113 protein-coding genes and 3 tRNA genes (2 of these 116 running past the window's edge) are annotated in these 115343 nt (G+C 53.2%); 81 read left to right on the forward strand and 35 right to left on the reverse strand.

All coding sequences use genetic code 11. From position 1 onward, the window contains the following. Both fliG and fliF read right to left on the reverse strand, forming a co-directional pair. Positions 1–375, reverse strand: the beginning of a protein-coding gene (fliG, locus tag O3S68_RS02950; protein WP_020454194.1) for a flagellar motor switch protein FliG. The gene continues 624 nt to the left of window position 1, outside the view; 375 of the gene's 999 nt are visible here — the first part of the coding sequence; the start codon lies at positions 373–375; its stop codon lies beyond the left edge, outside the window. Next, on the reverse strand, positions 365–2065 hold the full coding sequence (gene fliF / locus O3S68_RS02955; RefSeq protein WP_269230764.1) for a flagellar basal-body MS-ring/collar protein FliF: 1701 nt from the start codon (positions 2063–2065) through the stop codon (positions 365–367). The genes fliG and fliF overlap by 11 nt, the downstream gene beginning before the upstream one ends. 225 nt (positions 2066–2290) lie before the next feature. Between fliF and fliE the strand changes: the two genes are divergently transcribed. From fliE to O3S68_RS02970, 3 genes are all read left to right on the forward strand, one after another. Continuing rightward, the gene (gene fliE, locus O3S68_RS02960; protein ID WP_017458367.1) at positions 2291–2602 is read left to right on the forward strand and encodes a flagellar hook-basal body complex protein FliE; all 312 of its coding nucleotides are present in this window, start codon (positions 2291–2293) and stop codon (positions 2600–2602) included. 218 nt (positions 2603–2820) lie between these two features. Continuing rightward, entirely contained in the window at positions 2821–3213 is a 393-nt protein-coding gene (locus tag O3S68_RS02965; RefSeq protein WP_269230765.1) for a VOC family protein, read from the forward strand. Between the two features lie 182 nt (positions 3214–3395). Beyond that, a complete protein-coding gene (locus O3S68_RS02970; RefSeq protein ID WP_044489681.1) occupies positions 3396–4292 on the forward strand; it encodes a diguanylate cyclase in 897 nt (298 codons plus the stop codon). A 149-nt stretch (positions 4293–4441) separates the two neighbouring features. Here O3S68_RS02970 and O3S68_RS02975 read toward each other — a convergent pair whose 3' ends face one another. From O3S68_RS02975 to yedE, 3 genes are all read right to left on the reverse strand, one after another. Then, positions 4442–5284 carry a WcbI family polysaccharide biosynthesis putative acetyltransferase gene (locus O3S68_RS02975; protein WP_158539528.1) on the reverse strand — a complete coding sequence of 281 codons (843 nt, stop codon included), beginning with the start codon at positions 5282–5284 and terminating at the stop codon, positions 4442–4444. Between the two features lie 88 nt (positions 5285–5372). Further along, on the reverse strand, positions 5373–5603 hold the full coding sequence (gene yedF / locus O3S68_RS02980; protein ID WP_020454189.1) for a sulfurtransferase-like selenium metabolism protein YedF: 231 nt from the start codon (positions 5601–5603) through the stop codon (positions 5373–5375). Next, positions 5600–6808, reverse strand: coding sequence for a selenium metabolism membrane protein YedE/FdhT (gene yedE, locus O3S68_RS02985; protein WP_269230766.1), 1209 nt, complete (start codon positions 6806–6808; stop codon positions 5600–5602). Before yedE ends, yedF begins: the two co-directional genes overlap by 4 nt. A gap of 193 nt (positions 6809–7001) precedes the next feature. Between yedE and yedD the strand changes: the two genes are divergently transcribed. Further along, the gene (gene yedD, locus O3S68_RS02990; protein WP_269230767.1) at positions 7002–7412 is read left to right on the forward strand and encodes a lipoprotein YedD; all 411 of its coding nucleotides are present in this window, start codon (positions 7002–7004) and stop codon (positions 7410–7412) included. A 41-nt stretch (positions 7413–7453) separates the two neighbouring features. Here the strand turns inward: yedD and amyA are convergent, their stop codons facing one another. The 4 genes from amyA to fliD form a co-directional block, all read right to left on the reverse strand. After that, a complete protein-coding gene (gene amyA, locus O3S68_RS02995; RefSeq protein WP_269230768.1) occupies positions 7454–8941 on the reverse strand; it encodes an alpha-amylase in 1488 nt (495 codons plus the stop codon). Positions 8942–9115: 174 nt separating this feature from the next. Then, positions 9116–9475, reverse strand: coding sequence for a flagella biosynthesis regulatory protein FliT (gene fliT, locus O3S68_RS03000; RefSeq protein WP_020454185.1), 360 nt, complete (start codon positions 9473–9475; stop codon positions 9116–9118). After that, positions 9475–9885, reverse strand: coding sequence for a flagellar export chaperone FliS (gene fliS, locus O3S68_RS03005; RefSeq protein WP_017458358.1), 411 nt, complete (start codon positions 9883–9885; stop codon positions 9475–9477). Before fliS ends, fliT begins: the two co-directional genes overlap by 1 nt. A gap of 23 nt (positions 9886–9908) precedes the next feature. After that, complete coding sequence (gene fliD / locus O3S68_RS03010; protein ID WP_020454184.1) at positions 9909–11327, reverse strand: flagellar filament capping protein FliD; 1419 nt, start codon at positions 11325–11327, stop codon at positions 9909–9911. Positions 11328–11568: 241 nt separating this feature from the next. On the opposite strand from fliD, the gene O3S68_RS03015 reads away from it, so the two are divergent. The 16 genes from O3S68_RS03015 to sdiA all read left to right on the forward strand — a co-directional run bounded on the left by O3S68_RS03015 (position 11569) and on the right by sdiA (position 32680). Continuing rightward, positions 11569–12474, forward strand: coding sequence for a flagellin N-terminal helical domain-containing protein (locus tag O3S68_RS03015; protein ID WP_097405736.1), 906 nt, complete (start codon positions 11569–11571; stop codon positions 12472–12474). Between the two features lie 183 nt (positions 12475–12657). Then, a complete protein-coding gene (locus O3S68_RS03020; RefSeq protein WP_097405737.1) occupies positions 12658–13563 on the forward strand; it encodes a flagellin N-terminal helical domain-containing protein in 906 nt (301 codons plus the stop codon). 198 nt (positions 13564–13761) lie between these two features. After that, positions 13762–14667, forward strand: a complete 906-nt coding sequence (locus O3S68_RS03025; protein ID WP_045511229.1) for a flagellin N-terminal helical domain-containing protein — start codon at positions 13762–13764, stop codon at positions 14665–14667. 184 nt (positions 14668–14851) lie between these two features. Continuing rightward, positions 14852–18499 (forward strand): glycosyltransferase, encoded by a 3648-nt coding sequence (locus O3S68_RS03030; RefSeq protein WP_269230769.1) that lies wholly within the window; start codon positions 14852–14854, stop codon positions 18497–18499. Between the two features lie 47 nt (positions 18500–18546). After that, entirely contained in the window at positions 18547–21990 is a 3444-nt protein-coding gene (locus tag O3S68_RS03035; RefSeq protein ID WP_269230770.1) for a glycosyltransferase family 2 protein, read from the forward strand. Positions 21991–22211: 221 nt separating this feature from the next. Next, positions 22212–23366: a DegT/DnrJ/EryC1/StrS family aminotransferase gene (locus O3S68_RS03040; RefSeq protein WP_097405741.1), complete on the forward strand. Its 1155-nt coding sequence runs from the start codon at positions 22212–22214 to the stop codon at positions 23364–23366. Then, entirely contained in the window at positions 23363–24535 is a 1173-nt protein-coding gene (locus O3S68_RS03045; protein ID WP_269230771.1) for an ATP-grasp domain-containing protein, read from the forward strand. The genes O3S68_RS03040 and O3S68_RS03045 overlap by 4 nt, the downstream gene beginning before the upstream one ends. 10 nt (positions 24536–24545) lie before the next feature. After that, positions 24546–25655, forward strand: a complete 1110-nt coding sequence (locus tag O3S68_RS03050; RefSeq protein ID WP_020454177.1) for a Gfo/Idh/MocA family protein — start codon at positions 24546–24548, stop codon at positions 25653–25655. A 40-nt stretch (positions 25656–25695) separates the two neighbouring features. Beyond that, complete coding sequence (locus O3S68_RS03055) at positions 25696–26820, forward strand: FkbM family methyltransferase (RefSeq protein WP_045511247.1); 1125 nt, start codon at positions 25696–25698, stop codon at positions 26818–26820. Between the two features lie 99 nt (positions 26821–26919). Further along, positions 26920–27639, forward strand: coding sequence for an RNA polymerase sigma factor FliA (locus O3S68_RS03060; RefSeq protein ID WP_007371523.1), 720 nt, complete (start codon positions 26920–26922; stop codon positions 27637–27639). 62 nt (positions 27640–27701) lie between these two features. Then, entirely contained in the window at positions 27702–28253 is a 552-nt protein-coding gene (fliZ, locus tag O3S68_RS03065; RefSeq protein ID WP_017458347.1) for a flagella biosynthesis regulatory protein FliZ, read from the forward strand. An 83-nt stretch (positions 28254–28336) separates the two neighbouring features. After that, positions 28337–29137 (forward strand): cystine ABC transporter substrate-binding protein, encoded by an 801-nt coding sequence (gene tcyJ, locus O3S68_RS03070; RefSeq protein ID WP_017458346.1) that lies wholly within the window; start codon positions 28337–28339, stop codon positions 29135–29137. Positions 29138–29246: 109 nt separating this feature from the next. Beyond that, on the forward strand, positions 29247–30233 hold the full coding sequence (gene dcyD / locus O3S68_RS03075) for a D-cysteine desulfhydrase (RefSeq protein ID WP_269230772.1): 987 nt from the start codon (positions 29247–29249) through the stop codon (positions 30231–30233). Between the two features lie 21 nt (positions 30234–30254). Then, positions 30255–30923, forward strand: coding sequence for a cystine ABC transporter permease (tcyL, locus tag O3S68_RS03080; protein ID WP_020454172.1), 669 nt, complete (start codon positions 30255–30257; stop codon positions 30921–30923). Next, the gene (gene tcyN / locus O3S68_RS03085) at positions 30920–31672 is read left to right on the forward strand and encodes an L-cystine ABC transporter ATP-binding protein TcyN (RefSeq protein WP_160269644.1); all 753 of its coding nucleotides are present in this window, start codon (positions 30920–30922) and stop codon (positions 31670–31672) included. Before tcyL ends, tcyN begins: the two co-directional genes overlap by 4 nt. 285 nt (positions 31673–31957) lie before the next feature. Continuing rightward, on the forward strand, positions 31958–32680 hold the full coding sequence (sdiA, locus tag O3S68_RS03090; RefSeq protein ID WP_020454170.1) for a transcriptional regulator SdiA: 723 nt from the start codon (positions 31958–31960) through the stop codon (positions 32678–32680). A 67-nt stretch (positions 32681–32747) separates the two neighbouring features. Here the strand turns inward: sdiA and O3S68_RS03095 are convergent, their stop codons facing one another. Both O3S68_RS03095 and O3S68_RS24245 read right to left on the reverse strand, forming a co-directional pair. Continuing rightward, positions 32748–32972, reverse strand: coding sequence for a DUF2594 family protein (locus O3S68_RS03095; RefSeq protein WP_020454169.1), 225 nt, complete (start codon positions 32970–32972; stop codon positions 32748–32750). Continuing rightward, a complete protein-coding gene (locus tag O3S68_RS24245) occupies positions 32969–33079 on the reverse strand; it encodes a hypothetical protein (RefSeq protein WP_419177755.1) in 111 nt (36 codons plus the stop codon). The genes O3S68_RS03095 and O3S68_RS24245 overlap by 4 nt, the downstream gene beginning before the upstream one ends. A 359-nt stretch (positions 33080–33438) precedes the next feature. Here O3S68_RS24245 and uvrY point away from each other — a divergent pair, with 359 nt between their 5' ends. The 6 genes from uvrY (at position 33439) to O3S68_RS03125 (ending at position 36982) form a co-directional block, all read left to right on the forward strand. Beyond that, positions 33439–34095, forward strand: coding sequence for a UvrY/SirA/GacA family response regulator transcription factor (uvrY, locus tag O3S68_RS03100; protein WP_020454168.1), 657 nt, complete (start codon positions 33439–33441; stop codon positions 34093–34095). Continuing rightward, positions 34092–35924 (forward strand): excinuclease ABC subunit UvrC, encoded by a 1833-nt coding sequence (gene uvrC, locus O3S68_RS03105; protein ID WP_020454167.1) that lies wholly within the window; start codon positions 34092–34094, stop codon positions 35922–35924. Before uvrY ends, uvrC begins: the two co-directional genes overlap by 4 nt. A gap of 56 nt (positions 35925–35980) precedes the next feature. Beyond that, entirely contained in the window at positions 35981–36529 is a 549-nt protein-coding gene (pgsA, locus tag O3S68_RS03110; protein ID WP_017458337.1) for a CDP-diacylglycerol--glycerol-3-phosphate 3-phosphatidyltransferase, read from the forward strand. A 149-nt stretch (positions 36530–36678) separates the two neighbouring features. After that, positions 36679–36754: transfer RNA gene (locus O3S68_RS03115), tRNA-Gly, on the forward strand. 54 nt (positions 36755–36808) lie between these two features. Continuing rightward, a tRNA-Cys gene (locus O3S68_RS03120) sits at positions 36809–36882 on the forward strand. 13 nt (positions 36883–36895) lie between these two features. After that, positions 36896–36982: transfer RNA gene (locus O3S68_RS03125), tRNA-Leu, on the forward strand. 393 nt (positions 36983–37375) lie between these two features. Here O3S68_RS03125 and tyrP read toward each other — a convergent pair. Next, positions 37376–38587, reverse strand: coding sequence for a tyrosine transporter TyrP (tyrP, locus tag O3S68_RS03130; RefSeq protein ID WP_045511397.1), 1212 nt, complete (start codon positions 38585–38587; stop codon positions 37376–37378). A gap of 639 nt (positions 38588–39226) precedes the next feature. Between tyrP and O3S68_RS03140 the strand changes: the two genes are divergently transcribed. Further along, positions 39227–39466, forward strand: coding sequence for a YecH family metal-binding protein (locus tag O3S68_RS03140; RefSeq protein WP_097405746.1), 240 nt, complete (start codon positions 39227–39229; stop codon positions 39464–39466). A gap of 40 nt (positions 39467–39506) precedes the next feature. Here O3S68_RS03140 and ftnA read toward each other — a convergent pair whose 3' ends face one another. Further along, on the reverse strand, positions 39507–40004 hold the full coding sequence (ftnA, locus tag O3S68_RS03145) for a non-heme ferritin (RefSeq protein ID WP_020454164.1): 498 nt from the start codon (positions 40002–40004) through the stop codon (positions 39507–39509). A 207-nt stretch (positions 40005–40211) separates the two neighbouring features. After that, positions 40212–40544, reverse strand: coding sequence for a YecR family lipoprotein (yecR, locus tag O3S68_RS03150; protein ID WP_044489679.1), 333 nt, complete (start codon positions 40542–40544; stop codon positions 40212–40214). Positions 40545–40781: 237 nt separating this feature from the next. Between yecR and O3S68_RS03155 the strand changes: the two genes are divergently transcribed. Continuing rightward, on the forward strand, positions 40782–41420 hold the full coding sequence (locus O3S68_RS03155; protein WP_017458331.1) for an RpiB/LacA/LacB family sugar-phosphate isomerase: 639 nt from the start codon (positions 40782–40784) through the stop codon (positions 41418–41420). Between the two features lie 52 nt (positions 41421–41472). On the opposite strand, the gene O3S68_RS03160 is transcribed toward O3S68_RS03155, so the two are convergent. After that, entirely contained in the window at positions 41473–42897 is a 1425-nt protein-coding gene (locus tag O3S68_RS03160; protein ID WP_269230773.1) for an MFS transporter, read from the reverse strand. Positions 42898–43110: 213 nt separating this feature from the next. Between O3S68_RS03160 and azuC the strand changes: the two genes are divergently transcribed. From azuC to otsA, 8 genes are all read left to right on the forward strand, one after another. Continuing rightward, the gene (gene azuC, locus O3S68_RS03165) at positions 43111–43194 is read left to right on the forward strand and encodes a stress response protein AzuC (RefSeq protein ID WP_017458329.1); all 84 of its coding nucleotides are present in this window, start codon (positions 43111–43113) and stop codon (positions 43192–43194) included. 122 nt (positions 43195–43316) lie between these two features. Beyond that, entirely contained in the window at positions 43317–43568 is a 252-nt protein-coding gene (locus tag O3S68_RS03170; protein WP_020454160.1) for a DUF2766 family protein, read from the forward strand. 117 nt (positions 43569–43685) lie between these two features. After that, entirely contained in the window at positions 43686–44243 is a 558-nt protein-coding gene (locus tag O3S68_RS03175; RefSeq protein ID WP_269230774.1) for a DJ-1 family glyoxalase III, read from the forward strand. A 317-nt stretch (positions 44244–44560) separates the two neighbouring features. Beyond that, a complete protein-coding gene (locus O3S68_RS03180) occupies positions 44561–45541 on the forward strand; it encodes an arabinose ABC transporter substrate-binding protein (protein ID WP_020454158.1) in 981 nt (326 codons plus the stop codon). 70 nt (positions 45542–45611) lie between these two features. After that, complete coding sequence (gene araG, locus O3S68_RS03185; protein WP_097405749.1) at positions 45612–47126, forward strand: L-arabinose ABC transporter ATP-binding protein AraG; 1515 nt, start codon at positions 45612–45614, stop codon at positions 47124–47126. A 14-nt stretch (positions 47127–47140) separates the two neighbouring features. Continuing rightward, positions 47141–48121 (forward strand): L-arabinose ABC transporter permease AraH, encoded by a 981-nt coding sequence (gene araH, locus O3S68_RS03190; protein WP_017458324.1) that lies wholly within the window; start codon positions 47141–47143, stop codon positions 48119–48121. A gap of 186 nt (positions 48122–48307) precedes the next feature. Continuing rightward, positions 48308–49114, forward strand: a complete 807-nt coding sequence (gene otsB, locus O3S68_RS03195) for a trehalose-phosphatase (protein WP_269230775.1) — start codon at positions 48308–48310, stop codon at positions 49112–49114. Then, on the forward strand, positions 49089–50513 hold the full coding sequence (gene otsA / locus O3S68_RS03200; protein ID WP_020454154.1) for an alpha,alpha-trehalose-phosphate synthase: 1425 nt from the start codon (positions 49089–49091) through the stop codon (positions 50511–50513). Before otsB ends, otsA begins: the two co-directional genes overlap by 26 nt. A 32-nt stretch (positions 50514–50545) precedes the next feature. Here otsA and uspC read toward each other — a convergent pair whose 3' ends face one another. Continuing rightward, the gene (gene uspC / locus O3S68_RS03205; protein WP_160269654.1) at positions 50546–50971 is read right to left on the reverse strand and encodes a universal stress protein UspC; all 426 of its coding nucleotides are present in this window, start codon (positions 50969–50971) and stop codon (positions 50546–50548) included. A gap of 777 nt (positions 50972–51748) precedes the next feature. Between uspC and flhD the strand changes: the two genes are divergently transcribed. The 17 genes from flhD to cheZ all read left to right on the forward strand — a co-directional run bounded on the left by flhD (position 51749) and on the right by cheZ (position 69291). After that, positions 51749–52099 carry a flagellar transcriptional regulator FlhD gene (flhD, locus tag O3S68_RS03210; RefSeq protein WP_017458320.1) on the forward strand — a complete coding sequence of 117 codons (351 nt, stop codon included), beginning with the start codon at positions 51749–51751 and terminating at the stop codon, positions 52097–52099. 2 nt (positions 52100–52101) lie between these two features. Continuing rightward, the gene (flhC, locus tag O3S68_RS03215; protein WP_017458319.1) at positions 52102–52680 is read left to right on the forward strand and encodes a flagellar transcriptional regulator FlhC; all 579 of its coding nucleotides are present in this window, start codon (positions 52102–52104) and stop codon (positions 52678–52680) included. 126 nt (positions 52681–52806) lie between these two features. After that, on the forward strand, positions 52807–53694 hold the full coding sequence (motA, locus tag O3S68_RS03220; protein ID WP_017458318.1) for a flagellar motor stator protein MotA: 888 nt from the start codon (positions 52807–52809) through the stop codon (positions 53692–53694). Then, positions 53691–54650 carry a flagellar motor protein MotB gene (motB, locus tag O3S68_RS03225; protein WP_017458317.1) on the forward strand — a complete coding sequence of 320 codons (960 nt, stop codon included), beginning with the start codon at positions 53691–53693 and terminating at the stop codon, positions 54648–54650. The genes motA and motB overlap by 4 nt, the downstream gene beginning before the upstream one ends. A gap of 10 nt (positions 54651–54660) precedes the next feature. Beyond that, positions 54661–56712: a chemotaxis protein CheA gene (gene cheA / locus O3S68_RS03230; RefSeq protein WP_269231649.1), complete on the forward strand. Its 2052-nt coding sequence runs from the start codon at positions 54661–54663 to the stop codon at positions 56710–56712. Between the two features lie 22 nt (positions 56713–56734). Beyond that, a complete protein-coding gene (cheW, locus tag O3S68_RS03235; protein WP_007371553.1) occupies positions 56735–57238 on the forward strand; it encodes a chemotaxis protein CheW in 504 nt (167 codons plus the stop codon). Positions 57239–57658: 420 nt separating this feature from the next. Then, complete coding sequence (locus O3S68_RS03240; RefSeq protein WP_269230776.1) at positions 57659–58228, forward strand: Csu type fimbrial protein; 570 nt, start codon at positions 57659–57661, stop codon at positions 58226–58228. A 91-nt stretch (positions 58229–58319) separates the two neighbouring features. Further along, on the forward strand, positions 58320–58793 hold the full coding sequence (locus O3S68_RS03245) for a Csu type fimbrial protein (RefSeq protein ID WP_044489678.1): 474 nt from the start codon (positions 58320–58322) through the stop codon (positions 58791–58793). Positions 58794–58807: 14 nt separating this feature from the next. Further along, positions 58808–59572 carry a fimbrial biogenesis chaperone gene (locus O3S68_RS03250; RefSeq protein WP_269230777.1) on the forward strand — a complete coding sequence of 255 codons (765 nt, stop codon included), beginning with the start codon at positions 58808–58810 and terminating at the stop codon, positions 59570–59572. Further along, positions 59548–61941, forward strand: coding sequence for a fimbria/pilus outer membrane usher protein (locus O3S68_RS03255; RefSeq protein ID WP_269230778.1), 2394 nt, complete (start codon positions 59548–59550; stop codon positions 61939–61941). The genes O3S68_RS03250 and O3S68_RS03255 overlap by 25 nt, the downstream gene beginning before the upstream one ends. Continuing rightward, the gene (locus O3S68_RS03260) at positions 61941–62903 is read left to right on the forward strand and encodes a Csu type fimbrial protein (RefSeq protein WP_269230779.1); all 963 of its coding nucleotides are present in this window, start codon (positions 61941–61943) and stop codon (positions 62901–62903) included. Before O3S68_RS03255 ends, O3S68_RS03260 begins: the two co-directional genes overlap by 1 nt. 86 nt (positions 62904–62989) lie before the next feature. Further along, positions 62990–64654 carry a methyl-accepting chemotaxis protein II gene (gene tar, locus O3S68_RS03265; RefSeq protein WP_269230780.1) on the forward strand — a complete coding sequence of 555 codons (1665 nt, stop codon included), beginning with the start codon at positions 62990–62992 and terminating at the stop codon, positions 64652–64654. Positions 64655–64695: 41 nt separating this feature from the next. Further along, the gene (tap, locus tag O3S68_RS03270; protein WP_269230781.1) at positions 64696–66294 is read left to right on the forward strand and encodes a methyl-accepting chemotaxis protein IV; all 1599 of its coding nucleotides are present in this window, start codon (positions 64696–64698) and stop codon (positions 66292–66294) included. Positions 66295–66313: 19 nt separating this feature from the next. Next, positions 66314–67183, forward strand: coding sequence for a protein-glutamate O-methyltransferase CheR (cheR, locus tag O3S68_RS03275; RefSeq protein WP_017458307.1), 870 nt, complete (start codon positions 66314–66316; stop codon positions 67181–67183). Continuing rightward, entirely contained in the window at positions 67180–68229 is a 1050-nt protein-coding gene (locus O3S68_RS03280) for a protein-glutamate methylesterase/protein-glutamine glutaminase (protein WP_020454143.1), read from the forward strand. Before cheR ends, O3S68_RS03280 begins: the two co-directional genes overlap by 4 nt. Positions 68230–68246: 17 nt before the next feature. Beyond that, positions 68247–68636 carry a chemotaxis response regulator CheY gene (gene cheY / locus O3S68_RS03285; protein WP_007371559.1) on the forward strand — a complete coding sequence of 130 codons (390 nt, stop codon included), beginning with the start codon at positions 68247–68249 and terminating at the stop codon, positions 68634–68636. A gap of 10 nt (positions 68637–68646) precedes the next feature. Then, a complete protein-coding gene (cheZ, locus tag O3S68_RS03290) occupies positions 68647–69291 on the forward strand; it encodes a protein phosphatase CheZ (protein ID WP_020454142.1) in 645 nt (214 codons plus the stop codon). Positions 69292–69370: 79 nt separating this feature from the next. Here the strand turns inward: cheZ and O3S68_RS03295 are convergent, their stop codons facing one another. Beyond that, positions 69371–70021, reverse strand: a complete 651-nt coding sequence (locus O3S68_RS03295; RefSeq protein WP_269230782.1) for a CPBP family intramembrane glutamic endopeptidase — start codon at positions 70019–70021, stop codon at positions 69371–69373. 285 nt (positions 70022–70306) lie between these two features. Here O3S68_RS03295 and flhB point away from each other — a divergent pair, with 285 nt between their 5' ends. From flhB to bglB, 5 genes are all read left to right on the forward strand, one after another. Further along, positions 70307–71458, forward strand: coding sequence for a flagellar biosynthesis protein FlhB (flhB, locus tag O3S68_RS03300; protein ID WP_044489677.1), 1152 nt, complete (start codon positions 70307–70309; stop codon positions 71456–71458). Then, positions 71451–73529 carry a flagellar biosynthesis protein FlhA gene (flhA, locus tag O3S68_RS03305; protein WP_045511290.1) on the forward strand — a complete coding sequence of 693 codons (2079 nt, stop codon included), beginning with the start codon at positions 71451–71453 and terminating at the stop codon, positions 73527–73529. The genes flhB and flhA overlap by 8 nt, the downstream gene beginning before the upstream one ends. Then, entirely contained in the window at positions 73529–73951 is a 423-nt protein-coding gene (gene flhE, locus O3S68_RS03310) for a flagellar protein FlhE (protein ID WP_160269671.1), read from the forward strand. Before flhA ends, flhE begins: the two co-directional genes overlap by 1 nt. 292 nt (positions 73952–74243) lie before the next feature. After that, positions 74244–75818, forward strand: a complete 1575-nt coding sequence (locus tag O3S68_RS03315) for an MFS transporter (RefSeq protein ID WP_269230783.1) — start codon at positions 74244–74246, stop codon at positions 75816–75818. Positions 75819–75828: 10 nt separating this feature from the next. Further along, the gene (gene bglB / locus O3S68_RS03320; RefSeq protein WP_269230784.1) at positions 75829–76968 is read left to right on the forward strand and encodes a beta-galactosidase BglB; all 1140 of its coding nucleotides are present in this window, start codon (positions 75829–75831) and stop codon (positions 76966–76968) included. Positions 76969–77029: 61 nt separating this feature from the next. Here the strand turns inward: bglB and argS are convergent, their stop codons facing one another. Beyond that, on the reverse strand, positions 77030–78763 hold the full coding sequence (argS, locus tag O3S68_RS03325) for an arginine--tRNA ligase (RefSeq protein ID WP_020454135.1): 1734 nt from the start codon (positions 78761–78763) through the stop codon (positions 77030–77032). A gap of 146 nt (positions 78764–78909) precedes the next feature. Between argS and O3S68_RS03330 the strand changes: the two genes are divergently transcribed. Next, positions 78910–79473 (forward strand): VOC family protein, encoded by a 564-nt coding sequence (locus tag O3S68_RS03330; RefSeq protein WP_269230785.1) that lies wholly within the window; start codon positions 78910–78912, stop codon positions 79471–79473. 43 nt (positions 79474–79516) lie between these two features. Continuing rightward, a complete protein-coding gene (gene cutC, locus O3S68_RS03335) occupies positions 79517–80260 on the forward strand; it encodes a copper homeostasis protein CutC (protein ID WP_160269681.1) in 744 nt (247 codons plus the stop codon). Between the two features lie 82 nt (positions 80261–80342). Here the strand turns inward: cutC and cmoB are convergent, their stop codons facing one another. The 5 genes from cmoB to O3S68_RS03360 are packed head-to-tail and all read right to left on the reverse strand — an operon-like array spanning position 80343 to position 83920. Further along, positions 80343–81314, reverse strand: coding sequence for a tRNA 5-methoxyuridine(34)/uridine 5-oxyacetic acid(34) synthase CmoB (cmoB, locus tag O3S68_RS03340; protein ID WP_020454132.1), 972 nt, complete (start codon positions 81312–81314; stop codon positions 80343–80345). Further along, positions 81311–82051: a carboxy-S-adenosyl-L-methionine synthase CmoA gene (gene cmoA / locus O3S68_RS03345; RefSeq protein WP_045511305.1), complete on the reverse strand. Its 741-nt coding sequence runs from the start codon at positions 82049–82051 to the stop codon at positions 81311–81313. Before cmoA ends, cmoB begins: the two co-directional genes overlap by 4 nt. Before the next feature lie 39 nt (positions 82052–82090). After that, positions 82091–82486, reverse strand: coding sequence for an MAPEG family protein (locus O3S68_RS03350; RefSeq protein ID WP_017456923.1), 396 nt, complete (start codon positions 82484–82486; stop codon positions 82091–82093). 52 nt (positions 82487–82538) lie between these two features. Then, positions 82539–83357, reverse strand: a complete 819-nt coding sequence (locus O3S68_RS03355; protein ID WP_269230786.1) for a DUF72 domain-containing protein — start codon at positions 83355–83357, stop codon at positions 82539–82541. Continuing rightward, positions 83354–83920: a hydrolase gene (locus O3S68_RS03360; RefSeq protein ID WP_020454129.1), complete on the reverse strand. Its 567-nt coding sequence runs from the start codon at positions 83918–83920 to the stop codon at positions 83354–83356. The genes O3S68_RS03355 and O3S68_RS03360 overlap by 4 nt, the downstream gene beginning before the upstream one ends. 266 nt (positions 83921–84186) lie before the next feature. Here O3S68_RS03360 and aspS point away from each other — a divergent pair, with 266 nt between their 5' ends. The 4 genes from aspS to ruvC all read left to right on the forward strand — a co-directional run bounded on the left by aspS (position 84187) and on the right by ruvC (position 87857). Next, positions 84187–85965, forward strand: coding sequence for an aspartate--tRNA ligase (aspS, locus tag O3S68_RS03365; RefSeq protein WP_269230787.1), 1779 nt, complete (start codon positions 84187–84189; stop codon positions 85963–85965). A 1-nt stretch (position 85966) separates the two neighbouring features. Continuing rightward, a complete protein-coding gene (gene nudB / locus O3S68_RS03370; RefSeq protein WP_020454127.1) occupies positions 85967–86410 on the forward strand; it encodes a dihydroneopterin triphosphate diphosphatase in 444 nt (147 codons plus the stop codon). Between the two features lie 147 nt (positions 86411–86557). After that, positions 86558–87298, forward strand: coding sequence for a YebC/PmpR family DNA-binding transcriptional regulator (locus O3S68_RS03375; RefSeq protein WP_045511314.1), 741 nt, complete (start codon positions 86558–86560; stop codon positions 87296–87298). A gap of 37 nt (positions 87299–87335) precedes the next feature. Then, the gene (gene ruvC, locus O3S68_RS03380) at positions 87336–87857 is read left to right on the forward strand and encodes a crossover junction endodeoxyribonuclease RuvC (RefSeq protein WP_020454125.1); all 522 of its coding nucleotides are present in this window, start codon (positions 87336–87338) and stop codon (positions 87855–87857) included. A gap of 26 nt (positions 87858–87883) precedes the next feature. On the opposite strand, the gene O3S68_RS03385 is transcribed toward ruvC, so the two are convergent. Further along, the gene (locus O3S68_RS03385) at positions 87884–88702 is read right to left on the reverse strand and encodes a helix-turn-helix transcriptional regulator (protein ID WP_045511317.1); all 819 of its coding nucleotides are present in this window, start codon (positions 88700–88702) and stop codon (positions 87884–87886) included. 95 nt (positions 88703–88797) lie between these two features. Here O3S68_RS03385 and O3S68_RS03390 point away from each other — a divergent pair, with 95 nt between their 5' ends. The 3 genes from O3S68_RS03390 to ruvB all read left to right on the forward strand — a co-directional run bounded on the left by O3S68_RS03390 (position 88798) and on the right by ruvB (position 91408). After that, positions 88798–89679 carry an SDR family oxidoreductase gene (locus O3S68_RS03390; protein ID WP_269230788.1) on the forward strand — a complete coding sequence of 294 codons (882 nt, stop codon included), beginning with the start codon at positions 88798–88800 and terminating at the stop codon, positions 89677–89679. A 98-nt stretch (positions 89680–89777) separates the two neighbouring features. After that, positions 89778–90389, forward strand: a complete 612-nt coding sequence (ruvA, locus tag O3S68_RS03395; protein ID WP_269230789.1) for a Holliday junction branch migration protein RuvA — start codon at positions 89778–89780, stop codon at positions 90387–90389. Positions 90390–90397: 8 nt separating this feature from the next. Then, positions 90398–91408 (forward strand): Holliday junction branch migration DNA helicase RuvB, encoded by a 1011-nt coding sequence (gene ruvB, locus O3S68_RS03400; protein WP_269230790.1) that lies wholly within the window; start codon positions 90398–90400, stop codon positions 91406–91408. A 39-nt stretch (positions 91409–91447) separates the two neighbouring features. On the opposite strand, the gene znuB is transcribed toward ruvB, so the two are convergent. Beyond that, positions 91448–92233, reverse strand: a complete 786-nt coding sequence (znuB, locus tag O3S68_RS03405) for a zinc ABC transporter permease subunit ZnuB (RefSeq protein WP_045511326.1) — start codon at positions 92231–92233, stop codon at positions 91448–91450. After that, entirely contained in the window at positions 92230–92985 is a 756-nt protein-coding gene (znuC, locus tag O3S68_RS03410; RefSeq protein ID WP_269230791.1) for a zinc ABC transporter ATP-binding protein ZnuC, read from the reverse strand. The genes znuB and znuC overlap by 4 nt, the downstream gene beginning before the upstream one ends. Before the next feature lie 78 nt (positions 92986–93063). On the opposite strand from znuC, the gene znuA reads away from it, so the two are divergent. The 3 genes from znuA (at position 93064) to lpxM (ending at position 96454) form a co-directional block, all read left to right on the forward strand. Next, positions 93064–94008 carry a zinc ABC transporter substrate-binding protein ZnuA gene (gene znuA / locus O3S68_RS03415; protein WP_269231651.1) on the forward strand — a complete coding sequence of 315 codons (945 nt, stop codon included), beginning with the start codon at positions 93064–93066 and terminating at the stop codon, positions 94006–94008. A 15-nt stretch (positions 94009–94023) separates the two neighbouring features. Continuing rightward, on the forward strand, positions 94024–95352 hold the full coding sequence (gene mepM / locus O3S68_RS03420; RefSeq protein WP_044489393.1) for a murein DD-endopeptidase MepM: 1329 nt from the start codon (positions 94024–94026) through the stop codon (positions 95350–95352). Between the two features lie 130 nt (positions 95353–95482). Further along, on the forward strand, positions 95483–96454 hold the full coding sequence (gene lpxM, locus O3S68_RS03425) for a lauroyl-Kdo(2)-lipid IV(A) myristoyltransferase (RefSeq protein ID WP_269230792.1): 972 nt from the start codon (positions 95483–95485) through the stop codon (positions 96452–96454). A 50-nt stretch (positions 96455–96504) separates the two neighbouring features. On the opposite strand, the gene pyk is transcribed toward lpxM, so the two are convergent. Both pyk and O3S68_RS03435 read right to left on the reverse strand, forming a co-directional pair. Next, entirely contained in the window at positions 96505–97947 is a 1443-nt protein-coding gene (gene pyk, locus O3S68_RS03430) for a pyruvate kinase (RefSeq protein WP_017456939.1), read from the reverse strand. Between the two features lie 126 nt (positions 97948–98073). After that, positions 98074–98943, reverse strand: coding sequence for a MurR/RpiR family transcriptional regulator (locus tag O3S68_RS03435; RefSeq protein WP_017456940.1), 870 nt, complete (start codon positions 98941–98943; stop codon positions 98074–98076). Between the two features lie 342 nt (positions 98944–99285). Between O3S68_RS03435 and zwf the strand changes: the two genes are divergently transcribed. The 3 genes from zwf to kdgA all read left to right on the forward strand — a co-directional run bounded on the left by zwf (position 99286) and on the right by kdgA (position 103487). Further along, positions 99286–100761, forward strand: a complete 1476-nt coding sequence (zwf, locus tag O3S68_RS03440) for a glucose-6-phosphate dehydrogenase (protein ID WP_020454115.1) — start codon at positions 99286–99288, stop codon at positions 100759–100761. A gap of 234 nt (positions 100762–100995) precedes the next feature. Continuing rightward, positions 100996–102807 carry a phosphogluconate dehydratase gene (edd, locus tag O3S68_RS03445; protein ID WP_269230793.1) on the forward strand — a complete coding sequence of 604 codons (1812 nt, stop codon included), beginning with the start codon at positions 100996–100998 and terminating at the stop codon, positions 102805–102807. Between the two features lie 38 nt (positions 102808–102845). Continuing rightward, on the forward strand, positions 102846–103487 hold the full coding sequence (gene kdgA, locus O3S68_RS03450) for a bifunctional 4-hydroxy-2-oxoglutarate aldolase/2-dehydro-3-deoxy-phosphogluconate aldolase (protein WP_020454113.1): 642 nt from the start codon (positions 102846–102848) through the stop codon (positions 103485–103487). Between the two features lie 219 nt (positions 103488–103706). On the opposite strand, the gene purT is transcribed toward kdgA, so the two are convergent. Next, on the reverse strand, positions 103707–104885 hold the full coding sequence (purT, locus tag O3S68_RS03455; protein ID WP_269230794.1) for a formate-dependent phosphoribosylglycinamide formyltransferase: 1179 nt from the start codon (positions 104883–104885) through the stop codon (positions 103707–103709). Between the two features lie 131 nt (positions 104886–105016). On the opposite strand from purT, the gene O3S68_RS03460 reads away from it, so the two are divergent. From O3S68_RS03460 to ptrB, 4 genes are all read left to right on the forward strand, one after another. Beyond that, positions 105017–105355, forward strand: coding sequence for a YebG family protein (locus O3S68_RS03460; RefSeq protein WP_020454111.1), 339 nt, complete (start codon positions 105017–105019; stop codon positions 105353–105355). 58 nt (positions 105356–105413) lie between these two features. Next, positions 105414–105764, forward strand: a complete 351-nt coding sequence (gene yebF, locus O3S68_RS03465) for a protein YebF (RefSeq protein ID WP_097405767.1) — start codon at positions 105414–105416, stop codon at positions 105762–105764. 94 nt (positions 105765–105858) lie between these two features. Beyond that, a complete protein-coding gene (locus O3S68_RS03470) occupies positions 105859–106518 on the forward strand; it encodes a tellurite resistance TerB family protein (RefSeq protein WP_269230795.1) in 660 nt (219 codons plus the stop codon). Positions 106519–106596: 78 nt separating this feature from the next. Then, positions 106597–108672, forward strand: coding sequence for an oligopeptidase B (gene ptrB / locus O3S68_RS03475; RefSeq protein WP_045511344.1), 2076 nt, complete (start codon positions 106597–106599; stop codon positions 108670–108672). On the opposite strand, the gene exoX is transcribed toward ptrB, so the two are convergent. Then, a complete protein-coding gene (gene exoX / locus O3S68_RS03480) occupies positions 108654–109316 on the reverse strand; it encodes an exodeoxyribonuclease X (RefSeq protein WP_020454107.1) in 663 nt (220 codons plus the stop codon). The two genes, ptrB and exoX, sit on opposite strands and share 19 nt — an antisense overlap. Positions 109317–109327: 11 nt before the next feature. Then, entirely contained in the window at positions 109328–109558 is a 231-nt protein-coding gene (locus O3S68_RS03485) for a DNA polymerase III subunit theta (protein WP_020454106.1), read from the reverse strand. A 137-nt stretch (positions 109559–109695) separates the two neighbouring features. Here O3S68_RS03485 and yobA point away from each other — a divergent pair, with 137 nt between their 5' ends. From yobA to O3S68_RS03500, 3 genes are read left to right on the forward strand one after another with little or no spacing between them, the layout of a single operon-like run. Then, a complete protein-coding gene (gene yobA / locus O3S68_RS03490; protein WP_045511347.1) occupies positions 109696–110070 on the forward strand; it encodes a CopC domain-containing protein YobA in 375 nt (124 codons plus the stop codon). Beyond that, entirely contained in the window at positions 110071–110943 is an 873-nt protein-coding gene (copD, locus tag O3S68_RS03495; protein WP_269230796.1) for a copper homeostasis membrane protein CopD, read from the forward strand. It abuts the gene before it with no gap. Positions 110944–110961: 18 nt separating this feature from the next. Beyond that, a complete protein-coding gene (locus O3S68_RS03500) occupies positions 110962–111300 on the forward strand; it encodes a YebY family protein (RefSeq protein WP_044489676.1) in 339 nt (112 codons plus the stop codon). 1555 nt (positions 111301–112855) lie between these two features. Here the strand turns inward: O3S68_RS03500 and O3S68_RS03505 are convergent. After that, entirely contained in the window at positions 112856–113803 is a 948-nt protein-coding gene (locus O3S68_RS03505; RefSeq protein ID WP_269230797.1) for a VirK/YbjX family protein, read from the reverse strand. Between the two features lie 173 nt (positions 113804–113976). On the opposite strand from O3S68_RS03505, the gene pphA reads away from it, so the two are divergent. Continuing rightward, positions 113977–114621: a protein-serine/threonine phosphatase gene (gene pphA / locus O3S68_RS03510; RefSeq protein ID WP_045511355.1), complete on the forward strand. Its 645-nt coding sequence runs from the start codon at positions 113977–113979 to the stop codon at positions 114619–114621. On the opposite strand, the gene O3S68_RS03515 is transcribed toward pphA, so the two are convergent. The 3 genes from O3S68_RS03515 to rsmF all read right to left on the reverse strand — a co-directional run. Next, complete coding sequence (locus O3S68_RS03515; protein ID WP_017456957.1) at positions 114622–114813, reverse strand: YebW family protein; 192 nt, start codon at positions 114811–114813, stop codon at positions 114622–114624. It abuts the gene before it with no gap. Between the two features lie 105 nt (positions 114814–114918). Continuing rightward, positions 114919–115158: a YebV family protein gene (locus O3S68_RS03520; RefSeq protein ID WP_017456958.1), complete on the reverse strand. Its 240-nt coding sequence runs from the start codon at positions 115156–115158 to the stop codon at positions 114919–114921. A 116-nt stretch (positions 115159–115274) separates the two neighbouring features. Next, a protein-coding gene (gene rsmF, locus O3S68_RS03525) for a 16S rRNA (cytosine(1407)-C(5))-methyltransferase RsmF (protein WP_269230798.1) crosses the window boundary here: on the reverse strand, positions 115275–115343 show its end. Its footprint extends 1371 nt past the window's final position; 69 of the gene's 1440 nt are visible here — the last part of the coding sequence; the start codon falls outside the window, past its right edge — the gene reads right to left on this strand; the stop codon is at positions 115275–115277.

Here is a 115343-nt window from a genome sequence, read left to right on the forward strand (position 1 = left end):
GTCGCGGATAAGGTCGGCGGCGCTCTGCGGCTCCATAAAGTTGAGCGTTTCGATGCCGCTGGTGGTATCGCGCGTTTCGAGGATATCTTCCAGCAGGCTGGAGGCACGCTCTTCGCCGAGGGCTTTGACCAGCACCGAACGCAGGTAATCGTTGGCGTTGATGTTCAGCGCCGCGAATTGTTCCGCTTCGTTCTCGAACTCCTGCAATACGTCCATCAGCTGTTTGTTGGAGATCTGACGTACGCTGGCCATCGCGGTACTCAAGTGCTGGACTTCGCGGGCGGAGAGGTGTTTGAACACCTCAGCCGCGCGATCTTCGCCAATGGTCATCAGCAGGATGACGCTTTTGTCCGTTCCGGAAAGATTATTGCTCATGTTCGTTACTCATCCACTGGCGAATGACCAGCGCCACGACGCGCGGATCGTTATCTGACATTTCGCGAATACGCTGGCTCATCACCTCGGCGCTCAGGCGCTGGTTAGAGCGACGCTGCTGGTTCTGTTCGTCTTTGCTGAGGCGAACTTCCACCGATTCTTCGATTTCCGCTTTGGCTTGTTGCGCTTCCTGCAAGGCTTTCGCCTCTTCCTGGCGGCGTACCAGCTGCGGACGTACGGCTTTACGCCACAGCAGCCACGCCACGATGAGCACCAGCAACCAGCGACCTGCGGACATCAGCTGATCGATAAACGACTGCTGTTGCCAGAACGGGAGCTGACCACCAACATCATCCGTTGCGTTGAACGGCGAGTTGACGACGTTCAGGGTGTCACCGCGTTTCTCGGTGTAACCCATCGCTTCGCGAGTCAAATCTTCAATCTGTTTAATCTGGTCGGCTGTCAGCGCGGCGGTTTTGCCACCCGGCAGCGAACGATAGTTGACCACCACCGCAACAGAGAGGCGCTCGATATCGCCGACATTCATTTTGGTGTGGCGGATCGTACGGTCGACTTCGTAGTTATTGGTTTCGTTATGCGTGGTGTTACGCGGCCCGGTGGTGGTGGTGTTAGCCGTGCTCGTGCCTTGCTGGCCCTGCGCATTTTGATTCTGCTGAGCGTTCTGCTGGTTAGCCGGTGTGGTAATCGGCGCGGTATTCGCCGGAGCAGGCTGGTTCGACAGCGCACCCGGAACGCCGCCAGGATACTGGCCGCCAATCTGCTCGCTGCTATTTACCTGACGTGAACGCAGCACAGCCTGTGACGGATCGCCGCCGTTTGGCGTGTATTGCTCTTCTGTCTGCTCTTTATTCGCAAAATCGAGTTTCGCCGTTACCTGCGCGTGAACGTTGCCGTTACCCACGATAGGGCCAAGGATCGCTTCGATACGGCGCTGGATACGGCCTTCAACGTCGGCGGTGTATTTCAGTTGTGCATCATTCAGGTCACGACCGGCAACGCCGGATTGGGTCAGCAGACGACCGCCCTGATCGACAACGGTCACGTTGCCCGGCGGTAAACCTGCCACCGCGCTGGAAACGAGGTGTACGACGGCGCTGATCTGGCCATCATCCAGCGCGCGTCCCGGTTGCAAATTCACCGTCACGGATGCGGAAGGGGCTTTCTGCTCGCGCACGAACAGCGACGGTTTTGGCATCGCGAGATGAACGCGGGCGCCTTTTACCGGACCGAGTGCTTCGATGGTGCGTGCCAGTTCGCCTTCCAGCGCACGCTGGTAGTTCACTTGTTCGCTGAACTGGCTGATACCAAATTTTTCCTGATCCAGCAGTTCAAAACCGACAGCGCCGCCTTTCGGCAGACCCTGTTGAGCCAGTTTCAGGCGCAGCTCCTGGACTTTATCGGCGGGAACTTCAATAGCACCGCTACCGTCAGCAAAGCGGTAGGGGACGTTCATCTGCGTCAATTGGGTGACGATAGCGCCGCCGTCCTGATCGGACAGGTTGCTATAAAGCGTGCGGTAGTCCGGGCTTTTCGCCCACAGTACCATAGCAACAACAATGGCAACCGCTGCTGCAGCGGCCACCATAAGAGGAATTTTGGGGTTCGCGCGTAAGCGGTTAAGCCACTCAAGAGATTTATTCTGCGGTGCAGTTGTTGCAGTCGCACTCATTGCGCACCTCGTAACTCTGGGTGGATGTTGTTATTTGAGTTGAGAAACAAAACAGACTCCCGGGTCGGCAAACTCGACAAATGTCCATTAACTGGCAGTGTCATTATTTGATGAATCCGAATTTTCTATGCCTCAAATAACCTGGTTTTTTATCGCTATTTACCGCCATTATCCCATTGACAAGCTGTTAACCTTGTCAGGTATCAAACCATCCGGGGATTTACCATGGCTATACAGGGCATTGAAAGCGTCGTCAGTCAGCTACAGGCAACTGCCGGGATTGCGCGTAATCAGAGCGTGGAAAGTGAACCGTCTATCAGCTTCGCCGGGCAACTGCATGCTGCGCTGGATCGCATTAGCGACACGCAAAACGCAGCGCGTACCCAGGCGGAAAAATTTACACTCGGTGAGCCGGGCGTAGCGCTGAACGACGTGATGACCGATTTGCAGAAATCATCGATTTCGTTGCAGATGGGCATTCAGGTACGTAACAAACTGGTTTCTGCATACCAGGACATTATGAACATGCAGGTGTAGTGAGTCTGACTCACGCATAACCACGAATAATGGGAAGATAACCACCTCGCTGGCGGTTATCTTCCCTTGTTTTTTGTTTCGCGCGCTTTCCCTCCTAATCCTTTTTGCACCCTCCCTGCCACTTTACGTGGGCACAGACGATCACATCGACCATAGCCGTTGCGGGTACAGTCATGCTTACCGTTTTCCACTGACGATGCCCGAAGGAGAGATGACGAATGTTTGCCCATATGAGAATCGCCCGGCCCGTAACCGACCTTGAACTAAGCTGCCGCATGTATTGCGAGGCGCTGGAACTGCGCAAAATTGCGGATTTCACCGATCATGAGGGCTTCAGTGGCGTGATGGCAGGGCACCGCTCTGCGCCCTGGCACATCGAATTCACACGTTGTCATCACCATCCGGTTAAACCTGCTGCGACGGCAGAGGATTTACTGGTGCTTTATTACCCGGACGCTGATGAATGGGTTGCGCGCTGTGAAGCCATGCGCAAAGCAGGGTTTACAGAGATCGTTTCGTTTAACCCTTACTGGGATATTTCAGGCAAGAGCTGGCAGGACCATGACGGCTACCGCGTGGTGTTGCAAAACAGGGCGTGGGTATCTGTCTGAGTTACGCGTGGTTCCACGCAGGTGCTTTGCCATTACCATGAATTAATGGGTTTTATTTCCTTTTTTGCAAATATTTCTTGCGCTGAAATATCTGATTCTTTAGCTGATTTTATTATATTTACATAAAAATACCTTTTGTTTTTTTACACTGTAGTGCTTATTACACTGCGGTGAGGGATATGATGTACAGGAATACGCAACAGATTGATAATATCCTTATTGATCTTAATAAAGCAGTTGATGCGCATTATGATTGGTTAATCAATATGTTCGCCTGCGTGGTCAATAATAATATTGATCAGTCGGAAAGCATTAACGCACACTCGCACCACCTGTGCCATTTCGGTCGCTGGCTGGATGGACACCAACCCACGAATCAGGAGGAATCCAGCTGCCTGCAGGCAATTGATGCGACACACACTAAAATGCATAACTGCGGCCGTGAATTGATGTGTGTGATTAGGGATAAAAAAACAAATACTGATAAATTTTCAGAGTTTAAGCATCGTCTTGCGTTATTTTCCGCAGCGGTGACCGCCTATAAAACGTATTTATTAAAGCTGCGCGGTGGCGTTGATATATTAACCGGGCTGCCAGGTCGCAGGATGCTGGACGAAAGGTTTGAACAGCAACTAAAAGAAGTATCAGACCGGAAGATGTATATGTTGCTGCTTGATATCGATCGTTTTAAAGATGTGAATGACACCTACGGGCATCTGGTCGGTGATGGCGTTTTACGCGAGCTGGCGCAGCAACTGCGCGATCGGATCCGTGGGGGCGACACTGCCTACCGCTACGGCGGTGAGGAGTTCATTATTATTCTGTATGCGCCTTCGGACAGAGAGGCGTGCATGGCCGCGATGCGCCTGCGTGAGTCGGTTGCAGCGTCAGCCATTCATTACGACGATAAAGCGCTTAACATTACGGTGACCATCGGTGTGACTCAGGCATGGGATGGCGAGTCTATTGGCATCGTCGTGAAAAGAGCCGATGCGGCGATGTATCGGGGAAAACAGACCGGGCGCAACCGCTGTATGTTTATGGATGAAGGCGGTGAGATTCACCTTATTACCCATTAATATTCCATTATCCCTGGTGCGATTTGTTTTATATCGCGTTCAATACTATCAGCAAGGGTTCTGTTATTAACGGCGGTTGACTCTATTTTCAACCATACTAAAAAAGCCCTGCAAAGGGCTTTTTTAGGAGCAGGAAAACACCCGGCGAATTACAGGTTCTGGTAGCAGTCTTCCAGACCGGTATAGTAAGAGGAGTTAACCAGCGCTTGTTTAAGCGCACGCCGATTCTGGCTGTCAAAAAAGGCATAATTAATTTTACCTGCCAGCGCCAGACCCGTCGGGCGCATCATATGATACGTGTTATCACCTGAGCCAATTTTCGGCGCAACATAATTTTTAAGCAGATCATTGCCCTGCAGATCGAAACTCTCGTTAATGCCAAGTGATTTATGATAAATCACTTGTAATAACAAACTCAGATTATAGTTATCCGGGTGGCTTACCGTTGAGTAACAATCTGGGTTAGCGGAAAGCGTGCGGAAATACTCTTCTGAATAATCGAAATAAAGCTTGCCTCGTTGAAATAATGTGCGGTATTTCAACGCATCTTCTTTAAGCATATTGGTTTGTTTTTCACTGGAAAAACTCACGGAATGGTACGCTTCCACCACGTTTTGAATACTCACATTGGTGAGATAAAGATGCAGCATGCGGTAATCGACGTAGACCATAAAATCAGGGATTTTATCTGTATAGTACCCGAGTTGCGGCGTTGAAACGCGGGATTCCATGGTCGGTAGCATGGTGATATCGAAGAATTGGCTTAAGGCTGCTGTTGAAAACGGTCCCCATTTTTCTGCATGATGCTGCATAAAAATGAAATCACACTGTTCTAATTCGTGATAGAAGTTAATGAAGTCATTATTTTCGTTAAGTTTATAAATAGGCATATTGAAAATGCCGTCGAACTTCCCTTCATGCAGCCCGCTGACGTTCATTATCAAATTTCCCAGAACTTCAAGTTGGCAATTACCAATTAATGCTAATTTCATTTTATAAACGCCCCCAGGCTAGTGCATTCCGTTGTAATTACAGCGGCTAATTTTATCGTTAGCCTGGGGGCGGAGTACAGGTAAAACCTTATTTTTGTATCAAATACCGGATCGTCGGCCCATCTTGCTGAATATCCAGCACTGTATAGCCGTGATTACGCGCATCAAGCGGAATATTATTAATGGATTGCGGGCAGTCGCTTATCACTTCCAGGATCTCGCCTTTTTTTAACTGCGGCATCGCTTCAAGCGTCGCAACAGCCGGGTAAGGGCAGGGCTCGCCGCTCATATCAAGACGGTAATCGGGCACGATGTTCATGCAGCCTCCTTAACGGTAGTCGCGGTGTTAGCGCGGCGGAAGAAGCGTTTTTCCCAGCCGACGACAAACAAGAAGGCGGCGAGCAACAAAAGATAAGTGACCAGCAGGCCACCCAGCGGACCGAAGGTTTTCAACAGGTTGATTTTGTCCCAGCTGGTGGCCAGCGCAGGGGATAAATCATCCCAGTAATAGGCGAGGCTCGTTGAGCCAATCACGTTACCCAGCCCAACCCACCAGTAGTGTACCTGGCCTTCCACCGCGCGGTACATCCAGCCGGTTTCACAGCCGCCTGCCAGTACAATACCAAAGCCGAACAGCAAGCCGCCGATCACCGCATTCGGACCCGCCCACATAATTTTGGCTTCCATGCCCAGCTGGACATAGCTAAAGATGCCGATAGCGCTGGCCGCCATCCCGAAAATAATCGCTTTCGCCATCATCGTGCGCCCGGTGATCCACATATCGCGGAAGGCCGAGGTAAAACAGATTTGCGCACGTTCGATAAGCAGACCAAAACCCACACCAAACAGCATTGCCAGGCCTAATTTGGGCTGGTTCATTGCCGTCAGCAGCGCCCAACCCACCATGCCGGCAAACACCAGCATGCCGATACGAAAACGACGTTTTGCCTGAGCGGGTTTTTGCGTCAGCGGCGAGGCGGCTGAGACTTTTTGCATTTTAACCGGGATACGAAACAGCGGCAGCAACGTGAAGCGTGCGCCAAACCATGAGCCAATGGCGGTGGCGATGGCAAAAAACCACGCGTGTAACGAGAACTGCGGAATACCGGTAAAGAAGGCGGCGAGGTTACAGCCCATCGCCAGACGTGCGCCGAAACCGGCAATCATCCCGCCGATAATGGCCTGCATGATGCGGATACGGCTGTGCGGCAAACGCAGCTTGACGTTGTTCGCCCACAGCGCGGCGGCGAAACAGCCGCCGAACATGCCGATGATCATCATGCCATCAATACGGGTGAGCGGCGTGCCGTCAAGGTGGATCAATTTGAAGTAGCCCCACTCTTCGGTGTGCACACCTGCCAGTTGCAATAACTGACCGCCCCAGCGGGTAAACTCGCCGGTAACCGCCCAGAACGTGCCGGTGATACCAAAATAGTAAGTGGAGAGGATGCCCGCAGCGATAACCGCCGGGACGGGAGACCAGAACTTAATCAGAAAGCGGTCTTTGAACTGTTGCCATGACATAGAAATGAGCCTCTGAACTCAGAAGGAACGGGTAATGCAAAAGAACCCCGGATAATACACGGGCGGGATGACAAGCTAACGTAAAAAAGGCGAAAAACCTGGTACAGATCAAACTTGCAGGCGGTGGGGGAAAGGGTGGCGATGATAATGCTTTAATGCCACAATATTTTTTTCTTCGCGAGCAGGATAAATAATGAAAAAGCGAGTGATTATTGGCGCGGCGATGCTGCTGAGCGGCTGCGTTCAGGTGGATAATTACGATGCGGTGGTGAAACAGCCCGCACCGGCAGGGCTGGCGGGTTACTGGCAATCTTCCGGGCCGCAAAGCAACCTGGTGAGCCCGGAAGCCATCGCCAGCCTTATCGTGACAAAAGAGGGTGATACGCTCGATTGCCGCCAGTGGCAGCGCGTGATTGCCGTTCCGGGCAAGCTGATGCGTAATGGCGACAAGCTGTATAACGTGACGCAAAAACGCGACATTTACCGCCTTGAGCGCGAAGGTAATACGCTGGAGTTTGATGGTCTGACATTGCAACGCGTCGATAAACCCACGGTTGAATGCCAGGACGCTTTAACAAAATCCGGGCTGAACATTACGCACTAAATGGCACGCCGGGCCTGCATGTTACGTTGCCCGGCGCAATTTTATAGCGCATCTTCAATGACCCACACGCTGACGCTACCCCCATGGCAGGTGAATGTTCCTTCACCATGTTCATCGGTGGTGATCGTCTCCTCGCGGTTACCAAGAAAATCCCGCCACACTTTACTGGCGTAGTTCTCCCCCAGCATCAACTGTTTTTCTCCCTCGTCGCCATTGGACATTACCACCACGCAACCCGGCTCACATTCGGTGCCACTGCGGCTAAAGGCGATGCAGTTAGGATGATCAAACCACAGGGTTTGCACGCCGTGGGCGAAACGCTGGCGGGCGAGAATTAACCGTTCGAGATTTTCAATGACTGGCATATCGACGTGGTAGGTTTCGCCATCGCCGCCGGTATCATCGTAGCTTGCGCCAAACAGATCCGGGTAAAAGACTGACGGCACGCCATTTTCACGCAGCAGGATCAGCGCATAGGCCAGCGGTTTAAACCAGGCTTCGACCGGCGCTTCCAGGGCTTGCAGGGGTTGCGTGTCGTGGTTGGCAACCAGCGTTACGGCGTGAAACGGATCGGCTTCCACCAGGGTTCCGTCGAAGATCTGGCGCATATCGTAATTGCACCCCTGTTGCGAGGCTTCGTGAAATTTCATATGCAGCGGCGCGTCAAAGAGCATCGTTTTGCCCTCAACCTGGCCGATATACTGCTGCAGCTTTTCCACTTCATGGGACCAGTATTCCGCGACGATAAACAGCGGCCCGGGCGCGACTTCCTGCACATGCTCGATCCACTCTTTATAGAACCAGGCCGGAATGTGTTTCACCGCGTCCAGACGAAAACCGTCGCAGTGAGTCTGTTCCATTACCCAACGCGCCCAGTATTTGATCTCTTCCGTCACCGCATGGTTACGAAAATCGATATTAGCGCCCATCAGGTAGTCGAAGTTGCCCAGCTCGTCGTCGACCTGGTCGTTCCAGCCGTCGCCGGTATAGTCGTTAACGATTTTAAATACGCCGTATTCGTCCGGATTTTCAATATGATCGACGCCGCTAAAGCATTTGTAATCCCAGATAAATCGCGAATATTTCCCGGCTCGGGCAGGGAAGGTGAAGCGCGTCCAGGCTTCACATGCAACAACCTCGTCGTCAATTTGCGTGCGATCCTGTTGATTGACCCGGTTTACGCGTACCGCTTCTTTTCCATCGGCGCCCATTTTGTGATTGACCACCACATCCAGCAGCACGGCGATACCGTTCGCCTGCAGCACGTCAATGGCGGCGAGCAGTTGCGCTTTATCCCCGTATTTGGTGGCGACGCTACCTTTCTGATCAAACTCACCGAGATCGAATAAATCGTAGCTGTCATAACCCACCGACTGGTCGCCTGCGGCACCTTTGTACGCCGGTGGAAGCCAGACCATATTGATCCCCATGTCGTTCAGCGCACCTGCGCGCGCGCGAAGTTCCGGCCAGAGTGCGCCGCCATCAGGGGAGTACCAGTGAAACGTTTGCAACAGGGTGGGGTTTTTCATCTTCCATGCTCCAGAGTGAGACGCCGGAAGTATGGCTGAGATTTCAGAAACGACGAACCGCTACGCACATAGTGGCGTGGGAATTTGTATTGCGAGATAAGAACGGGAAGAGGGGGGAAGGCGAAAACCGTAGCGGGTGATGGACTGTTCCTGTATCACCCGCCGGGCATGAGATTAGATCTCGTTGGGGAATAAAATGTTTCCAGAGAGACGTCCATATGTCGAATGTAGGTTATGTTGTCGGGATGTCTGTCCAACCAATGTCCGCAGCTCGTCCATTCGCTGGCTTAACAGTTCTTTGAGTGAAACTTCATTTTCCAGAATTTGCTGTAGCAACGGGCGAATTTGCGCCTGCATTTGAGGCGCGACTTCACTCATATCCTGGAACTGTGTCAGTTTCTCCACAGCGGTAATGTATTTCAACTCGTGCTCAATGAGTTCGTCCCAACGCCCTTCCTTCGCGAGGTTAAGCATGGTGCGGCTGGTGACCAACAGCTGCTGATAGTGGTGGAGCAACCCGAAATTTGCTTCCATTAGTAAGTGTCCCGCGCGTTTTGATTATTGGGGCCAATCTCTTTCCAGGCATCAGCAATGTTGTTGAGCAACGTTGAAACTTCATCAATGGCGGAGAGGTCATTGTGGAGATTAGCCTGTAAAAGACGTCGTGTCATATAGTCATAAAGACTGTCCAGGTTTGCGGCGATCTCGCCACCGACTTCGTGGTCGAGACCGGCACGCAAACCGTTGGTAATGATATTAATAGCCTTTGAAAGCGCCTGTCCTTTACCGGGAATATCTCCCTGCTCAATCAGGATCGCAGCCCTTTTCATGGCGCTTAACGCGCCATCAAAAAGCAGTACCACAAGTTGATGCGGGCTGGCGCTCAGGACGGCGCTTTCCACGCCGACCTGAGCATAAGCCTGAGTTCCCGATTTCGTATACATTTCAAACCTCAACGAATACTTTATTAATTGGTCTTGTTAAATTGCTGGGTCAAATAGTTACCGGTTGATTCCAGTGACGAGACCAGCGTACTTAAACTTGTAAATTGCGCTTTATAACGAGCCATGGTTGCGGTGATCTGGTCGTTAACCCGGTCATACTGCTCAGACAGCTTTTTCAGCGTCTTGTTAATCCCATCGGTTGCATTCTGCACGGTGCCGTCAGTACCGAGGAAATCGTCCAGCAGATTGCTAGCCTGCGTCGCAAAACCTGTGGTTTTGCCATCACCGGTCAGGAAAGAGATCACGTCAGTTGATTTTTCCGTCAGCGCTTTGTCGAGCTTGGTGCTGTCAACGGTCAGTTTGCCGGAGACATCCTGGGTAATACCCAGCTGCGACAGGATATTGTAGCTGCCGGTATTGCTCTGAGAAGAGGAGAGCAGCGAGCGCAGACGCGTCTGAATGTTACGCAGCGTACCGTCACCCAGCAGATCGCCGTTAGAGTTGTCCTGAGACGTACTGCCCTGATCCACTTTCGTGTATTTTGTCTGGTTGGCAATGGTCGTTTGCAGTGAGTTATAAGCATCAACAAACGCCTGCACCGCCGCAGTCATTGGCGCATTATCTTTGGTTACCGCCAGCGTTTCCGGGCTGCCGATATTGGTCTTGTTCAGCGTCAGCGTTACGCCTTCCGGCGCATCGGTGATGGTGTTACTGCTACGCGTGATCGCCACGCCGTTGATCTTCAGGTTGGCGTCAGCAGCGGCAACCTGCTGCGTCATGGTATTGCTGGCGCTGCCGGCATTGCTTGAATCATAACTAACGTACTTGGCTAACTCGGTATCATTAGTGGTGATCGTCATCTGGTTGGTGGTACCGCTATCGCGCGAGGTCAGCGCCAGATAGTAGCTGCTGTCATCGGCTTTAATGATACTTGCGGTCACACTTCCTGCTTTCGCGTTGATCGCATCACGGATATCCGCCAGGCTGGTCTTATCGCTTGCCAGCGTAACGGTCAGCGGATCTTTTTGACCCGGTTGGGTGATCGTAATGGTACGCGAGCTCAGGCTGCTATCACCTAAATCCGTATCTTTACTTGCCGCTTTCGGGCTGAGCAGCGACTGCGCTGCTGCCAGCGACGTCACTTCAATAGAATATGATCCCGCCGTTGCACTGGTCGCCAGGGAGGCGGTAAACGCCGTGTTGGTGCTGGAAACTTTGGCCGATGCAATTTTGGAGGTATCTTTCAGCGCATTGGCCGCTGTTTGCAGCTTGGTCAGCGACGTCTGAACGATGCCCCAGGCAGTGAGTTTTGCTTTATACGATGTCTGCTGAGTGGTAATTGGCGTCAGCCTGGTCTCTTCGGCCGTCTGCAGCTGGCTATACAGCGTACTGAGCGACGAACTTAAGCTGGTGCCTGCTCCGATAGAACTAATAGTTGCCATTTCTTTATCCTTCAGTTTTAGACAATCACTGTGGGGATTATCGGCAGCGACTGCGAAAAGATTAGAGGGTTTTTTTTAAAACAATGGCGGAATAAAGATAAAGAATAGCGGGCAGTTTGCGGCTTTAAAAAAATGATCTTTTTTTCTAAAGGTTGTTAAGAGGCGGTCGATAATCAGGGGGACGGTGAGAAAACCGTAGGCAGATGCCTGAATCTGATAACTTTTTTTAAGGAATTACATCATGGCTGTTATTAATACTAACACCCTGTCTCTGATGACTCAGAACAACCTGACTAAATCTCAGTCTTCTCTGGGTACGTCTATTGAGCGCCTGTCTTCTGGTCTGCGTATCAACAGCGCTAAAGATGACGCTGCTGGCCAGGCAATTGCTAACCGCTTTACTTCCAACATCAACGGCCTGACCGTTGCTGCACGTAACGCGAACGACGGTATCTCTCTGGCGCAGACCGCTGAAGGCGCGCTGAGCGAAATCAACAACAACCTGCAGCGTATCCGTGACCTCACCGTTCAGGCACAGAACAGCTCCAACTCTGCCTCTGACATCGACTCCATCCAGGCTGAAGTTAACCAGCGTATGGAAGAAGTGAACCGTGTTACCACCCAGACCGACTTCAACGGCATCAAAGTGCTGAACACCGGTTCCGGCTCCAGCAGCTACAACTTCCAGGTTGGCGCGAAAGACGGCGAAACTATCTCCATCAGCCTGACCTCTTCCAACGCGTACAACCTGTTCAACGCTTCTGGCGCAACGTCCCAGACCACCGGCCAGACCATCAACGGTACTGCACGTTCTACTGCTGCTGAAGGCTTCGACGTTCTGAGCGGTACGGTAAGCAGCGGCGGTGTGACCAACGGTAGCCCGCTGGCAGATATCGATGCGGCAATCAAAGCGGTTGACACTCAGCGCAGCCTGCTGGGTGCGTCCCAGAACCGTTTCGAATCCACCATCACCAACCTGAACAACACCGTGAACAACCTGTCTTCCGCACGCAGCCGTATTCAGGATTCTGACTACGCGACTGAAGTGTCGAACATGTCCCGCGCGCAGATCCTGCAGCAGGCTGGTTCTTCCGTACTGGCTCAGGCCAACCAGGTTCCGCAGACCATGCTGTCCCTGCTGCGTTAATCGCAAATTACGCAGTATCAGAAAGCGCCGCTTGTCGGCGCTTTTTTATTTCTTTGAAAAATAAGCCGAATAAAAATAAAAAAATCCCTAAAGAGTTCGTTAACCCCGTCGATAACAATTATGACGGTGATGAAGCCGCTGGCGCATACCGGAATATAAATTACTCAATGAAGGATAATAATCATGGCTGTTATTAATACTAACACCCTGTCGCTGATGACCCAGAACAACCTGACTAAATCTCAGTCTTCTCTGGGCACCTCGATCGAGCGCCTCTCTTCCGGTCTGCGTATCAACAGCGCTAAAGACGACGCTGCAGGCCAGGCAATTGCTAACCGTTTTACTTCCAACATCAACGGCCTGACCGTTGCTGCACGTAACGCGAACGACGGTATCTCTCTGGCGCAGACCGCTGAAGGCGCGCTGGGCGAAATCAACAACAACTTACAGCGCATCCGTGACCTGACCGTTCAGGCGCAGAACAGCTCTAACTCTGCCTCTGACATCGACTCCATCCAGGCTGAAGTTAACCAGCGTATGGAAGAAGTTAACCGTGTTACCACCCAGACCGACTTCAACGGCATCAAAGTGCTGAACACCGGTTCCGGCACCAGCAGCTACAACTTCCAGGTTGGCGCGAAAGATGGCGAGCAGATCTCCATCAGCCTGACCTCTTCCAACGCGTACAACCTGTTCAACGCTTCTGGCGCAACGTCCCAGACTTCCGGCCAGAGCATCAACGGTACTGCACGTACTACCGCTGCTGAAGGCTTCGACGTTCTGAGCGGTACGGTAAGCAGCGGCGGTGTGACCAACGGTAGCCCGCTGGCAGATATCGATGCGGCAATCAAAGCGGTTGACACTCAGCGCAGTCTGCTGGGTGCGTCCCAGAACCGTTTCGAATCCACCATCACTAACCTGAACAACACCGTGAACAACCTGTCTTCCGCACGCAGCCGTATTCAGGATTCTGACTACGCGACTGAAGTGTCGAACATGTCCCGCGCGCAGATCCTGCAGCAGGCTGGTTCTTCCGTACTGGCCCAGGCCAACCAGGTTCCGCAGACCATGCTGTCCCTGCTGCGTTAATCGCAAATTATGCAGTATCAGAAAGCGCCGCTTGTCGGCGCTTTTTTATTTTGTGATTTGCGCATATTTTCGACGAAAATTGCTCAAAAAATAGAAAAAAGACTAAAGAGTTCTGCGAGGTCGTCGATAACAATTATGACGGTGATGAAGCCGCTGGCCCATACCGGAATATAAATTTCTCACTGAAGGATAATTATCATGGCTGTTATTAATACTAACACCCTGTCGCTGATGACCCAGAACAACCTGACTAAATCTCAGTCTTCTCTGGGCACCTCGATCGAGCGTCTCTCTTCCGGTCTGCGTATCAACAGTGCAAAAGATGATGCGGCTGGCCAGGCAATTGCTAACCGTTTTACTTCCAACATCAACGGCCTGACCGTTGCTGCACGTAACGCGAACGACGGTATCTCTCTGGCGCAGACCGCTGAAGGCGCGCTGGGCGAAATCAACAACAACTTGCAGCGTATCCGTGACCTGACCGTTCAGGCGCAGAACAGCTCCAACTCCGCGTCTGACATCGACTCCATCCAGGCTGAAGTTAACCAGCGTATGGAAGAAGTGAACCGCGTGACCACCCAGACCGACTTCAACGGCATCAAAGTGCTGAACACCGGTTCCGGCACCAGCAGCTACAACTTCCAGGTTGGCGCGAAAGACGGCGAGCAGATCTCCATCAGCCTGACCTCTTCCAACGCGTACAACCTGTACAACGCTACCGGTGCGACCTCTCAGACCACCGGCCAGACCATCAACGGTACTGCACGTACTACCGCTGCTGAAGGCTTCGACGTTCTGAGCGGTACAGTGAACAGCGGTGGCACCACCGATGGTAACCCGCTGGCGGATATCGATGCGGCAATCAAAGCGGTTGACTCTCAGCGCAGCCTGCTGGGTGCGTCCCAGAACCGTTTCGAATCCACCATCACTAACCTGAACAACACCGTGAACAACCTGTCTTCCGCACGCAGCCGTATTCAGGATTCTGACTACGCAACTGAAGTGTCGAACATGTCCCGCGCGCAGATCCTGCAGCAGGCTGGTTCTTCCGTGCTGGCCCAGGCCAACCAGGTTCCGCAGACCATGCTGTCCCTGCTGCGTTAATTCGCAACCGCTTAAAAAAGGCATCTTCGGATGCCTTTTTTTATCTGCAATCGCCAGATATAACGCCTTTTCTGTTAGCTGTTTTGCCTCTCGATCTTTCTTTCGTCCTCCAGAATATTGCATAACGACAGGAACGCCTTTTGCTATCACCCCGGTGGCTTGCGCGGTGATATGAGGATGACAGATGCAAAGCATACTAATCAGCGTTGATCAATTTGACGCGTTTACCCCCCATACCTCTGAACTTATCGATATTGCGGACGCCTTGCTGGCCAAAGGCTGGCGCGTGGATGTCATTAGCTCAACCGCCGGGCAGAAGTTAGCGAGTGAAATCGCACGCCTGAGCGCGACAGGGCGTTTTACTGTCATCACCGAAAAGCAGGGGGCGCTGGAAACCTATTACAACGCCATCTGGATCTATCGCGGCTTCTTTAGCGAAAAGTTACTTGATGCCATCGAAGCCGGGAAACTCGACGGCGCGATGATTTTCCGCCATTTCAGCGATTACAACGATCTCTACTTGCCGTGGGGCGTGGCGCTGGAAAACCAGTTTGCCGCGCTGACGCTGGATCTCTCCGCCCGCACTTCGGCCATCTTGCTACAAACTGGTGTGGAGAGCGCGCAGCTCAAACATCTGCCGTGGTCAGTACCGGCTAGCTTTGGCGCATTTACCCGCACGCGCGACGCGCAAACCTTGTCCCGCGTACTTTATATGGCGGGCAAAATGTCGGCGGAAATGTATGAAGTTCAGCAGCAGGCGAGGGAGGCGGGCATCCAGATCGAGTGGTTCGATCTTAGCCAGCAGGTACAACGCCTCGAACCGGCCTGGCTGGAACAGTATGACGTGATCATCGGTAATGACGAAAGCGTGGCGAAGGCGCTGACGCTTGGGATCCCGCTGTTCCTGGTTAACGAAGGTTACGTTGAAGGTTATCTGAATGCCGATAACCTGGCGCGTCATGAAGCCGATCATTTCTGCGCGGTGACGCTGCACAACTGCCCGGACGCCAATGAATGGGTGGAGCTGCTGCAAAGCGGTTATGCCAGCGCACGCGAGTGGGCGCTGGCGCAGCGTGCGACTTTTGTCAGTAAATGGACGCTGGATACCGCGCTGGAGGCAATTTTTTCGCTGCCGTTGGTGGAAAAATCCCGCCAGCTGGATAACAAAGCACGCTATACGCTGAACTTCCACAGTAAAGCGGTGCTGGCGCAGCAGCAGACCAGCGAGTACTCCTTCAGCCGCTGGCTCGAAGATCGCCAGATTAGCGATGCGCGCCGCGAAGCGCTGCTCTCTTTCGCCGGTGCAAATCCGGACAAAGCCAGTATCGGCGTGGTTATCCTTGGCGATAACGACCGCAGCGCGCAGACCAGAAGTTCTGTAGAAAGCCAGTCGCTGGCTGCCGCCAGCATTGATGTCATTGCCGACGATAACGCCTGGCCTGCGGCAGTAAATGCGCTGCTGAGCACGCGAGATGCCGATGCGCTGTTACTGATCCCCGCCGGTTTTACACTGCGGGATGATGCGTTGTTACGCTTTGCCGAACAACGGATGCAGCAACAAAATGCATGGCTGTTTTATTGCGATGAAATGACGCGCGCGGAAAACGGCGAACCACTCCTGACGCTGCGTCCTGATGTCAATATTGACCTGCTGCGCGGCGTGCCGTATGTCGGGCGCGTTCTGCTTTTTTCGCGTGATATTGCCCGCCAGCTCGGTGGCCTGAACAGCCACTATCCGCAGGCGGCAATGATCGACTTGCTGTGGCGCTTTGTTGAAGGGCAGGGAACACCGGCGCTGGGCCGCGTTGCCGAAGTGCTGGTAGAGAGCACGGAAGCGGCGTCGTGCTGGAGCGAAAATCCGGCGGTGGTGGCCGAATGCGAACAGATTTTACTGGCGCACCTGCAACGGCTTGGCATTCACGCTTCGCTGGAAGAGGGGTTAGCGGCGAACATCAAACGCCTGCGCTACCACTGGGACGCAAAGCCGCTGGTGTCGATCATTATTCCAACCCGCGATCGCGTTGCCCTGCTCAAACGCTGTATTGAAAGTTTGATGGAGAAAACGCGTTATCAGCACTATGAGCTGTTAATTGTTGATAACCAGTCGGTGGAAGAGGATGCCTGCCGTTTTCTCAATGATCTGGCGGCGCTGGGTATCGATCAGGTGCGCATTTTGCGCTACGACGCGCCGTTTAATTTTGCTGAAATCAACAACGCTGCGGCGCAACAGGCGCGCGGTGAGGTGCTGGTTTTTCTCAATAATGATTGTGAAATTATTGATGGCGGCTGGCTTGATGCCTTGCTGGAGCAGACGCTACGCCCGGAAGTGGGGCTGGTTGGCGCGCGTCTGGAGTATCAGGATGGTCGTATTCAGCACGGCGGCTTTTTGCTCGGCGTGCAGCATGGTGTTGAGGTGGCGTTTGACGGTGTCGACGGCGAAAGCAACGGTTTCCAGCACTATCTGAAAACGCCGCGTAACCTGGCGGCGGTAAGCGCTTCCTGCATGATGGTGCGCAAAGAGGTCTTTTTCGCCCTCAACGGTTTTAACCAGGAAACCTATCCGCTCTATTTTGCCGATGTCGATCTTGGGTTACGCGCGCAGCAGCAAGGCTATCTCAATGTCTGGACACCGTACGCCCGCGTGAAACATATGGGCGGTGCCACCCGCTTACTGGGCGATAAGTTCCATGTGCAGGAGCGCCCGTTACTGACGGATTTTGCCACGCTGCGTAATGAATGGCGGCAAGGGCTGCTGGCAGAACCGTCATACCATCCGTTAATGCAAAAAGCAGGGCAGGCGTTCACGCTCAGCGCGAGCCTGGCGCGCTTGTATCAGCCGTTGCCGGGGCGGCCGCTACCGGTGGTGCTGGCGCATCATGTTAACTGGGTCGGCGGTGGACACCACCGGGTGATGCAACCCTTCAAAGCGCTGGAACGTCACTTGATGATTGAAGGCGGGCTGACCAATACCATACCTGGCGTGATGGAAGCTGCCGCGCAGCAGCCGGATGTGATTTTGCTGGAGCTGATTACCGGCAGCCGTTTCCCGCAGATTATTGAGCAGTTACGCAGCACCAGTAATGCCAAAATCGTGCTGGAGTATGATGACTACCTGCTTAATGTGCCGATTAAAAATGGTTCTCGTCAGCACTTCCCGCAGCAAATGGTGAAGAATTTTCGCAAAGTCGTCGACAGCGCCGACTGGCTGGTGGTTTCCACCGCGCCGTTGGCGGACGCCTACAGCCGTTTCCATAGCGACATCCGTATTGCGCAAAACCGTCTTGCGCCGAATCAGTGGGAACATCTGTTGAGCGAGCGTGGCACGGGCAAAAAAGTGCGCGTTGGCTGGGCTGGCGGCAGTTCTCATACCGGCGATCTGGAGATCTTATTGCCGCTGATTAAGGCGTTGGAAGGGAAGGTGGAATGGGTCTTTATGGGCATGAAACCACGCAATGTCCGCTGTGAATTCCACCCTGGGGTGCCGTTTGAAATGTACCCGGAAAAACTGGCCAGCCTCAATCTCGACCTGGCATTAGTACCGCTGGAAATTAATCAGTTCAACGAATGTAAGAGCAACCTGCGTCTGCTGGAGATCGGCACCTGCGGTGTACCGATCATTGCCACCGACATCGTGCCTTACCGTTGCGATCTGCCGGTGACGCTGGTGGAAAACCGCTTCAAAGACTGGATGAATGCGGTTCAGGCCTATATCAACGATGCCGATTTACGTCACCGGCAGGGCGATGCGCTGCGTGAAGCGGTGCTGAATAACTGGTATTTGCGCGGCGCAGGCCTGGATGACTGGCAGCAGGGCTGGTTACCAAAAGCATAATTTTCTCTGCCAGGCCGGCGGGCCTGGCAAACGTTCAAGGAATATCGATGAATAACCTCGCTCAGTACCCCTATCTGATTGTGGCACCCGATTACTCGGAGGCATCGGCCGGAATACAAGTGCTGCACTATTTTTGCCAGACAATCAATAATTCAGGCGGAAAAGCGTGGATTGTGGGCGGGACGGTTAACCCAAAATGGAATACGCCGCGTCTTACGGAAGACGATTATGCGCAATTACAGAGCTCAGGTGAGCCGTGGATTGCGGTCTACCCGGAAGTGACGAGCGGCAACCCGCTGCGCGCGCCGGTGGTAGTGCGCTATATGCTCAACAGAGAAGGGGTGATGAATGGCAATCGCCTCGATTTTTCGCCTGACGATCTGTTTTTCTGGTATCGCGTGGAATTCGCCGAAAAAGAGTTTCAACCGGCGCTGTTAAATATTGAGAATTACGACCTCGAGCTGTTCCAGGATGATTATCCTCATAAGGATCTGGACTTACTCTATATTAACCGCCTTCCCGCCAGCGTTATTGAATATGACAAATTGCCGAAAAATCTGACGGTACTGAGTATGCAAAACCCGTTGCCGCTCGAAGAACTGGCAAAAGTTCTCAAGCGCGGGCGCGTGTTATATACCTATGAATCTTCTGGTACCTGTCTGCTGGCGAATTTGTGTGGTTGTCCGGTCGTTGGGCTGGTTGCCCCAGGTTACGAAAGCTATGCATTAAGTGAAAAAACGATACGCGAAAACGGTAATGCAGGTTATACGCTGATGAATACCCCGGAAGCTATCGAACACGCACGCGAAAACCTGTATAAGTCGCGCGAGCAATTATTACTGAGACGCGAACGATCGCTGGTGCAATTCAGGGACTTCATAGAAAAAACACAACGTAAAGCGCAAGAAAAAGCACAACAACATTACCGCAATACGTTTCAGGGTTGGCTTGAAAATAGCGTGGCGGAAAAACGCAGTGATACAGGCTCTTCACTGGCGTTGCTGTTCGTTATTCTCAATCCGCACGGCGACAGCGCTGCTGTTAATATCACCGTTGATTCTTTACGTGGACAATTAGGCAATTTGCCGAATGCCCGCATTCTTCTCGTGCAGGATGGCGCGCATCACGACGCAACGGATAACACCCTCTCGGTTGTCGATTTTCAGCATTACCAGCACCATTTTGCCAGCCTGGTTCAGACCACTTCTGTCGACTGGTTACAGGTGGTTCCTGCCGGTGTGACCTACAGGCATGACAGCGTGTATCGTTTAGCCCGAACACTGCAAGAGCGCTCCGCTGCACAGGCTATTTATGCTGATGAAGCCGTGAAGCATGCGGATTCGGTGACGCATTTTTTCAAGCCAGAATTTAATCTTGATCTCTTTGTCAGTGCGCCATCCCGTTATTTGCAACGGGTTTTCTTTCGCGCATCGGCATGGCTGGAATGCGGTGGCTGGGACACTCACGCCGGGCTGGCTTTTGAATTCGATCTCATCACAAAATTGATTGCCCGTTATGACACCGCCGCCATTGGTCATTATGCGGATATCGTCAATATTGTTGACGAGAAAATGCTCACTCCGGCAAGCATTGAGACAGAGGGCGGCATTGTCGGGACTTTCGCCGCGCAGCGTAATTTGCCGGTAGATCACGTGGAGTATTGCGACGGTGTCGCGTGGCGGATCCATTACCCACTGAATAATACGGGGCGGGTGAGTGTTGTCTTAACCCATAATCATGATGCTAATTTAATGACGCGCTGTATCGCGTCGCTGGTGGATAACACCGACTGGCATGATTACGACATTATTATCCCCGTGATAAACACCACCGACCCGATTGTTTTGCAGACCGCGCGGGAAGTTGAAAAACTATTACCCGGCAAGGTTCAGGTGCTTGAGCTGAATAACTGCAGTGAAGTGCAGGCGGTAAATATTGCTGCGTCACACGCGGCGGGCGCGTCTTTATTGTTATTAGACGTAAGATCGGTTTTCGTCTTAAAAAGCTGGTTAAACACCTTACTCAATCCGATGGTGCGCCCGGAAGTGGCGTGTAGCGGGCCGAAAATCATTAGCTTTGATAAAAAGCTAATCAGCGCAGGGATGATTGTTGGCGCGGATAATGGCATCGCGAATGTCGGCGCTGGAGAAGACTGGCAATCTTTCGGTTATCAGGCTCGCTATCAGTGTGAACAAAATTACTCCGTGCTCAATAGCCTGTGTTTGCTTGTCAAAAAAGAGTGTTTCACGCAGGCAGGCGGGCTGGATGAAAAATACACGTCGCTTGAAGTGAGTTCGGCGGCGTTTTGTCTGGCTGTGCAAAAAATGGGTTACGTCTCTGTCTGGACGCCGTACAGCATCATTGCCTCGGACAATTATCACTTTATGCAGAGTGAGTACCGGCAATCACTGCTACCGCAAATGACCGCGCTGATGGAAGACTTCAGCGAGGTATTTGCAGGCGATCCCGCGTATAGCAACTCTTTGTCGCTGAGTTCGCCACTCTTTACGCTGGACGCCAGCGTTATACAAAACCGCTGTTGTGCAAGCCCGGCGCACATGCCGGTGGTATTGCTGGTTTTGCGTTCGCAGACCATTTATACAAAACGCTTAACGCATTATTTCCGCATGATGGAAGAAGCCGGCGAGATCGCGCTTGTTATCAACGATGCGTTGCCTGCGCTACCCGCGTTACTCAGAACGCGTCCCGCCATCACCATTTTGGATGCTCAATTTAGTGAAAGTGATATCAGCACCGTTACGCAGTTTCGCGCGATGACGGGGCAGGTTGTGCATTGTCTTTTCGATGAAAATGCCGAGCCGCTGATTGCACGCCAGAATAGCCAACCTCTGCCGTTTGATCGCTGGCTGGTATTAAATCCCGCGCTGGAAAAATGGGGGCGCGGCAAAGGGCTGGACGTTTTGCGAATCCCTGATTACCTCCCGCAGGAATGGTTTTCACAGGGTAAAGCCGTTGCGGTGAATGCTCCGCGGCGCGTGTTATGCCCTGTCTTTTCTCTCACCGGGAAAGAGCGGGACTTTATCTTTCAGCTGATAGAAAAAACGCATCACATTGTTGACTGGTATATTTTTGGCGAGTGTCCAGCCAGCTGGTACCCGCTGGTGAAGGGCACCTTCAGATACCATGCTAATCCTGTCTCGGTGGAGACGCTGGATGCGCTGAGCCCGGATGTGGTGATTTTGTTCCGCGATAATAACCATGAGCATCGGTTTGCGGATAGTTATGCCGTGTTGCAGTACGCCGCACGAAATATCACCGTTATTTGCAGTGATTTCCCTTGTTTCAGCGAGTATGACTTCGCGACGAAACTGAAACCTAAAATGGCGCTGTGGACGCAGGCCATCGACGATTTCGCCCCCAAAGGCAATCCGCTCTGCGAGAATCAACAACAAATCAACAACTTGCTAACAGATCACTATCTCTTTGATGAACCGCGCCAACAAGCGCTGCTCGCCATGCTGAAACAATAGGTCATTTTGCGGCAATGAAACCCGGTAGTGCGGCATTACCGGGTTTTTTGCTGACAGGGGATTACGTAAGCCCTGCCATTTTTCCGCCGCCTGCGCAGACCCGGCCAGTTTACCTTTAGCACCGGGGGGAAAAGCATAACAAAATGCCCCCTGTTTCACCGATAGCTCGCCAGGCGCGTCGTTATGATGAACAGATAATTCCTACGCGCGCAGGTTTGTCTATGGACAATAATATCTTTGTTACCAGCCCTCTTTTGCCACCGCTGGAAGAGTTTATTCCTTACCTTGAGAAGATCTGGAACAACCGGATCCTTACTAATGGCGGTGTTTTCCATCAGGAACTTGAAGAGGCGCTGGCAAGTTACCTTGGCGTGAAACATGTCTGCCTGTTCGCAAACGGCACGCTGGCGCTGCTCACCGCACTGCAGGCGCTCCGCGTTACCGGCGAGGTCATTACCACGCCGTACTCCTTTGTTGCCACCTCCCATACCCTGTTATGGAATGGCCTGACGCCGGTTTTCGCCGACATCGATCCGCAAACTTACAATATCAATCCTGAGCGTGTCGAAGAACTGATCACCCCGCAGACCACGGCGATCATGCCGGTTCACTGCTACGGCATTCCCTGCGATGTGGACAAAATCCAGCAGGTCGCGGATATCTACGGCCTGAAAGTGATTTATGACGCGGCGCACGCGTTTGGCGTGAAGAAAAACGGCGTCAGTATTTTGAATCACGGGGATTTGTCGGTGCTGAGTTTCCACGCAACGAAAGTGTTTAACACCTTCGAAGGCGGCGCGATTATTTGCCACGATGCGCGGACCAAGCAGCGTATCGATTATTTGAAAAACTTCGGTTTTGCCGGGGAAACGCGCGTTGTTGCGCCTGGTATCAATGCCAAAATGAACGAAGTTGAAGCGGCATTTGGCTTGCTACAGCTTAAACATATCGATCAGGCACTGGCCGATCGCCAGGCGCTTTACCAGCATTATGTGGAATTATTGCAGGGGATCGACGGCGTTCGTCTGCTGGATGTGCCTGCTGATGTGACCTGGAACCATGCTTACTTCCCGGTTTTGATTGAACCGGAGTTCGGCATCGATCGCGATTCGCTTTATGACGTGCTGAAAAATGCCGGCATTTTAACGCGTCGCTATTTCTACCCGCTGATTAGCTCTTTCAGTATGTATCGCGGGTTTGCTTCCTCGCAGAAAGAGAATTTGCCGTGCGCAAATGCTATCGCTGACAAAGTGCTGTGCTTACCGATTTATCCGGGGCTGGCGCGCGAAGATCAACAGCGTATCACTGACATCATTCGCGGTGTCGCCGCAACTGCAACACCCGGTGCGGCGGTGATTTCGCTGGAGGGCGCATGACGGCTATGCGCACTGCGATGATCCTCGATGCAGGATTTGCCTCGTTGCCTTTACAACGGGCGATCAAAACGGCGGGCTTCACCACGCTGGTGTGTAGCGGTAAGCCGCACGATGCGGGAATGAAATCGGCGGATATTGCCAAAGTCCAGAATTATGCCGACCGCGATGCGGTGTTAGCGATTGCCCGCGAACACAATATTGCGGCCATTACGCCTGGCGTGACCGATGTCTCGTACCTGACGGGGAGCCGCGTTGCCGCCGAACTGGGCTTGCCTGGTTTTGACTCGCCGGATGTCAGCGACACGCTTTTTCTTAAAGATCGCTTCCGCGCCTGGGCAGAGCAACAGGGCTATCCGATCCCGCGTGCGGTAAGACGTGCTGAAGATGCGCGCCATCTCCCGTTTCCGTTGCTGGTAAAACCGATTGATGCCTATAGCGGCATCGGCATTACCCTGGTGCAGCAGGCCGCAGAACTCAACGATGCCGTGGCAAAAGCACGTAGCGCTTCGCAAAACGGCGAGTGCGTGATTGAAACCTTTTGCCAGGGCGCGCTGTACAGCCACTCTGTGTTTATCCGTGGCGGGGAGATTGTCTGCGAATTTTTCGTCGATGAGTTCTGCACTGTCTACCCCTGGCAGGTCAACAGTAGCAGTTTGAGTCTTTCCCTGACGGAAAGCATGCGAGACCGCGTTAGCGAATGTATGCAAACCCTGGTGCGCCAGCTTCAACTGGTCGACGGTTTGCTGCACACCCAGTTTATAGCCAATGACGATGATTTTTGGCTTATCGAACTTACCCGGCGCTGCCCGGGCGATCTCTATTCCCGTTTGATTGAGCTTTCAACCGGTGTTGATTACTCCAGCGAGTTTGTTGCCCCGTTCCTGGGTTGCCAGCACGCCACGGCGTTTTCAGCGCGGCGACCTGCGCATCTTCGCGCTATAGCGCGGCACACTATTTCCAGCGATGTCGATACCCATTTTACCGGCTACCTTTTTGCGCCGCTGGCAGCACGCATTATCGAAACTATTCCGCTGAAATTGCCAGGCGATCGGCTGGAGCCCGCGCCGCGTGACAGGGCAGGGTTGGTATTCGCCGAATTTGATGATGTTGCTGAACTGGCGCGTCTGACGCCGCAGCTAAAAAACTATTTTTCCTTTAAAACGACGTAAGGACCGGATTATGGCTAAGCCCTTATCCCTGGCATTTATCGGCGGCGGCCTTAATTCCGCCATCGGTATGACCCATAAAATCGCCAGCCAGATGGATGGACATTTCCAGTTATCCGCCGGCTGTTTCAGCCGGGATGACGCCCTGAATCGGCAAACCGGCATGGCCTGGGGGCTTGATGAGAGCAAGATTTACCAGGATGCGTTGACACTGCTTGAGAAAGAGCACGCGCATCTGGATGCGGTGGTGGTGCTAACGCCTACGCCCGCGCACCGCGAAATTCTGATGGCGTGTCTGGAATATCCGCTGCCGATCATTTGCGAAAAAGCGTTAGTGGCGAGCGTCAAGGATGCTGAAGACATTCAGCAGCGCGTTGACGAGGTGAATAGCCAGCTCTACGTGACGTTCAACTATACCGGTTATCCGATGGTGCGCGAATTACGCCAGCGTTTGCAAAGCGGCGCGCTGGGCCGAATTCAGCACGTGATGGTTGAGATGCCACAAGAGGGTTTCAGCCGCTGTCGCAGTGACGGTAGCATCGCGTTGCCGCAAACCTGGCGGCGCACGGATAACGCGATCCCGACGGTATCGCTGGATCTTGGCGTACATGTCCATCAGCTGGTGGAATTCCTCACCGAGAAACATGCGCTGGATGTCTATGCCGTTAACAGTACCTTTGCCCGTGTGCCGGGCGTCGTTGACACGGTGAATATCGTCTCACGTTATAGCGATGATGTGGTGTGCAACTACTGGTATGGCAAGGCAGCGCTGGGTTATCGCAACGGTTTGCGGATCAGGGTGTATGGCACAGAAGGCAGCGCGGAATGGCTGCAAATGGAGCCCGAGTATTTACGTATCGCGGATATTCACGGCAACGTTAGCATTATTGACCGCACGGCGAGTGACAACACGGTGGCGAACCAGGAGCGGTACTGCCGCTTTAAAGCTGGCCATCCCGCCGGGTTTATTGAAGCCTTTGCGAACTATTACTGTGATATCGCAGCAGCATTACGCGGCGAAGCGAATGGTTATGCTATTGGCTCGCAGGTGGCTTTAAAAGGATTAGCTTTCCTTGAAAGCGCCAACAAAAGCGCATTAGCGCAACAAAAAATCATACTGTGATAGCCACTTATTGTGTACTGAATGAGTCTCTGAGGTAGATATGTCTATTCTTGAAAAAATTAGCGAGTCCAGAAACCATTTTCTCGATACGATCGACGAAATGCAGAACAATGGTCGTCCGTTGGTATTATGCGGTGCCGGTTATTTAGGGCAAAAAACATGGGAATTTTTGACCAGCCAGAATGTGAAGGTTGATTATGTCGCGGTCAATGAGAAATATTTTACCGAAGGTTCAACCTTTTACGGTTACGATATCATCAATTTAGACCAACTGGCCCGACAAGAAGGCACCTATAATTACATTCTGGCTATCCAGTATGTGAGCGCTGAATTAGAAGCGATGCTCGCAAACAATGCTGAAAGCATATTGATCTTCGATCACTCTTTTATTGGCGTGAATACCGATACGCTTTATACCGCCGAATTTTGTCAGGAAAATGAGGCTGCTTTGACGGAGTTTTATAACTCCTTAGGCGATGAGCGCTCAAAAGAAACGCTGGTGGCGTTTATTAATCAACGTATTTGCGCGCGCAGCTTGTACTACGGTAAATATTTCGATCCTAACCACTATCTTGCAGAAGACCTGGTGCGTTTGCAGGATAACGAAGTGTATGTCGATTGCGGCGCTTACGATGGCGACAGCGTGGTAGCATTCCTGAAAGCTGCGCAGAAGCAGGGCGTGAAGAAACCGGCAAAAATCCTCGCTTTTGAACCAGAAGAGAAAAACTTCGCTTTATTACAACGTGCTGATATTGGTGATGTTGAACTGAAAGCCATCAATAAAGGTGTCTGGTCGGAAAATACCACATTACGCTTTGATTCCGGAATGGATACCTCGTCTCGTTTAAGCGAAGGGGAAGGTAACACGTCCATTGATGTGGTCAGCATTGATAATGCCCTTGAAGGCACGAATTACGCTACATTTATTAAAATGGATATTGAGGGGGCGGAACTGGAAGCGCTAAAAGGTGCGCAACATACCATTCGTGCATCTTTGCCTGTTCTGACTATTAGCTTGTATCACAAGCCGGAAGATTTGCTGACGATCCCGCAATACATTCGTGAACTGTCGGATAATTATCGTTTTTATTTGCGCGGGCATCATCCGGCGCTGGCTTTTGAGCTGGTGTTATATGCATTACCGGCCGGGAGAACGGTTCAATAAAGTCAAATAACCCCCATTTCACCCACTATTCATCCGATTAAAACCACTCCAGAATCGGATAATCGTGCCGATAACTCAATTAACGCAGGGCTGTTTATCGTGAATTCACTCTATACCGCTGAAGGTGTAATGGATAAACACTCGCTGTGGCAGCGTTATGTACCTCTTGTGCGTCACGAAGCATTGCGCCTGCAGGTGCGTTTGCCGGCGAGTGTGGAACTGGACGACCTGCTACAGGCGGGCGGTATCGGTTTACTGAATGCAGTAGACCGATATGACGCTCTGCAAGGAACGGCATTTACCACTTACGCAGTACAGCGTATTCGTGGGGCGATGCTGGACGAATTGCGCAGCCGCGATTGGGTGCCGCGCAGCGTTCGGCGTAATGCCCGCGAAGTGGCGCAGGCAATGGGGCAACTTGAGCAAGAACTGGGACGTAACGCGACGGAAACAGAAGTGTCGCAGCGTCTTGGAATTCCTGTAGAGGAATACCGTCAGATGCTGCTCGATACCAATAACAGCCAGCTTTTCTCCTATGATGAATGGCGGGAAGAGCATGGCGACAGTATCGAGCTGGTCACTGACGATCATCAACAGGAAAACCCGTTATTCCAGTTAATGGAAAGTAATTTACGTCACCGGGTCATGGAAGCGATTGAATCGCTGCCGGAACGTGAACAACTTGTCCTGACACTGTACTACCAGGAAGAACTCAATCTGAAAGAGATTGGCGCCGTTCTGGAAGTCGGGGAATCGCGAGTCAGCCAGCTCCATAGCCAGGCCATTAAGCGCTTACGTACCAAGCTGGGTAAGTTATAGGTCGGTGATTCTGCATCACTCCTGGTAAATGCCGTACAACGCATTGACAACCAGGAGTTATCATGACGGTGCAGCAACCTAAAAGACGGCCTCTAAGCCGCTACCTTAAAGACTTTAAACACAGCCAGACGCATTGCGCACACTGCCACAAGCTGCTTGATCGCATCACGCTGGTACGCCGGGGCGAGATCGTGAATAAAATCGCGATTTCGCGTCTGGATATGCTGTTGGATGAAGCGGCCTGGCAACAAGAGCAAAAAGAGTGGGTCGCACTCTGTCGTTTTTGCGGCGATCTGCACTGTAAAGAGCAGAGCGATTTCTTCGATATCATCGGTTTTAAACAATATCTCTTCGAACAAACCGAAATGAGCCACGGTACGGTGCGCGAGTATGTCGTGCGTTTGCGCCGCCTCGGCAACCATCTCACTGAACTTAATATTTCCCGACAGCTGCTTGAAGAAGGGTTCCTCGACGAAAATCTGGAACCGTGGTTACCTGCGACCAGCACCAATAATTATCGGATTGCCTTGCGCAAATATGCGCAGTTTAAAACCCAGATGCGTTTTGCCTCCGTGCAAAAAATCGCTGTAGGTGCAACATCTGATTTATATTAAAAAGGAATAAGATGTAGCCGAGTTGTGCTTGTACTTAGCGTCAGGCACCTTACACTACAGCCAATTTCTTTATCGGGGTAACTATGAAACTAGCACTTTTGGGACGTCAGGCGCTGATGGGTGTGATGGCCGTCGCGCTGGTAGCAGGTATGAGCGTGAAAACATTCGCGGCGGAAAACCTGCTCAATAAAGTCAAAGAGCGTGGCACGCTGTTGGTGGGTCTGGAAGGCACGTATCCGCCGTTTAGTTTCCAGGGCGACGACGGCAAGCTTACTGGTTTTGAAGTGGAGTTCGCCGAAGCGTTGGCGCAGCATCTTGGCGTAAAAGCATCCCTGAAACCCACCAAATGGGACGGCATGCTGGCATCGCTGGATTCTAAACGCATCGACGTGGTGATTAACCAAGTCACCATCTCCGATGAGCGCAAGAAAAAGTATGATTTCTCCACGCCCTATACCGTTTCGGGTATCCAGGCGCTGGTGAAAAAAGGGAACGAAGCGGGCATCAAATCCGCCGCGGACCTGAAAGGCAAGAAAGTGGGCGTGGGTCTCGGCACTAACTATGAAGAGTGGCTGCGTAAGAACGTGCAGGGCGTTGATATTCGCACCTATGATGATGACCCGACAAAATATCAGGATCTGCGCGTTGGCCGTATTGACGCCATCCTGGTCGATCGTCTGGCCGCGCTGGATCTGGTGAAGAAAACCAAAGATACGCTGGCGGTAGCGGGGGATGCGTTTTCACGTCAGGAATCCGGCGTTGCGCTGCGTAAAGGTAATGACGATTTGCTGAAAGCTATCGACGCAGCCATTGCCGAGATGCAAAAAGACGGCACCATGAAAACGCTGTCGGAAAAATGGTTTGGCGCGGATGTGACGAAGTAATCGTTGCCCGCTAAAAAAAGGCGCTTAATCAAGCGCCTTTTTTATTTGATCGCTTTTAGTGTGCATAATAAAAAGCAGTTGCTAACGTTACCCGGTCTTCGGAGGTTTTATGCCCTTGCACAATGTGACCCGCTTTCCGCGCCTCGAGTTGATTGGTGCGCCCACGCCGCTGGAATATTTGCCGCGGCTTTCCGATTACCTGGGACGCGAAATTTTTATTAAACGCGATGATGTCACGCCGGTGGCGATGGGCGGCAATAAGCTGCGCAAACTCGAGTTTCTGGCAGCGGATGCGCTGCGCGAGGGCGCTGATACGCTGATTACCGCCGGGGCGATTCAGTCCAATCATGTTCGTCAGACGGCGGCCGTGGCGGCCAAATTAGGTCTGCACTGCGTTGCGCTATTAGAAAACCCGATTGGTACCACAGCAGAAAACTACCTCACCAATGGCAACCGCTTGCTGCTGGATCTGTTTAATGCGCAGATCGAAATGTGCGATGCGTTGACGGATCCCACTGCGCAACTGGAGGAACTGGCGACGCGTGTTGAAGCACAGGGTTTTCGCCCTTATGTGATCCCGGTTGGTGGCTCAAACGCGCTGGGCGCAATGGGGTATGTGGAAAGTGCGCTGGAAATCGCCCGGCAATGCGAAGGTGCGGTGGCCCTTTCGTCGGTGGTGGTGGCTTCCGGCAGTGCCGGTACGCACGCCGGGCTGGCGGTCGGGCTTGAGCAACTGATGCCGGAGGTGGAGCTGATTGGCGTGACGGTTTCGCGTAGCGTTGCGGATCAGAAACCGAAAGTGGTGACGCTGCAACAGGCGATTGCGCGAGAACTCGAATTGCAGGCCAATGCCGATATTCTGTTGTGGGATGATTACTTCGCGCCAGGCTACGGCACGCCGAATGATGAAGGAATGGAAGCGGTCAAATTGCTTGCCCGTCTGGAAGGCATTTTGCTCGATCCGGTTTATACCGGCAAAGCGATGGCCGGGTTACTGGATGGTATTGAACAGAATCGCTTTAAAGATAACGGGCCAATCCTGTTTATCCATACGGGCGGCGCACCGGCGCTGTTTGCCTATCACCCCCATATTTAATTCCCAGACAGAGCAAAAATAATGCAAGAGAGTCTACAACTGGTTATCGACTCCGCGCCTTACCTGTTAAAGGGCGCGGTATTTACACTGCAACTCAGTATTGGCGGGATGTTTTTTGGTTTACTGCTGGGCTTTCTGCTGGCGCTGATGCGCATGTCGTCGTTCTTACCTGTGCGCTGGCTGGCGCGTTTTTACATTTCGATTTTTCGCGGTACGCCGCTTATCGCCCAGTTATTTATGATCTACTACGGTCTGCCGCAGTTTGGTATTGAGCTGGATCCTATTCCGTCGGCGATGATTGGTCTGTCACTTAATACGGCGGCCTACGCAGCGGAAACGTTGCGCGCGGCGATTTCGTCTATCGATAAAGGGCAGTGGGAAGCGGCGGCCAGTATAGGCATGACGCCGTGGCAAACGTTGCGTCGCGCGATTCTGCCGCAGGCCGCGCGTGTCGCGCTGCCACCGTTGAGCAACAGTTTTATTAGCCTGGTGAAAGATACGTCACTGGCAGCCACTATCCAGGTGCCGGAACTGTTCCGCCAGGCGCAGTTAATCACCTCCCGTACGCTGGAAGTGTTCACTATGTACCTTGCGGCGTCGCTGATTTACTGGGTAATGGCGACGGTGCTTTCTTCGCTGCAAAACTATTTCGAAAACCAGCTTAATCGTCAGGAGCGTGATCCGAAATGAGTGCTATCGACGTGAAAAATCTGGTGAAAAAATTCCACGGCCAGACGGTGTTGCACGGTATCGATCTTGAGGTGCAACAGGGCGAAGTGGTGGCGATTATTGGCCCGAGCGGTTCCGGTAAAACCACCTTGTTGCGCAGTATTAACCTGCTTGAACAGCCGGAGAATGGCACAATCCGCGTGGGCGATATCACCATTGATACTGCGCGATCGCTGAGCCAGCAGAAAAGTGCTATCCGCCAGTTACGCCAGCATGTCGGGTTTGTCTTTCAGAACTTCAATCTGTTCCCGCACCGGACAGTGCTGGAGAACATTATTGAAGGGCCGGTGATCGTGAAAGGCGAGCCCAAAGACGAGGCGGTCGCGCGGGCGCGCGAACTGCTGGTAAAAGTGGGGCTGAGTGGCAAAGAGAATCGCTACCCGCGGCGTTTGTCTGGCGGGCAGCAGCAGCGTGTGGCGATAGCCCGCGCGCTGGCGATGCGTCCGGATGTGATCCTCTTCGACGAGCCGACGTCCGCGCTTGATCCTGAGCTGGTGGGTGAAGTGCTTAATGCCATTCGCCAGCTGGCGCAGGAAAAACGCACGATGGTGATTGTCACGCATGAGATGAGCTTTGCGCGTGACGTGGCGGACAGGGCAATATTTATGGATCAGGGGCGCATTGTGGAACAAGGACCCGCGAAAGCGTTGTTTGCCAACCCGCAGCAACCGCGTACGCGCCAGTTTCTGGAAAAATTCCTCATGCAGTAATGCCTTCGCGGTTCAGCGCCCATTGCGGCTGAATCGCGTTAATTTCACTTAAGTTAAAGTTCGCTGGTTTTATTACGTACAAATTTTGCAGGGATATTTCCCGGCTTTCTGTTGTGCGCCTGAAACGCCTGGCCGTTATTCCCTCCTGAAGATACCGTTAACGTTGGCGTTAAACGCAACTTATTTCCGGCGGTATCGATATTTTATATTTATAATTAAGTTTTATGTGTTAGTTTATTGTATACAAAATAATGATTATTAAAACCAGGGGTATTACCGGTCGGTATGCAGGATACAGAATTCTTTACCTGGCGTCGTGACATGATGTCGCGGTTCCAGGAGATGACAACATCCCAGGATGTTTATTCCGAATTACAGCGGCAGACACAGCTGCTGGAATTTGATTATTTTTCGCTTTGCGTTCGTCACCCGGTGCCTTTTACCCGGCCGAAGTTGAGCGTTGAAACCTCTTATCCACAAGCGTGGATGCAGCATTATCAGGCAGAGAATTACTTTGCTATTGACCCGGTGCTGAAGGCTGAAAACTTCATTCAGGGACATCTTCCCTGGAATGACAAACTCTTTCGCGATGCCACGGTATTGTGGGATGCCGCACGGGATCACGGATTGCGTAAAGGTATTTCGCAGTGCCTGATGTTGCCCAATCATGCGATGGGTTTTTTGTCCGTGTCGCGTACCAGTCTGTTTGGCAAAATGATGTCGGATGATGAAATTGAATTGCGCCTGCAGACGTTGGTGCAGTTAAGCCTGCTGGCATTAACGCGTCTGGAAGATCAGATGGTGCTGGCGCCTGAAATGAAATTCAGTAAGCGTGAACGTGAAATTCTCAAGTGGACGGCGGAAGGTAAAACATCTGCAGAGATCGCGATGATTTTATCCATCTCCGAAAACACCGTTAATTTTCATCAAAAAAATATGCAGAAGAAATTTAACGCGCCGAACAAAACACAGATCGCATGCTACGCAGCGGCGACAGGGATGATTTAAATATCCCTTATGTTTTGCCCGGCAAAGATAGCCAGCTGACAAACTTATTTTGGCAGCCGGTTATTATTTACTGGCGATAGGCTTGTTTAATTTGCTTAACAGTACCGGAAAATACTGTCGCCTGAGCTTCGTCTTCCATTTGTTCGATTTGCTTTTCCATTTTAAGGATAACGCGTCCGGCGTCTGCCTGGCCCATGGCCTGCAGCATCAGCGTAATCATTGATTTCAGGCAGGAGACTTCCAGCGCCAGTTCCTTTGCATTATCAGCAGTGGAAAAATCAGGTGTGCTCAATTTATTTTCCTCGTTACGGTGTCGCGCAGGTGCGCGACGGACACTGTCAAAGCGGCGGAGTATACCATAATGATGGCAAAAGAAAGCAGTGGTTGTTTTTTGATCATTGTTTTCAGTTTATTAAATTAAACCTGACGGTAATTAACGGTACTGCGTTTAATTGTCGAAGAATATATGTTTAAGCAAGGTTTAGAGGCAGTTAATTGTTGTTACATGCAAAGCGTGCTAATAATCATACATGCAAAGACAATTTTAGAGTAACTTTTTGAAAATCAGGGCTAAAACTTTTTTAGCGCTGCGCTTTAAAAGATCGCGGAACTTTCCACACGCTGTATAACTTAATTTCCAAAAACGCGAACAAAATCGAAAGTTACTGGTTTTTTAACCTTTCACTGTTAGATGAAAAAAAGTTAATATACCTTGAATTAGGCTTTTGTCGCGTTATCCCTATTCCGGAGATACTCCATTGATCAACGTACTACTTGTTGATGACCATGAACTGGTGCGCGCAGGGATACGACGCATTCTTGAAGACATTAAGGGCATAAAAGTTATCGGTGAGGTCAACTGTGGGGAAGATGCCATTAAATGGTGTCGTGCCAATACGGTTGATGTCGTTCTGATGGATATGAACATGCCCGGTATCGGTGGCCTTGAAGCGACGCGGAAAATCGCGCGTGGTAATGCTGATACCAAAGTGATTATGCTTACTGTCCACACTGAAAACCCACTGCCCGCGAAAGTGATGCAGGCAGGAGCAGCGGGCTACCTCAGCAAAGGCGCTGCGCCGCAGGAAATGGTGAACGCTATCCGCTCTGTGCAGTCTGGTCAGCGCTATATCGCTTCCGACATTGCTCAGCAAATGGCGCTTAGCCAAATCGAACCCGAAAAAACGGACTCGCCGTTCGACAGTTTGTCTGAACGTGAATTGCAGATTATGCTGATGATCACCAAAGGCCAGAAGGTCAATGAGATCTCAGAACAGCTACATCTGAGCCCAAAAACGGTGAATAGCTACCGCTATCGTATGTTCAGCAAATTGAACATTCACGGCGACGTCGAACTGACGCACCTCGCTATTCGCCACGGGTTGTGCAATGCGGAGACGTTAATAAGTCAGTGACTGAAGTTTTTGATTCGAAAGCATTTCTCAAAACGGTTACCAGTAAACCCGGCGTCTATCGTATGTATGATGCCGGCGGCACTGTTATCTATGTCGGTAAAGCGAAAGACCTGAAAAAACGGCTTTCCAGCTATTTTCGCAGCAACCTTGCCTCGCGCAAAACGGAAGCGCTGGTTGCACAGATCAAACAGATTGATGTCACCGTTACCCATACGGAAACCGAAGCGCTGTTGCTTGAGCATAACTACATCAAGCTCTACCAGCCCCGGTATAACGTGCTGCTGCGTGACGATAAATCCTACCCGTTTATTTTTCTCAGCGGTGATACGCATCCTCGTCTTTCCATGCATCGCGGTGCGAAGCATGCCAAAGGGGAGTACTTTGGGCCTTTCCCGAACGGTTATGCTGTGCGCGAGACGCTGGCGTTGCTGCAGAAAATTTTCCCTGTTCGCCAGTGTGAGAACAGCGTTTATCGCAACCGCTCACGCCCCTGCCTGCAATACCAGATTGGTCGCTGCCTTGGGCCGTGTGTCGCCGGGTTGGTCAGCGAAGAGGAGTATGCGCAGCAGGTTGACTATGTACGCCTCTTTCTTGCCGGTAAAGATGATCAGGTACTGACTCAGCTTATCGCACGTATGGAAAAAGCCAGCCAGGCGCTGGAGTTTGAAGAAGCGGCACGTATCCGCGACCAGATTCAGGCCGTACGCCGCGTGACCGAAAAACAGTTTGTTTCTAATACTGGCGATGATTTAGACGTTATTGGCGTGGCTTTTGATGCCGGAATGGCCTGCGTGCATGTGCTGTTTATCCGGCAGGGAAAAGTGCTTGGCAGCCGCAGCTATTTCCCGAAAGTGCCAGGCGGGACTGAGCTTGGCGAAGTAGTGGAGACATTTGTTGGCCAGTTCTACTTGCAGGGGAGCCAGATGCGTACCTTGCCGGGTGAAATTTTGCTCGATTTCAATTTGAGCGATAAAACGCTGCTGAGCGACTCGCTTTCCGAACTCGCTGGCAGGCGGGTGAATGTGCAAACCAAACCGCGCGGTGACCGTGCGCGTTACCTTAAACTGGCGCGTACCAACGCCGCTACGGCGCTGACAACCAAACTTTCTCAGCAATCCACGGTTCACCAGCGGCTTGCTGCGCTGGCCAGCGTGCTTAAGCTGCCGGAAGTGAAGCGCATGGAGTGTTTCGACATCAGCCATACGATGGGGGAGCAAACCGTGGCCTCATGCGTCGTATTTGATGCCAATGGGCCGTTGCGTGCGGAGTATCGACGCTACAACATCAGTGGTATTACGCCGGGTGATGACTACGCGGCGATGAATCAGGTGCTACGTCGCCGCTACGGTAAAGCGATCGAAGAGAGCAAAATTCCCGATGTGATCCTTATCGATGGTGGTAAAGGGCAATTAGGGCAGGCGAAAGCCGTTTTTGCCGAACTGGATGTGGCGTGGGATAAAAATAAACCGTTGCTGTTGGGCGTAGCAAAAGGGGCCGATCGAAAAGCCGGTCTGGAAACGTTGTTCTTTGAGCCGGAAGGTGAGGGCTTTAGCCTGCCGCCGGATTCACCAGCACTGCACGTTATCCAGCATATTCGCGATGAGTCACACGATCACGCCATCAGTGGACACCGCAAAAAACGCGCGAAAGTGAAAAACACCAGTTCACTGGAGACCATTGAAGGTGTCGGGCCGAAGCGACGTCAGATGTTGTTAAAATATATGGGCGGTTTACAAGGTTTACTCAATGCAAGTATTGATGAAATCTCAAAAGTGCCGGGGATCTCGCAAGGACTGGCAGAAAAGATCTACTACTCGTTGAAACATTAAGGGCTCTGTAGCACCATAGAGCGAATATTTACGGACAACAGACAGTTAACGCCACTATGCGATTTAATATCCCTACGTTGCTTACCCTATTTCGCGTCATCCTGATCCCATTTTTCGTGCTGGCGTTTTATCTTCCCTTTCCGTGGGCGCCGTTTGTTTGTGCACTGATTTTCTGTTGTGCTGCAGTAACCGACTGGTTTGACGGTTTTCTGGCGCGTCGCTGGAATCAAAGTACCCGTTTTGGTGCCTTCCTCGATCCTGTTGCTGACAAAGTGCTGGTTGCGATTGCGATGGTGCTGGTCGCAGAACACTACCACAGCTGGTGGGTGACGCTGCCGGCGGCAACGATGATCGCGCGGGAGATCATTATCTCTGCGTTGCGTGAATGGATGGCGGAAATGGGTAAGCGCAGCCGTGTGGCCGTTTCGTGGATTGGTAAAGTCAAAACCACGTCGCAGATGGTCGCGCTGGTATGGCTCCTCTGGCGTCCGAATATCTGGGTTGAATATGCCGGCATTGCGCTGTTTTTCGTTGCCGCAGTATTAACGCTGTGGTCAATGCTGCAATACCTCAATGCTGCGCGTGGCGATCTGCTTGAACCGTGATCGTTTCGTCGCAATTTTCAGCAAACGATCCGGGTTTTGAAAAATATCGTTGACTCAGTGCGTCAGGTAAGTAGAATGCAACGCATCGGAAGGCAGCGCAGCTCGCCAGATGATTGTAAAATCAAGAGATTACAAGAAATCTTGATAATGCGGGAATAGCTCAGTTGGTAGAGCACGACCTTGCCAAGGTCGGGGTCGCGAGTTCGAGTCTCGTTTCCCGCTCCAGTTTAACGCATCGGCTATATTAGCGGGTGTGGGTTGCAAAACCTGTAGTATTCAGGCGCGTTAGCAAAGCGGTTATGTAGCGGATTGCAAATCCGTCTAGTCCGGTTCGACTCCGGAACGCGCCTCCAATTTCCTTCCCGAGCCCGGATGGTGGAATCGGTAGACACAAGGGATTTAAAATCCCTCGGCGTTCGCGCTGTGCGGGTTCAAGTCCCGCTCCGGGTACCATGGGAAAACAAGAATAAAATCAATGATAAGCAGTGTCGTGAAACCGCCCCTAAAGGCGGTTTTTTTATGCCTGTATTTCATGTTCCATAATATCGTTTCGTAATATTTTTACCCGTTCAACGATGGGAGCGACAGCAACCTTGCGGCCATAATGCGCAGTTTGTACAACTCTTCTATGTCCTGAAATTTCCTTTTTTCATTTCACGTTCCCTGCATAGCGGTGTCATAACTCATGCATTTGCTGACGCGTGTAAGCTTACCTGTGCTTGTGCGCTGGCAATCATCTGCCTGGAACGTTGTAGAGAGTGAACAAAATGCTGACCCCTTAATGAAGGGAAGAGCGGTGTGAGCATGTACATTGAACATGCCAGCACTCACACCTGATGGCGGTGATTAACCCACTTCCGGGAGCAACCCGGCGACGATAGAGAACTGAATAACAATAATCGCGACACCGCAGGCAAAAATCAGACACAGCGCCGGTTTGCCGCCGAGTACGCGATAACCGCTTTGCGAATGATGCTTACGGCTTTGCCATGCCAGCATTGAAGGCAACAACAGCGCCAGCACGGAAAGAGCAACGCCGGCATAGCCCAACGCCATTACAAAGCCACGCGGGTAAAACAGCGCAAACGCCAGCGGTGGCAGAAACGTGATAGCGCCTGTCTGTAAACGTCCTGCGACATTGTTGCGGCGCTGGAACAAATCGGCAAGGTAATCAAAGAGACCGAGCGATACACCAAGGAAAGAGGTTGCAAGCGCCAGGTCGGCAAACAGATGTACCGCTAACTCAACGTGTGGTGATGCCACCACTTCGCGTAATGCCTGCAACAGACCATTAAGCCCGGCCTGGCTGGCCAGCAGCCCGGTGAAGGTCTGGGAATCAATACTGCCAAGCGTCGCCAGTTGCCAGAAAATATAGGCTACCAGCGGGATGGCGCTGCCGGTAATAAACACCCCGCGCAGTTTACGAATATTGCCGCCCATATAACTGACGATGCTGGGGACGCTGCCGTGAAAACCAAATGAGGTGAAAATGACCGGTATGGCGGACAGCGCCAGACCTTTTTCCAGCGGCATGGTCAGCAAATTAGCCTTATGAATATGCGGCATCAGCAGCGCCAGCATCACTACCAGGAACAACAGTTTGGCGCTGAACAGAAAACGGTTAAACAGATCGACCAGTGAGGTTCCTGCGCACACAACGCCGCCGGCAACAAAAGTGAACAGTAACACACCAGCCGTGGGCGAAAGCGAAATGTTAAGCCACGCGCTGATGCTTGCGGCCAGCAATTCACCTGCGCCACTGATATATGCCGCCGTCAGCGCATACATCAAAAACATCATGCTAAAGCCTGTCACCCACTGACCATATTTCCCCAGATAACGCCGGGCCAGCGATCCAAGTCCGGTATCTGCCGGGACATGCTGATAAACCTCCAGCAGAAGAAGGGCGGTGTAACACATCACGGCCCATAAAGTGAAAAGTAAAACAAAAGTGGTTGCAAAACCTACGCCTGCCGCTGCCAGCGGCATTGCCAGCATTCCCGCGCCGATGGTGGTTCCGGCGACGATAAAAACACTACCCAGTGTTCGATTCTTCACGCTTTCCTCTGTAATAAAACACACTGCCAGCTCAAGATGCGGCGCAGAGTAAGACAATTCAGTGATTTCGTCAAACAACCGTTACATGGGCTGTATTTATTTCTTTACGACAACCTTCTTTCGGACACCAGCGAAGAAAAATTGCCAGATTTGCCTACTTCATCAGGAAGACGTTTTTACGCGGCAATCCGGCGTAACCTAAAAAATATTCTTAACCCTCAACATATTGAGGGCGGGCAATGCCGGGTAATAATCCCTTTACAACGCGATGGTCGCGCAGCGGAAACCTGCTTGGTCATGGTCACTGACAAATTCACTGGTTTGGGGGCCAGAGATAGCATTGCCAGAATCTCGCCAGCAAAAGGATAGGGGGACGAGGGAAATCCGTCCGATCATTGACCCGGCCTTTGTTCAAGGCTTGCCGAAAGAAGAGTGGATTATTGACAACGTCGACTGGCTGACCGGGTTGTTTTTGAAAACGGCATCCTGCGGGAAACGGCAAATTATCGCTACTTTAAATCTACCGTGAATAAGCAGGACTGGCGCTGCACCAGCGGTGCCGGATGCATGTAAACCTGTTTTAGCGCAACATCCACAGTAAATGTTGAGTTTATGATGCATCTTTTTCGGGGAGGAGCTATGACATCCATTCACGGTCATGAAGTGTTGAATATGATGATTGAAACAGGCGAGCGCTATTCAAACGAGAGTCTGACGGCAGCAATTATTCAGCGGTTTGGCGAAACGGCGCGTTTTCATACCTGCTCAGCGGAAGGAATGACGGCGGCTGAACTGGTCGCATTTCTGGCATCACGCGGAAAGTTTATTCCGGCGGAAGAGGGATTTTCTACTCACGAAAGTAAAATCTGCAGGCATTAATAAAAAAGGCGGTAAAGAATATTCTTTACCGCCGGTAATATTAGTTTTGTGTGTCCAGCGTCGCCAGTTCTTTATCGATGAAATAAAGACCTTCGCCGCTTTTACCTGCCAGTGTTAATTTATCAATCACTGATTTGAACAGTTTTTCTTCTTCATGCTGCTCCGCCACATACCATTGCAGGAAATTAAATGTTGGATAATCCTGAGTGGTCATCGCAACATGTGCCAGCTCGTTAATTTTCTGCGTGATCAGTTGTTCATGCTCGTACGTTGCGCGAAACAGAACATCGAGTGAAGCATACTCAGCAACCGGCGATTCAATGGCATTGATACGTGGCAGGCTGCCGGTATCAGTCAGGTAATCAAACAGGCGCTGCATATGCGTCATCTCTTCCTGCGCGTGGCGGCGCAGGAACGCGGCCGCACCCTCAAAACTATGGTAGCTGCACCATGCGCTCATCTGCTGATAGAGCAGGGAAGAAAACAGTTCCAGATTCATTTGTTCATTTAATTTTTCGATCATCTCTGCTTTTAACATGGCGCGGCTCCATAAATATAATTATCAGGCGAAAGGAGCGCTCACTATAATTTGTTATTTAATTATTTGCAAAAGGTAAAATAAAAAATAAATGCATTAAGAAGATAATGAGAATAACACGCATTGCCGGCAATTAATTAAATGAATGAGAATTGTTTTTATTTTTAATAAAAAGATAAGCCAGTAGAATTATACTGGCTTAAGAATTTACCAGGTCGGTTTGGTTTGTGTAAAAGCCACACCACGGCACTGGTACTGAATAGTTACTTTCGTATTCATACAGACCGAGCCGCTAATCAGGCTACAGGTTTGCACCGGCTGACCGTAAGGCACTGCGGTGGCATACCCCATCTGTTGGCACTGTTTATTAGCAGTCCCCTGTGCGGTGTAGGTGTCGTATTTTGCAGTTTGCATCATCGACTGGTTATAGCTCAGGCGTACCAGACCGCTAATGGTATCCACGCTACTGACTTCCGCTTCTTTCGTCATCGTGCAACCCGCGAGCAGGAGCAGCGAGGCGGCTACAACTATTCTCTTCATGAAATCACTCTGTTTCATTTTGGCATGATCTCATCTTATCGCGTTGATTTGCAGGCAATCGACAGAATAACCCGCCGAACAGCCTCTACTAATCGCGACGGCAATGCGCGAAGAGCAAAAACTGTGAGCCTGCTTCTGATTTTTAAAACCATTTTTCATTAAATTTGAAAGTATGTTTGTCAGGTAGTAAGGTTTACCCAACCTTTGCTATCTGAAGCATGTTACAGGAGATCAAAAATGAAAATTGCACTGATGATGGAAAACAGCCAGGCGGCGAAAAACGCCATCATCCTCAAAGAGCTGAAGACGGTTGCCGATGAGAAAGATTTCCCGGTATTTAACGTCGGGATGAGCGATGAGAACGACCACCATCTGACCTATATCCACCTTGGTATTATGGCCAGTATTTTGTTGAATGCCAAAGCAGTGGATTTCGTAGTAACCGGCTGTGGCACAGGCCAGGGCGCGCTGATGTCACTGAATATTCACCCGGGTGTGGTGTGCGGTTACTGTATCGATCCGGCGGATGCTTTCCTGTTCGCACAGATCAACAACGGTAACGCACTGGCACTGCCGTTCGCCAAAGGTTTTGGCTGGGGCGCAGAACTGAACGTGCGCTTTATCTTTGAGAAAGCTTTTACTGGTCGTAAAGGGGAAGGTTACCCGCCGGAGCGCAAAGAACCGCAGGTGCGCAACGCGGGAATTCTGAACCAGGTGAAAGCGGCGGTGGTAAAAGAGAACTATCTCGATACGCTGCGCGCTATCGACCGTGAGCTGGTGAAAACCGCCGTTTCTGGTGAACGCTTCCAGAAATGTTTCTTTGAAAACTGCCAGAATAAAGAGATTGAAGCCTTCGTTCGCGAAGTCCTCGCCTGATAATAAAAAGCCGCAACAGATGTTGCGGCTTTTATCTTTTTCCTTTCCTGCATCAGGCTTTCTGTTTACGTGACACGGCGCTACCCGCATCCTTTGTTAGCCGCAGGGTATCAATCATGCCCACCAGACAAATCAGCGCAATAAACACAAACGCCAACCGAAAGCTGATCCCCTCAATGGCGGTTATTTGTAACCACGTACTGACATGCTCACCAATGCGAATACCAATCGCCCCCAGTGTAATGCCTAAGCCCACCGCCAATTGTGTCGCCGTGCTGAATAACGTGTTGGCATAACTCATTTGCGGCGACGGTACATCGGCAAATGCCAGCGTACTGACGCCGGTGAACTGCACCGAACGGAACACGCCGCCGAGATAGAGGATCACAAATGTCAGCCACTCCGGAGTATGCGCAGTCAGTAATGCGCAGGCCAGCAGCGCCAGCACATTGAGCGCGCCATTGATTAACAGTAGCTTTTTGAAACCCAGCCAGCGGATAAGCGGTGTAGTGGCAGGCTTGATGGAAAGATTACCGGCAAACACCGCCAGCACTAACAACCCGGCGTGGAACGGATCCATGCCGAATCCGACCTGAAACAGCAGCGGCAACAGAAATGGCACGGCGCTAATGGAGGCGCGAAACAGTGAACCGCCATACATGGTTACGCGAAATGTCGGCACTTTCATGGCGTCGAGGCGGATCATCGGCCATTTTGCGCGCTGAAAATGGCGCAGGGTAACAGCAAGTGTTAACGCGCCGAGTGCCAGCAAACCCAACGTTAGCGTACCTTGCGGATGTTCAGAACCTAACGCCTCCATAGCGTACACCAGGCTGACCATCGCCACAGAAGTGGCAATAAAACCCGGCAAGTCGAATGGACGGCGCTCCTCCTCGCGGATATTGGGGATAATGCGTAACGCCAGCGCAATCGCCAGTAGGCCCAGCGGCACATTAATAAAGAAGATCCAGCGCCAGTTGGCATAGTGGGTAATAAAACCACCGAGCGGCGGGCCAATAATAGGCGCGACCAAGGCGGGCCAGGTCAGCGTGGCGATAGCGGTAATGAGCTGGTGTTTCGGCGTGGTGCGCAACACCGCAAGACGGCCGACCGGCACCATTAACGCACCGCCGGTGCCTTGTAAAATTCGCATCGAAACAAACATCTCAACGCTGGTCGAAAGCCCGCAAAGCACCGAGGCGAGGGTAAAGATCGCCAGTGCCAGTGAGAAAACATTGCGCGCACCAAAGCGGTCAGCAATCCAGCCACTGGCGGGGATCAGCACTGCAAGTGTGATCAAATAGGCACTGATGCCAATATTGAGCGAGACGGCTTCCACCCCGAAGGTTTTCGCCATATCTGGCAACGCCGTGGCGATCACTGTGCCGTCTATAAACTCCATAAAGAAAGCGCCGGCTACCAGTAGCGCAGCGGGAGAAAGACCTCCTGTCTTTCGCGAAAGGGTGCTTTCACTCATTGTTGGGATGCCATTTGCAAAAATAATTGAAGATGCTAAAAATTTTTTTAGCGTGCTAACCGCAGGATTTATAATTGAATTTTTAACAAAGTTACTGCACTTTTGATTTTTGAAACGTGATTTCCATCACATTGAACTTGCTTTTTGTGATGCAGGTCATATTATATGCGCATTGAGACGTAACACCTGCATAACACATCGCCGGAGTAACAAATGAAACTGCGTAAAATCCTGAAGCATATGTTTGAAACCTATTGCAAAACTTTCAAAGACGTACCGCCAGGCGCTATGTTCTGATGATAAAAAAACCTGCTGCGAGCAGGTTTTTTTATGCCCGCCATTCGACGGCAGAAGGGGACAAAACTACTCTTGCCAGGCATTTCCCGCTACTATGACGCCCTTTAGTAAAGGAGCCTCATATGTCGCAAAATCTTTCTGCTGACCAGGAACTGGTCTCTGATGTCGTCGCCTGCCAGCTGGTCATTAAACAAATCCTTGATGTTATTGACGTCATCGCGCCGGTTGAAGTGCGCGAGAAAATGGCGAACCAGTTAAAAAGCATCGATTTTACTACCCATCCGGCAGCCGCCGATCCGGTGACCCGCCGCGCTATCCAGAAAGCCATTGCGTTGATCGAACTGAAATTCACCCCGCAGGGCGAAGCGCACTGATTTTATTCTTGCTGTGTTACGCCTGTCGGTCTGTGACACAGCGGGGATTTTGAAACGTTGTTTTGATCAACAATAACGCCACTGAATTCAACCAACCTTATCCAAAAGGAGTCGGGAATGAAAAAAGTGGCGGTGTTGTTGGCGCCCGGTTTTGAAGAAGCGGAAGCGATTATCACCATTGATATTCTGCGCCGCTTGCAGATTGAGGTCGAAACGCTGGCCTGTGCGGGATCCCGCGCAGTGGTCAGTTATCACAATATCCCCATGGTGGCAGACAGCACGCTGGCCGAGCGCTCGCAGACGCTGTATGACGCCATCGTGCTGCCCGGCGGTCCGCAGGGCAGTGTCAACCTCGCCGCCAACCCGGCGGTGCTACAATTTATTGAACATCATGACGCGGCGGGCAAATTTATTTGCCCAATTTGTTCGGCCGCCGCGCGCGTGCTGGGGGCAAACGGCTTACTGAAAGGTCGCCGCTATGTTTGCTCCGGTGATTTATATGAAAACGTGCGCGACGGCGAATATGTTGATGCGCCAGTGGTCGAAGATGGCAACCTGATCAGCGGCAAAGGTCTGGGACGGGCTTTTGATTTTGCCTTAACGATAGCCGCGCGCCTGCAAGGGACCGAAATCGCGGCGCGAGATCACGCCGAGCATATCTACTATAGCTGGTGATTTTTCCGCCCGGATGCGTCCTGTATCCGGGCACAAGGATAAGCTGGCTGATGTTATGGATTATCCTGCTTTTACCCTTCTTATTTGTCAGACAAAAACGGCTGATTTTATGTGATAAATCGCTGAATTTATGTACGGAATTACTGTAATTCAGCCGTGTGATGCCGCTCTCCTATGGAGAATCAATTTCCCGCTAAAACTATTTCCAGCACAGAGCTCCAGTGACGTATGGACTCTAATGCCTTGTTTTATGAACTTTTAAAAGACCTGATGAGTTGTTTTCCCTACATAAAAGAATGCTAAAGCTGGAGTTTACCATGCACAAATTCACTAAAGCGTTGGCGGCCATCGGCCTGGCTGCCGTTATGTCACAATCCGCTATCGCTGAAACCATGAAGCTCGGATTTCTGGTTAAACAACCGGAAGAGCCATGGTTCCAGACGGAGTGGAGATTCGCCGACAAGGCAGGCAAAGATTTAGGTTTCGAAGTGATCAAAATCGCCGTCCCCGATGGCGAAAAAACCCTTAACGCCATTGATAGCCTGGCGGCCAGCGGCGCGAAAGGGTTTGTTATCTGTACTCCCGATCCGAAACTGGGCTCCGCAATTGTAGCCAAAGCGCGCGGTTACGACATGAAAGTCATTACCGTCGATGACCAGTTCGTCAACGCCAAAGGTGAGCCGATGAAATCGGTGCCGTTAGTGATGATGGCGGCGAGTGAAATTGGCGCACGTCAGGGCGATGAGTTGTACAAAGAGATGCAAAAACGCGGCTGGGATGTGAAACAGACCGGCGTGATGGCGATTACGGCTAACGAACTGGATACCGCTCGCCGCCGTACCACTGGCTCCATGGATGCGCTGAAAAAAGCCGGTTTCCCGGAAAAACAGATCTACCAGGTGCCGACAAAATCGAACGATATCCCCGGTGCATTTGATGCCGGTAACTCCCTGCTGGTACAGCATCCGGAAGTGAAACACTGGCTGGTGCTGGGTATGAATGACAACACCGTGCTTGGCGGCGTGCGTGCCACGGAAGGACAGGGCTTTAAAGCGGCTGACGTTATCGGTATCGGCATTAATGGCGTGGATGCGGTGAGCGAGCTGTCCAAAGCGCAGGCGACGGGCTTCTTTGGTTCCCTGCTGCCAAGCCCGGACGTTCACGGCTACAAAACCAGTGAGCTGCTGTACAACTGGGTGACCAAAGGCGTGGAGCCGCCAAAATTCACCGCCGTTACGGATGTGGTGTTGATCACCCGCGATAACTTCAAAGAAGAGCTGGCGAAAAAAGGACTGTAATTCTCTGTTGGTTGCGCTCCCCGCATAAGCGGGGAGCCAGACGTACAATGAACTGTTTTGCGGAGACGTTATGCAACAGTCTACTCCTTACCTCTCGTTTCGCGGCATCGGTAAGACATTCCCCGGTGTGAAAGCGCTCAGCGAGATCAGTTTTGATTGTTATGCCGGGCAGGTTCACGCCTTGATGGGCGAAAACGGCGCCGGTAAATCAACGCTACTTAAAATCCTCAGCGGCAACTACGCGCCGACGACCGGTACGCTGGCAATAAAAGGAGAAGAAGTCTCCTTTGCCGATACCACCGCCGCGCTCAACGCCGGGGTGGCCATTATTTACCAGGAGCTGCATCTGGTGCCGGAAATGACCGTCGCCGAGAACATCTATCTGGGCCAGTTGCCGCATAAAAGCGGCATTGTGAACCGCTCCCTGCTCAACTATGAAGCGGGTTTGCAGCTTCAGCATCTGGGGCTGGATATCGACCCACAAACGCCGCTGAAATACCTCTCCATCGGCCAGTGGCAGATGGTGGAAATTGCCAAGGCGCTGGCGCGTAACGCCAAAATTATCGCCTTCGATGAGCCAACCAGTTCCCTTTCTGCGCGTGAGATCGACAACCTGTTTCGCGTGATCCGCGAGCTGCGTAAAGAGGGGCGTGTCATCCTTTATGTCTCGCATCGCATGGAGGAGATATTTGCCCTGAGCGACGCCATCACTGTGTTTAAAGATGGCCGCTATGTGCGCACCTTTACCGATATGCAGCAGGTCAATCATGACCAGCTCGTACAGGCGATGGTTGGGCGCGAGCTGGGCGATATTTACGGCTGGCAGCCGCGAGAATATGGCGAGCAGCGCCTGCGCCTGGAGCAGGTGAAAGCGCCGGGCGTACGCACGCCGATTAGTCTGAGTGTGCGCAGCGGAGAAATCGTCGGCCTGTTTGGGCTGGTCGGTGCCGGGCGCAGCGAATTGATGAAAGGGCTGTTTGGCGGAACGCAGATCACCGAAGGGCAGGTGTTTATTGACGGCGAGCAGGTCAATATTCACAAACCTGCTCACGCCATCCGTGCCGGCATGATGTTGTGCCCGGAGGATCGCAAAGCCGAAGGCATTATTCCGGTGCACTCGGTACAGGAGAACATCAATATCAGCGCCCGGCGCAAATACATTCGCGCAGGGTGTCTCATCAACAGTGGCTGGGAGAGCGAAAACGCCGAGCACCATATTCGCTCGCTCAATATCAAAACCCCGAGTGCGGATCAGCTGATTATGAATCTGTCTGGTGGCAACCAGCAGAAAGCCATTCTTGGCCGCTGGTTGTCGGAAGAGATGAAGGTGATCCTGCTTGATGAGCCTACGCGTGGGATTGACGTCGGGGCGAAACATGAAATTTACAACGTGATTTATGCGCTGGCGGCACGTGGCGTGGCGGTGCTGTTTGCTTCCAGTGATTTGCCGGAAGTCCTCGGCGTCGCCGACCGTATTGTGGTCATGCGGGAAGGCGAAATAGCCGGTGAGTTGTTACACGGTCAGGGCGATGAACAGCAGGCGCTGAGCCTTGCGATGCCGAAAGTGAGTCAGGCTGTCGCCTGAGTGAGGAGAATACGATGTCATCTTTAACTACGTCCCGCGCGCCGAAGTCGGCGTTCAGCTTCGGGCGCATCTGGGATCAGTTCGGCATGCTGGTGGTGTTCGCCGTACTGTTCATTGGTTGCGCTGTTTTCGTGCCGAACTTTGCCTCTTTCGTCAATATGAAAGGGCTGGGGCTGGCGATTTCCATGTCCGGCATGGTGGCCTGCGGCATGCTTTTTTGCCTGGCCTCCGGTGATTTCGACCTTTCCGTCGCGTCTGTGATTGCCTGCGCCGGGGTGACCACGGCGGTGGTGATCAACCTAAGCGAAAGCCTGTGGATTGGGGTATTTGCCGGGTTGCTGCTCGGTGTGGTGAGCGGCTTTATTAACGGCTTTGTCATCGCACGTTTGAAAATCAACGCCCTGATAACCACACTTGCGACAATGCAGATTGTGCGTGGTTTGGCCTATATCATCTCTGATGGTAAAGCGGTTGGGATCGAAGATGAGCGCTTCTTTACGCTCGGTTATGCGAACTGGCTTGGCCTGCCTGCGCCCATCTGGCTGACGGTCGGCTGCCTGATTATTTTTGGTTTCCTGCTTAATAAAACCACCTTTGGTCGCAACACGCTGGCGATTGGTGGTAACGAAGAGGCGGCGCGGCTGGCGGGTGTGCCGGTAGTCAGAACCAAGATTATTATCTTTGTGCTCTCAGGCCTTGTGTCAGCGGCGGCGGGGATTATTCTTGCTTCACGTATGACCAGCGGACAGCCAATGACCTCGATCGGTTATGAGCTGATTGTCATTTCAGCCTGCGTGCTGGGTGGCGTATCGCTGAAAGGTGGCATCGGTAAAATTTCCTACGTTGTGGCCGGGATTTTGATTCTGGGGACCGTGGAAAATGCCATGAACCTGCTGAATATCTCTCCCTTCTCGCAATACGTTGTGCGCGGCTTGATCCTGCTGGCGGCGGTGATTTTCGACCGCTACAAACAAAAGGCCAAACGCACGGTTTGATGCTTTTTGCTTAAATTTTGCACACAACCTTATAGTGTAACTCCAGACCTTACCAGCCGCTAATCCGGCTGGTAAGTCATGTTTAAAATGGCGAGCAGCGTCACACTGTCTATACTTACATGGCTAATGATAATGAGACGTTAATGAAAAACGGCTCTCATCTGACACTGTAAGGAGGAAACCAGGGTGGAAGACGCACTAGCTATACCGCCTCTCATTTCCGGAAATTTTGCCTTTTTTTTCGATTTGGATGGCACCCTTGCGGATATCAAACCGCACCCGGATGATGTTTTTATCCCTGAAGATGTGCTGACCAGACTTTCATTGCTTGCTGAGCTAAATGACAGGGCGTTGGCATTGATTTCAGGGCGTTCAATTGCTGAGCTGGAACAGCTCGCCAAACCGTATCGTTTCCCGCTGGCCGGGGTACATGGGGCGGAGCGCCGCGATATCAATGGTCGAACCGAACGAATGACCTTACCGGAAGCGGTTTTGCAGCCGCTGGAACGTGAATTACGGCATGGCATTGCGCCGTTAACCGGCGTTGAACTTGAAACTAAAGGGATGGCATTTGCACTGCATTATCGCCAGGCACCGCAGCATGAAGAGACGGTCTTTGCCCTGGCAAAAACACTCATCGCGCACTACCCGCAGCTGGCAATGCAGCCGGGAAAATGTGTGGTCGAGCTGAAACCCTCTGGCATTCATAAAGGCGCCGCTATTGACGCGTTTATGCAAACGCCACCCTTTCTCGGCAAGAAACCGGTGTTTCTTGGCGACGATCTGACTGACGAACATGGATTTAAAGCCGTTAACAAACTTGGCGGCATATCGATAAAAGTCGGCCCGGGCGCAACACAGGCAATGTGGCGTCTGGCTGGCGTGAATGATGTCTATAAATGGCTTGAACAACTTGTCGACCATCAACAACAAGAACAACGGGCGCTAACAAACAGGAGAGATGGCTATGAGTCGCTTAGTCGTAGTATCTAATCGTATTGCTCCGCCTGACGATAGAAAATCCAGCGCTGGCGGGCTGGCTGTAGGGATCCTTGGGGCGCTAAAAGCGACCGGTGGGCTGTGGTTTGGCTGGAGCGGGGAGATCGGTGACGAGGATCAACCGCTAAAAAAGGTCACGAAAGGGAATATTACCTGGGCCTCTTTTAACCTCAGCGAAGATCATTACGAGCAGTATTATTCGCAATTTTCCAACGCGGTGCTGTGGCCCGCTTTCCACTATCGTCTGGATTTGGTTAAGTTCCAGCGCGAGGCGTGGGAAGGCTACCAGGATGTCAACGCGCTACTGGCTGACAAGCTGCTGCCGCTGATTAAAGACGACGACATTCTGTGGATCCATGATTACCACCTGTTGCCGTTCGCCAGCGAGCTGCGTAAGCGCGGCGTCAACAACCAGATCGGCTTCTTCCTGCATATTCCGTTCCCGACCCCGGAAATTTTCAACGCCTTGCCACCGCATGCCGAGTTGCTTGAGCAGCTGTGTGATTATGACCTGCTGGGCTTCCAGACCGAAAGCGATCGCCTGGCTTTCCTCGACAGCTTGTCGATGCAAACAAGGCTTACCACGCGTGGTGGTAAAGAGCATGTTGCCTGGGGCAAAAACTTCCGCACCGAAGTCTATCCCATCGGTATTGAGCCGCAAGAAATCGCGCAACAAGCCGCAGGGCCGCTGCCGCCCAAACTTGCACAACTGAAAAATGAACTGAAGAATGTGAAAAACATCTTCTCGGTAGAGCGTCTGGATTATTCCAAAGGCTTGCCGGAACGCTTCCTGGCGTATGAAACGCTGCTGGAGAAGTTCCCTCAGCACCACGGTAAGATCCGTTATACGCAGATAGCGCCCACCTCGCGTGGCGAAGTGCAGGCCTATCAGGATATTCGTCATCAACTGGAAACCGAAGCCGGGCGCATCAACGGGAAATACGGTCAGCTTGGCTGGACGCCGCTCTATTACCTCAATCAGCATTTTGATCGCAAAGTGTTGATGAAGGTATTCCGCTATGCGGAAGTCGGGCTGGTGACGCCGCTGCGTGACGGGATGAACCTGGTGGCGAAAGAGTATGTGGCGGCTCAGGATCCTGAAAATCCGGGGGTGTTAATTCTTTCGCAGTTTGCCGGTGCGGCGAACGAGCTGACGTCGGCGCTGATCGTTAACCCTTACGATCGTGATGATGTCGCGGCGGCGATGGACAAGGCATTAAGGATGCCGCTGGCGGAGCGTATTTCGCGTCATGCGGAGATGCTCAAAGTCATCAAGGAGAATGATATCCATCACTGGCAGCAGAGGTTTATCAGCGATTTAAAGCGCATCACGCCACGTAGCGCACAAAGCCAGCTACAAAGCAAAGTGGCGACCTTCCAGAAGCTAGCCTGAGGTAACAACGCTCCCGCTTATGCGGGGGCGTTCTACGCGCTTAACGGTACTAACAGCACATCAACTTCACTGGCCTGGACAATGCTTTTCGCCGAGCAGACGGCGCGCGAGAAGAACGTCTGATTGTGATTACCACACACCACTAAATCGACATCCTGGGTGCGACAAGTATGCAGAATGTGCTTGCTCAGCTCGCCGGAGGCAATTAGCGCCTGTTCGATAGGATAATTCGCGTTGCGCACCAGCTCATCCAGAAACTGCTGCGTCTCTTCCTGCAACACCTCACGGACGTTTTCCATCATCGGGGCTGCAAGCTGGTTATACAGTTCCGGGTCAGCGGCTAAGGTAATCAGTGTGATACGGGCACCGGAAGGGCGGGCAATATCGACCGCTTTTGCCAGCAATTGTTGGCTTTCTGGCGTAACGGCTACGGCGACCAAAAGATGTGCATAAGCCATTTTTACTCCCCGATTGAATCAAATTTTTCTCACCATTACTCCGATTCTTAAACCAGCGCAACCTGTGAATATGGCAGGGATGTGAAGGTTATCATAAATATTCATTAATTATTCTTACGTAACGGTATGGTCGCGCTTTAATCACCTTAACCGATTTTAAAAGCTTAACTAAAATTAAGAGAATTTAAGATCGAATTGTTAAATTATCAATCATAAAGATTAACAAAAATGCAATGGTTACTTCGGGTGATTAATTAAGATCGCTTAAAACATAATGTATTGTTTTATATAACTTTTTATTTTTGTTTCTTAAGTAGACACATATTGTCAAATGTAAATAGGGCAGCATCCTAATCCTCCGACCAGTTAGCGTGGGTAAGAGACCGTTTTGCATGCCTATTCGGACAATTGGAATAGAAAAGGGGGCTGATCGCGCAAAAAAACATCAATTCACAAGCGAGACTGATAGATTTCTTGTCCATATTCACGTAAATTATGTGACGTGGATCACAAAAATTTCAAATTTCCGCACTGGTCAGATTGTATGTGGCAGCACCTACGAGTACAGTTGCGTCGAATTAGGAAAAATCTTAGTTCTTTGTAAGAAATGATTAAGAACGTTGTAAGGCAATTAACATTTGAGCGAAGCGCCTTATCGCAAGATCCTAGTCAGTTATGCATTTAGCCTTTCTTTTTTATACCGGGTTTTTTCCCGGCGACATCACGGGGTGCGGCTTAGCCGCATAAGATACAAGTTGGTTATTCGGGATGGGAAAAATGCATACATCCGAGTTGCTGAAACATGTTTATGACATTAATTTGTCGTATTTACTTCTTGCTCAGCGTTTGATCAGCCAGGACAAAGCGTCCGCCATGTTCCGTCTTGGTATTAATGAAGAGATGGCGACCACACTGGTTGAGTTAACCCTTCCGCAAATGGTGAAGTTGGCTGAAACCAATCAGCTGATTTGCCAGTTCCGTTTTGACAATCATCAGACCATCACTCGTCTGACCCAAGAGTCACGTGTGGACGATTTACAGCAAGTTCACACCGGGATTTTACTTTCAACCCGCCTGCTGAATGAGTCTTCACAGACTGGCGACGCGGCCCGGAAGAAAAGGGCATAACGATGAGCGAAAAAAGCATTGTTCAGGAAGCACGCGATATTCAGTTAGCAATGGAACTGATTACGCTGGGTGCGCGTTTACAAATGTTGGAGAGTGAGACGCAGCTTAGCCGCGGTCGTCTTATCAAACTCTACAAAGAGTTGCGTGGTAGCCCGCCGCCAAAAGGTATGCTGCCATTCTCCACCGACTGGTTTATGACCTGGGAACAAAACATCCACGCGTCTATGTTCTGTAACGCATGGCAATTTTTGTTAAAAACAGGCCTTTGCAGCGGCGTTGACGCAGTCATCAAAGCATACCGACTTTACCTCGAACAATGCCCTCATGCTGAGGAAGGACCGCTGCTGGCGCTGACCCGCGCCTGGACGCTGGTTCGTTTCGTGGAAAGCGGAATGCTGGAGTTGTCTCGCTGCAATTGCTGTGGTGGTAATTTTATTACTCACGCGCATCAGCCTGTTGGTAGCTTTGCCTGTAGTTTATGCCAGCCGCCGTCCCGCGCGGTAAAAAGACGTAAACTTTCCCAGGATGCTGCCGATATTATTCCACAACTGCTGGATGAACAGATCGATCAGGCTGTTTAACCGAATACAGGTGGAAACACTCCAGCAGCGGTGCAGTTATGCCGCTGCTTTTTTTTTACCTGCTACTCGCGTTAACCCTTTGAAATGTTTATCCCGAGCCTTAGTCATTAGCAGAAGGATGATGTCGTGCTTATCGTATTAGGTTACCTGGTTGTTCTTGGTGCAGTCTTTGGCGGTTATATGATGACCGGCGGAGAACTTGGGGCACTTTATCAACCGTCTGAACTGATCATCATCGGGGGCGCGGGGGTAGGTGCATTCATCGTTGGCAACAACGGTAAAGCCATCAAAGGAACGCTGAAAGCGATGCCTTTGCTGTTTCGCCGTTCGAAGTACACCAAAAGTATGTATATGGACTTGCTGGCGCTGCTGTATCGCCTGATGGCGAAATCACGTCAGCAAGGGATGTTCTCGCTGGAACGGGATATTGAAAACCCGAAAGAGAGCGAGATTTTCGCCAGCTACCCGCGCATTCTCGCGGATGCGACGATGCTTGAATTTATCGTGGATTATCTGCGACTTATCATCAGCGGCAATATGAATACCTTCGAAATTGAAGCGCTGATGGACGAAGAGATTGAGACCCATGAAAGCGAAGCCGAAGTCCCGGCGAACGCGCTGGCGATGGTCGGTGACTCACTTCCGGCGTTCGGTATCGTGGCGGCGGTAATGGGTGTAGTACATGCGCTGGCCTCGGCGGATCGTCCGGCGGCGGAGTTGGGTGCGCTGATTGCGCATGCGATGGTGGGAACTTTCCTCGGTATTTTGTTGGCATACGGTTTTATCTCTCCGCTGGCAAGCGTACTTCGCCAGAAGAGTGCGGAAACCGCCAAAATGATGCAGTGCGTGAAGATAACCCTGCTGTCGAACCTGAACGGTTATGCGCCGCCGATCGCGGTTGAGTTTGGTCGTAAAACACTTTACTCCAGCGAGCGCCCGTCGTTTATCGAACTGGACGAACATGTTCGTGCGGTCAGAAACCCTAACCAACAGACGACGACTGAGGACGCATGAAAAACCAGTCCCATCCGATCGTCGTAGTTAGACGAAAAAAACATAAAGGCCACGGTGGCGGCGGACACGGCTCCTGGAAAATTGCCTATGCCGACTTTATGACGGCGATGATGGCGTTTTTCCTGGTGATGTGGCTTATCTCCATCTCCAGCCCGAAAGAGCTTATCCAGATTGCGGAGTATTTCCGCACGCCGCTGGCAACTGCGGTCACGGGTGGGCCGAGAATTTCGAACAGCGACAGCCCGATTCCGGGCGGTGGCGATGACTACACACAGCAACAGGGCGAAGTACAAAAACAGCCCAATATTGACGACCTGAAAAAACGCATGGAGCAGTCGCGTTTGAGTAAATTGCGCGGCGATCTGGACCAGTTAATTGAAGCCGATCCCAAACTGCGCGCATTGCGTCCGCATTTGAAAATCGACCTGGTACAGGAAGGGTTGCGTATACAGATTATCGATAGCCAGAACCGGCCGATGTTTAAAACCGGCAGCGCGGAAGTCGAACCTTATATGCGCGATATTTTACGGGCGATTGCGCCAGTACTGAATGGGATCCCGAACAAAGTGAGCCTCTCCGGTCACACCGACGATGCCCCTTACGCTAACGGCGATAAAGGGTACAGCAACTGGGAGCTTTCCGCCGATCGCGCTAACGCGTCGCGCCGTGAGCTGGTTGCCGGTGGCCTGGATGATGGCAAAGTGATGCGCGTTGTTGGCATGGCGGCAACCATGCGCCTGGTCAACCGCGGCCCGGATGAAGCAATCAACCGCCGAATTAGTCTTTTGGTGCTGAATAAACAAGCAGAAGCGGCCATTCTGCATGAGAACGCCGAAAGTCAGAGTGCGCCAATAAGCGCGATTACACAGCCAGAGCCAGCGGCAGCGGCAGCACCCGCGCCAGCAGCCTCGTCTCCGGCAGCAGTTCCTACGTCGCCACAAGCCAATCCGAGGTGATAGCGTGAGCATGGATATTAGTGATTTTTACCAAACATTCTTTGATGAGGCCGACGAACTGTTGGCCGATATGGAACAACATTTATTGGACCTGGTGCCGGAAGCGCCGGATTCAGAACAGCTCAACGCCATCTTCCGTGCTGCTCACTCTATTAAAGGCGGTGCGGGTACATTTGGCTTTACCATCTTGCAGGAAACAACTCACCTGATGGAGAACCTGCTTGATGAGGCTCGGCGTGGCGAGATGCAGCTCAACACCGACATTATCAACCTGTTTTTGGAAACCAAAGATATTATGCAGGAACAGCTCGATGCCTATAAAAGCTCGTCAGAGCCAGATGCCGCAAGCTTCGAATACATCTGCAATGCCCTGCGCCAGCTGGCGCTGGAGGCAAAAGGAGAGGTCGTTCCTGCCGCTGCGAATGGTGCAAAACTCTCGGTTGTAGAGACCGCACTGGCATCTGATGCGACAGCGCCCGCCGCTGAAAACGACGGTAAATTACGAATCGTTCTTTCTCGCCTGAAAGAGAATGAAGTTGACTTACTCGAAGAGGAGTTGGGCAACCTCGGCACGCTGAGCGATGTGGTGAAGGGGAAAGATACCCTGAGCGTGACTATCGACGGTGGCGTGGGCGAAGACGACATTATCGCGGTGCTGTGCTTTGTTATCGAAGCGGATCAAATCGCTTTCGAAAAAGCGGCACCCGCGCCCGCGGCAGCAGAAACGGTTGTTGAAGCCCCGGCTGAAGTGGCTGAAGCGCCGGCAGCAGCGGCTGTTCCGGCGGTGCAGGCGGCTCCGGCTGCGGCACCTGCGCTGAAAGCGGTAGCGAAAGAGCAACCGGCAGGCCGTGAAAAACCGGCAGCCCGCGCCAGTGAATCGACCAGTATCCGTGTTGCGGTCGAAAAAGTTGACCAGCTTATCAACCTGGTAGGCGAACTGGTTATTACCCAGTCCATGCTGGCACAGCGTTCGAACGAGCTGGACCCGGTGACGCACGGTGATTTGATCACCAGCATGAGCCAGTTGCAACGCAACGCCCGCGACCTGCAGGAATCGGTGATGTCCATCCGTATGATGCCGATGGAATACGTCTTCAGCCGCTTCCCACGCCTGGTTCGCGATCTGGCGAGCAAGCTTGATAAACAAGTGGAACTGACGCTGCAGGGCAGCTCAACTGAACTTGATAAAAGCTTGATCGAACGCATTATTGACCCGTTAACGCACCTGGTGCGTAACAGCCTCGACCACGGTATTGAAACGCCGCAAAAACGTGTGGAAGCAGGGAAGTCGCCTATCGGCAACTTGATCCTTTCGGCGGAACACCAGGGCGGGAACATCTGTATTGAAGTGACCGACGATGGCGCAGGTCTGAACCGTGAACGTATCCTGGCGAAAGCGATTTCGCAGGGGATGGCCGTACACGAGAACATGACCGATGAAGAAGTGGGCATGCTGATTTTCGCGCCGGGCTTCTCCACCGCTGAACAGGTAACTGACGTTTCCGGACGCGGCGTGGGCATGGACGTGGTGAAACGTAACATCCAGGAGATGGGCGGCCACGTTGAAATCAAATCGAAACAGGGCACCGGGACGACCATTCGTATCCTGCTGCCGCTGACGCTGGCGATCCTCGACGGCATGTCAGTAAAAGTGAACAACGAAGTCTTTATCCTGCCGTTGAACGCGGTAATGGAATCGCTGCAACCGCGTGAAGAGGATCTGCATCCGCTGGCCGGTGGTGAGCGCGTGCTGGAAGTGCGCGGCGAATATCTGCCGCTGGTTGAACTGTGGAAAGTCTTTGATGTTATGGGCGCGAAAACCGAGGCTACGCAGGGGATTGTCGTTATTCTGCAAAGCGCGGGTCGTCGCTATGCATTGCTGGTTGATCAACTGATTGGTCAGCATCAAGTGGTGGTGAAAAACCTGGAAAGCAACTATCGCAAAGTGCCGGGCATTTCTGCTGCCACTATCCTTGGGGATGGTAGCGTCGCGCTGATTGTTGACGTATCAGCGTTGCAGGGATTGAATCGTGAACATCGTATGGCGCACACAGCCGCCTGATTTAGTTAAGAAGGTATAAAACATGACCGGTATGAGTAATGTAGCAAAACTGGCGGGCGAGCCATCAGGTCAGGAGTTCCTGGTTTTCACTCTGGGCGATGAAGAATACGGAATCGATATTCTCAAAGTGCAGGAAATTCGTGGCTATGATCAGGTGACCCGAATCGCCAATACCCCCGACTTTATCAAAGGCGTCACCAACCTTCGCGGTGTGATTGTGCCGATTGTCGACCTGCGCGTGAAGTTCAGCCAGGGCGATGTCGAGTATGATGACAACACGGTTGTTATCGTGCTGAATCTCGGTCAGCGCGTGGTGGGGATTGTGGTTGATGGTGTTTCCGACGTCCTGTCGCTGGCATCTGACCAGATCCGCCCGGCACCGGAATTCGCGGTCACGCTGTCGACCGAATACCTGACCGGCCTCGGCGCGCTCGGCGACCGTATGCTGATTCTGGTAAACATTGAGAAACTGCTCAACAGCGAAGAAATGGCGCTGCTGGATATCGCAGCCACGCACGTAGCGTAATAATCACGCCAGTCGCGTAATAATAAAGGTGGATGAAGCTGCTTCATCCGCCTTTATTTTTGTTCTTTTTCTGCCGCTATAATATATATCCTTCATCCCCGCTTAATTTCTATTTCATAAAGTTCTCTTACTTCTCGTTACGGCTGGTCATATATTGTGATGTTTATCACAACTAAAGGTATATATCTTTCGGGAAATTAATGGATTAGCCATTAATTATTGGCTAACTCAATGATTTGAAGGCATAAAACCATCACCTGCTTATTGCTCTCACGCCGTTGCGTTTAAGTGGTTGAAGCGCGCAGCGTAAACTAAATTTCTGTTATTCCTGCTTTAATTGTTTGCGTGTTTTTCTTATTTCGGTGGCTAATTAATTGCGCGGTGAAATAAACAGCACGCGGTATTTTCGGAGGTGGAAACATGAACAGAAAATTACTTTATGTGCTGGCAAGCGGTGTTCTGGTAATGGCCGCGCAAAGCGCGCGTGCTGTCACCAGTAGCGGGACGATTGGCGCGACCCTGACGTTGACTAACGGCTGCCTGATTAATGGCTCGCCAAGCCAGAACGGGATCAACTTTGGTACGCTTGATTTTGGTACGCATCCGGCAACGTTTTCACAGCTCACCACCCAGCTCACCAACGCAAGCGGCGGTAACAGTTTCGGTATTCAATGTACGACAACCGATTACACCGTGCAGGTAACCGGCAACACCAACTCTACCGCGCCGGGCACCGTGGTCGGCACACCGGGAACGCCTGCCCGTTACCTGGTCAATGCGGCCAATACCACGCAAGGCGTTGCCTACAGCCTTTATAGCGATAGCGGCTTCAGCAACGTCATCACCAACAACACCAACATTCCTCGCGCTTCTACGACCGGTGGTGTCGATAACTACACGCTCTATGGGCGGATCTCTGGCGGTGGCAACAGCGTTAGCGTCGTACCGGGTACCTATACCGATACGATCAATGTGAGCGTGACGTACTAAACCTCCCCAGATGATGCCAGGCGGCATGCGCGTTTCCCTGCGGGGGAACCGGGGATCTCTGCGCGTCATTTCTGGGCTGCTCTTGTTCGCGATGATGGCCCCGCAGGGTGCCTTTGCGGTGACGACGCAAACCTTCACCGTGGGCGCAACCATCGCGCCCGGCTGTTCAGTGGTGAGCGGCAGCGGCGGGGCACTCGGCTCACTCAATTTTGGCACCCGCAGCGGCGTGCAGAGCGGGCAGGTCACCGCCAGTTTCGTGCCTGGCGCGTCGTTCTCGCTGGGCTGCACGCCCGGCGTGGCGCTGAGTATGAGTATCAACGGCGGGCAGAACTACGCAAACGTGCGCAACATGCAACGCAGCGGCGGTACAGATCGCGTGCCTTATCGCCTCTATACCAGCAGCACGCTGGCGGCAAATACCGAGATCGGCGTTAACCAGGCCGTCTCTGTCGCTTACAACAATAGCAACACTATCTCGCTGGCGATTTTCGGTGCGGCGCAGCTAACCGGGTTCAGCCCGGCGGGAACCTATACCGATCAACTCACTGTGACATTGTCATGGTAACAAGGGAGAAGGCGATGAAGGTCATTTCGACGGGTCGCGCGGCGGGCGTGCTGTGTACCTGTGCGCTGACGCTTAGCGCGGGCAACGTTTTTGCGGCGGCCACTATTCTGCTCTGGCCCATCGATCCGTGGCTCAGCGCCACCAGCAACGCGACCGAATTATGGATCCAGAACCAGGGTGAAGCGCCCACCACCATGCAGGTGCGCATTGTCCGCTGGCAGCAGGAAAGGGGGCTTGAACGCTACCAGCAACAAAACGAGATCGTTGCCAGCCCACCGATTGTGAGAATCGAAAAAGAGAGCAAACAGCTGATTCGCCTGATCAAGCAGGCGTCAATCCCGGCGGGTGTCGAACAGGCTTATCGCATCATCGTTGATGAGATCCCGCAGCCGGAAAACAGCGACAAACCGCAGATTGGCCTCAAGCTGCAAATGCGCTACTCGATTCCGCTCTTTGTTTATGGCACCGGCATCGAAACTCACACCAGCGGCGCGCATCATGCGCTGGTAGATACCAAAGATTTACACTGGCGGGTGAGCCGGGAAAACGGCAAACCGGCCCTGGAAGTGCGTAACAATGGTGATGTCCATGTCCGCTTAAGCAAAGTCAGCGTACGGCAAGGCGGGCAAACGCGGCAGGTTGCCGAGGGACTACTCGGTTATGTGCTGCCGCACAGTGTGCGTAGCTGGCCGCTACCCGCGGGTATCAATAATCCAGTGGAAATGAAGGCGACGATCAATGCCAGGGAAAGCGAATGGCAGTCGTCCGCGGGCAACTGATTTTACCGGTCACTTTTATGCTGCTGGCGAGTTCAGCACGGGCACAACAGGGCGATGATATGCTCCCGCCGCCGCCCGATGCGCACGCCATCAATGAGCACGCGGTATTCCATTTAAGCCTGGTGATTAACCATTACGATACCCGGCGGGTGGTGCCCGTGACCCGGCGGCAGAACGCCTTTTTTGTCTCCAGCGCCGATCTCCTGCAGGCCGGGCTGCCTGCTAAGCATCTACCGCAAGGGGAGGTCAATGTGTCGGCACTGGCGAATGTGCGCGCCGATTATGACAGCGCGGGTCAGCGTCTGCTGCTCTCGGTGCCCGGTGAGTGGGTGCCGGAGCGTGCTACGGCGTTTAACTCGGGTCTGCGGCGCACGACACCGAAATATGGCCAGGGCGCGTTACTCAATTACGATGTCTACACCAGCACCACCGAACACATCGGCGGTCAGGCGGCGCTGTGGCATGAGTTTCGCTACTTCAACGGCAACGGCGTGCTCTCCTCAACCGGTGCACTGCGTAAGACACTTTCCGGCAGCCTCAGGCAGCAGGAAGGGTATATGCGTTATGACACCACCCTCACGTTTACCGATGAAGATGACGCCACGCAGTGGAGCGTGGGCGATGTTATTTCCGATGCATTAACCTGGAGCAGCAGTGTGCGTATCGGCGGCGTCAGTTACGGGCGCGACTTCTCCCTGCGCCCGGATCTGGTCACCTGGCCACTGCCCGCGTTTTCCGGCGAAGCGGCAGTACCGACCTCGGTGGATGTGTTTATTAACGGCTATCGCGCCGGGAACACGCAGTTACAACCGGGTCCCTTCACGCTGACCAATATGCCCTATATCAACGGCGCGGGGGATGCCGTGCTGGTTACCACGGATGCGCTGGGGCGCCAGGTCAGCACCACCTTGCCTTTTTATGTCGCCAGCGATTTGCTCAAACCCGGCTTGAGCGACGGAGCGATTACCGTGGGGGCGCTGCGGCGCAATTACGGCGTCGAGAATATTGACTACGGGACGCTGGTGGCCAGCGGATCGTATCGCTATGGAGTGAGCGATTATTTAACCCTCGAAGGGCATGGCGAAGCGGCGCAGTCTCTGACGCTGGGCGGCGCGGGCGCGGTGCTGAAACTCGGGCGGCTTGGCGTGATGAACGGGGCATGGACGCAAAGCCGCATGTCTGGCGATAACGGCAGCCAGCTTGCCTGGGGGTATCAGTACAATACCCGCCTGTTTAGCGTTAATACGCAGCACAGCCGACGCGATCGCGGCTTTGGCAATCTGGCGCTCTACGACCAGCGCAACCTCTACAACAACGAGCAAAGCAACGGGCAGCGGCCTGTCGCCAGCCTGAGTCGCAACACGGATCAATATGCGCTGACAGTTAATATGGGCGATTTCGGCAACGTGGGCGCGGCATGGATCGGAGTACGCAGCTTTGATAATAAAAATACGGAACTGCTCAACCTCTCCTGGAGCCGCAATCTGTGGGGCGGCAGTAGCCTTTATCTGGCGGCGAGCCGTGATAACCAGCAGGGCGACTGGACATTTGCCCTGTCGCTGCAAATACCGATTGGCGACATGGATAGCGCAGCGGTGAGTATGGAGCGAACCCCCGATAGCGGCTCCACCGAGCGTATCAACTATAACCACGCCATGCCGACCGATGGTGGTTTTAGCTGGAACATGGCTTTTGCGCACCAGTCGCAGGCGAAAAATTACCAGCAAGGCACGCTGGGCTGGCGCAATAACAATGTCGAGTTGCAGGGCGGCGGTTACGGCGAAAGCGACATGCTGACATGGTGGGGCGAAGCGCTGGGGTCGCTGGTGTTGATGGATGGCCAGCTATTTGCCGCCAACCGCATCAATGACGCGTTTGCGGTGATCAGCACCGGCGGTCACGGCGGTGTACCGGTGAACTATGAAAATCAGCCGGTGGGGGAAACCAACCGTGACGGCTATCTGCTGGTGAGCGGGGTATCTGCCTATTACCCGGCCAGTTACAGCATTAATACGCTGAACTTACCGGCGGATACGCAACTGAAAGATACCGAGCGCAAAATTTCGCTGCGTCGGCGCAGTGGCTATCTGGTGGAATTTCCGATGGTGCAGGAGCGCGTCGCCAGCGTGATCCTGCATGATGAAAACGGCGAAGCCATTCCGCTTGCCAGCGAAGTTGACCGGGCGGGTAAAGCCACGGCAATTGTCGGCTATGACGGCATTGCGTGGCTGGAAAACCTGGATGAAGCCAATGCGCTGCATGTCCGTTTGCCGGATGGCAAAACCTGCGACACCCGCTTCACGCTGCTCGCCAATCCTGACCATAAATTGCAAACCTACGGGCCACTGACCTGCCGGAGGAACCCCTGATGCTTTGGCGACTTCTTCTGTTATTACTCCTGAGCAGCGGGTCAGCGTGGTCGGCCTGTACGGTCAGCACGACCAGTGGGGCGTTCGGCACGGTGACCTCGTTTGTGCTTAACGCCTCGGCGCAAAACACCACCGCCAGCCTGATTGTGCGCTGCGACGCGGCGCTCAACCTGCTCACCAACGACTCAATTACCCTGACGCTGACCGGGGCGAGCGCTACCGCCTCGAACCGGGGTGTCATGAAACGGTCTGATAATGCCGCCGTGACGGATGTGATCCCGCTCCGTGTCTGCGGCCAGGCCAACTGCGCAAATAATAGCGAAGCGACTATCAGCGGCAACAGCTACACCTGGAACGGCTCAGCCTTGCTGGCGTTATTGGGCACACGAACCTACACCTTGCCGCTCTATTTCCTCACCGTACCGGGGCAAAACGTCAGCGCCGGGCCTTATACAGTGACGCTCAATTTTAGCGTCGCGTATAACGTCTGCTCGGTGGGGGTTTTAGGATTATGTTCGACAGCCCAAACGGGCACGGCGACCACCAGCCTGCAGGTCAACGGCACCATCACCAACGACTGCACCACCATCAGCGCACCGAACGTCAATTTTGGCAGCGCGCCGCTGGTGCGCAACTTCCCGACCATTTCGCAATCTGTTGCCATCACCTGTACGAAAGGCATGGTTTACACCGTCGGCATCAACAACGGCGGCTACTACAACGGCAGCGCACGGAATATGGCCAGCGGCAGCAACCGGCTCAGTTATGAGATTTACAAAGGGGCAACCACCAACCGCTGGGGCAGCGCCGGCGCGGAGCGCTGGTCAAGCGGCGTCTCATCGCAGGTTAGCACCGATGGCCTGCTGCGAACCTACAATTACACCGCGCAAATTTTGACGTCGCAGACCACGCCGCCGGGGGGAACATATAGTGATACCTTAACTGTGGATATCGCGTTTTAAGTCATAATTTAATTCCCTTTCGCAAATGTAAAGTTCCGTGGCCGCATGCCGATAACACCGTTAAGAACTTATCAAGAAGGTGTTGCATGTTGAACCGTATCCGCGTCGTTACTCTGCTTATGAGCGTGCTGGTGGTCTTTGCCTTGTTGCAGCTTGTCTCTGGTGGCCTGTTTTTTTCGTCGCTTAAGCAAAACCAGCAAAGTTTTGCGGTCTCCAATGACCTGCGCATGCAACAGACGGAATTAGGTAAAGCCTGGGAGTTGATGCTGCAAACGCGTATCAACCTGAGCCGTTCTTCGGCGCGGATGTTGCTGGATCCGAGCAACCAGCAGAGCAGTGCGAAAACCGATTTGCTGAACAGCGCGAAAGCGTCGCTTGCCGATGCGGCAAAACATTACGATGCCTTCCGCGCGCTGCCATCGCTGCCGGAAACTGACGCCGCGCGCCAGACGCTGGATGAGAAATACCGCACCTACAATGCCGCGCTGGCGGAACTGGTGCAGTTCCTTGAAGCCGGCAATATTAACGGCTTTATGGCGCAGCCGACGCAGGGGATGCAAAACGCCCTTGGCGATGCGATGAAGAAATACGCGGATTTGAGTGAAGGCCTCTATCGCAATGCCTGGGAACAGAGCGTCAGTGATTACAACTTTGCCAAATGGCAGATGGCGATCCTGGCGCTGGCGCTGGTGATCGTGCTGGCCGGGGTCTGGTATGGCATTCGCCGTATTCTGCTGTCGCCGTTGTCGTCGGTCATTGCCCATATCCGTGAAATCGCCGGTGGCAACCTGACACATTCGCTGACCATAGCTGGTCGCAGTGAAATGACCGAGCTGGCGCAGAGCGTTGACCATATGCAGAACGCGCTGATCGAAACGGTGACCAACGTTCGCCAGGGTTCAGATGCCATTTATGCCGGTACCAGTGAAATCGCCGCCGGCAACAACGATCTCTCGTCCCGTACCGAAGAGCAGGCGTCCGCGCTCGAGCAGACCGCCGCCAGTATGGAAGAGTTGACCGCCACGGTGAAACAGAACGCCGATAACGCCCGTCAGGCTGCACTGCTGGCGCAGAGTGCGTCGGAAACGGCAGAGCGCGGCGGTAAAGTGGTCAACAGCGTGGTAAAAACCATGCACGACATTGCGGGCAGTTCGCAAAAAATTGCCGATATTATTAGTGTGATTGACGGCATTGCTTTCCAGACCAATATCCTGGCGCTGAACGCCGCGGTGGAAGCCGCGCGAGCGGGCGAGCAGGGGCGTGGTTTCGCCGTGGTCGCCGGAGAAGTGCGCAATCTTGCCAGCCGCAGTGCGCAGGCGGCGAAAGAAATTAAAGGCTTAATTGAAGATTCTGTCTCCCGTGTCGATACCGGTTCTGTGCTGGTGGAGAGCGCAGGGGAGACGATGTCGGACATCGTTAACGCGGTAACCCGGGTGAACGACATTATGGGTGAGATCGCCTCGGCTTCTGATGAACAGAGCCGCGGCATCGATCAGGTTGCGCTGGCGGTATCCGAAATGGATCGCGTCACGCAGCAAAACGCGTCACTGGTACAACAATCGGCAGCCGCAGCGGCCGCCTTAGAAGAACAAGCCAGTTTGTTGACGCAGGCGGTATCTGCTTTCCGCCTTTCTTCTGTATCCGGCAAACCGGCGCCGCGTGCTACAACTCCGGCAGCAGGCAGCGCTCAGACCCCGGCGCGGAGTCGCCAACTTGTAACCGGACAAGAGGATAACTGGGAAACATTTTAGCAGTTCTTAACCGCGGACTTTTTCCGCCAGATGGGGCGTTAATGTTAAATCGTATTCGCATCTCGACAACACTTTTTTTGATTTTGATCGTGTGTGGCATTTTACAGGTTGGCAGTAACGGGTTGTCTTTCTGGGCATTTAAAGAGAGCACTTCACACTTACAAGAAGTAGAAAACAGTAATCACCAGCGCAGCGCATTAATGCAGATGCGGGCCACGCTGCTTCAGGCCAGCACCGCGTTGAACAAAGCAGGGACCTTAACGGCGCTGAGTTATCCGCCGGATGACATCAAGGCGCTGATGACCCAGGCGAAAGCCAGCCTCAAGCAGTCGGCAGAGGTAGAGAAAGAGTTTCTTGGCCTGAAGGTGATGACACCGGAAGGCAAAAAATTACAGGAAATCACGCAGGCCAGTTACACCGCCTGGCGCGGTGACCTGGAGCACCAGGCCACCTGGCTTGAAAACAACCAGCTGTCGGACTTTATGACCGCGCCGGTGCAGGAGTCGCAGGATAAGTTTGATGCCAGTTTCAGTGCGTGGGAGAAACACATTAACCACTTTACTGAACAGGCGAGAGCGGATGGTGAACGTAATTATCATCGCTCGGCGGTGATTTTTGTCGTGGTGGTTATTCTCGCCGCGTTATTGACCAGCGCCGCGTTGTTCTGGTCGCGCAAGATGATTGTCCAGCCGCTGGCGGTGGTCAGCAGCCACTTTGACAGCATCGCTGAAGGCAATCTGGCAAGACCGATTGCCGTTGAGGGGCGTAACGAGATCTCGGCGATTTTTACCAGCCTGAAAAAGATGCAAACTGCGTTACGCACCACGGTGAGCGATGTCCGCCAGGGCAGCTACGCGATGCATACCGGTATCTCGGAAATCGCGGCGGGCAACAATGATTTATCGTCGCGAACGGAGCAGCAGGCGGCGTCGCTGGCGCAAACCGCGGCCAGCATGGAGCAATTAACGTCGACGGTAAGCCAGAACGCCGATAACGCCCGTCAGGCTTCCGTACTTGCGCAGAGCGCGGCGGAAACGGCGAGAAAAGGTGGGCAGCAGACATCGAGCGTGGCAAGTACCATGCAGCAGATTGCCGGCAGCTCGCAGAAAATTGGCGACATCATCAGTGTGATTGATGGCATCGCGTTTCAGACCAATATTCTGGCGCTGAACGCCGCCGTGGAAGCGGCCCGCGCCGGTGAACAGGGTCGGGGGTTCGCGGTGGTCGCCGGTGAGGTGCGTAACCTGGCAAGCCGCAGCGCGCAGGCGGCAAAAGAGATTAAAGGCCTGATTGAAGAGTCGGTTTCCCGCGTTCAGCAGGGATCCACCCTGGTGGATACCGCCGCGCAGACGATGACGGAAATCGTCCGCTCTGTCACTCAGGTCAACGACATCATGGGCGAGATCGCCTCCGCGTCCGATGAACAACGGCGCGGGATAGAGCAGGTGGCTCAGGCAGTAACACAGATGGATCAGGTGACGCAACAGAACGCTGCGCTGGTTGAAGAGGCAGCTTCCGCCACCGACCAACTGGCTAACCAGGCAGATAACCTTACCGCGCTGGTGGCCGTATTTAAGATTGAAGAGCATGTCGCAATACCCGAAGTGGCACCGCCTAAGGCAGTGCCCGTTGCATCCTGAACCTAGTTGAGAAGGCGCTATGACATCATCCATGCCTAACGGGCAAACGTCATCAATATTGCAACAGATGACACAGCGCCTGGCGCTGTCCGACGCGCACTTCCGTCGGATATGTCAATTGATCTACCAGCGTGCGGGGATTGTCCTCGCGGATCATAAACGCGACATGGTTTACAACCGCCTTGTCCGCCGTTTACGCACGCTTGGGCTAGATGATTTTGGCCGCTATCTGAGCATGCTGGAAGCGAACCAGAACAGCGCCGAGTGGCAAGCGTTTATTAACTCGCTGACCACCAATCTCACCGCGTTTTTCCGGGAAGCTCATCACTTCCCGGTTCTCGCGGACCATGCGCGCAAACGCACGGGGGAATACCGGGTCTGGAGCGCGGCGGCGTCGACAGGCGAAGAGCCGTACTCGCTTGCCATTACCCTCGCTGACGCGCTGGGTATGGCACCGGGTCGCTGGAAAGTTTTCGCCAGCGATATTGATACAGAAGTGCTGGAAAAAGCGCGTAGCGGCATCTACCGCCAGGACGAGTTGAAAACCCTCTCGCCCCAGCAGATGCAACGCTACTTTATGCGCGGCACAGGCCCGCATGCCGGGCTGGTGCGCGTACGGCAGGAACTGGCGAACTACGTCGATTTCACCACGGTCAATTTGCTGGATAAGCAATACAACGTTCCGGGGCCTTTCGACGCAATTTTTTGCCGTAACGTAATGATTTATTTTGATAAAACGACGCAACAGGACATTCTGCATCGTTTCGCTCCGCTGCTTAAGCCGGACGGATTATTGTTTGCCGGGCATTCGGAGAACTTCAGCAACCTCGTGCGTGAGTTTACCCTTCGTGGGCAAACAGTTTATGCGCTGAGTAAGGATAAAGCATGAGTAAAATCAGGGTGTTGTCCGTCGATGATTCCGCATTGATGCGCCAGATCATGACAGAAATTATCAATAGCCACAGCGATATGGAAATGGTGGCGACGGCGCCAGACCCATTGGTTGCCCGGGATTTAATTAAAAAATTCAACCCGGACGTGTTAACGCTGGATGTGGAAATGCCGCGCATGGACGGGCTGGATTTCCTTGAAAAATTAATGCGTTTGCGTCCAATGCCGGTGGTAATGGTCTCTTCACTGACCGGAAAAGGCTCGGAAGTGACGCTGCGGGCGCTGGAACTGGGGGCAATTGATTTTGTCACCAAACCGCAGATTGGCATTCGCGAAGGCATGCTGGCTTACAGCGAGATGATTGCCGACAAGGTACGCACCGCGTCACGCGCGCGTATCGCGGCGCATAAACCGATGGAAGCGCCGACCATGCTGAAAGCCGGGCCGTTACTCAGCTCGGAAAAACTGCTGGTAATTGGCGCGTCAACCGGAGGAACAGAGGCAATTAGGCATGTACTCCAGCCATTGCCGCTCTCAAGTCCGGGTATTCTTATCACTCAGCATATGCCACCGGGCTTTACCCGCTCATTTGCTGAGCGTTTGAATAAGCTCTGTCAGATCAGCGTCAAAGAAGCGGAAGATGGTGAGCGCGTATTACCCGGACACGCGTATATTGCACCTGGCGATCGGCATATGGAGCTGGCGCGTAGCGGGGCGAACTATCAAATTAAGATCCATGACGGCCCGCCGGTTAACCGGCACCGACCGTCGGTGGACGTGCTGTTTAATTCGGTGGCGAAACACGCGGGGCGTAACGCCGTGGGAGTGATTCTCACGGGGATGGGCAACGATGGCGCGGCCGGAATGTTAGCAATGCACCAGGCGGGCGCCTGGACGATTGCGCAAAATGAAGCAAGTTGTGTGGTGTTCGGCATGCCGCGTGAGGCCATCAATATGGGTGGCGTCAGCGAAGTGGTCGATCTTAGCCAGGTAAGCCAGCAGATGCTGGCGAAAATCAGTGCCGGACAGGCGATACGTATTTGAACCAGGAGTAATTTTTTATGGCGGATAAAGAGCTTAAGTTTTTGGTCGTGGATGACTTTTCCACCATGCGTCGAATTGTACGTAACCTGCTAAAAGAGCTGGGATTTAACAACGTTGAAGAAGCAGAAGACGGTGTTGATGCGTTAAACAAATTGCAGACGGGTGGCTTCGGTTTTGTTATCTCTGACTGGAACATGCCAAACATGGACGGTCTGGAACTGCTGAAAACGATTCGTGCCGACAGCAATATGGCTTCCATGCCGGTGCTGATGGTTACAGCAGAAGCGAAAAAAGAGAACATCATCGCGGCGGCGCAGGCCGGCGCGAGCGGCTACGTGGTGAAACCGTTTACCGCTGCAACCCTGGAAGAGAAACTCGGTAAGATCTTCGAGAAACTTGGCATGTGAGGACTGGCTAATGATTCAACCTTCAATTAAACCAGCGGACGAACATTCACCCAGCGACATCATTGCCCGGATTGGCAGCCTGACGCGTATGTTGCGTGATAGCCTGCGCGAATTAGGTCTCGACCAGGCGATTGCCGAAGCTGCGGAAGCGATTCCGGACGCGCGTGACCGTCTGGATTATGTTGTGCAGATGACCGCGCAAGCGGCAGAACGCGCGCTTAACAGCGTTGAAGCCTCTCAGCCGCACCAGGATGAGATGGAAAAAGGCTCGAAAGCACTGAGCAAACGTTGGGACGAGTGGTTTGAAAACCCGATCGAACTGGCGGATGCGCGTGAACTGGTGACCGATACGCGCAAATTCCTTGGCGAAATTCCGGGGCACACCAGTTTCACCAACGCCCAGTTGCTGGACATCATGATGGCGCAGGATTTCCAGGACCTCACCGGTCAGGTTATCAAACGCATGATGGATGTTATTCAGGAGATCGAACGTCAGCTGTTGATGGTGCTGCTGGAGAACATCCCGGAACAGTCCGCACGGCCGAAGCGTGAAAACGACAGCCTGCTCAATGGCCCACAACTCGACGCGACCAAAGCGGGCGTGGTGGCAAGCCAGGATCAGGTCGACGACTTGCTCGACAGTCTGGGCTTCTGATGTTTCTGTACACGCGCTTTCAGCCAGCCTGAAGGCGCGTGTCTGACAAGGAAAAGGGAAGGGGAAACCTTCCCTTTTTTTATTGCAGGAAAATATCCCCCATTGAGAAGGTGTTCGCCAGCGCATGCAACACCATCGGGACAATCAAGCCGCCCGTACCGAGCCTGACCACACATAACACCGCAGAAAAAATAAAGAGCTGAATAAAGGTGATGGGCGCGTGATATTGCATATGGATGACGGCGAACAGCAGTGAGGTCAGCACAATCCCCACTTGCTGCGGCGCTTTTCCCCATCCCAGGCTGGCATTGAGTAAAAAGCCGCGGAAGATAATCTCTTCACTTACGGGGGCCACCAGGCACGCCGTTAAAATCCACGCCCAGCGGGTCAACCCGGTGTAGCCACGCAGCGAATCAAGCCAGGGTTCGGGCTGCTGAAACAATTTCTCCATCACCAGCATCACCGCCAGCGCCAGCAGTGGCAGCGTTAGGTTACGCAGTGCCAGTGTGCCAACGGGTAATAGCCCCTCAAAATGGCGCGCGTAATAGCGCCAGAGTAGCAGTGAACAAGGCAATAACAGCGCGGTGCAGAGAAACGGCACGGCAAGGCCATTTCGATAAAGCGTCATAAAACCGGGGATGAAAAAAGCCAGATAAAAGAGGCTGTAATAGCTAACAAACGCCGCGATGCAAATCGCCGTATGCGAAATTCTGTCCAGGTGTCGTGGCATAAAAAACGTCCGTGCCGATAAATACGCGAAGCTGACCATTATAAAGGAGAGCGCTGGCATTTCTGTTCTGCGGTTAATAATCAGGATATGTCGATAAAAAATGGGCTTTAGGCAGGATTTTACCACTAGCGTTGCCGTTTGGTCTGCGTTTCAGCCGACGGGGTTGAACATCAGGCGACACCTCAAATGGCGAAAACCCTCTGTTTTTATGCCTTACTCTGCCCATTGGACAGGCTTGACTCTGGCAATATGTCATCAAACCTGTAACCCGTGGATGTGTTGGCCGTGGCCTCTGAAGACAACGACGACAAAACAGAAGCCCCCACAGCGCACCGACTAGAGAAGGCGCGCGAAGAAGGGCAAGTCCCCCGATCCAAAGAACTGACATCGCTACTGATCATGTTGGTCGGTATCGGCATTCTGTGGTTTGGCGGTGAAGCGTTTGGTCGCAGGTTATCGATGGCGCTCTCATCCGGGCTGCGTTTTGACCACAAGATTATCAGTGACCAGAACCTGATCCTCGGGCAGATCATCGTGATGTTAAAAAACGTGCTGCTCGGTATGTTGCCGCTGTTGACGGGCGTGGTGATCATCGCGCTGGTCGCGCCGGTGATGCTGGGCGGGCTGGTGTTCAGCACCAAATCGCTGGAGTTTAAGTTTTCCAAGCTCAACCCGCTCAGCGGGTTGGGGCGTTTGTTCTCCGCGCAAGTGGGTGCGGAGCTGGTGAAAGCGTTGATGAAAGCGCTGCTGATGGGCAGCGTCGCGGGCTTTTTTTTATGGCATCACTGGCCGGATATGATGCGTCTGATGAGCGAATCGCCGCTGACCGCTATGGCGAGCGCCCTCAATCTGGCCGGGCTGTGCGCGATGCTGGTGGCGCTGAGCATTATCCCGATGGTGGGGTTTGACGTTTTCTGGCAGATCTACAGCCATCTGAAAAAACTCCGCATGTCCCGCCAGGACATCCGTGACGAATTTAAACAGAGCGAAGGCGACCCGCACATTAAAGGCCGCATCCGTCAGATGCAGCGTGCAGCGGCGCGCCGTCGCATGATGGCCGATGTGCCAAAAGCAGATGTCATTGTCACCAACCCGACGCACTACTCCGTCGCACTGCAATACGACGAGAATAAGATGAGTGCGCCGAAAGTGGTGGCCAAAGGCGCGGGAATGATTGCGCTGCGTATTCGTGAGCTGGGGACGGAGAACCGTGTGCCGATCCTCGAAGCGCCACCGCTGGCGCGTGCGCTCTATCGCCATTCTGAAATTGGTCAGCAAATCCCGGGCCAGCTGTATGCGGCAGTTGCCGAAGTGCTGGCGTGGGTATGGCAGTTGAAACGCTGGCGTCTGTCCGGCGGGCAACGACCTGTTAAACCTGAGAATCTCCCGGTGCCTGAGGCGCTGGACTTTTTGAACGAGAAGGACACTGATGGCTAATCTGGTAGCAATGCTGCGTCTACCCAGCAATCTGAAATCGACCCAATGGCAGGTTCTCGCCGGGCCGGTGCTCATTTTGCTTATTTTGTCGATGATGGTGCTGCCGCTACCGGCGTTTATCCTCGACCTGTTGTTTACCTTTAACATCGCACTTTCCATCATGGTGCTGTTGGTGGCGATGTTCACCCAGCGCACGCTGGAATTCGCCGCATTCCCGACCATCCTGCTGTTTACCACCTTGTTGCGCCTGGCGCTGAACGTCGCTTCGACGCGTATTATCCTGATGGAAGGGCATACGGGATCGGCGGCGGCAGGGCGGGTGGTTGAAGCCTTCGGTCACTTCCTCGTTGGCGGTAACTTCGCCATCGGTATCGTGGTGTTCGTCATCCTCGTTATCATCAACTTTATGGTTATCACCAAAGGTGCGGGACGTATCGCCGAAGTGGGCGCGCGTTTCGTACTCGATGGGATGCCCGGTAAACAGATGGCGATTGACGCCGATCTCAACGCCGGGATTATCGGTGAAGATGAAGCGAAACGCCGCCGTTCTGAAGTGACGCAAGAAGCGGACTTCTACGGTTCGATGGACGGTGCGAGTAAGTTCGTTCGCGGCGACGCCATCGCCGGTATTCTGATCATGGTTATTAACGTCATCGGCGGTTTGCTGGTGGGCGTTCTGCAACATGGTCTGTCGATGGGCGATGCGGCCTCAAGTTACACCCTGCTGACCATCGGTGACGGTCTGGTTGCGCAGATCCCGGCGCTGGTTATCTCTACCGCGGCGGGGGTTATCGTCACCCGCGTCAGCACCGATCAGGATGTTGGCCAGCAGATGGTTGGCCAGTTGTTCAGCAATCCGCGCGTGATGATGCTCAGCGCCGGCGTACTCGGCCTGCTGGGGCTGGTGCCGGGGATGCCGAACTTTGTGTTCCTGCTGTTTACCGCCGCGCTGCTCGGTCTTGCCTGGTGGCTGCGTGGTAAAGACCAGGCTGCGCCTGCTGAAGCCGCGCCGATGAAGCTGCCGGAAAACACCCAGGCGGTGGAAGCCACCTGGAACGATGTGCAGCTTGAAGATTCCCTCGGTATGGAAGTGGGCTATCGCCTGATCCCGATGGTGGACTTCCAGCAGGATGGCGAACTGTTAGGCCGTATCCGCAGTATTCGTAAGAAATTCGCGCAGGATATGGGCTTCCTGCCGCCTGTTGTCCACATCCGCGACAATATGGATCTGCCGCCTGCCCGTTACCGCATCCTGATGAAAGGGGTGGAAATTGGTAGCGGCGAGGCTTACCCAGGTCGCTGGCTGGCGATTAACCCAGGCACGGCGGCGGGCACGCTGCCGGGTGAGCAAACCGTGGACCCGGCTTTTGGCCTGGCCGCTATCTGGATTGAGAGCGCGTTGAAAGAACAGGCGCAGATCCAGGGCTACACCGTTGTGGAAGCCAGTACCGTGGTGGCAACACACCTTAACCACCTGATTGGTCAATTCTCGGCGGAGCTGTTTGGTCGTCAGGAAGCGCAGCAACTGCTTGACCGGGTGAGCCAGGAGATGCCGAAGCTGACCGAAGATTTGGTGCCGGGCGTCGTCACGCTGACCACGCTGCACAAAGTGCTGCAAAACCTGCTGGCCGAAAAAGTGCCAATCCGCGATATGCGCACCATTCTCGAAACGCTGGCCGAGCATGCGCCGCTGCAAACCGATCCGCACGAACTCACGGCGGTGGTGCGCGTGGCATTGGGCCGCGCCATTACCCAGCAGTGGTTCCCGGGTAATGATGAAGTGCAGGTGATTGGTCTTGATACACCGCTTGAACGTTTGCTGTTGCAGGCATTGCAGGGCGGTGGCGGTCTGGAGCCGGGTCTTGCCGATCGCTTACTGGAACAAACTCAGGAAGCGTTAACGCGCCAGGAAATGTTGGGTGCGCCACCGGTGTTGCTTGTGAACCATGCGCTGCGTCCACTGCTGGCGCGCTTCCTGCGCCGCAGCCTGCCGCAACTGGTGGTGTTGTCGAACATGGAAATGTCGGATAACCGCAGCATCCGTATGACTGCGACTATCGGAGGCAAATAATGCGTTATCTGGCCTGGTTGGTGGCTTTGCCGCTGTTTGCCCACGCGGCCGGAAACGGCATTGGCGAAGGCATGTGGCAGGCCAGCAGTATCGGTATCCGGCTGGATAACCGCGGCGTGGTCTCTTCATCACGACCGCTGGGCCCCTCGCAGCCAGTAAACGGGCTGATGACGGATGTCTCGTGGCGCTATGAATTAAATGGCCCGACGCCTGCCGGGTTAATTGTTCGGCTCTGTTCTCAGGCGCGTTGTGTCGAGCTGGATGGGCAGAGTGGCACCACGCGCGGCTTTACCGATGTTCCGGCACTCGAATCGCTGCGTTTTGTCTGGGAAGTGCCCGGCGGTGGACGGTTATGGCCGCCGCTGGACGTTCGTAGTAACAAAGTGCTGGTCAATTACCGTCAACCCACTCAGCAAAACTAACCGCTTCGCTTCAATGAGTTAGCTCGTTTTTCACCCGAAAATCCCGCCGCACTGGCGGGATTTTGCTATCCGCCCCGCATTTTTGACTGCTCCTTTTGATGCAACAGAAACGCTGTTTTATAAATCAGTGAAGCGCGTATCGGCACTCTTTGCATTTTTGCCAGCCACGTAATTTTGATGGCAGAAACAGAAAGGTTTCCCGTTGCACATCCTCTTACTTTAGCCGTGTAAGAAATTCCTTTGGCTAAGCCGGATCGTCAAAGGTCCCCCAAAATAAACAGGGTTGACGGCAATGAAAACACGAAAAATTGGATTGGCTAATTATCTCGCCTATGGCTCGGGCGATTTTCTGGGTGCGGGCACAACCGCGTTAACCGCAGCATGGTTACTCTATTTCTATACGACCTTTTGCGGCCTGACGCCGATTGAAGCGACATTTATCTTCGCGACAGCAAGGGTGCTGGATGCGGTGGTCAGTCCGCTGATGGGCTTTTTAACCGATAATTTCGGTTCGACCTGGCTTGGTAAACGCTTCGGTCGACGTAAGTTCTTTATTTTGTTAGGTATCCCTTGCGTGTTCAGCTACTCAATAATGTGGGTAGGGGACATGAGTTTCTGGTATTACCTGCTGACGTATCTGCTGTTTGATGTGGTCTACACCATGATTCTGGTGCCGTACGAAACGCTGGTGCCGGAAATGACTGACGACTTTAAACAGAAAACCAAATTCTCCGGCGCGCGTATCTCCATGGCACAGATGTCGGCGATTCTGGCCTCGTTCCTGCCGGGCGTCCTGCTGTCACACTTTGGTAAAGACAACCCGGTCTCCTTTTTCTACGCAAGTCTGGTGTTCTCGGTGCTCTGTGCGCTGATGCTGACGTTTGTCTGGTGCTTTACCTGGGAACGACCGCGCGAAGAGTGGACCGAAGCGGCGCTGCGCGCGGAAGAAGAGAAAAAGAGCCTCACGCTTGGGCAAAGTTTGCGCCGCCTGTTTGTTGAACTCAGCTCCACGCTGCGTATCAAGATTTTCCGCCAGCACCTGGGGATGTACCTCGGCGGTTATATCGCGCAGGACGTATTTAACGCGGTGTTCACCTATTACGTGGTGTTCGTGCTGATGCAGGAAGCATCGCTGGCCTCCAACTTGCTGGGCACGATGGCGATTTTCCAGTTCATCGCGGTGATTGCCATGATACCGCTGTGCATCCGCTTCGGACCTGCGCCGTCATACCGCATGGTGGTGGTGCTGTTCGGCCTGAGTGCCGCCTCTTATGCCGTGCTCTACTACGCCGGTTTAAGCGATGTTTATTCGCTGCTGTTGCTGGTGTCTGCCGTTGCCGGTCTGGGACGCGGTGGTATCAACTACGTACCGTGGAACACCTACACCTACATTGCGGATATTGACGAAGTGGTCACCGGCCAGCGCCGTGAAGGGATCTTCGCCGGGATCATGACGCTGACCCGTAAAGCCTCGCAGGCCGGTGCGGTGATGCTGGTGGGGATTGTGATGCAGGCGTCTGGCTTTGTCTCCGGGCAGAAAACCCAGGTGCCAGAAGTGAGCCACACCATTTTGATGATCATGTGCTTTGGCACCATTGCGGTACTGTGCTGCGGCTTCCTCGTCTCCTTACGCTTCAAGCTGAACCTGAAAACCCACAGCGTGCTGCGTGAAGAAACGGCCAAAATGCGCCAGAGCGGCCGCGCGATGCCAGTAAGTATCACTCCGCAAGCGCGCGAAACCGTCGAAATGCTGGCGGGCATGCCTTACGAATCCTTGTGGGGCAACAACAACATTGGCTATCTGAATCGCAATAAACCTGCCGCGCCATCGCTGAAAGACGCGTCACTGAAATCGACTTATAACTGAGGTTAAGAATATGAAGGTTTGGCCTGTCAAACACAGCCCGTTACTGCGTCAGCCAGAGCGTTTTATCGCCCGTGATGAACTGAAAGCGTTGATCCGCAAGGTGACGCACAACCTGGTCAATATTCACGACAACACCGGTGAGTTTTTACTCCGTCTCGACGATGGGCGCGTGATTGATACTAAAGGCTGGGCTGGCTGGGAGTGGACGCACGGCGTGGGTCTGTACGGGATGTATCAGTATTACCGTCAGACCGGCGAAGAGGGCGTGCGCGAGGTGATTGATAACTGGTTCGCCGACCGTTTTGCAGAAGGCGCAACCACTAAAAACGTCAATACCATGGCACCGTTCCTGACGCTGGCGTATCGCTATGAAGAAACCGGTAACCCGACTTATCTCCCGTGGCTGGAAAGCTGGGCCGAATGGGCGATGAACGAGATGCCGCGCACCGACTGCGGCGGGATGCAGCACATTACGCTGGCGGAGGAGAACCACCAGCAGATGTGGGACGACACGCTGATGATGACCGTGCTGCCGCTGGCGAAAATCGGCAAATTGCTCAACCGGCCAGACTATGTGGAAGAGGCGGTGTATCAGTTTCTGTTGCATGTGCAGAACCTGATGGACAGGGAAACCGGGCTGTGGTTCCACGGCTGGAATTATGACGGTCACCACAATTTTGCCAACGCGCGCTGGGCGCGCGGGAATAGCTGGCTGACCATCGTTATCCCGGATTTCCTTGAGCTTGTCGATCTGCCGGAAAACAATGCGGTGCGCCGTTATCTGGTTCAGGTGCTGAATGCGCAAATCGCCGCGCTGGCGAAGTGCCAGCATGAAAGCGGGTTATGGCATACGCTGCTCGACGATCCAGATTCTTATCTGGAAGCCTCGGCAACCGCCGGGTTTGCCTATGGCATTCTGAAAGCGCTGCGTAAGCGTTATATCAGCGCCGATTACACGGATGTGGCGGAAAAAGCGGTGAAAGCGATTGTGGAAAATATTTCGCCGGAAGGGGAGTTATTGCAGGTGTCGTTCGGCACCGGGATGGGCAGTAATCTGGCGTTTTATCGCCAGATCCCGCTGACCTCAATGCCATACGGCCAGGCGATGGCGATGCTCTGTTTGACGGAGTATCTGCGCAAATATTTCTGAAAGGCGATAAATGAAAAACCCCGGCTGGCCGGGGTTTTTTTATGGCTAAAAACGGAAGGGATTACATACGCTCTACGGTTTCGATACCCAGCGTATCAAGACCGAGTTTCAGCGTTTTTGCCGTCAGCAGGGCCAGTTTCAGGCGGCTTAAACGGGTTTCGTCGTTTTCCGCGCTGAGGATCGGGCAGTGCTCGTAGAAGCCGGAGAACAGACCCGCCAGATCGTACAGATAGGCGCACATCACATGCGGCGTACCTTCACGGGCAACGACGGACAGGGTTTCTTCGAACTGCAACAGACGCGCTGCCAGCTGGGATTCACGCTCTTCGCCAATCACCACCGGTGCGTTTTCCAGTACGCTCTCTTCAATACCCGCTTTACGGAATACGGAGAGCACGCGGGTGTAAGCGTACTGCATGTACGGTGCGGTGTTGCCTTCAAAGGCCAGCATGTTGTCCCAGTCGAAAACGTAATCGGTGGTGCGGTTTTTCGACAGATCCGCATATTTCACCGCGCCGATACCGACGGCGTTGGCCAGTTTTTCCAGCTCGTCGGCAGGCATATCCGGATTCTTTTCTGCCACCAGACGACGCGCGCGTTCCAGCGCTTCATCCAGCAGATCGGAAAGTTTCACCGTACCGCCCGCGCGGGTTTTGAACGGCTTGCCGTCTTTGCCGAGCATCATGCCGAACATGTGGTGTTCCAGCGGCACGGAATCCGGCACATAACCGGCTTTACGCACGATGGTCCAGGCCTGCATCAGGTGCTGATGCTGACGGGAATCGATGTAGTAGAGCACGCGATCGGCATGCAGCGTTTCATAACGGTATTTCGCGCAGGCGATGTCCGTGGTGGTGTACAGATAGCCGCCATCCTTTTTCTGGATGATGACGCCCATCGGTTCGCCTTCTTTGTTTTTGTACTCATCCAGGAATACCACGGTCGCGCCTTCGCTCTCTACCGCCAGACCTTTGGTTTTCAGATCCGCAACGATGCCCGGTAACATCGGGTTATACAGGCTTTCACCCATAACATCTTTGCGGGTCAGCGTCACGTTCAGGCGTTCGTAGGTTTTCTGGTTCTGACTCATAGTGATATCGACCAGCTTGCGCCACATCTCGCGGCAATATTCATCGCCGCCTTGCAGTTTCACCACGTAAGCGCGTGCGCGTTCAGCGAATGCCGCGTCTTCGTCATAATGTTTTTTGGCTTCACGGTAAAAACCTTCCAGATCCGCCAGCGCCATTTCACCGGCGTTCTCCTGCTGTTGCAGCTCAAGATAGGCAATCAGCATGCCGAACTGGGTGCCCCAGTCACCGACATGGTTGGCGCGAATCACGTTATGGCCGAGGAATTCCAGCGTACGGACTGATGCATCGCCAATGATGGTGGAGCGCAGATGGCCGACATGCATCTCTTTCGCCACGTTCGGCGCGGAGTAATCGATAACCACGGTTTGCGGCTGCGGTTTTGTTACGCCCAGGCGATCGGATTTCAGCGCCGCATCTACCTGCGAGGCGAGAAACTCAGGCGCGAGGAAAATATTGATAAAGCCAGGACCGGCGATTTCAACTTTATTGGCAATCCCGTCGAGAGAAAGGTGAGACAGAACCTGCTCGGCCAGTTGTCGCGGCGCCATGCCCAGTTTTTTTGCTACTGCCATCACGCCATTAGCCTGATAGTCGCCAAACTGAATTTTTGCTGACTGACGAACCTGCGCTTCACAATCGACTGGCGCGCCTGCTGCAATCATGGCCTGACTAACTTTTTCTGAGAGAAGAGCCTGAATATTCACCGGGATACCTTACTTTTAGGACACCGCGTCGCTGAGGCGGCGTCCGGGTGTTTAATAAAGGCGGGAGTATACTGCAAATGCCCGGTGGCGTCAGCACTGCATAACACGGTAGATTATGCGCTTTGTTATGACTTGCGAGCACTGTTATGCGTACCTGGCAAACTGTCGAAGAGTTGCAGGATATCGTGGAAGATTTGCCACGGTTTACCCAAAATTTGCAAAATTTAGCTACTCGTCTGGGGCTGGATATCGCACCCTTAAATGCCGATCACATCTCGTTGCGCTGCCACCAGAACACCACGGCGGAGCGCTGGCGGCGTGGTTTTGAACACTGTGGCGAACTGCTGTCGGAAAACATCATTAATGGTCGGCCGATTTGCCTGTTCAAACTGCGTGAACCCGTGTGTGTCGCCCACTGGCAGTTTACGGTGATTGAGTTGCCGTGGCCGGGTGAAAAGCGCTATCCGCACGAAGGGTGGGAGCATGTAGAAATCGTGCTGCCGGGCGATATCGCCACGCTCAACGCGCGTGCGCTGGCGCTGCTGGCTGATGAGGGCTTAAGCCAGCCGGGTATTTCGGTGAAAACCAGTTCACCAAAAGGCGAGCGCGAACGGCTGCCCAATCCAACGCTGGCGGTGACGGATGGCAAAGTCACCGTGAAATTTCATCCGTGGACCATTGAAGAGATTGTCGCGAGCGAGCAGGGGTGAAAGCGCTTGCGAAAGCGAGCCATGCTGAACCGGGAGAGAGGAAATGACCTTACTGGAAATCTGTTGTTATGGCGTCGATGACGCGGTGATTGCTGAGCAACGTGGCGCCGATCGCATTGAATTTTGCGCTGCGCCGAAAGAGGGCGGTTTAACCCCTTCCTTTGGTGCGTTAAAAGCGATTCGACAGGCGGTAACCATTCCCGTACATCCGATCGTGCGCCCGCGCGGTGGGGATTTTTGCTACCGGGCCGATGAGTTTGCCTCCATGCTGAGCGATATTGCGATGCTCCGTGATCTGGGTTTTCCTGGCCTGGTCACCGGTGTGCTGACGGAAGAGGGAGATGTCGATATTGTGCGCATGCGGGAAATTATGCAGGCCGCACAGGGGATGGCGGTAACTTTTCATCGCGCGTTCGATATGTGTGCTAATCCGCTTCAGGTGTTTGATAACTTAGCGGAATTAGGCATTGCGCGTATTCTCACGTCTGGTCAGCAGCCCTCGGCAGCAAAAGGACTTTCATTAATCAGGGAACTAAATGCCAGGTCTGGTGTTCCAATCATTATGGCCGGCGCAGGTGTGCGTCCGGATAACCTCGAAACCTTTCTCCATGCGGGTATTAAAGAGGTGCATAGCTCTGCAGGCCGCTGGACAGCATCGCCGATGCGCTATCGCAATCCAGGATTATCGATGTCGTCAGATGCCAGTGCGGATGAATATGCCCGCTACGGTGTGGATGGCGATGCGGTGGCGGTAATGAAAGAGATGATTTTGCACCATCGCCCGTAACAGTTTTTACCGCGCATCATGTCGCCCAATATGATGCTTGCTTGTACCAGGCCCCTGCCATTAACAGGGGCCTTTTTTTATCTTACGGTTTGCGGGCAATCAACACCGCGCGAACCGGGGCCGGGTAGCCTTCAACGGTTTTACTGTTATCCGCCGGGTTAAGAAAATCGGCCAGTGATTCCGTGACCATCCACGGCGTACGACGTTGCTCGTCGGTACTGGTAACGCTGGTATCCGCAATGCGTACATCAACAAAACCACACTTCTCCAGCCAGTTTTTCAGCGCCAGCGCAGAAGGGATAAAATAGACATTTCGCATTTGCGCATAGCGGTCACCGGGCACCAGCACGGTATTTTCATCGCCTTCCACCACCAGTGTTTCCAGTACCAGCTCGCCATCTTTCACCAGTTGATCTTTCAACTGCCACAGATGTTCAAGTGGTGAACGGCGGTGATAGAGCACGCCCATGGAAAACACGGTATCGAAAGCGTTCAGCGCCGGAAGCTGCTCAATGCCAAGCGGCAAAAGATGCGCGCGGCGGTCGTCGCCCAACAGCTTACGCACGGCTTCAAACTGGCATAAAAACAACTGCGTTGGGTCGATACCAACGGCAAGCTGCGCACCCGCGCCGACCATGCGCCACAGGTGGTAACCGCTGCCGCAGCCGACATCCAGAATGGTGCGGCCTTTCAGGTCAGAAAGGTGCGGCAGGACGCGCTCCCATTTCCAGTCGGAACGCCATTCGGTGTCGATATCAATGCCATACAGTGAAAATGGCCCTTTGCGCCACGGCATCAGATTACGCAGCAGCGTTTCCATACCTTTAAGCTGCCCGGCGCTGAGCGGTTCGGCGCTTTGCGCGCTGACGCTGTGCAGCAGATCCAGCTTTGCGGGGGTGATGGTCGGCAGAAATTCTACCGCGTTGTTCCACTGCTTAAACTGCCCGTGCAATGCTTCACGCTGCCAGGCGGCGATCTGGGCGGGTAACGTTTCCAGCCAGTGCGCGAGCGTACCGGTGGCTATTTGCTGATAAAAACGGCCGAACTCAATCATGCTGCAACCGCCTTCAGAGCCACCAGCGAACCAAAATTAAAACACTGGAACCACAGTTCGCTGTGCTCAAACCCGGCAGTGCGCAGGCGGGTTTTATGCGCTTCAACAGAATCCGTCAGCATAACGTTTTCCAGCATGCTGCGCTTCTGGCTGATCTCCAGTTCGCTGTAGCCGTTAGCACGTTTAAAATCGTGGTGCATATTGAACAGTAATTCGCCGACGGTGTGGTCTTCAAAACTGAATTTTTCCGATAACACTAACGCGCCGCCAGGGTTCAGCCCCTGGTAAACTTTCTGCAGCAGTTTCAGGCGGTCGTCCGGCTGCAGAAATTGCAAGGTGAAGTTGAGTACCACCATCGAGGCGTTTTCAATCTGAATATCGCGAATATCGCCTTCAATCACTTCAACCGGCGTTGGCGCTTTATAGGCATCGATATGACGACGGCAGCGCTCCACCATGGCGGGTGAATTGTCGACGGCGATGATTTTGCAATCAGCATGGTGAATGTTGCGACGCACTGAGAGCGTTGCCGCGCCCAGTGAGCAGCCGAGATCGTAAACCTGCGTGGCAGGCTGGACAAAGCGCTCCGCCAGCATGCCGATCATCGAGATAATATTGGAGTAACCCGGTACGGAACGCTGGATCATGTCCGGGAAGACTTCGGCTACCCGTTCGTCAAAAGTCCAGTCGCCCAGGCTGGCGATAGGCGCAGAAAAAAGCGTGTCGCGGTGAGACATAGTGTAAATATCCGGGAAAACAAAGGGGCGTATTGTGCGCTAATGCAGGGAGAAAACCAACTCCCAGGGCATGTACCACAGATTTGCCAGCACCATCAACAGCAGCGAGCAAAAGGTTGCGCCCATGCCGGAACGACGCCAGCGGATCAGGCGGTGGTGAAAGCCGTAATAATGCATCAGGCGACCGGCGATCAGCAGCAGCCCACAAACATGCACTAACCAGGTTTGCGCACCGTCCATCTCCATAAAAAGAAGCAGGATCAGGGCGACGGGAATGTATTCCACCGCATTGCCATGAATGCGTATCGCACTTTGCAGCTCGCTAAACCCGCCGTCGCCATAGCTAACACGGTATTGCGTGCGCAGGCGAATAACGTCAAAAGAAAATTTTATGAGTAACAATGCACCCAGCACGGCGTAAAGCGCGCTAACCATACTAACTCCCTTTAAGGCTCTGGTGACCGCTAGACAATGATAGGTGGTTCGTTCAGAAAAGAGAAGATTGCAGCGGAAGAGAAGGGGCGTCGCCAACGCTCGGGACGGCGGCCTGCAACCGCTGCCACAGGGTTTCCACCAGTTCCGGCGCTTGCGCGATATCGGGCGTATGCAAAAACAAATAGGGGGTGGTGGTCTGTTCCCACAACGGGAGTTTTTGCAGCCATACGGCAAACAGCTGGCGATTATGCTCCATATTGTCGCTGCCGATAAAACGCACCATCGGATGGCTGGCGGTTATCAGCGCATGCACCGGGACTTTCGGCTTTTTGCGCTGCGCTTCAATGATCGCTTCACTGTGTGGAATGGCGCTGTGCACCGGGCGGCTATCAAGGATCACCCGGTTCACCCCGCGCGCATGTAAGCCCTGATTGAGCGCTTTTTCCTCTTCGCCTTTGGCGAAAAAGCCTGGATGACGCACTTCAACGCCATAGGTGAAATCAGCCGGCAACGCGTCCAGAAATGCCCACAACGCGGGGAGATCGCGCGGACCAAAGGTTGCCGGAAGCTGTAACCAGTACTGGCCTATCCGGTTGGCAAGAGGCGACATCCGTTGAAAAAACTCGTCTGTCAGATCGCGGCAGTTACGCAGCGCCGCATGGTGCGAAATGGTGGCGGGGAATTTAAAGCAAAAGCGGAAATCATCGGTGGTTTGTTCGCGCCAGCGCGCCACGATCTCAGCTTTTGGCAGCGCGTAAAGCGTGGTGTTGCCTTCGACGCAGTTAAAGTGACGGGCGTACTCTTCGAGGCTGGTGATGCCAAGGCGCACCCATTTGGGGTGCGACCATTGCGGCAGGCCGACATACATCATAACGCGCTGAGGATCTCGTCCGTGCTGCGAACACGGCTAATGCGCGGGAAGATATACTTCAGGCTGCCCTGATGTTGCTCGTTGCTGCCTGCGCTGCAAGCATCTTCTGCAATCACCAGCGAAAAACCTAATTCCCACGCGTTGCGCGCGGTGGATTCCACGCCAATATTGGTGGAAATACCGCACAGCACAATGGTGTCGATGCCACGGCGGCGCAGTTGCAGCTCAAGATCGGTGCCGTAAAACGCGCCCCACTGGCGTTTGGTCACTTCAATATCGCTCTCTTTTTTACCCAGGGCCTGCGGGTAAACCCACCAGTTTTCCGGTAGAGTATGACCGCCTGTTGGCGCGTCAACCGGCTGTTTCAGCGCTTCGGCGAAATCCGCAGACCAGCCAACGCGCACTAATACGACCGGCGAACCGTTGGCACGGAATTTTTCCGCGAGCGTTGCGGCACGTTGAACCACGTCCTGCGCTGTGTGCGGGCCACCGGCGAAAGGTAAAATACCCTCCTGTAAATCGATCACCACCAGTGCGGTTTTCTCAGCATTGAGTTCCAGCATAATAACTCCTGAAAAATGAATGACGTCGGCGGATACCTTACGCGTTATGCAGGTGCGGACGGTTTACAAATTTTGTTAAATTTTGTGAGAATGCGCAATAAGCGCGCAGCAAACGCGCGTACAGTCGGTCGCGGGCTTATCGTCAGTCAGAATTTCCAGTATAATAGCCCCCTTTTTTCATCCAGTTGTGACATACGAAAATAGCTGCCACCAGAGTGCCTGCCCCGCAGGCGGCGGGTCGCGCGCAGCTAATTAAGGGATATCTCATGCGTACAGTATATTGCGGGCAGCTCAATCAGTCCCATGTGGGACAGCAAGTAACGCTTTGTGGGTGGGTCAATCGTCGTCGTGACCTCGGTAGCCTTATCTTTATTGATATGCGCGATCGCGAAGGCATCGTGCAGGTGTTTTTCGACCCGGACCGTCAGGATGCGTTCCAGCTCGCCTCTGAACTGCGTAATGAGTTCTGCATTCAGGTTACCGGTACCGTGCGTGCGCGCGACGGCAAAAACGTCAACAAAGATATGGCAACCGGTGAAGTGGAAGTGTTCGCCACCGGGCTGAATATTATCAACCGTTCTGACGTGCTGCCGCTGGACTCCAACCACGTTAATACCGAAGAAGCGCGTCTGAAATACCGCTACCTCGATCTGCGCCGCCCGGAAATGGCTCAGCGCCTGAAAACCCGCGCCCGGATCACCAGCTTCGTGCGTCGCTTTATGGATGACCACGGTTTCCTCGATATTGAAACCCCGATGCTGACCAAAGCGACGCCGGAAGGCGCGCGTGACTATCTCGTGCCGTCGCGCGTGCATAAAGGCAAATTCTACGCGCTGCCGCAATCCCCACAGCTGTTTAAACAGCTGCTGATGATGTCCGGCTTCGACCGTTACTATCAGATCGTCAAATGTTTCCGTGATGAAGACCTGCGTGCTGACCGCCAGCCGGAATTCACCCAGATCGATGTGGAAACCTCCTTTATGACCGCGCCGCAGGTGCGTGAAGTGATGGAAGCGCTGGTTCGCGAGCTGTGGCAGGAAATTCGTGGTGTGGATCTGGGCGAGTTCCCGATTATGACCTTCGCTGAAGCCGAGCGTCGTTACGGTTCCGATAAACCCGATTTGCGTAACCCGATGGAGCTGGTGGACGTGGCCGACTTGCTGAAAGCGGTCGAGTTTAAAGTCTTCTCCGGCCCGGCAAACGATCCGAAAGGCCGCGTTGCCGCGCTGCGTGTGCCAGGTGGCGCACAACTTAGCCGTAAACAGATTGACGACTACGGCAAGTTTATCGAAATCTACGGGGCGAAAGGCCTTGCTTACATTAAGGTCAACGAAGCGGCAAAAGGACTGGAGGGGATCACCAGCCCGGTCGCGAAGTTCCTGAACGCTGAAATCGTTAGCCCGATCCTTGAGCGCACTGGCGCACAAGATGGCGACATGATTTTCTTCGGCGCGGACCACAAAAAAGTGGTGGCTGATGCGCTGGGCGCGCTGCGTCTGAAGCTGGGTAAAGACCTGAATCTGACCGACGAAACCAAATGGGCGCCGCTGTGGGTGATCGACTTCCCGATGTTTGAAGATGACGGCGAAGGCGGTCTGACCGCGATGCATCACCCGTTCACCTCGCCGAAAGATATGACTGCCGCTGAGCTGAAAGCGGCACCGGAAGAGGCCGTAGCGAATGCTTACGATATGGTTATCAACGGTTATGAAGTGGGCGGCGGTTCTGTACGTATCCATAACGGCGAAATGCAGCAGACTGTATTCGGCATTCTGGGCATCAATGAGCAGGAACAGCGTGAGAAGTTCGGCTTCCTGCTGGATGCGCTGAAGTATGGTACGCCGCCGCACGCGGGTCTGGCGTTTGGTCTGGATCGTCTGACCATGTTACTGACCGGCACTGATAACATCCGTGACGTGATTGCGTTCCCGAAAACCACGGCGGCGGCCTGTCTGCTGACCGAAGCGCCAAGTTTCGCCAACCCGGCATCGCTGGCTGAGCTGGGTATTTCCGTCGTCAAAAAAGAGACGCCGGAGAATAAATAAGATGGCCTTTAAGCACCCTGTTTCTGTGCTGGTGGTGATTTACGCCGAGGACACGAAACGGGTGCTGATGTTGCAGCGGCGCGACGATCCTGATTTCTGGCAGTCGGTTACCGGCAGTCTTGAAGCAGGAGAGGTAGCGTCGCAAGCCGCCATGCGTGAAGTAAAGGAAGAGGTCGACATCGATATTGCTTGCGAGCAACTGACCTTAGTCGACTGTCAGCGCACGGTGGAATTTGAAATATTTAGTCATTTACGTCATCGCTATGCGCCGGGCGTCACGCACAATACCGAATCCTGGTTTTGTCTTGCGCTGCCCCATGAACGCCAGATCGTTTTTAGTGAACATCTGGCGTACCGTTGGCTTGATGCCCCGGCAGCGGCGGCATTAACCAAGTCGTGGAGCAACCGGCAGGCGATTGAAGAATTTGTTATTAACGCCGACTAATTTCCCCTGGAATTTCAGTTCTCAGGAAGGTGGCAATCCCCGGCGTCGCCAGGTGTTTACCGTGGTAAGCAACGGGTGCGAACGGGGGCAGCCAACGCGCCAGAGGACTGAAAGCCGCCGGGAAAAGGCTTTATTGGAGAGTTTTTTATGGCAGGTCATAGTAAATGGGCCAACACCAAACACCGCAAAGCGGCACAGGATGCTAAACGCGGTAAGATCTTTACCAAAATCATCCGTGAACTGGTAACGGCTGCGCGTCTGGGCGGCGGTGATATCGGTTCTAACCCGCGCCTGCGTGCGGCGGTTGATAAAGCGCTGTCTAACAACATGACCCGCGACACCTTAAACCGTGCTATCGCGCGTGGTGTGGGTGGCGATGATGACGCGAACATGGAAACCATCATTTATGAAGGTTATGGTCCTGGCGGCACGGCGGTGATGGTGGAGTGTCTGAGTGACAACCGCAACCGTACCGTGGCGGAAGTGCGTCATGCTTTCAGCAAATGCGGTGGCAACCTCGGTACTGACGGTTCTGTCGCCTATCTGTTCAGCAAAAAAGGGGTTATCTCCTTCGACGCAGGCGACGAAGACACCATTATGGAAGCGGCGCTGGAAGCCGGTGCTGAAGACGTAGTGACGTTTGATGATGGCGCAATTGACGTTTATACCGCGTGGGAAGAGATGGGCGCAGTGCGTGACGCACTGGAAGCCGCGGGTCTGAAAGCGGACAACGCTGAAGTCTCCATGATCCCGTCGACCAAAGCCGACATGGACGCGGAAACCGCGCCGAAACTGCTGCGTCTGATCGATATGCTGGAAGATTGCGACGACGTGCAGGAGGTTTACCACAACGGTGAGATCTCTGATGAGGTTGCGGCGACACTCTAATGTCGCTGATTAACTCGCCTGTCACCGGAGACGCATAATGGCGATCATTCTCGGTATCGATCCGGGTTCGCGCGTCACCGGTTACGGCGTGATCCGCCAGACGGGACGACAACTGACCTATCTCGGCAGCGGTTGTATCCGTACCAAAGTGGATGATTTACCGTCGCGTCTGAAGCTGATTTATGCGGGCGTGACGGAGATCATTACCCAGTTCCAACCGGATTTTTTCGCTATTGAACAAGTATTTATGGCGAAAAACGCCGATTCGGCACTCAAGCTGGGGCAGGCGCGCGGTGTGGCGATTGTCGCCGCCGTCAATCAGGACTTGCCGGTGTTTGAATATGCCGCACGGCAGGTAAAGCAGACGGTGGTGGGGATTGGCAGCGCGGAAAAAAGCCAGGTGCAACATATGGTGCGCACGCTGCTGAAACTGCCCGCTAACCCGCAGGCGGATGCGGCAGATGCGCTGGCTATCGCCATCACGCATTGCCATGTCAGCCAGAATGCGTTGCAGGTGAGCAGCACAAGGCTCAATCTGGCTCGCGGACGATTACGCTAAAAAGCGCCGGTTTACCGGCGCTTTTTTTATAACAGCGAACTTATCTTGCGTGCGTCCTCGTCGGTCGACGGGTTATAGACCACCATTGTCAGGTCCGGTTGCCCTTCCACCGAAAAACTCGAATACTCCAGCGATAACCGACCGACCGCACCATGCAGCAGGATTTTGGTGCCTTCTTCCATGACCGCAATATCGTTATTCTGCCAGAGCTCGGCGAACTCAGCAGAAGCTGCACTGAGTTCTTCCACCAACGGACGAATTTCAACCGACGCACCCGCGCGGGTTGCATCAGCACGAAAAGCGGCCACCAGAAAGCGGGCGAGCGAGTGCCAGTCCACCTGCGCGGCGCGTGCCTGGGGATTAAGGAAAATACGCCGCAGAATGTTACGTTCATGTGCAGGCTGGCTGGCGTAATCGGATAACACCACCGTGGCGGCTTTGTTCCAGGCGAGCACATCCCAGGTTGCATTGCGGATCATCGCCGGGCTCAGGTGCATACAGTCCAGCACCTTTTGCAGCCTTTCTGTCACGGTTCCTCTGGCCGGGTAATGCATGCCCGGAGCACGGCCTAATGCCAGATGAAAAACGTGTTCGCGTTCGCGCTCAGAAAGGCGCAGCGCCTGGCAAATGCGCTCCAGTACTTCCGCCGAAGGCGTTCCCCCGCGACCTTGCTCAAGCCAGGTGTACCAGGTAGCACTAATACAGGCCAGATGCGCCACCTCTTCACGGCGTAGCCCCGGCGTACGCCGCCGTGCGGTATGAAAACCCAGCGCCACAGGGTCAAGCTGCGCCCGGCGCGACTTCAGGTAACTGCCCAGATCTTTAGGCTGAGTAACGCTTTGCATCCTGTTAGTCCTTATACCCCGATAACGTCACTACTTTTCACTACAAAGGATATTTATAAGGATAACGGCGCGAGTCAACATCAGGAGACACACACATGCATGTTTTTCTAACGGGCGCGACCGGTTGGGTCGGCGCAAAAGTGGTGGCAGAGCTGATTGCTGCCGGGCACCAGGTGAGCGGCCTGGCAAGAAACGCGGATAAAGCACAGGCGTTGCTGGCTGCGGGAGGGCAGGTTGTTTCCGGAACGCTGGATGACCATTCTCTCTTGTTTGACGCGGCTTCGCGTGCGGATGCGGTGATCCATACCGCCTTTAATCACGACTTTTCCCGTTTTGCGGAAAATAGCGAACAGGACCGTCGCGCCATTGAAGTGATGGGGGAGGCGCTGATCGGTAGTGACCGTCCGTTGCTGGTGACCTCGGGGCTGGCAAGGTTGGTTCAGGGACGGCCAGCAACTGAAAAGGATCATCCTGTCAGCGCGCCGGACTATCTGCGCCGTTCCGAACAGGCGGCACAGGCTCTGGTCGAAAAAGGTGTCCGGGCTGCCAGTGTGCGTCTGGCTCCAACTGTTCATGGTGTAGGCGATCACGGTTTTATCCCGATTTTGATCGCGCTGGCGAAGAAAACCGGTGTATCCGCCTGGCCGGGCGAGGGTAATAATCGTTGGGCGGCGGTGCATCGCCTTGATGCGGCGAAGCTCTACCGGTTGGCGCTGGAAAGTGGCGTCACGGAAACGGTATACCATGCGGTAGCGGAGCAGGGGATCGCGATGCGGGAGATTGCTATCGCCATCGGCAACATGCTGGGCCTGCCCGCTGAATCACGCAGTGCTGACCATTTTGGCTGGTTTGCCACCTTTGCCGCAGCGGATATGTCAGCGTCCAGCGAGCGAACCCGCGAGGTCTTAGGCTGGCACCCTGAGCAACGCGATTTGCTCACCGATCTTGCGGATGCGGCCTATTACGCGAATTCCTGAACCGCGCTCGCGTTTTCCTGTATATTCGGCTGGATATCTATCCAGCCTTTTTTTATCATACGGCATTACACTTTCAGCCGTTAACGCAGGAGCGTCACGTGATAGGCAGACTCAGAGGCATTATTGTAGAAAAAAAACCCCCGTTGGTTCTGCTGGAAGTGGGGGGCGTGGGATATGAAGTCCATATGCCGATGACCTGCTTTTATGAGCTCCCGGACGCCGGAAAAGAGGCGGTTGTTTTTACACAGTTTGTGGTTCGCGAAGACGCTCAGCTGTTGTACGGCTTTAATAACAAGCAGGAACGGACGCTGTTTCGTGAGCTCATCAAAACCAATGGCGTTGGGCCGAAGCTGGCGCTGGCGATTTTGTCCGGTATGTCGGCGCAGCAGTTTGTTAACGCCGTAGAACGCGAAGATCCTGCGGCGTTGGTCAAATTGCCGGGAATAGGGAAGAAAACCGCCGAGCGTTTGATTGTCGAGATGAAAGATCGCTTTAAAGGTCTGCATGGCGATCTCTTCACCCCGGCTGCAGATTTGGTGCTGGCCTCTCCGGCGAGCCCGGCGACGGATGATGCGGAACAAGAAGCCGTTGCTGCGCTGGTGGCGTTGGGCTATAAACCTCAGGAAGCCAGCCGGATGGTAAGCAAGATTGCGCGTCCGGACGCCAACAGTGAAACCCTGATCCGCGAAGCACTGCGCGCGGCGTTGTGAGGTAGAGGATGATTGAAGCAGACCGTCTGGTAACGCCCGCCAGCACCAATATAGAGGAAGTTGCAGACCGCGCTATTCGTCCGAAAATGCTCGACGAGTATATCGGTCAGCCGCATGTGCGCTCGCAAATGGAGATCTTTATCCAGGCGGCAAAGCTGCGCGGTGACGCGCTGGACCATCTGCTTATCTTCGGCCCACCGGGCTTAGGTAAAACGACGCTGGCGAATATCGTGGCAAACGAGATGGGTGTCAATCTGCGCACGACCTCAGGGCCAGTGCTGGAAAAAGCGGGCGATCTTGCCGCGATGCTCACTAACCTCGAGCCGCATGATGTGCTGTTTATCGATGAAATACACCGCCTCTCGCCGGTTGTTGAAGAGGTGCTTTATCCGGCGATGGAAGATTACCAGCTGGATATCATGATCGGTGAAGGGCCAGCGGCGCGCTCGATAAAAATCGATTTACCGCCGTTTACCTTGATCGGCGCGACGACGCGTGCGGGTTCGCTTACGTCGCCGTTGCGCGATCGTTTCGGTATCGTGCAGCGTCTGGAGTTCTATCAGGTTGCGGATTTACAGCACATTGTCGGGCGCAGCGCGCGCTATATGGGGCTGGCGATGAGCGACGAGGGTGCGCTGGAAGTGGCGCGCCGCTCACGCGGTACGCCACGTATTGCGAATCGACTGCTGCGGCGTGTGCGCGATTTCGCCGAAGTGAAACACGATGGTGATATTACCGCTGATATCGCGGCCCAGGCGCTCGACATGCTGAATGTCGATGCCGAAGGCTTCGACTATATGGATCGTAAACTGCTGTTAGCCGTTATCGATAAGTTCTTCGGTGGCCCGGTCGGGCTGGACAACCTGGCGGCAGCTATTGGCGAAGAGCGCGAAACGATTGAGGATGTGCTGGAGCCGTATCTTATCCAGCAGGGTTTTTTGCAGCGTACGCCGCGTGGTCGGATGGCAACAGTCAGAGCGTGGAACCACTTCGGCATTACGCCACCGCAAATGCCATAACATTAAAGGCCGGAGAGCATTTGCTTCCGGCCTTTCGCTTTAGCTGGCGGGTTTCTTCATCATGCTGAAGATAAACAGCAGCGCCGCGCACAACACCACGGATGGGCCCGCGGGCGTGTCATAAAAGGCTGAAAATGTCAGCCCGCCGGTGACGGCGATCATCCCGATCCCGACCGCGATGCCCGCCATTTGCTCCGGCGTACGTGCGAAGCGTCGCGATGTCGCGGCAGGGATAATCAACAGGGAGGTAATGATCAGTGCGCCGACGAATTTCATGGCAACGCCAATCGTTAATGCAGTGACCAGCATCAGTAACAGCTTCACACGCTGCAGCTTCACGCCATCGACAAAGGCCAGCTCGGGGCTGATGGTCATCGACAGCAGATTGCGCCATTGCCAGAACAAAATCCCCAGCACCACGACAACACCCAGAGCGATCGCCAGCAGATCGCCTGGTGTCACTGCCAGCAAATCCCCGAACAGATAGGCCATTAAATCGACACGGATATTTGACATCAGGCTGACAACAACCAGACCCAGCGACAATGCGCTGTGCGCCATGATCCCCAGCAGGGTATCAATGGCCAGATGAGGCCGTTTTTCCAGCCATACCAGCCCGGCGGCCAGCAGCAGCGTAACCGCGATCACCGCATAAAAGGGATTGACGTCCAGTAATAAACCGAAAGCGACACCCAAAAGAGAAGCATGCGCGAGCGTATCGCCGAAATAGGACATTCTGCGCCAGACAACAAATGAGCCCAACGGACCTGCCGCGCAGGCGAGCATAACCCCGGCAAGCCAGCCGGGTAGTAATAATTCAATCATGAGTGTCCATTACCCTGGCGCAGCACAATGCGGCCCTGTAAATCGTGGCGGTGGTTGTGATTGTGGCGATAAATTCCCAACTGTTCCGCGCCACGCTGGCCGAACATGGAGATAAATTCCGGGTGCATCGAAACCACTTCCGGCGTGCCAGAACAGCAAATATGGTGATTCAGGCAGAGCACTTCATCGGTTTTTGCCATAACCAGATGCAGATCGTGAGAAACCATCAATACAGCGCAGTCCAGCTCTTTACGCAACTGGTCAATCAGGTTGTACAGCGCTACCTGGCCATTCACATCAACGCCCTGGGTTGGCTCATCAAGAACCAGTAATTGGGGGCGATTAAGCAGCGCTCGCGCGAGCAATACACGCTGGGTTTCACCACCAGAAAGTTTTTGCATTGGCGCATCGACCAGGTGTGCGGCCTGAACACGTTTCAGTGCCGGAACAATATCATCTTTACTGGTGCCAGGACGCAGGCGCATAAAGCGGCGAACGGTGAGCGGCAGAGTCGCGTCAAGGTGTAATTTCTGCGGCACGTATCCGATGCGAAGCGTTTTGTCACGCTTGATTAACCCGGAGTCGGGTGCTACCAGCCCAAGCACAACGCGCACCAGCGTTGATTTGCCCGCGCCATTAGGGCCCAGCAGGGTTAAAATTTTACCAGCGCGTAAATTCAGCGAAATATCAGACAGGACGCGACGTTGGCCGAATGCGACGGTGATTTTTTCGAGCGTTACAAGATTCGTCATAGCATTTATAGGGTTGCACAAGTTGTCGAATGTTATAATATCACATTCCACTCATTCATTACGATTAATAGTCGCATTATGTTACATAAAAATACGCTTCTTTGCGCAGCGTTATCCGCTGCGCTTCTCGGTGGAGCAGCACAAACTGCTAACGCCGCCGTTGTAACGTCATTAAAGCCGCTGGGGTTTATCGCGTCAGCAATAGCCGATGGGGTGACACCGACGGAAGTATTACTGCCGGACGGTGCATCAGAGCACGATTATTCCCTGCGTCCTTCGGATGTAAAACGCTTACAGAACGCGGACTTAGTATTTTGGGTCGGGCCTGAAATGGAAGCATTTATGGTGCGTTCCGCGCAGCAAATCCCGGCGAAAAAATTAGTGACGATGGCGGATCTGGAAGGCGTGAAAACGCTACTCATGAAAGGGTCGGATGACGATGAGCACGACCATAATGATGGACATCATCAGGACGAAAAAAGTGATGAACATCACCATCACGGTGAGTACAACATGCATCTGTGGCTTTCCCCGGAGATTGCGCGGCTGTCAGCGGTTGCAATCCACGATAAATTAGTGGAAGTTATGCCGCAAAGTCGAGCCAAGCTGGACGCCAACCTGCAAGCATTTGAGGCATCATTAGCCCAGTCCGATAAGCAGGTCGGTAACGAGCTGGCACCGCTGAAAGGGAAAGGGTATTTCGTTTTTCATGACGCCTACGGCTACTTTGAAAAACACTACGGACTGACTCCGCTGGGTCACTTTACCGTCAACCCCGAAATTCAGCCTGGTGCGCAGCGTTTACATGAAATCAGAACACAGTTGGTTGAGCAAAAAGCAACCTGCGTTTTTGCTGAGCCACAGTTCAGGCCAGCGGTCGTAGAAGCTGTTGCCAGAGGGACATCCGTTCGAATGGGAACGTTGGATCCGCTCGGTATCGGCATCAAGTTAGGCAAAGAGAGCTATCCGCAGTTCCTTGCCCAACTTTCACATCAGTATGCGAGCTGCCTGAAAGGAGAATAACGAGGAAGTGAATACGTGCAACAGATAGCCCGCTCTGTCGCCCTGGCATTTAATAATCTGCCCCGACCCCACCGCGTTATGCTGGGGTCGCTTACAGTTCTCACTCTCACGGTCGCCGTTTGGCGTCCGTACGTTTACCACCCCGAATCCGTTACCCCCATTGTTAAAGCTATCGAACTGCCGAAGAGCGAAATTCGTTCTTTGTTGCCGGAAGCCAGCGAACCTATCGACCAGACTGCCTCGGATGACGATGTTGACGCTATTCCGCAGGATGAACTCGATGAGAAAACATCCAGTGAAGCCGGCGTACATGAATATGTCGTATCGACGGGCGATACGCTGAGCAGCATTCTTAATCAGTACGGCATTGATATGGGTGATATCAGCCAGCTTGCCGCTGCGGATAAAGAACTGCGTAACCTGAAAATTGGCCAACAGATCTCCTGGACTCTGACCGCGGATGGCGATTTGCAGCGATTGACCTGGGAGATGTCCCGCCGCGAGACTCGTACTTATGACCGCATTGATGGCGGCTTCAAAATGAGTAGCGAAACGCAGCAGGGCGATTGGGTAAACTCGGTGATGAAAGGGACTGTCGGCGGGAGTTTTGTTTCCAGCGCGCGCGACGCCGGGTTAACCAGCGGTGAAATCAGCGCGGTGATCAAAGCCATGCAGTGGCAGATGGATTTCCGCAAACTGAAAAAAGGCGATGAATTCTCCGTACTCATGTCCCGCGAAATGCTGGAAGGCAAGCAAGAGCAAAGCCAGTTGCTTGGTGTGCGTTTGCGTTCCGACGGCAAAGATTATTATGCAATCCGCGCAGAAGACGGCAAATTTTACGATCGCAACGGTACTGGCCTGGCAAAAGGATTTTTGCGTTTCCCGACATCCAAGCAGTTCCGCGTATCTTCAAATTTTGACCCCCGTCGTCTGAACCCGGTTACTGGTCGGGTTGCGCCGCACAAAGGCGTTGATTTCGCGTTGCCGCAGGGAACGCCTGTGCTGGCGGTAGGGGATGGTGAAGTCGTCGTGGCGAAACGCAGCGGAGCGGCAGGTAACTATGTCGCTATCCGCCACGGGCGCACCTATACCACGCGATATATGCACCTGCGCAAACTGTTGGTAAAACCAGGGCAGAAAGTGAAACGCGGCGATCGTATTGCGCTCTCCGGGAACACCGGGCGTTCTACCGGGCCGCATTTGCACTATGAAGTGTGGATCAACCAGCAAGCGGTTAATCCGTTAACGGCGAAGCTGCCGAGAACCGAAGGATTAAGCGGGTCGGATCGCAAAGATTATCTGGCACAGGTTAAAGAGATTCTGCCTCAGTTAAAAGTAGACTGATTCGTTTAACAACTGTGCGTCCGAAGCCGATGTCCAAACCGCATCGGCTTTTTCTTTTGTGCGATGGATAGTGCCTCGCTACACTATCTCATTATTTTATGTGAACTGATTTCTCGCCTGCGGAAGATGCATGGAAACGAAAAAAAATACCGCTGAATACATTCCTGAGTTTGAAAACGAATTTCGCCACCCGCGTTACTGGGGCGCGTGGCTGGGAGTGCTGGCTTTTGCGGGCGTTGCATTGATCCCGCCGTCGGTGCGCGATCCTGTACTCGGCAAACTTGGGCGTCTGGCCGGAAAGTTCGGCAAAAGCGCGCGCCGCCGTGCGCAGATCAATCTCTACTATTGCTTCCCTGAAAAAAGCGATGCGGAAAGAGAGGCCATTATTGATGAGATGTTTGCCACTGCGCCACAAGCCATGGTTCTGATGGCGGAACTGGCGTTACGTGGCCCGGAAAAGGTTCTTCCGCGTGTGGAATGGCAGGGCCGGGAAATTATTGATGAAATGCACCGCAACGAAGAGAAGGTGATTTTCCTTGTTCCGCACGGTTGGGGCGTTGATATCCCGGCGATGTTAATGGCATCGCAAGGCCAAAAAATGGCGGCGATGTTCCACAATCAGGGCAACAAAGTGTTCGATTATGTATGGAACACCGTGCGTCGTCGTTTTGGCGGGCGTTTACATGCGCGTAATGATGGGATCAAACCCTTTATCCAGTCGGTTCGCCAGGGCTACTGGGGGTACTACCTTCCGGACCAGGATCACGGTGCGGAGCACAGCGAATTTGTTGATTTCTTCGCAACCTATAAAGCGACCCTGCCGGCGATTGGCCGTCTGATGAAAGTGTGCCGTGCGCGCGTGGTGCCGCTGTTCCCGGTTTATGATGCGAAAACACACCGGCTGATTATTCAGGTGCGTCCGCCGATGGACGACCTGCTCACAGCCGATGACAACACGATTGCCCGCCGTATGAACGAAGAAGTTGAACAGTTTGTCGGTCCGCGTCCTGAGCAATACACCTGGATCCTCAAATTGCTAAAAACGCGAAAACCAGGTGAAACCGAGCCTTACCAGCGCAAAGATTTATTTCCGAAAAAATAGCCCATAAAAAAGGCCTCTCACTGAGAGGCCTTTTTGCTTTCTGTTACCGCTTATTCAACGGTGAGAATGCGCGTGGTGTTGGTGGTGCCGATGGTGCTCATCACATCACCCTGAGTCACGATAACCAGGTCACCGGAGAGCAAATAGCCTTTATCGCGCAGCAGGTTTACTGCGTCGTGAGCTGCCGTCACGCCGTCATTTACGCTGTCGAAATAGACCGGGGTGACGCCGCGATACAGAGCTGTCAGATTGAGTGTACGTTCATGACGAGAGAGAGCGAAAATCGGCAGCCCGGAACTGATGCGCGAGGTCATCAACGCGGTGCGACCCGATTCTGTCATCGAAATGATAGCGGTTACACCTTTCAGGTGGTTTGCCGCATACATCGCCGACATGGCAATCGCTTCTTCCACGTTATCGAATTGGATATCCAGGCGGTGTTTGGAGACGTTGATACTTGGAATCTTCTCAGCACCCAGACATACACGCGCCATTGCAGCAACGGTTTCGGACGGATACTGGCCAGCGGCCGTTTCGGCAGAGAGCATGACTGCATCGGTGCCATCGAGCACGGCGTTGGCTACGTCCATCACCTCCGCACGTGTTGGCATTGGGTTGGTGATCATCGACTCCATCATCTGCGTCGCAGTGATTACTGCCCGGTTCAGCTGGCGCGCACGGCGGATCAGCGCTTTCTGGATACCAACCAGCTCCGGGTCACCGATTTCAACACCGAGATCGCCGCGTGCGACCATTACCACGTCGGAGGCGAGGATCACATCATCCATCGCATCCTGATTGCATACTGCTTCTGCACGCTCAACTTTTGCCACGATTTTGGCATCGCAACCGGCATCGCGCGCCAGACGGCGAGCGTAGTTAAGATCTTCGCCGCAGCGCGGGAAGGAGACGGCCAGGTAGTCAACGCCGATCAATGCTGCTGTTACGATGTCCGCTTTGTCTTTTTCAGTCAGCGCTTCAGCAGAGAGGCCGCCGCCCAGCTTGTTGATGCCTTTATTGTTCGACAGCGGGCCGCCGACGGTCACTTCGGTAAACACTTTCATGCCCTGAACTTCCAGCACTTTTAGCTGTACGCGACCGTCGTCCAGCAGCAGGATATCGCCCGGAACCACATCGGCAGGCAAACCTTTATAATCGATGCCCACTTTTTCTTTGTCGCCTTCACCTTTACCGAGGTTGGCGTCGAGCAGGAATTTATCCCCGATGTTCAGGAAAACTTTGCCTTCCTTAAAGGTGGAAACACGAATTTTTGGCCCCTGTAAATCGCCAAGGATAGCAACATGACGTCCCAGTTTTGCCGCAATCTCACGCACTTTATCCGCACGTAATTTATGATCTTCAGGTGTTCCGTGTGAGAAGTTCATACGTACCACGTTAGCACCGGCAGCGATCACCTTCTCAAGGTTGTTATCGCGGTCAGTAGCCGGGCCTAAGGTGGTTACGATTTTGGTTCTGCGAAGCCTTCTGGACATGTAATACTCCGTTGACTGAAACAACTTGGTGTTGCGTGAACATAAATCCGGTCATTTGGCGCCCTGCTGTGAAGGGCGATGCGTCAGATCGGACAGCGTAAGAGGTTACCGCTTTTATATTTACTATTAGTGGTTATCGCTTTTAATAAGCAGCTCTTTATCAAAGCGCGATTCTTTCAGTGCTTCTTTGACTCGCTTCAAGTTATCCCTGAATTTTGCTCCCCGACGCAATGTGAACCCTGTTGCCAGCACATCAATCACCGTGAGTTGCGCAAGACGAGAAACCATTGGCATATAAATATCTGTATCTTCCGGAACATCCAGGGTGATAGCAAGTGTTGCCTCACGCGCCAGCGGCGTGCCTGCGGACGTAAGGGCTATCACCATGGCATCGTTTTCACGCGCCAGTTGCGCAAGTTCCACTAAATTCTTGGTTCTTCCGGTATGCGAAATCAACACAACCACGTCATCGTCGCTACAATTCATACAACTCATGCGTTGCAAGACAATGTCGTCGGAGTAGACCACCGGCACATTGAAGCGGAAAAATTTGTTCATGGCATCGTGTGCAACGGCGGCAGAGGAACCAAGGCCAAAGAAGGCAATTTTTTTCGCCTGCGTCAGTAAATCTACGGCGCGGTTTACCGCGGCCATATCCAGTGACTGGCGCACATGGTCGAGACTGGCCATCGCGGATTCGAAGATTTTGCCGGTATAGGCTTCAACACTGTCATCTTCATCAACATTTCGATTAACATAGGGCGTGCCATTGGCGAGGCTTTGCGCCAGATGCAGTTTGAAATCGGGAAAGCCCCGGGTATCGAGGCTGCGGCAGAAGCGGTTCACTGTGGGTTCGCTGACATCCGCTTCTTGCGCAAGTGCGGCAATGCTTGAGTGAATGGCCTGGTCCGGCGCGGCGAGGATCACTTCCGCCACTTTACGCTCGGATTTGCTAAGGTGTTCCAGCCGTGACTGGATTTTTTCCAGCATATTCATGGGTGATAAACGCTCATGGTAAAACGATTACACCGATAGATGGAATCGTGATGCAATTTAATTAGATATTACCCCTGCGGCGCGCAGAAAGGTAAGTCGTGATGAGAAATGTTGTTGTTTTTTTTCATTACATGATCAGAGTCGGATTTTACCCAACGCGTATTGGGCAAATATCCCGCTTTATCAGGGCGAAAGAACAGTTTTTTCGTCACAACAGAATAACGCACGTCCTGACAAGGCTTAACAGTTTCGGGAATTACGTAAAAGCAGTACAGTGCACTGTAATAAAATTACAACTGAGGCCTGGCTGAAGCTCCAGGATAGCCAACTGAGGAGAAAGACATGGCGGTAATACAAACAGCCCAGGCGTGTGACCTGGTCATTTTCGGCGCCAAGGGCGACCTCGCCCGCCGGAAATTGCTGCCTTCCCTGTACCAACTGGAAAAAGCGGGCCAGATTCACCCGGAGACACGAATCCTGGGCGTGGGCCGCGCTGATTGGGATAAGGAAGCGTATACCAAGGTTGTTCGCGAAGCGCTTGAAACCTTTATGAAGGAGAAGATCGACGAGAGCCTGTGGGACAAGCTGAGTGGTCGTCTGGATTTTTGCAATCTGGACGTCAACGATACGTCGGCATTCAAACGTCTCGGCGAGATGCTGGATCAAAAAAATCGCACCACCATCAATTACTTCGCCATGCCGCCGAGCACCTTTGGCGCAATCTGCAAAGGCCTGGGTGAAGCGAAGCTGAACGCTAAACCGGCGCGCGTGGTAATGGAAAAACCGCTGGGCACCTCGCTTGCCACGTCGCGGGAAATCAATGACCAGGTGGGTGAGTTTTTCGAAGAGTGCCAGGTGTATCGTATCGACCACTACCTCGGTAAAGAGACGGTACTCAACCTGCTAGCGCTGCGTTTTGCGAACTCTCTTTTCGTCAATAACTGGGACAATCGCACCATCGACCACGTGGAAATCACCGTGGCGGAAGAGGTAGGCATTGAAGGGCGCTGGGGCTATTTCGACCAGGCCGGGCAGATGCGCGATATGATCCAGAACCACCTGCTGCAAATTCTGTGCATGATAGCCATGTCGCCGCCGTCCGATCTGAGCGCTGACAGCATTCGTGACGAGAAAGTAAAAGTACTGAAGTCGCTGCGCCGTATTGATCGCACCAACGTGCGTGAAAAAACCGTCCGCGGCCAGTACAGCGCCGGTTTTGCCCAGGGCAAAAAAGTGCCGGGTTACCTGGAAGAAGAGGGCGCGAATAAGACCAGCAACACCGAAACGTTCGTTGCGATCCGTGTCGACATTGATAACTGGCGTTGGGCTGGCGTGCCGTTCTACCTGCGCACCGGTAAGCGTCTGCCGACCAAGTGCTCTGAAGTGGTTGTTTACTTTAAAACACCGGAACTGAATCTGTTCAAAGAGTCCTGGCAGGATCTGCCGCAGAACAAATTGACCATTCGCCTGCAGCCGGACGAAGGGGTGGATATCCAGGTGCTGAACAAAGTGCCGGGTCTCGATCACAAACACAATCTGCAAATCACCAAGCTCGATCTGAGTTATTCCGAAACGTTCAATCAGACGCATCTGGCCGATGCCTATGAGCGTCTGTTGCTGGAAACGATGCGCGGCATTCAGGCGCTGTTTGTGCGCCGTGACGAAGTGGAAGAAGCCTGGAAATGGGTGGATTCCATTACGGAAGCCTGGGCGGCGGATAACGACTCGCCGAAACCTTACCAGGCGGGAACCTGGGGGCCTGTGGCCTCGGTAGCGATGATCACCCGTGACGGCCGTTCCTGGAACGAGTTTGAGTGATTCGCTGCAGGTTAATGTTGCGCAATTTTACCGGTAACATGATCTAACTCAGCTATCCGAACAATTTTTCATCTTTCAGGCCCCGACTGGATTCACCAGCGGGGCTTTTTTTATTACACTGGCTGAAGCGATTTTGCCTTTGGGGCGCGGCGCTCTGGTGTTTTCAGCTTGTTACGTAAAGCTCATCGCACTGTTAACGCGGCTTCCCCGGACAGATAAATTTCAGGAGCCTCTATGAACCCGACAATGTTACGCGTAACAAATCGTATTATCGAACGTTCGCGCGAAACCCGCTCAGCCTATCTGGCGCGTATTGAACAAGCGAAAAGCGATACCGTACGCCGCTCAACACTCGCTTGCGGTAACCTGGCGCACGGTTTTGCTGCTTGCCAGCCCGACGATAAAGCCTCCCTCAAAAGCATGTTGCGCAACAACATCGCGATCATCACCTCTTATAACGACATGCTCTCTGCGCACCAGCCTTACGAGGTCTATCCGGATATCATCCGTAAAGCGCTGCATACCGTGAATGCAGTAGGGCAGGTGGCTGGTGGTGTTCCGGCCATGTGCGATGGCGTAACGCAAGGTCAGGACGGGATGGAGTTATCCTTACTGAGCCGCGAAGTGATTGCCATGTCTGCTGCGGTCGGCCTGTCGCATAACATGTTTGATGGGGCGCTGTATCTGGGCGTGTGCGATAAAATCGTCCCGGGGCTGGCAATGGCAGCATTGTCGTTTGGCCACCTGCCGGCAGTGTTTGTACCATCAGGCCCGATGGCGAGCGGTCTGGCCAACAAAGAGAAAGTGCGTATCCGCCAGCTTTATGCTGAGGGCAAAGTCGATCGGATGGCACTGCTGGAATCTGAAGCCGCGTCCTATCACGCACCAGGCACCTGTACGTTCTACGGTACCGCCAACACCAACCAGATGGTGATTGAGTTTATGGGCATGCAGTTGCCGGGTTCCTCGTTTGTACACCCGGATGCGCCGCTGCGCAAAGCGTTGACAGAAGCGGCGGCTCGCCAGGTCACTCGTCTGACGGGCAACGGCAACGAATGGATGCCGCTTGGCAAAATGATCGATGAAAAAGTGGTGGTTAACGGTATCGTTTCGCTGCTGGCGACCGGCGGTTCCACAAACCACACCATGCATCTGGTGGCGATGGCGCGTGCAGCGGGCATTATCATTAACTGGGATGATTTCTCCGATCTCTCTGATGTTGTTCCTTTACTGGCGCGTCTCTACCCGAATGGCCCGGCGGATATTAACCACTTCCAGGCGGCGGGCGGTGTGCCGGTATTACTGCGTGAGCTGCTGAAAGGCGGTTTGCTGCATGAAGATGTTAATACTGTCGCAGGCTTTGGTCTGGCGCGTTATACCCACGAGCCATGGCTCAATAATGGCGAACTGGACTGGCGCGAAGGCGCGGTCGCGTCGCTGGATGACAACGTGATCGCCAGCATTGATAAACCGTTCTCTCAACATGGCGGCACCAAAGTGCTGAGCGGTAACCTCGGGCGTGCGGTAATGAAAACCTCCGCCGTTCCGGTAGAAAACCAGGTCATTGAAGCGCCGGCAGTGGTTTTTGAAAGCCAGCATGACGTGCTGCCCGCATTTGAGGCTGGGCTGCTGGATCGCGATTGTGTGGTCGTTGTTCGTCATCAGGGGCCAAAAGCGAACGGTATGCCAGAATTACATAAACTCATGCCGCCACTTGGTGTATTATTGGACCGCCGTTTCAAAATTGCATTAGTTACTGATGGACGGCTGTCAGGGGCATCAGGTAAAGTGCCTTCGGCAATCCACGTTACACCAGAAGCATATGATGGTGGGTTGCTGGCAAAAGTGCATGATGGCGACATGATTCGGGTTAACGGGCAGACTGGAGAATTAACGCTGCTGGTTGATGACAACGTTCTTGCCGCACGTCAGCCACATATTCCTGACCTTAGCGCGATGCGCGTGGGCACAGGGCGCGAAATGTTTGGTGCGCTGCGGGAAAAACTTTCCGGCGCGGAACAGGGCGCGACCTGTATCACTTTTTAAGACGACAAGATTTTAGTTCTGGCGAGAGAAAAACACTGATGAAAAACTGGAAAACGAGTGCAGAAGCAATCCTGAAAACGGGTCCGGTAGTGCCGGTAATCGTAGTGAACAAACTGGAGCACGCCGTACCGATGGCGAAAGCGCTGGTGGCAGGTGGTGTTCGCGTTCTGGAAGTGACTCTGCGTACGGCTTGCGCTATCGACGCTATTCGCGCTATCGCGAAGGAAGTGCCTGACGCGATTATCGGTGCTGGTACCGTGCTGAATCCGCAGCAACTGGCAGAAGTGACCGCCGCTGGCGCACAGTTCGCCATCAGCCCAGGCCTGACTGAGCCGCTGCTGAAAGCCGCGACCGAAGGCACTATCCCGTTGATCCCGGGGATCAGCACCGTTTCTGAACTGATGCTGGGTATGGACTACGGTCTGAAAGAGTTTAAATTCTTCCCGGCGGAAGCTAATGGCGGCACCAAAGCGCTGCAGGCGATTGCGGGTCCGTTCTCGCAGGTTCGTTTCTGCCCGACTGGCGGCATTTCTCCGGCTAACTACCGTGATTATCTGGCGCTGAAAAGCGTGCTGTGCATCGGTGGTTCCTGGCTGGTGCCAGCTGATGCGCTGGAAGCAGGTGATTACGATCGCATCACTAAACTGGCTCGCGAAGCTGTTGAAGGCGCGAAGCTGTAATTTTCGGCGGGGTTAAAGCCCGCCTGATAAAAGCCCGGTCGCATACATGCCAACCGGGCTTTTTTTTCTCTCACTCGTCCAGGGTGACGGCCACCAAGTGACTGATTCTGCTTTATTGCCCCCCGATTTAACTCTCAGGGGGCCGGCAGATGCAGATGCGGCTGTGAGGGATTTGTTCGCCTTCAGGAAGCAATCAATGCAACCTGTCGGGAAGTCTGTTTACCCGCTGACCTTCACCGCCGCCGCCGCCGCAACGGCATATTCCACCGCTTTTTCAACGTTATCTGCTACGGCCAGCGCGACACCCATACGGCGGGAGCCCGCAATTTCCGGCTTACCAAACAGACGCAACTGCACGCCAGCACCTACGGCGCTGTCCACCTTATCAAAGGTGACATTCTGACTGGTCAGGCGCGGCAGGATCACCGCCGAAGCGGAAGGACCATACTGACGAATAGCGCCAATGGGCATGCCGAGAAACGCGCGGACGTGCAGGGCAAACTCGGAAAGATCCTGCGAAATCAAGGTCACCATGCCGGTATCGTGCGGGCGCGGGGAAACTTCGCTGAAGATAACGTCATCGCCGCAAACAAAAAGCTCAACGCCAAACAGGCCGTAGCCGCCAAGCGCCAGCACCACTTTGCTGGCGATAGCTTGCGCGCGCTCCAGCGCCAGGGGCGACATTTGCTGCGGTTGCCAGGATTCGCGGTAGTCGCCATCTTCCTGGCGATGCCCGACCGGCGCGCAGAAATGAACGCCGTCGACGGCGCTGATGGTCAGTAATGTGATTTCAAAATCAAAATTGACCACACCTTCAACAATGACACGCCCGGCACCGGCGCGGCCGCCTTGTTGGGCATATTCCCAGGCGCTTGCTAATTGATCGGCGCTTTTAATAAAGCTCTGCCCTTTACCGGAGGAGCTCATCACCGGTTTTACAATACAAGGTAAACCTATCTCCGCGACGGCTTGCTGAAATGCAGCTTCACTATCGGCAAAGCGGTAACTGGAGGTGGGTAGTTGTAACTCTTCAGCCGCCAGGCGGCGGATGCCTTCACGGTTCATCGTTAGCTTGGTGGCGCGTGCGCAGGGGACGACATGCTGACCTTGCGCTTCCAGCTCAATCAGCGTATCGGTGGCGATAGCTTCGATTTCCGGCACGATAAAGTGAGGTCTTTCCTGTTCAACCAGTGCCTTCAACGTCGCGCCATCAAGCATATTGATCACATGCGAACGATGCGCAACATGCATCGCAGGTGCATCGGGATAGCGATCCACGGCAATCACTTCAATGCCCAGACGCTGACATTCGATGGCAACTTCCTTGCCCAGTTCACCAGAGCCTAATAACATCACGCGTGTTGCTGCGGGGCGCAGCGCAGTTCCTAAAAGAGTCATAGCATTGTACCGTTAGAAAAAATTTGCGCGCAGTATAAACGAAAACGTTTGCGTCTGTCTTTTATCACTTGCGGTGGTTTTTTCATCGCGCTACTATACTGTATAAATACACAGTTAAATGAGGCTGCATCATGGCGGTAGAAGTTAAATACGTAGTCATTCGTGAAGGTGAGGAAAAAATGTCTTTTGCCAGTAAAAAGGAAGCCGATGCTTACGATAAGATGCTCGATCTGGCCGAAGTCCTTGGTGACTGGCTTGCAACAGGGCCGGTAGATCTGGAAGACAACGCGCGCGATCAGATGGCGCTGTGGCTTGCTGAGCAAAAAGAGGCGCTTAACGGCATACTGAAATCAGGCAAATTACCGGGCACGGAAGCTGAAGAAGCGGTAGCGCCGGTCGACTCTTCTGATTCGGAAGCGACTGACGCTGTGGATATCAAAACTGCAGCGAAGCGCGTGAAAGTCGCCTGACCTTGCACTGCCAGCAATTTGTACCATGCTTTGAAGGGGTAAAAACCAGGAGATAAGCATGAAAATAGCAGGAGTTTTCGCCGGGTTACTTTTGCTGGCAGGCAGTATGGCGGCGCATGCCGTTACGGATAAGTCGGTGAAATTTCCCTCGTGCGAGGGACTCAAGGCAGACGGCATTGCCGCCAGTGTTAAGCGGGATTATCTGCAGAATCGCATTGTCCGATGGGCTGATGATCAAAAGAAACTGGGTCAGGCCGATCCGGTCGCCTGGGTCAATCCGAAGGAAATTACCGGCAAGAATGATAAATGGGTTGTGCCGTTAACCGTACGCGGGAAAAGCGCGGACCTTCACTACCGAGTGACTGTCGATTGTAAAGGCGGAACCGCAGAGTATCAGCCGCGATCGTAACACCGCATTTTCCCATTCTTTTCAGATATAGACACTTCCTGACATCCCCCTCGCTTACTCTGTGCGCACAACTGTCATGATAAGCGAGGGTTCTATGAGCTGGTTAAATCAACTGCAGTCATTGCTTGGTCAAAAAGGTGATACGCAGACGCCGTCTCCCGGTGGCCAGGGGCTCAACAATTTGTTGGTACCGGGTGCATTAGGTGGCCTGGCGGGTCTGCTGGTCGCCAGTAAATCATCGCGCAAACTGCTTGCGAAATATGGCACCGGTGCTTTGCTGGTGGGTGGGGGCGCCGTTGCGGGCAGCGTGTTGTGGAATAAGTATAAGGATCGCATCCGGGATGCGCATCAAGGTGAGCCGCAATTTGGTCAGTACAATACGCCTCTGGATGTCCGCACTGAGCGGCTTATCCTGGCGCTGGTGTTCGCCGCTAAAAGCGACGGACACATTGATGATAAAGAACGTGCGGCGATAGAACAGCAGTTGCGTGAAGCAGGTGTGGAAGCGCAAGGGCAGCAACTGGTAGCGAATGCTATAGACCAGCCGCTGGACCCCGCGCGTCTGGCGCAGGGAGTGCAAAACGAAGAAGAAGCGCTGGAAGTTTACTTCCTGAGCTGCGCCGTTATCGATATCGATCATTTTATGGAGCGCAGCTATCTGAATGCGCTGGGCGATGCGTTAAAAATTCCGCAAGATGTGCGAGAAGATATCGAGGCGGATCTCAAAAAGCAGAAATTAGCGCTTAGCTCATGATTTAAATTACGTTTCGCTTGCATCGCGCGTGGGTTTTGCCACCCTTATAGGTATGTAAAACCAAATAAGAATTGTGCTATGTCGCCAAAAGCAAAAAAAATCCCGCACGCCATGACAATGCATGGTGATACGCGTATCGACAACTATTACTGGCTGCGGGACGATACGCGCTCGCAGCCAGATGTTCTGGATTACCTCCATCAGGAAAATGATTACGGGCGAGAAGTGATGGCTTCCCAGCAAGCGTTACAGGACGACGTGCTGGCAGAAATTATCTCGCGAATACCGCAGCGCGAAGTCTCCGCGCCTTATATCAAAAATGGCTATCGTTACCGGCACATCTACGAGCCGGGAAGCGAATATGCGATTTATCAACGTCAGTCGGTTCTCAGTTCCGAGTGGGATGAGTGGTCGGTGTTACTGGACGCCAACCAGCGTGCCTCACACAGTGAGTTCTATACCCTTGGGGGCATGGAAGTCTCACCCGACAACACCATTATGGCGATTGCTGAAGATTATCTTTCCCGCAGACAGTATGGTCTGCGTTTTCGCAATCTTGAGACGGGCAACTGGTATCCGGAAATGCTGGATAATGTCTCGCCGGAATTTGTCTGGGTTAACGATTCAGAAACGCTCTATTATGTGCGCAAACATGCCACAACATTACTGCCGTACCAGGTCTGGCGACACACCGTTGGCACGCCTTCGCAACAGGATGAACTGGTGTATGAAGAGCAGGACGAGACCTTTTATGTTGGCCTGAGTAAAACCACCTCCCAGCACTACATTACTATTCATCTCGCCAGCGCGACCACCAGTGAAGTACTCCTGCTGGATGCCGAACTGCCAGACGCTCAGCCGTTGCGTTTTCTGCCGAGGCGCAAAGATCACGAATATAGCCTTGATCACTACCAGCACACCTTTTATTTGCGATCCAATCGTGATGGTAAAAACTTTGGTCTGTATCGCACCAAAGTGCGTGATGAACGGCGCTGGGAAGTGCTGATCCCGGCGCGCGAGCATGTGATGCTTGAAGGGTTTACGCTGTTTACTGATTGGCTGGTTGTGGAAGAACGCCAGCGCGGCCTGACCAGTTTGCGCCAGATTAACCGCAAAACCCGGGAAGTTATCGGCATCGCGTTTGATGATCCCGCCTATGTCACCTGGCTTGCTTACAACCCGGAACCGGAAACATCGCGCCTGCGTTATGGCTATTCATCAATGACCATGCCGGACACGCTGTTTGAACTGGATATGGATACCGGAGAACGGCGTGTTCTGAAACAAATGGAAGTGGCAGGGTTTGATGCCAGCGATTATCGCAGCGAACACCTGTGGATCCACGCCAGAGATGGTGTCGAAGTACCGGTGTCGCTGGTTTATAACCATAAACATTTCCGCAAAGGTGAGAATCCGTTACTGGTGTATGGTTATGGTTCTTACGGCGCCAGTATGGACGCAGATTTTAGCAGCAGCCGGCTTAGCTTGCTGGATCGTGGATTTGTCTGCGCTATCGCGCATATTCGCGGCGGCGGTGAATTGGGCCATTCATGGTATGAGGACGGGAAGTTCCTCAACAAGAAAAACAGCTTTAATGATTTTATCGATGTCACTGACAGCCTGCTGGCGCAGGGCTATGGCTCGCCCCTGTTTTGTTACGGCATGGGGGGCAGTGCAGGTGGATTACTGATGGGCGCGGTGATTAATCAACGTCCAACGCTATTCCATGGTGTCATTGCCCAGGTGCCGTTTGTCGATGCCCTGACCACCATGCTTGATGAGTCGATCCCGTTGACCACCGGGGAATTTGAAGAGTGGGGCAATCCGCAGGATGAGACCTATTATCACTACATTAAAAGTTATAGCCCGTACGACAATATTGCCGCGCACGCCTATCCGCATATGCTGGTAACGACCGGACTTCACGATTCGCAGGTGCAATACTGGGAACCTGCAAAATGGGTCGCGAAACTGCGTGAATATAAAACCGATGATAATTTGCTGTTGCTGTGCACGGATATGGATTCCGGGCACGGTGGGAAATCAGGCCGGTTTAAATCCTACGAAGGTGTTGCGCTGGAATATGCGTTCTTAATCGCCCTGGCGCAGGGAACATTACCCGGAAAAGGGAACGGTTACTCTTCGCCCAGGTAGTGTTTTAAGGTTAAGCGTAGTTCCGGGCTCATGCGCTCCAGGTTGTTAAACAGCCAGCGCAGGTAGCCCGGATCGCGATCGGCAATTTCAGAGACGGCTTTCCCCCGGTATTTACCAAACGTAAATGTTGTCAGCAAAGCAGGGCGTCCGGTTACTGTGGCCATCTGATCGGGTGTCCAGCCAGACACTTGCATAATGTCGATCAACAGCGCAGCGGTGATGTAGCAATCATATAACGCCCGGTGGTGATGCAATCCGGCAGGGGTCTGAACACTCAGCTTGCGGGATTTATACAGCGCCATATTGCTGTATTTGATGCCGGGCCACAGGCGGCGCGCCAGCTTCATGGTACAAATCCACTCCCCTGGCATTTCAGGCAGCACCCGGCGATCAAAACTGGCGTTGTGCGCCACATACCAGTCGCTCCCGTAATAGTGCGGTACGATCTCCTCAATCCACGGCTGATGAGCGACCATCGCTTCGGTGATATGGTGTATCGCCATGGCCTGCGGACTGATTGGCCTGTCGGGGCGTACCAGATGGCTCATCGGGTTGACGATCTGCCCGTCGACGACATCAACGGAGGCAATTTCAACAATCCCCCCCTGTAAATCGCAGGTTTCGGTATCGATAACGCGTAACATGCCCGGCTCCATTATTTCACTTTGGGCTCGTAAGGCAGGCGGGAGAGCGATACGGAGGCCAGACGGTGGGCTATCAACCGCTCTCTAAACCAGTTCCGCAGATGTTCCGGCTGCTCGCGTTCAACGGCTTCGGCAATTACCGGCATGTTGTAACGCTCTTTAAACGCGACACCAGCCGCAGCAAGGTCGACGTTGATCTTGTCCATCTCTTGTTGTTCGAGCTGCGCTAGATTGGTAATCATGATGTTCTCCTGGGTTCACGCGGCAAAAGTTACTAAGCCTGTTGCAGAAAGACAAGCGCGCCGACGATGATACTCGACGCGATTATTGTACAGCGTTATTCTTTGTGCCATATGCATAACTAAAAGGAATGAACAATATGCCTGTTGCATCCTGTCGCCACTGGCGAGCCATCGCATTGATAGTCAGCCTGTTCGCTACGCCTGCTGTTCTGGCGCATGCCCATCTTAAAGGGCAGTATCCTGCCGCCAACGCCGCTGTTACCGCCGCACCACAAGCATTAACGCTGAATTTCTCTGAAGGCATTGAGCCTAAATTTAGCGGCATCGCGGTGACCAACGCACAGCAGCAAATTATCAAGACTGGCGCAGTAAAGCGCAATGAGAATGACAACAAGCAGATGATTGTTCCACTGGAGGAGTCGCTGCCGCCGGGCAACTATACCGTTAACTGGCATGTCGTTTCGGTTGACGGCCACAAAACCAGTGGCCAATACGCATTTTCCGTGAAGTGAATGATGTTAGCAGCCGTGTTGGTGGGATTGCGCTTTGTGCATTTTGCGGCCCTGATGTTGGTATTTGGCTGCACGTTATTCAGCGTGTGGTTCGCGCCGGGCAGTCTGCAACGCCTTCTCGCGCAACGCTTTCTTTTTTGGCAGCGGGGCTGTTTATGGCTTGCCGCAGTAAGTGCAGCTGCGATGTTTGCCGCGCAGGGCGGTGTAATGGGCGATGGCTGGCCTGATGTAGTGCGTACTGAAATCTGGCTGGCAGTTGCTGGCACGCAAACCGGAGCCGTGCTGGCGTGGCAAGTTGTTGCTGCGTGTCTGGCGCTTGTTGTCGTGCTTATGCAACCGCTACAGCAACGTAAAATACTGCTACTGGTGATCCTGCAGTTTGTCCTGGCCGCTGGCACTGGGCATGCCGCGATGCGGGAAGGCGCGATGGGCGTGGTGCAGCGGGGTAATCATGCCTTGCATTTATTATGTGCCGCAATGTGGCTGGGCGGGTTATTGCCCGTATTATTCTGCATGAAACTGGCCCATGGTCGCTGGCGTGCGGCGGCAATTGCCACCATGGTGCGCTTTTCCTTGTACGGTCATTTCGCCGTCGCAGGGGTGATCCTCACTGGCGTTATCAATACACTCTTAATCCAGGGTTTGGTCTGGCCATGGCAGAGCCACTGGGGGCAGGGGTTATTGTTGAAATGTGCGCTTGTGGCGCTGATGGTAGTAATTGCTGTGATGAATCGGTATGTTCTGGTGCCGCAGCTGAATCAGCAAAGCGACACCGCGCGGCAACGTTTTATCGCGTTGACCTGGGTTGAAGTCGGGCTGGGCGCACTGGTGCTGGCAGCGGTAAGTTTGTTTGCAACATGGGAACCTTTTTGAATGAACCTGGCGGGAAAAATGAAGAAGAGTTTATTAGTTCTGGTAATGCTGGCATGTTCAGGTACGGCACTGGCTTCGCCGCAGGTCATTACCGTAAGCCGCTTTGAGATTGGCAAAGACAAATGGGCATTTAACCGTGAGGAAGTCATGCTGACCTGCCGGCCAGGTCATGCATTGTATGCCATCAACCCCAGCACGCTGGTGCAATACCCGTTGAATGACGTTGCTGAAAAAGAGGTGGCCAGCGGTAAGACTATTGCTCAGCCGATTAGCATTATTCAGATCGATAATCCCGCCAAACCTGGTGAAAAGATGAGCCTTGCGCCTTTTATTACGCGAGCTGAGACGCTTTGTTAAAAGCCAGCGTTAATCCGCTGATCCACAATAAAAAACCGCAAGCCTGAATACACAAGCCTTGCGGTTTTTACTTTTCATAAGCGTGACGGTAACCCAATTTTTCTGACCACTTTTGTCGCGGACTGGAAAACCTGACGCCGTCATCTATTCTTAAAGTGCAAGGCGACTTAGCCTGCATTAATGCCAACTTTTAGCGCACGGCTCTCTCCCAAGAGCCATTTCCCTGGACCGAATACAGGAATCGTGTTCGGTCTTTTTTTATCTCTACGTTATGCAGGTTTCTTAATCTCGTCATGAAAATTCCCAAAACCGTGCATCGCCACAAACCATAACATATTCTGCACCGCGTACGTCCAGGTATTTTTTTGTCATTACGAAGTTTTTATGACCAGAATAATGTGTCCTCCATGCGCGGCATCACATAGCCTGCCAGTAAGCCAGGGTAAACCGTCACGTGCCTCGGGCTTACGGTTTTCCGAGGCACAGAAGATAAATCGCCTACTCAGCAGAGGTTCTGAACCAGGGGGCCGTTAATGGTTTCACTCGATGCAGTTTCGTTTTGGCGAAAGCTTTTGACTTGCTTGCCCTGGTCCAGCAATAAGCTGCACTTCCAGAACATCATTACTTCCCTGATGTGCCGGCAACCCGCGTAAGTCAAAGTGAATAGAGCTCGCTATATCTTTCGCATGACGGCTGCAACATACCGAAAGTAGTTATAAAAAACTCAATATCACGACGATATAACCGATAAGATGATCCGACTTTTCATTCAAGGGAGTGCACATGTTGTGAAAATAAAGATGGCATTAGCCATGTTATTCGCTTGCGTGGCTTATGGTCAGGGCGATATACAGCGCAATGAGCTGGAGAAGGCTGTCATCGATTTTTTAAGAAAAGTGACCTGGTCCCGGGATGGTGTCAGTCCGTAAAGGAAATTCTGGCAAAAGACCCAAACAATCAACAGGCAAAGGAAATGTTGATAGGGTTTTGTGATAACAATATTGATTTTACAAAACCAGTATCTTTCCCTGACATTTCACAACACGAATATGCGGGAGATTCTTATAACTGCGGTGTCATCTCAGGAGAGACTGAACTTGGCCGTAGAATTGGCATCCGATTTATTTCCGCAGAACCCAATCATCTGATTATCGGTTTCAAGTCCTCGCGACGACAGAGTGTCTTTATTGTTAAAACCCGTTTACGATTGCAGAATACCGTCGGGAGATTGATTCCTTTAATAAACTTAATAGCGATATTTGCCTTTAGGCTTGCAGGTATTAGCGCTCGATAATTACCAGATATTTTGCGCGAACCTTGCATCCGGGCACGGCGATGTGTCGCGGCTCAGAAATAGTCCTTGGTGCGAGCGTCAATATTAAACAGCGACATTTGGGTGGGCTTCTCCGGGGTGGTCAGTAGCGCAAAGCATCAGAAAAGTGCTTCGGGTGCCCGGAGGGGGATGTAAAAAAGCACCAGAATTGGCGCTAACGAATTTTAACCGTCCAGCCCGGTCTGCAAATCACGTTAGCTGGACGGTTACAGACAAATGCTGTTATGCCGAAAATAAGTCGTTAATTTTTGCAATCACATCGTCCAGTAATTCGAAACGGCGGCGGTATTCAGCACGTTTTTTACTGGCGATCGCCTCCAGCGGTTTACGCGCGAATTGCAGCGGTAAACGCCAGCGCCATGCACTCTCTTTTTCGCCTTCAATTGATGCCCAAAACTCATCATAGCTGGCATGGAAATAGCGGCCTTTGCTCAGGCGATAACGCAACGCACGGAAGACGTGCCCGTTATCACTGACGCCATAAATTGCCGAAACGCCGGAAAGCAGGGAAATCTGGCTGATGACTTCAAGCAGCATCTTTTTCGGGAAGATGCCGTGGCAGGCGCGGGTTGAGATTTTAATCACTTCATGGCTGACGCTTCGGCGCGGGCCTTGCAAACCACCAACCACCAGCTCGCGATGGCCTTCTTCACCCACCACACTAAAGGTCACGCTTGCCAGCAAGGTTTGCTCGCTATCATACATCCACAGGGTGGCTTCTCCCTCACGCTCAGCTTTGTTGGCGCAAGAGGCATAGACGCTAAAACGCGCATCATCTTTGCCAGTAAATTCAATAATCTGCACCGGTACGGGTGAGCTCATCGCTTCAGCCAGTTTTGGCGATACTTTTTCATCAAGCCAGGCGTAGTGGCTGATAATGGCATTCGCACGTTGCGAAGCATTTAACCCGAGCGTTAAATATTGGCGATGCGATTTGCTCGGCAGCGTTATTTGCGCATCAAGTAAGCGGCTAAAATTCGGGCGCTGCGAAAGCGCGGTAAGCATCCGGTTCGTGGACGACCAGAACAGCAGCGAACGTAACAAAAACTTAAAGCGGTAATTACGTTTTTTCCAGATAGGACCAGGCACAAGACGTCCGCTTATCAGGTCGGAAATAATATGCGTATTATGATTTGAGTTAAGTTCTGTTTGCAGGCTGGGATTCGACACGGAGAAAGACCTCTAAAAGTTGAGCGCTTAGTTTAGAGGCCTGGAAAATACAAATTAACCTTGCTGCCAGCTTTATTTCCGTTCTGTTTAAGTTCTATTTATAAATAGATACAAAAACAATTCTCTCTTATTTAAGTAGGATTTTCCTATACTGGTGAGAGGGGGGGATGAATATGTATCAGCGTATTGAAGGCATTCACTGGCGACATATTTGGATTGTCGGCGATCTACACGGTTGCCACCAGCGTTTAATGCAAGCCTTACGGGAACGCCACTTTGATCCCTATCAGGATTTACTCATCTGCGTCGGGGATCTAATCGATCGTGGTCCGCAGAGCCTGCAATGCCTTGAATTACTCAACAAACCCTGGTTTCGTACCGTGCGTGGCAATCATGAACAGATGGCTATCGACGCGCTACGTTACGGCGAGATGGCGATGTGGCAGCTTAATGGCGGCACCTGGTTTAGCACGCTTGATGAAGCTCAGCAGCAACAGGCGCTCGAAGCACTGCGTACTTGCGCTGAATTGCCATACATTATGGAGCTGCGCTGCAGGGAGGAGGTGAATGTGATTGCCCATGCAGACTATCCGGCAGAGGAGTATCTGTGGGAACAGGAGGTGGACAGTGAATCCGTGCTCTGGCGGCGCGACCGGCTTAACCAGCTTTTAGCTGGTAAAGGCAATCGCATCGCGGGGGCCGATCATTTCTGGTTTGGCCATACTCCGCTTAAGCAGCGTTTTGATGGGCACAATCAGCACTATATTGATACCGGGGCGGTTTTTGGCGGCGAACTGACGCTGGTACAGCTTCAGTGATCAGAAATCGCTGAACTCGTTAGCCGGGTGCCAGAAACCATCGATAAACTCTTCTACCGGAAAACAGCCGCCGTGGCGCATTCGCTGATCGTTCATTGCGATGAGACACTGCTGTTCCGTGTTATAGACATCGACCACGATGTCATCGCATCCACCGTCCAGGTAGCAAACAAATAAAACCAGAGCGAACATTCCATCCTCAGCGCTGTACAACGTAACGATAAGTGTAGGGGATGAATGAGGGCAGGGGAAATCAGGCAGGTAAATAACCCGTCTTGCGGACGGGTTCCCTTTGGGTCAGGCAAGACGCATAACCCAGGTATCAGATTTCTGATCGTAATGTTCGCGATAAAGCACCGAGTGTTCGCCATTCAGGATCGCGGGAATGCTGGTATCCGCGTCCCAGGCATCAAGCTGCATACATAAATCCGGGTCAGAACTGCAGGGAATGCGTAACGTTCGCTCGCCCTGATTATCTCCCTGCAACTCGGCATCGTCGATTTCAAATGCGCCAATACGCACGCTGGTTTTCGTCATAATGCTCTCCGTTGATCGTCAAAAAATGTGGTATGACCAGTAAGGTCACCCACATTTCAGCCTGGTACAACAATGAGCAAGTCGCCAGTAAAAAAATGCGTTTTTTTAGCGCACTGTCACGCATTACCGGCGAACAATCGCCCATCACGTACCAGTTCACGGGGATAACTGTTTTTCAGACGTGA

Source organism: Kosakonia sp. SOY2, from assembly GCF_027109175.1.
In the GTDB taxonomy this organism is placed as follows: domain Bacteria; phylum Pseudomonadota; class Gammaproteobacteria; order Enterobacterales; family Enterobacteriaceae; genus Kosakonia.

Coding starts and splice junctions, on each gene's coding strand:
- tcyL (WP_020454172.1), top strand. CDS start 30,255: ATGCAAGAGAGTCTACAACTGGTTATCGACTCCGCGCCTTACCTGTTA.
- kdgA (WP_020454113.1), top strand. CDS start 102,846: ATGAAAAACTGGAAAACGAGTGCAGAAGCAATCCTGAAAACGGGTCCG.
- O3S68_RS03140 (WP_097405746.1), top strand. CDS start 39,227: ATGACATCCATTCACGGTCATGAAGTGTTGAATATGATGATTGAAACA.
- O3S68_RS03280 (WP_020454143.1), top strand. CDS start 67,180: ATGAGTAAAATCAGGGTGTTGTCCGTCGATGATTCCGCATTGATGCGC.
- bglB (WP_269230784.1), top strand. CDS start 75,829: ATGAAGGTTTGGCCTGTCAAACACAGCCCGTTACTGCGTCAGCCAGAG.
- cmoA (WP_045511305.1), bottom strand. CDS start 82,051: ATGTCTCACCGCGACACGCTTTTTTCTGCGCCTATCGCCAGCCTGGGC.
- fliZ (WP_017458347.1), top strand. CDS start 27,702: ATGACGGTGCAGCAACCTAAAAGACGGCCTCTAAGCCGCTACCTTAAA.
- purT (WP_269230794.1), bottom strand. CDS start 104,885: ATGACTCTTTTAGGAACTGCGCTGCGCCCCGCAGCAACACGCGTGATG.
- O3S68_RS03155 (WP_017458331.1), top strand. CDS start 40,782: ATGAAAATTGCACTGATGATGGAAAACAGCCAGGCGGCGAAAAACGCC.
- O3S68_RS03460 (WP_020454111.1), top strand. CDS start 105,017: ATGGCGGTAGAAGTTAAATACGTAGTCATTCGTGAAGGTGAGGAAAAA.
- O3S68_RS03245 (WP_044489678.1), top strand. CDS start 58,320: ATGATGGCCCCGCAGGGTGCCTTTGCGGTGACGACGCAAACCTTCACC.
- O3S68_RS03520 (WP_017456958.1), bottom strand. CDS start 115,158: ATGACGAAAACCAGCGTGCGTATTGGCGCATTTGAAATCGACGATGCC.
- lpxM (WP_269230792.1), top strand. CDS start 95,483: ATGGAAACGAAAAAAAATACCGCTGAATACATTCCTGAGTTTGAAAAC.
- O3S68_RS03390 (WP_269230788.1), top strand. CDS start 88,798: ATGCATGTTTTTCTAACGGGCGCGACCGGTTGGGTCGGCGCAAAAGTG.
- aspS (WP_269230787.1), top strand. CDS start 84,187: ATGCGTACAGTATATTGCGGGCAGCTCAATCAGTCCCATGTGGGACAG.
- O3S68_RS03355 (WP_269230786.1), bottom strand. CDS start 83,357: ATGATGTATGTCGGCCTGCCGCAATGGTCGCACCCCAAATGGGTGCGC.
- cheY (WP_007371559.1), top strand. CDS start 68,247: ATGGCGGATAAAGAGCTTAAGTTTTTGGTCGTGGATGACTTTTCCACC.
- flhE (WP_160269671.1), top strand. CDS start 73,529: ATGCGTTATCTGGCCTGGTTGGTGGCTTTGCCGCTGTTTGCCCACGCG.
- azuC (WP_017458329.1), top strand. CDS start 43,111: ATGAAACTGCGTAAAATCCTGAAGCATATGTTTGAAACCTATTGCAAA.
- O3S68_RS03025 (WP_045511229.1), top strand. CDS start 13,762: ATGGCTGTTATTAATACTAACACCCTGTCGCTGATGACCCAGAACAAC.
- yedE (WP_269230766.1), bottom strand. CDS start 6,808: ATGTCATGGCAACAGTTCAAAGACCGCTTTCTGATTAAGTTCTGGTCT.
- pyk (WP_017456939.1), bottom strand. CDS start 97,947: ATGTCCAGAAGGCTTCGCAGAACCAAAATCGTAACCACCTTAGGCCCG.
- fliS (WP_017458358.1), bottom strand. CDS start 9,885: ATGTATACGAAATCGGGAACTCAGGCTTATGCTCAGGTCGGCGTGGAA.
- O3S68_RS03500 (WP_044489676.1), top strand. CDS start 110,962: ATGAAGAAGAGTTTATTAGTTCTGGTAATGCTGGCATGTTCAGGTACG.
- motB (WP_017458317.1), top strand. CDS start 53,691: ATGAAAAACCAGTCCCATCCGATCGTCGTAGTTAGACGAAAAAAACAT.
- O3S68_RS03175 (WP_269230774.1), top strand. CDS start 43,686: ATGAAAAAAGTGGCGGTGTTGTTGGCGCCCGGTTTTGAAGAAGCGGAA.
- znuA (WP_269231651.1), top strand. CDS start 93,064: ATGTTACATAAAAATACGCTTCTTTGCGCAGCGTTATCCGCTGCGCTT.
- flhD (WP_017458320.1), top strand. CDS start 51,749: ATGCATACATCCGAGTTGCTGAAACATGTTTATGACATTAATTTGTCG.
- ftnA (WP_020454164.1), bottom strand. CDS start 40,004: ATGTTAAAAGCAGAGATGATCGAAAAATTAAATGAACAAATGAATCTG.
- nudB (WP_020454127.1), top strand. CDS start 85,967: ATGGCCTTTAAGCACCCTGTTTCTGTGCTGGTGGTGATTTACGCCGAG.
- tcyJ (WP_017458346.1), top strand. CDS start 28,337: ATGAAACTAGCACTTTTGGGACGTCAGGCGCTGATGGGTGTGATGGCC.
- znuB (WP_045511326.1), bottom strand. CDS start 92,233: ATGATTGAATTATTACTACCCGGCTGGCTTGCCGGGGTTATGCTCGCC.
- yecR (WP_044489679.1), bottom strand. CDS start 40,544: ATGAAGAGAATAGTTGTAGCCGCCTCGCTGCTCCTGCTCGCGGGTTGC.
- O3S68_RS03170 (WP_020454160.1), top strand. CDS start 43,317: ATGTCGCAAAATCTTTCTGCTGACCAGGAACTGGTCTCTGATGTCGTC.
- pphA (WP_045511355.1), top strand. CDS start 113,977: ATGTATCAGCGTATTGAAGGCATTCACTGGCGACATATTTGGATTGTC.
- sdiA (WP_020454170.1), top strand. CDS start 31,958: ATGCAGGATACAGAATTCTTTACCTGGCGTCGTGACATGATGTCGCGG.
- copD (WP_269230796.1), top strand. CDS start 110,071: ATGATGTTAGCAGCCGTGTTGGTGGGATTGCGCTTTGTGCATTTTGCG.
- O3S68_RS03385 (WP_045511317.1), bottom strand. CDS start 88,702: ATGCAAAGCGTTACTCAGCCTAAAGATCTGGGCAGTTACCTGAAGTCG.
- ruvB (WP_269230790.1), top strand. CDS start 90,398: ATGATTGAAGCAGACCGTCTGGTAACGCCCGCCAGCACCAATATAGAG.
- O3S68_RS03470 (WP_269230795.1), top strand. CDS start 105,859: ATGAGCTGGTTAAATCAACTGCAGTCATTGCTTGGTCAAAAAGGTGAT.
- O3S68_RS03180 (WP_020454158.1), top strand. CDS start 44,561: ATGCACAAATTCACTAAAGCGTTGGCGGCCATCGGCCTGGCTGCCGTT.
- O3S68_RS03485 (WP_020454106.1), bottom strand. CDS start 109,558: ATGATTACCAATCTAGCGCAGCTCGAACAACAAGAGATGGACAAGATC.
- uspC (WP_160269654.1), bottom strand. CDS start 50,971: ATGGCTTATGCACATCTTTTGGTCGCCGTAGCCGTTACGCCAGAAAGC.
- tap (WP_269230781.1), top strand. CDS start 64,696: ATGTTAAATCGTATTCGCATCTCGACAACACTTTTTTTGATTTTGATC.
- dcyD (WP_269230772.1), top strand. CDS start 29,247: ATGCCCTTGCACAATGTGACCCGCTTTCCGCGCCTCGAGTTGATTGGT.
- ptrB (WP_045511344.1), top strand. CDS start 106,597: ATGTCGCCAAAAGCAAAAAAAATCCCGCACGCCATGACAATGCATGGT.
- O3S68_RS03240 (WP_269230776.1), top strand. CDS start 57,659: ATGAACAGAAAATTACTTTATGTGCTGGCAAGCGGTGTTCTGGTAATG.
- fliF (WP_269230764.1), bottom strand. CDS start 2,065: ATGAGTGCGACTGCAACAACTGCACCGCAGAATAAATCTCTTGAGTGG.
- O3S68_RS03050 (WP_020454177.1), top strand. CDS start 24,546: ATGGCTAAGCCCTTATCCCTGGCATTTATCGGCGGCGGCCTTAATTCC.
- O3S68_RS02965 (WP_269230765.1), top strand. CDS start 2,821: ATGTTTGCCCATATGAGAATCGCCCGGCCCGTAACCGACCTTGAACTA.
- O3S68_RS03160 (WP_269230773.1), bottom strand. CDS start 42,897: ATGAGTGAAAGCACCCTTTCGCGAAAGACAGGAGGTCTTTCTCCCGCT.
- exoX (WP_020454107.1), bottom strand. CDS start 109,316: ATGTTACGCGTTATCGATACCGAAACCTGCGATTTACAGGGGGGGATT.
- O3S68_RS03330 (WP_269230785.1), top strand. CDS start 78,910: ATGCGTACCTGGCAAACTGTCGAAGAGTTGCAGGATATCGTGGAAGAT.
- O3S68_RS03260 (WP_269230779.1), top strand. CDS start 61,941: ATGCTTTGGCGACTTCTTCTGTTATTACTCCTGAGCAGCGGGTCAGCG.
- cmoB (WP_020454132.1), bottom strand. CDS start 81,314: ATGATTGAGTTCGGCCGTTTTTATCAGCAAATAGCCACCGGTACGCTC.
- ruvC (WP_020454125.1), top strand. CDS start 87,336: ATGGCGATCATTCTCGGTATCGATCCGGGTTCGCGCGTCACCGGTTAC.
- cutC (WP_160269681.1), top strand. CDS start 79,517: ATGACCTTACTGGAAATCTGTTGTTATGGCGTCGATGACGCGGTGATT.
- amyA (WP_269230768.1), bottom strand. CDS start 8,941: ATGAAAAACCCCACCCTGTTGCAAACGTTTCACTGGTACTCCCCTGAT.
- O3S68_RS03045 (WP_269230771.1), top strand. CDS start 23,363: ATGACGGCTATGCGCACTGCGATGATCCTCGATGCAGGATTTGCCTCG.
- O3S68_RS03035 (WP_269230770.1), top strand. CDS start 18,547: ATGAATAACCTCGCTCAGTACCCCTATCTGATTGTGGCACCCGATTAC.
- O3S68_RS03255 (WP_269230778.1), top strand. CDS start 59,548: ATGGCAGTCGTCCGCGGGCAACTGATTTTACCGGTCACTTTTATGCTG.
- cheA (WP_269231649.1), top strand. CDS start 54,661: ATGGATATTAGTGATTTTTACCAAACATTCTTTGATGAGGCCGACGAA.
- araH (WP_017458324.1), top strand. CDS start 47,141: ATGTCATCTTTAACTACGTCCCGCGCGCCGAAGTCGGCGTTCAGCTTC.
- O3S68_RS02975 (WP_158539528.1), bottom strand. CDS start 5,284: ATGAAATTAGCATTAATTGGTAATTGCCAACTTGAAGTTCTGGGAAAT.
- tar (WP_269230780.1), top strand. CDS start 62,990: ATGTTGAACCGTATCCGCGTCGTTACTCTGCTTATGAGCGTGCTGGTG.
- yobA (WP_045511347.1), top strand. CDS start 109,696: ATGCCTGTTGCATCCTGTCGCCACTGGCGAGCCATCGCATTGATAGTC.
- pgsA (WP_017458337.1), top strand. CDS start 35,981: ATGCGATTTAATATCCCTACGTTGCTTACCCTATTTCGCGTCATCCTG.
- yedD (WP_269230767.1), top strand. CDS start 7,002: ATGAAAAAGCGAGTGATTATTGGCGCGGCGATGCTGCTGAGCGGCTGC.
- tcyN (WP_160269644.1), top strand. CDS start 30,920: ATGAGTGCTATCGACGTGAAAAATCTGGTGAAAAAATTCCACGGCCAG.
- zwf (WP_020454115.1), top strand. CDS start 99,286: ATGGCGGTAATACAAACAGCCCAGGCGTGTGACCTGGTCATTTTCGGC.
- fliD (WP_020454184.1), bottom strand. CDS start 11,327: ATGGCAACTATTAGTTCTATCGGAGCAGGCACCAGCTTAAGTTCGTCG.
- flhA (WP_045511290.1), top strand. CDS start 71,451: ATGGCTAATCTGGTAGCAATGCTGCGTCTACCCAGCAATCTGAAATCG.
- fliT (WP_020454185.1), bottom strand. CDS start 9,475: ATGGAAGCAAATTTCGGGTTGCTCCACCACTATCAGCAGCTGTTGGTC.
- otsA (WP_020454154.1), top strand. CDS start 49,089: ATGAGTCGCTTAGTCGTAGTATCTAATCGTATTGCTCCGCCTGACGAT.
- O3S68_RS03020 (WP_097405737.1), top strand. CDS start 12,658: ATGGCTGTTATTAATACTAACACCCTGTCGCTGATGACCCAGAACAAC.
- O3S68_RS03030 (WP_269230769.1), top strand. CDS start 14,852: ATGCAAAGCATACTAATCAGCGTTGATCAATTTGACGCGTTTACCCCC.
- O3S68_RS03435 (WP_017456940.1), bottom strand. CDS start 98,943: ATGAATATGCTGGAAAAAATCCAGTCACGGCTGGAACACCTTAGCAAA.
- edd (WP_269230793.1), top strand. CDS start 100,996: ATGAACCCGACAATGTTACGCGTAACAAATCGTATTATCGAACGTTCG.
- O3S68_RS03015 (WP_097405736.1), top strand. CDS start 11,569: ATGGCTGTTATTAATACTAACACCCTGTCTCTGATGACTCAGAACAAC.
- cheZ (WP_020454142.1), top strand. CDS start 68,647: ATGATTCAACCTTCAATTAAACCAGCGGACGAACATTCACCCAGCGAC.
- O3S68_RS03375 (WP_045511314.1), top strand. CDS start 86,558: ATGGCAGGTCATAGTAAATGGGCCAACACCAAACACCGCAAAGCGGCA.
- O3S68_RS24245 (WP_419177755.1), bottom strand. CDS start 33,079: ATGATCAAAAAACAACCACTGCTTTCTTTTGCCATCATTATGGTATAC.
- O3S68_RS02970 (WP_044489681.1), top strand. CDS start 3,396: ATGTACAGGAATACGCAACAGATTGATAATATCCTTATTGATCTTAAT.
- O3S68_RS03350 (WP_017456923.1), bottom strand. CDS start 82,486: ATGGTTAGCGCGCTTTACGCCGTGCTGGGTGCATTGTTACTCATAAAA.
- O3S68_RS03040 (WP_097405741.1), top strand. CDS start 22,212: ATGGACAATAATATCTTTGTTACCAGCCCTCTTTTGCCACCGCTGGAA.
- O3S68_RS03360 (WP_020454129.1), bottom strand. CDS start 83,920: ATGCTGGAACTCAATGCTGAGAAAACCGCACTGGTGGTGATCGATTTA.
- fliE (WP_017458367.1), top strand. CDS start 2,291: ATGGCTATACAGGGCATTGAAAGCGTCGTCAGTCAGCTACAGGCAACT.
- O3S68_RS03515 (WP_017456957.1), bottom strand. CDS start 114,813: ATGTTCGCTCTGGTTTTATTTGTTTGCTACCTGGACGGTGGATGCGAT.
- yebF (WP_097405767.1), top strand. CDS start 105,414: ATGAAAATAGCAGGAGTTTTCGCCGGGTTACTTTTGCTGGCAGGCAGT.
- araG (WP_097405749.1), top strand. CDS start 45,612: ATGCAACAGTCTACTCCTTACCTCTCGTTTCGCGGCATCGGTAAGACA.
- O3S68_RS03250 (WP_269230777.1), top strand. CDS start 58,808: ATGAAGGTCATTTCGACGGGTCGCGCGGCGGGCGTGCTGTGTACCTGT.
- cheW (WP_007371553.1), top strand. CDS start 56,735: ATGACCGGTATGAGTAATGTAGCAAAACTGGCGGGCGAGCCATCAGGT.
- O3S68_RS03315 (WP_269230783.1), top strand. CDS start 74,244: ATGAAAACACGAAAAATTGGATTGGCTAATTATCTCGCCTATGGCTCG.
- flhC (WP_017458319.1), top strand. CDS start 52,102: ATGAGCGAAAAAAGCATTGTTCAGGAAGCACGCGATATTCAGTTAGCA.
- cheR (WP_017458307.1), top strand. CDS start 66,314: ATGACATCATCCATGCCTAACGGGCAAACGTCATCAATATTGCAACAG.
- yedF (WP_020454189.1), bottom strand. CDS start 5,603: ATGAACATCGTGCCCGATTACCGTCTTGATATGAGCGGCGAGCCCTGC.
- O3S68_RS03055 (WP_045511247.1), top strand. CDS start 25,696: ATGTCTATTCTTGAAAAAATTAGCGAGTCCAGAAACCATTTTCTCGAT.
- O3S68_RS03295 (WP_269230782.1), bottom strand. CDS start 70,021: ATGCCACGACACCTGGACAGAATTTCGCATACGGCGATTTGCATCGCG.
- znuC (WP_269230791.1), bottom strand. CDS start 92,985: ATGACGAATCTTGTAACGCTCGAAAAAATCACCGTCGCATTCGGCCAA.